Source organism: Streptomyces sp. NBC_00459 (assembly GCF_036013955.1).
Classification (GTDB): domain Bacteria; phylum Actinomycetota; class Actinomycetes; order Streptomycetales; family Streptomycetaceae; genus Streptomyces.
Map to the genome: position 1 here is coordinate 1316329 of NZ_CP107903.1, position 111242 is coordinate 1427570.

General features: G+C 70.2%; 107 protein-coding genes, 4 pseudogenes and 1 riboswitch (2 of these 112 only partly in view). Of the genes and pseudogenes, 39 read left to right on the top strand and 72 right to left on the bottom strand.

The window, feature by feature from the left end; genetic code table 11:
- The 4 genes from OHN74_RS05525 to OHN74_RS05540 all read right to left on the bottom strand — a co-directional run.
- On the bottom strand, positions 1–236 hold the beginning of the coding sequence (locus OHN74_RS05525) for an IclR family transcriptional regulator (RefSeq protein ID WP_327700001.1). 487 nt of this gene lie to the left of the window's left edge; 236 of the gene's 723 nt are visible here — the first part of the coding sequence; it begins with the start codon at positions 234–236; its stop codon lies beyond the left edge, outside the window.
- A gap of 254 nt (positions 237–490) precedes the next feature.
- Positions 491–1504 carry a 4-hydroxy-2-oxovalerate aldolase gene (gene dmpG, locus OHN74_RS05530; protein ID WP_327693410.1) on the bottom strand — a complete coding sequence of 338 codons (1014 nt, stop codon included), beginning with the start codon at positions 1502–1504 and terminating at the stop codon, positions 491–493.
- Entirely contained in the window at positions 1501–2481 is a 981-nt protein-coding gene (locus OHN74_RS05535) for an acetaldehyde dehydrogenase (acetylating) (protein ID WP_327693411.1), read from the bottom strand. Before OHN74_RS05535 ends, dmpG begins: the two co-directional genes overlap by 4 nt.
- The gene (locus OHN74_RS05540; RefSeq protein ID WP_327693412.1) at positions 2478–3350 is read right to left on the bottom strand and encodes a 2-keto-4-pentenoate hydratase; all 873 of its coding nucleotides are present in this window, start codon (positions 3348–3350) and stop codon (positions 2478–2480) included. The genes OHN74_RS05535 and OHN74_RS05540 overlap by 4 nt, the downstream gene beginning before the upstream one ends.
- A 572-nt stretch (positions 3351–3922) precedes the next feature.
- Here OHN74_RS05540 and OHN74_RS05545 point away from each other — a divergent pair.
- On the top strand, positions 3923–5524 hold the full coding sequence (locus OHN74_RS05545) for an FAD-dependent oxidoreductase (protein ID WP_327693413.1): 1602 nt from the start codon (positions 3923–3925) through the stop codon (positions 5522–5524).
- A gap of 117 nt (positions 5525–5641) precedes the next feature.
- On the opposite strand, the gene OHN74_RS05550 is transcribed toward OHN74_RS05545, so the two are convergent.
- Positions 5642–6253, bottom strand: coding sequence for a TetR family transcriptional regulator (locus OHN74_RS05550; RefSeq protein ID WP_327693414.1), 612 nt, complete (start codon positions 6251–6253; stop codon positions 5642–5644).
- A gap of 44 nt (positions 6254–6297) precedes the next feature.
- On the bottom strand, positions 6298–7167 hold the full coding sequence (locus OHN74_RS05555; protein ID WP_327693415.1) for an alpha/beta fold hydrolase: 870 nt from the start codon (positions 7165–7167) through the stop codon (positions 6298–6300).
- 159 nt (positions 7168–7326) lie between these two features.
- Between OHN74_RS05555 and OHN74_RS05560 the strand changes: the two genes are divergently transcribed.
- On the top strand, positions 7327–8199 hold the full coding sequence (locus OHN74_RS05560; protein ID WP_327693416.1) for a VOC family protein: 873 nt from the start codon (positions 7327–7329) through the stop codon (positions 8197–8199).
- A 63-nt stretch (positions 8200–8262) separates the two neighbouring features.
- Here OHN74_RS05560 and OHN74_RS05565 read toward each other — a convergent pair whose 3' ends face one another.
- Genes OHN74_RS05565 through OHN74_RS05580 form a run of 4 tightly spaced genes read right to left on the bottom strand, consistent with a single transcriptional unit; the run spans position 8263 to position 10673 of the window.
- Positions 8263–8451 (bottom strand): ferredoxin, encoded by a 189-nt coding sequence (locus OHN74_RS05565; protein WP_327693417.1) that lies wholly within the window; start codon positions 8449–8451, stop codon positions 8263–8265.
- Positions 8452–8465: 14 nt separating this feature from the next.
- Positions 8466–9278, bottom strand: coding sequence for a mycofactocin-coupled SDR family oxidoreductase (locus OHN74_RS05570; protein ID WP_327693418.1), 813 nt, complete (start codon positions 9276–9278; stop codon positions 8466–8468).
- A gap of 7 nt (positions 9279–9285) precedes the next feature.
- Positions 9286–9531, bottom strand: a complete 246-nt coding sequence (locus OHN74_RS05575; protein ID WP_327693419.1) for a hypothetical protein — start codon at positions 9529–9531, stop codon at positions 9286–9288.
- Positions 9528–10673, bottom strand: coding sequence for an amidohydrolase family protein (locus OHN74_RS05580; RefSeq protein WP_327693421.1), 1146 nt, complete (start codon positions 10671–10673; stop codon positions 9528–9530). The genes OHN74_RS05575 and OHN74_RS05580 overlap by 4 nt, the downstream gene beginning before the upstream one ends.
- 175 nt (positions 10674–10848) lie before the next feature.
- Here OHN74_RS05580 and OHN74_RS05585 point away from each other — a divergent pair, with 175 nt between their 5' ends.
- Positions 10849–11712 carry a mycofactocin-coupled SDR family oxidoreductase gene (locus OHN74_RS05585; RefSeq protein WP_327693422.1) on the top strand — a complete coding sequence of 288 codons (864 nt, stop codon included), beginning with the start codon at positions 10849–10851 and terminating at the stop codon, positions 11710–11712.
- Between the two features lie 22 nt (positions 11713–11734).
- Here OHN74_RS05585 and OHN74_RS05590 read toward each other — a convergent pair whose 3' ends face one another.
- From OHN74_RS05590 to OHN74_RS05610, 5 genes are all read right to left on the bottom strand, one after another.
- Positions 11735–12721, bottom strand: a complete 987-nt coding sequence (locus OHN74_RS05590; protein ID WP_327693423.1) for an NADPH:quinone oxidoreductase family protein — start codon at positions 12719–12721, stop codon at positions 11735–11737.
- Entirely contained in the window at positions 12718–13929 is a 1212-nt protein-coding gene (locus tag OHN74_RS05595; RefSeq protein WP_327693424.1) for an acyl-CoA dehydrogenase family protein, read from the bottom strand. The genes OHN74_RS05590 and OHN74_RS05595 overlap by 4 nt, the downstream gene beginning before the upstream one ends.
- Positions 13926–14693: an SDR family NAD(P)-dependent oxidoreductase gene (locus OHN74_RS05600; RefSeq protein WP_327693425.1), complete on the bottom strand. Its 768-nt coding sequence runs from the start codon at positions 14691–14693 to the stop codon at positions 13926–13928. The genes OHN74_RS05595 and OHN74_RS05600 overlap by 4 nt, the downstream gene beginning before the upstream one ends.
- 103 nt (positions 14694–14796) lie before the next feature.
- Positions 14797–15945: an acyl-CoA dehydrogenase family protein gene (locus tag OHN74_RS05605; protein WP_327693426.1), complete on the bottom strand. Its 1149-nt coding sequence runs from the start codon at positions 15943–15945 to the stop codon at positions 14797–14799.
- 103 nt (positions 15946–16048) lie between these two features.
- Positions 16049–17521 (bottom strand): FadR/GntR family transcriptional regulator, encoded by a 1473-nt coding sequence (locus OHN74_RS05610; protein WP_327693427.1) that lies wholly within the window; start codon positions 17519–17521, stop codon positions 16049–16051.
- 205 nt (positions 17522–17726) lie between these two features.
- Between OHN74_RS05610 and OHN74_RS05615 the strand changes: the two genes are divergently transcribed.
- Positions 17727–18917, top strand: coding sequence for an acyl-CoA dehydrogenase family protein (locus OHN74_RS05615; RefSeq protein ID WP_327693428.1), 1191 nt, complete (start codon positions 17727–17729; stop codon positions 18915–18917).
- Between the two features lie 96 nt (positions 18918–19013).
- Here OHN74_RS05615 and OHN74_RS05620 read toward each other — a convergent pair whose 3' ends face one another.
- The 9 genes from OHN74_RS05620 to OHN74_RS05660 form a co-directional block, all read right to left on the bottom strand.
- A complete protein-coding gene (locus tag OHN74_RS05620) occupies positions 19014–20156 on the bottom strand; it encodes a thiolase family protein (RefSeq protein WP_327693429.1) in 1143 nt (380 codons plus the stop codon).
- A gap of 13 nt (positions 20157–20169) precedes the next feature.
- Entirely contained in the window at positions 20170–21321 is a 1152-nt protein-coding gene (locus OHN74_RS05625; RefSeq protein ID WP_327693430.1) for a CaiB/BaiF CoA transferase family protein, read from the bottom strand.
- A gap of 61 nt (positions 21322–21382) precedes the next feature.
- On the bottom strand, positions 21383–22147 hold the full coding sequence (locus tag OHN74_RS05630; protein ID WP_327693431.1) for a crotonase/enoyl-CoA hydratase family protein: 765 nt from the start codon (positions 22145–22147) through the stop codon (positions 21383–21385).
- A gap of 2 nt (positions 22148–22149) precedes the next feature.
- Complete coding sequence (locus OHN74_RS05635; protein ID WP_327693432.1) at positions 22150–23451, bottom strand: FAS1-like dehydratase domain-containing protein; 1302 nt, start codon at positions 23449–23451, stop codon at positions 22150–22152.
- Entirely contained in the window at positions 23448–24962 is a 1515-nt protein-coding gene (locus OHN74_RS05640; protein ID WP_327693433.1) for a class I adenylate-forming enzyme family protein, read from the bottom strand. The genes OHN74_RS05635 and OHN74_RS05640 overlap by 4 nt, the downstream gene beginning before the upstream one ends.
- 120 nt (positions 24963–25082) lie before the next feature.
- A complete protein-coding gene (locus OHN74_RS05645) occupies positions 25083–26216 on the bottom strand; it encodes an acyl-CoA dehydrogenase family protein (protein ID WP_327693434.1) in 1134 nt (377 codons plus the stop codon).
- Positions 26217–26251: 35 nt separating this feature from the next.
- On the bottom strand, positions 26252–26755 hold the full coding sequence (locus OHN74_RS05650; protein ID WP_327693435.1) for a VOC family protein: 504 nt from the start codon (positions 26753–26755) through the stop codon (positions 26252–26254).
- Positions 26752–27951: a cytochrome P450 gene (locus tag OHN74_RS05655; protein ID WP_327693436.1), complete on the bottom strand. Its 1200-nt coding sequence runs from the start codon at positions 27949–27951 to the stop codon at positions 26752–26754. The genes OHN74_RS05650 and OHN74_RS05655 overlap by 4 nt, the downstream gene beginning before the upstream one ends.
- A 131-nt stretch (positions 27952–28082) precedes the next feature.
- Complete coding sequence (locus tag OHN74_RS05660; protein ID WP_327693437.1) at positions 28083–29315, bottom strand: CaiB/BaiF CoA transferase family protein; 1233 nt, start codon at positions 29313–29315, stop codon at positions 28083–28085.
- A gap of 113 nt (positions 29316–29428) precedes the next feature.
- Here OHN74_RS05660 and OHN74_RS05665 point away from each other — a divergent pair, with 113 nt between their 5' ends.
- Positions 29429–30748: an acyl-CoA dehydrogenase family protein gene (locus tag OHN74_RS05665; protein ID WP_327693438.1), complete on the top strand. Its 1320-nt coding sequence runs from the start codon at positions 29429–29431 to the stop codon at positions 30746–30748.
- On the top strand, positions 30745–31521 hold the full coding sequence (locus OHN74_RS05670) for an SDR family NAD(P)-dependent oxidoreductase (protein ID WP_327693439.1): 777 nt from the start codon (positions 30745–30747) through the stop codon (positions 31519–31521). The genes OHN74_RS05665 and OHN74_RS05670 overlap by 4 nt, the downstream gene beginning before the upstream one ends.
- A 103-nt stretch (positions 31522–31624) precedes the next feature.
- On the opposite strand, the gene OHN74_RS05675 is transcribed toward OHN74_RS05670, so the two are convergent.
- Genes OHN74_RS05675 through OHN74_RS05685 form a run of 3 tightly spaced genes read right to left on the bottom strand, consistent with a single transcriptional unit; the run spans position 31625 to position 34544 of the window.
- Positions 31625–32650 carry a phosphotransferase family protein gene (locus tag OHN74_RS05675; RefSeq protein WP_327693440.1) on the bottom strand — a complete coding sequence of 342 codons (1026 nt, stop codon included), beginning with the start codon at positions 32648–32650 and terminating at the stop codon, positions 31625–31627.
- Between the two features lie 60 nt (positions 32651–32710).
- Positions 32711–34210: a class I adenylate-forming enzyme family protein gene (locus OHN74_RS05680; RefSeq protein ID WP_327693441.1), complete on the bottom strand. Its 1500-nt coding sequence runs from the start codon at positions 34208–34210 to the stop codon at positions 32711–32713.
- Positions 34211–34226: 16 nt separating this feature from the next.
- Positions 34227–34544, bottom strand: coding sequence for a hypothetical protein (locus OHN74_RS05685; RefSeq protein WP_327693442.1), 318 nt, complete (start codon positions 34542–34544; stop codon positions 34227–34229).
- Positions 34545–34663: 119 nt separating this feature from the next.
- On the opposite strand from OHN74_RS05685, the gene OHN74_RS05690 reads away from it, so the two are divergent.
- Complete coding sequence (locus OHN74_RS05690; RefSeq protein ID WP_327693443.1) at positions 34664–35437, top strand: enoyl-CoA hydratase/isomerase family protein; 774 nt, start codon at positions 34664–34666, stop codon at positions 35435–35437.
- A gap of 60 nt (positions 35438–35497) precedes the next feature.
- Positions 35498–36526, top strand: a complete 1029-nt coding sequence (locus tag OHN74_RS05695) for an LLM class flavin-dependent oxidoreductase (protein WP_327693444.1) — start codon at positions 35498–35500, stop codon at positions 36524–36526.
- A 101-nt stretch (positions 36527–36627) separates the two neighbouring features.
- On the opposite strand, the gene OHN74_RS05700 is transcribed toward OHN74_RS05695, so the two are convergent.
- The gene (locus OHN74_RS05700) at positions 36628–37905 is read right to left on the bottom strand and encodes an amidohydrolase family protein (RefSeq protein ID WP_327693445.1); all 1278 of its coding nucleotides are present in this window, start codon (positions 37903–37905) and stop codon (positions 36628–36630) included.
- A 204-nt stretch (positions 37906–38109) separates the two neighbouring features.
- Here OHN74_RS05700 and OHN74_RS05705 point away from each other — a divergent pair, with 204 nt between their 5' ends.
- Positions 38110–39588, top strand: coding sequence for an aldehyde dehydrogenase family protein (locus tag OHN74_RS05705; RefSeq protein WP_327693446.1), 1479 nt, complete (start codon positions 38110–38112; stop codon positions 39586–39588).
- A 125-nt stretch (positions 39589–39713) separates the two neighbouring features.
- Here the strand turns inward: OHN74_RS05705 and OHN74_RS05710 are convergent, their stop codons facing one another.
- Entirely contained in the window at positions 39714–40886 is a 1173-nt protein-coding gene (locus OHN74_RS05710) for a thiolase family protein (protein ID WP_327693447.1), read from the bottom strand.
- A gap of 130 nt (positions 40887–41016) precedes the next feature.
- Between OHN74_RS05710 and OHN74_RS05715 the strand changes: the two genes are divergently transcribed.
- The 3 genes from OHN74_RS05715 to OHN74_RS05725 are packed head-to-tail and all read left to right on the top strand — an operon-like array spanning position 41017 to position 43749.
- Positions 41017–42153 carry an acyl-CoA dehydrogenase family protein gene (locus tag OHN74_RS05715; RefSeq protein WP_327693448.1) on the top strand — a complete coding sequence of 379 codons (1137 nt, stop codon included), beginning with the start codon at positions 41017–41019 and terminating at the stop codon, positions 42151–42153.
- Between the two features lie 38 nt (positions 42154–42191).
- Positions 42192–42956: an SDR family NAD(P)-dependent oxidoreductase gene (locus OHN74_RS05720; RefSeq protein WP_327693449.1), complete on the top strand. Its 765-nt coding sequence runs from the start codon at positions 42192–42194 to the stop codon at positions 42954–42956.
- Positions 42957–42963: 7 nt separating this feature from the next.
- Positions 42964–43749 (top strand): SDR family NAD(P)-dependent oxidoreductase, encoded by a 786-nt coding sequence (locus tag OHN74_RS05725; protein ID WP_327693450.1) that lies wholly within the window; start codon positions 42964–42966, stop codon positions 43747–43749.
- Positions 43750–43809: 60 nt separating this feature from the next.
- Here OHN74_RS05725 and OHN74_RS05730 read toward each other — a convergent pair whose 3' ends face one another.
- From OHN74_RS05730 to mftA, 9 genes are all read right to left on the bottom strand, one after another.
- On the bottom strand, positions 43810–44550 hold the full coding sequence (locus OHN74_RS05730) for a hypothetical protein (RefSeq protein WP_327693451.1): 741 nt from the start codon (positions 44548–44550) through the stop codon (positions 43810–43812).
- Between the two features lie 43 nt (positions 44551–44593).
- Positions 44594–45136, bottom strand: coding sequence for a flavin reductase family protein (locus OHN74_RS05735; protein WP_327693452.1), 543 nt, complete (start codon positions 45134–45136; stop codon positions 44594–44596).
- 9 nt (positions 45137–45145) lie between these two features.
- A complete protein-coding gene (locus tag OHN74_RS05740) occupies positions 45146–46327 on the bottom strand; it encodes a hydroxylase (protein WP_327693453.1) in 1182 nt (393 codons plus the stop codon).
- A 125-nt stretch (positions 46328–46452) separates the two neighbouring features.
- Positions 46453–47850, bottom strand: a complete 1398-nt coding sequence (gene mftF, locus OHN74_RS05745; RefSeq protein ID WP_327693454.1) for a mycofactocin biosynthesis glycosyltransferase MftF — start codon at positions 47848–47850, stop codon at positions 46453–46455.
- Positions 47847–48578, bottom strand: coding sequence for a mycofactocin biosynthesis peptidyl-dipeptidase MftE (gene mftE, locus OHN74_RS05750; protein ID WP_327693455.1), 732 nt, complete (start codon positions 48576–48578; stop codon positions 47847–47849). The genes mftF and mftE overlap by 4 nt, the downstream gene beginning before the upstream one ends.
- 2 nt (positions 48579–48580) lie before the next feature.
- A complete protein-coding gene (gene mftD, locus OHN74_RS05755; protein WP_327693456.1) occupies positions 48581–49786 on the bottom strand; it encodes a pre-mycofactocin synthase MftD in 1206 nt (401 codons plus the stop codon).
- Positions 49779–51005, bottom strand: coding sequence for a mycofactocin radical SAM maturase (gene mftC / locus OHN74_RS05760; protein WP_327693457.1), 1227 nt, complete (start codon positions 51003–51005; stop codon positions 49779–49781). The genes mftD and mftC overlap by 8 nt, the downstream gene beginning before the upstream one ends.
- The gene (gene mftB, locus OHN74_RS05765; protein WP_327693458.1) at positions 51002–51268 is read right to left on the bottom strand and encodes a mycofactocin biosynthesis chaperone MftB; all 267 of its coding nucleotides are present in this window, start codon (positions 51266–51268) and stop codon (positions 51002–51004) included. Before mftB ends, mftC begins: the two co-directional genes overlap by 4 nt.
- An 8-nt stretch (positions 51269–51276) precedes the next feature.
- A complete protein-coding gene (gene mftA / locus OHN74_RS05770; RefSeq protein WP_327693459.1) occupies positions 51277–51423 on the bottom strand; it encodes a mycofactocin precursor MftA in 147 nt (48 codons plus the stop codon).
- 120 nt (positions 51424–51543) lie between these two features.
- On the opposite strand from mftA, the gene mftG reads away from it, so the two are divergent.
- Positions 51544–53082, top strand: a complete 1539-nt coding sequence (gene mftG, locus OHN74_RS05775; RefSeq protein WP_327693460.1) for a mycofactocin dehydrogenase MftG — start codon at positions 51544–51546, stop codon at positions 53080–53082.
- 141 nt (positions 53083–53223) lie between these two features.
- Here mftG and mftR read toward each other — a convergent pair whose 3' ends face one another.
- Positions 53224–53916: a mycofactocin system transcriptional regulator gene (mftR, locus tag OHN74_RS05780; protein WP_327693461.1), complete on the bottom strand. Its 693-nt coding sequence runs from the start codon at positions 53914–53916 to the stop codon at positions 53224–53226.
- Between the two features lie 135 nt (positions 53917–54051).
- Between mftR and OHN74_RS05785 the strand changes: the two genes are divergently transcribed.
- The gene (locus OHN74_RS05785; protein ID WP_327693462.1) at positions 54052–54459 is read left to right on the top strand and encodes a CoA-binding protein; all 408 of its coding nucleotides are present in this window, start codon (positions 54052–54054) and stop codon (positions 54457–54459) included.
- 27 nt (positions 54460–54486) lie between these two features.
- On the opposite strand, the gene OHN74_RS05790 is transcribed toward OHN74_RS05785, so the two are convergent.
- Positions 54487–55923 (bottom strand): alginate lyase family protein, encoded by a 1437-nt coding sequence (locus OHN74_RS05790; RefSeq protein WP_327700002.1) that lies wholly within the window; start codon positions 55921–55923, stop codon positions 54487–54489.
- 153 nt (positions 55924–56076) lie between these two features.
- Here OHN74_RS05790 and OHN74_RS05795 point away from each other — a divergent pair, with 153 nt between their 5' ends.
- The gene (locus OHN74_RS05795) at positions 56077–57312 is read left to right on the top strand and encodes a 4-hydroxybenzoate 3-monooxygenase (RefSeq protein ID WP_443060347.1); all 1236 of its coding nucleotides are present in this window, start codon (positions 56077–56079) and stop codon (positions 57310–57312) included.
- A 57-nt stretch (positions 57313–57369) separates the two neighbouring features.
- Here OHN74_RS05795 and OHN74_RS05800 read toward each other — a convergent pair.
- Positions 57370–57614: pseudogene (locus tag OHN74_RS05800) on the bottom strand (YbaK/EbsC family protein); the annotation flags it as partial.
- 108 nt (positions 57615–57722) lie between these two features.
- Positions 57723–58295, bottom strand: coding sequence for a helix-turn-helix domain-containing protein (locus OHN74_RS05805; protein WP_327700005.1), 573 nt, complete (start codon positions 58293–58295; stop codon positions 57723–57725).
- Positions 58296–58461: 166 nt separating this feature from the next.
- Between OHN74_RS05805 and OHN74_RS05810 the strand changes: the two genes are divergently transcribed.
- Positions 58462–59319 (top strand): EamA family transporter, encoded by an 858-nt coding sequence (locus OHN74_RS05810; RefSeq protein ID WP_327693463.1) that lies wholly within the window; start codon positions 58462–58464, stop codon positions 59317–59319.
- A gap of 120 nt (positions 59320–59439) precedes the next feature.
- Here OHN74_RS05810 and OHN74_RS05820 read toward each other — a convergent pair whose 3' ends face one another.
- Positions 59440–60219, bottom strand: a complete 780-nt coding sequence (locus OHN74_RS05820) for an acyltransferase (RefSeq protein ID WP_443060539.1) — start codon at positions 60217–60219, stop codon at positions 59440–59442.
- Between the two features lie 108 nt (positions 60220–60327).
- Here OHN74_RS05820 and OHN74_RS05825 point away from each other — a divergent pair, with 108 nt between their 5' ends.
- Complete coding sequence (locus OHN74_RS05825; RefSeq protein WP_327693464.1) at positions 60328–60855, top strand: gamma carbonic anhydrase family protein; 528 nt, start codon at positions 60328–60330, stop codon at positions 60853–60855.
- Positions 60856–60907: 52 nt separating this feature from the next.
- Here the strand turns inward: OHN74_RS05825 and OHN74_RS05830 are convergent, their stop codons facing one another.
- From OHN74_RS05830 to OHN74_RS05840, 3 genes are all read right to left on the bottom strand, one after another.
- Entirely contained in the window at positions 60908–61555 is a 648-nt protein-coding gene (locus tag OHN74_RS05830; RefSeq protein WP_327693465.1) for a DedA family protein, read from the bottom strand.
- A gap of 241 nt (positions 61556–61796) precedes the next feature.
- Positions 61797–63689: an RICIN domain-containing protein gene (locus OHN74_RS05835; protein WP_327693466.1), complete on the bottom strand. Its 1893-nt coding sequence runs from the start codon at positions 63687–63689 to the stop codon at positions 61797–61799.
- A 631-nt stretch (positions 63690–64320) separates the two neighbouring features.
- Positions 64321–64758: a DUF4442 domain-containing protein gene (locus tag OHN74_RS05840; RefSeq protein ID WP_327700007.1), complete on the bottom strand. Its 438-nt coding sequence runs from the start codon at positions 64756–64758 to the stop codon at positions 64321–64323.
- Between the two features lie 86 nt (positions 64759–64844).
- Between OHN74_RS05840 and OHN74_RS05845 the strand changes: the two genes are divergently transcribed.
- On the top strand, positions 64845–65939 hold the full coding sequence (locus OHN74_RS05845) for a hypothetical protein (protein ID WP_327693467.1): 1095 nt from the start codon (positions 64845–64847) through the stop codon (positions 65937–65939).
- A gap of 106 nt (positions 65940–66045) precedes the next feature.
- Positions 66046–67344 carry an MFS transporter gene (locus OHN74_RS05850; RefSeq protein ID WP_327693468.1) on the top strand — a complete coding sequence of 433 codons (1299 nt, stop codon included), beginning with the start codon at positions 66046–66048 and terminating at the stop codon, positions 67342–67344.
- Between the two features lie 40 nt (positions 67345–67384).
- On the opposite strand, the gene OHN74_RS05855 is transcribed toward OHN74_RS05850, so the two are convergent.
- Both OHN74_RS05855 and tuf read right to left on the bottom strand, forming a co-directional pair.
- Positions 67385–68176, bottom strand: a complete 792-nt coding sequence (locus OHN74_RS05855) for a spermidine synthase (RefSeq protein ID WP_327700008.1) — start codon at positions 68174–68176, stop codon at positions 67385–67387.
- 155 nt (positions 68177–68331) lie between these two features.
- On the bottom strand, positions 68332–69501 hold the full coding sequence (gene tuf / locus OHN74_RS05860) for an elongation factor Tu (RefSeq protein WP_327693469.1): 1170 nt from the start codon (positions 69499–69501) through the stop codon (positions 68332–68334).
- 472 nt (positions 69502–69973) lie between these two features.
- Between tuf and OHN74_RS05865 the strand changes: the two genes are divergently transcribed.
- On the top strand, positions 69974–70759 hold the full coding sequence (locus tag OHN74_RS05865; protein ID WP_327693470.1) for a TVP38/TMEM64 family protein: 786 nt from the start codon (positions 69974–69976) through the stop codon (positions 70757–70759).
- 34 nt (positions 70760–70793) lie between these two features.
- Here the strand turns inward: OHN74_RS05865 and OHN74_RS05870 are convergent, their stop codons facing one another.
- The 3 genes from OHN74_RS05870 to OHN74_RS05880 all read right to left on the bottom strand — a co-directional run bounded on the left by OHN74_RS05870 (position 70794) and on the right by OHN74_RS05880 (position 73749).
- Entirely contained in the window at positions 70794–71408 is a 615-nt protein-coding gene (locus OHN74_RS05870; protein ID WP_443060540.1) for a cupin domain-containing protein, read from the bottom strand.
- Positions 71409–71521: 113 nt separating this feature from the next.
- Positions 71522–72457, bottom strand: coding sequence for a PmoA family protein (locus OHN74_RS05875; RefSeq protein WP_327693472.1), 936 nt, complete (start codon positions 72455–72457; stop codon positions 71522–71524).
- Entirely contained in the window at positions 72454–73749 is a 1296-nt protein-coding gene (locus OHN74_RS05880; protein WP_327693473.1) for a Gfo/Idh/MocA family protein, read from the bottom strand. Before OHN74_RS05880 ends, OHN74_RS05875 begins: the two co-directional genes overlap by 4 nt.
- A gap of 351 nt (positions 73750–74100) precedes the next feature.
- Here OHN74_RS05880 and OHN74_RS05885 point away from each other — a divergent pair, with 351 nt between their 5' ends.
- Together OHN74_RS05885 and OHN74_RS05890 are read left to right on the top strand one after the other, a co-directional pair.
- Entirely contained in the window at positions 74101–74976 is an 876-nt protein-coding gene (locus tag OHN74_RS05885) for an undecaprenyl-diphosphate phosphatase (RefSeq protein WP_327693474.1), read from the top strand.
- 110 nt (positions 74977–75086) lie between these two features.
- The gene (locus OHN74_RS05890; protein ID WP_164417975.1) at positions 75087–75266 is read left to right on the top strand and encodes a hypothetical protein; all 180 of its coding nucleotides are present in this window, start codon (positions 75087–75089) and stop codon (positions 75264–75266) included.
- A 95-nt stretch (positions 75267–75361) separates the two neighbouring features.
- Here the strand turns inward: OHN74_RS05890 and OHN74_RS05895 are convergent, their stop codons facing one another.
- Entirely contained in the window at positions 75362–76105 is a 744-nt protein-coding gene (locus tag OHN74_RS05895; protein ID WP_327693475.1) for an SDR family oxidoreductase, read from the bottom strand.
- Positions 76106–76124: 19 nt separating this feature from the next.
- Between OHN74_RS05895 and OHN74_RS05900 the strand changes: the two genes are divergently transcribed.
- The 3 genes from OHN74_RS05900 (at position 76125) to OHN74_RS05910 (ending at position 77675) form a co-directional block, all read left to right on the top strand.
- Complete coding sequence (locus tag OHN74_RS05900) at positions 76125–76364, top strand: hypothetical protein (RefSeq protein ID WP_327693476.1); 240 nt, start codon at positions 76125–76127, stop codon at positions 76362–76364.
- 32 nt (positions 76365–76396) lie between these two features.
- On the top strand, positions 76397–76690 hold the full coding sequence (locus tag OHN74_RS05905) for a DUF1905 domain-containing protein (protein WP_327693477.1): 294 nt from the start codon (positions 76397–76399) through the stop codon (positions 76688–76690).
- Between the two features lie 148 nt (positions 76691–76838).
- Positions 76839–77675, top strand: coding sequence for an MBL fold metallo-hydrolase (locus OHN74_RS05910; RefSeq protein ID WP_327693478.1), 837 nt, complete (start codon positions 76839–76841; stop codon positions 77673–77675).
- A gap of 39 nt (positions 77676–77714) precedes the next feature.
- Here the strand turns inward: OHN74_RS05910 and OHN74_RS05915 are convergent.
- Both OHN74_RS05915 and OHN74_RS05920 read right to left on the bottom strand, forming a co-directional pair.
- A pseudogene (locus tag OHN74_RS05915) lies at positions 77715–78138 on the bottom strand (DUF4291 family protein); the annotation flags it as partial.
- Between the two features lie 115 nt (positions 78139–78253).
- A complete protein-coding gene (locus OHN74_RS05920; protein ID WP_327693479.1) occupies positions 78254–79015 on the bottom strand; it encodes a GNAT family N-acetyltransferase in 762 nt (253 codons plus the stop codon).
- Between the two features lie 328 nt (positions 79016–79343).
- On the opposite strand from OHN74_RS05920, the gene OHN74_RS05925 reads away from it, so the two are divergent.
- From OHN74_RS05925 to OHN74_RS05940, 4 genes and pseudogenes are all read left to right on the top strand, one after another.
- Positions 79344–79595 (top strand): hypothetical protein, encoded by a 252-nt coding sequence (locus tag OHN74_RS05925; RefSeq protein ID WP_327693480.1) that lies wholly within the window; start codon positions 79344–79346, stop codon positions 79593–79595.
- A gap of 145 nt (positions 79596–79740) precedes the next feature.
- Positions 79741–79929, top strand: a pseudogene (locus tag OHN74_RS05930) (IS256 family transposase); the annotation flags it as partial.
- 185 nt (positions 79930–80114) lie between these two features.
- On the top strand, positions 80115–80699 hold the full coding sequence (locus OHN74_RS05935; protein WP_327693481.1) for a dihydrofolate reductase family protein: 585 nt from the start codon (positions 80115–80117) through the stop codon (positions 80697–80699).
- Positions 80696–81109 (top strand): VOC family protein, encoded by a 414-nt coding sequence (locus tag OHN74_RS05940; RefSeq protein WP_327693482.1) that lies wholly within the window; start codon positions 80696–80698, stop codon positions 81107–81109. Before OHN74_RS05935 ends, OHN74_RS05940 begins: the two co-directional genes overlap by 4 nt.
- 125 nt (positions 81110–81234) lie before the next feature.
- Here OHN74_RS05940 and OHN74_RS05945 read toward each other — a convergent pair whose 3' ends face one another.
- Positions 81235–81543 carry a hypothetical protein gene (locus tag OHN74_RS05945; protein WP_327693483.1) on the bottom strand — a complete coding sequence of 103 codons (309 nt, stop codon included), beginning with the start codon at positions 81541–81543 and terminating at the stop codon, positions 81235–81237.
- A 337-nt stretch (positions 81544–81880) separates the two neighbouring features.
- Between OHN74_RS05945 and OHN74_RS05950 the strand changes: the two genes are divergently transcribed.
- Both OHN74_RS05950 and OHN74_RS05955 read left to right on the top strand, forming a co-directional pair.
- Entirely contained in the window at positions 81881–82585 is a 705-nt protein-coding gene (locus OHN74_RS05950) for a hypothetical protein (RefSeq protein WP_327693484.1), read from the top strand.
- A gap of 223 nt (positions 82586–82808) precedes the next feature.
- The gene (locus OHN74_RS05955; RefSeq protein ID WP_327693485.1) at positions 82809–83402 is read left to right on the top strand and encodes a DUF4291 domain-containing protein; all 594 of its coding nucleotides are present in this window, start codon (positions 82809–82811) and stop codon (positions 83400–83402) included.
- A gap of 64 nt (positions 83403–83466) precedes the next feature.
- On the opposite strand, the pseudogene OHN74_RS05960 reads toward OHN74_RS05955, so the two are convergent.
- Positions 83467–83661, bottom strand: a pseudogene (locus OHN74_RS05960) (DUF4291 family protein); the annotation flags it as partial.
- A 90-nt stretch (positions 83662–83751) separates the two neighbouring features.
- Between OHN74_RS05960 and OHN74_RS05965 the strand changes: the two are divergent.
- Positions 83752–84243, top strand: coding sequence for a nuclear transport factor 2 family protein (locus OHN74_RS05965; RefSeq protein WP_327693486.1), 492 nt, complete (start codon positions 83752–83754; stop codon positions 84241–84243).
- A gap of 186 nt (positions 84244–84429) precedes the next feature.
- Positions 84430–86004: an apolipoprotein N-acyltransferase gene (gene lnt, locus OHN74_RS05970; RefSeq protein WP_327693487.1), complete on the top strand. Its 1575-nt coding sequence runs from the start codon at positions 84430–84432 to the stop codon at positions 86002–86004.
- Here lnt and OHN74_RS05975 read toward each other — a convergent pair.
- A complete protein-coding gene (locus tag OHN74_RS05975; RefSeq protein WP_327693488.1) occupies positions 85922–86833 on the bottom strand; it encodes a Gfo/Idh/MocA family protein in 912 nt (303 codons plus the stop codon). The two genes, lnt and OHN74_RS05975, sit on opposite strands and share 83 nt — an antisense overlap.
- Before the next feature lie 128 nt (positions 86834–86961).
- Between OHN74_RS05975 and OHN74_RS05980 the strand changes: the two genes are divergently transcribed.
- Together OHN74_RS05980 and OHN74_RS05985 are read left to right on the top strand one after the other, a co-directional pair.
- Complete coding sequence (locus OHN74_RS05980) at positions 86962–87480, top strand: DinB family protein (protein WP_327693489.1); 519 nt, start codon at positions 86962–86964, stop codon at positions 87478–87480.
- Positions 87481–87631: 151 nt separating this feature from the next.
- Complete coding sequence (locus tag OHN74_RS05985) at positions 87632–88132, top strand: hypothetical protein (RefSeq protein ID WP_327693490.1); 501 nt, start codon at positions 87632–87634, stop codon at positions 88130–88132.
- Positions 88133–88220: 88 nt separating this feature from the next.
- On the opposite strand, the gene OHN74_RS05990 is transcribed toward OHN74_RS05985, so the two are convergent.
- From OHN74_RS05990 to OHN74_RS06020, 7 genes are all read right to left on the bottom strand, one after another.
- Positions 88221–88760 (bottom strand): hypothetical protein, encoded by a 540-nt coding sequence (locus OHN74_RS05990; protein ID WP_327693491.1) that lies wholly within the window; start codon positions 88758–88760, stop codon positions 88221–88223.
- A gap of 188 nt (positions 88761–88948) precedes the next feature.
- Entirely contained in the window at positions 88949–89632 is a 684-nt protein-coding gene (ung, locus tag OHN74_RS05995) for a uracil-DNA glycosylase (protein WP_327693492.1), read from the bottom strand.
- A 117-nt stretch (positions 89633–89749) separates the two neighbouring features.
- On the bottom strand, positions 89750–91330 hold the full coding sequence (locus OHN74_RS06000; protein WP_327693493.1) for an ABC transporter substrate-binding protein: 1581 nt from the start codon (positions 91328–91330) through the stop codon (positions 89750–89752).
- Between the two features lie 358 nt (positions 91331–91688).
- Entirely contained in the window at positions 91689–92447 is a 759-nt protein-coding gene (locus tag OHN74_RS06005) for an SDR family oxidoreductase (protein ID WP_327693494.1), read from the bottom strand.
- 17 nt (positions 92448–92464) lie between these two features.
- Entirely contained in the window at positions 92465–93226 is a 762-nt protein-coding gene (gene fabG, locus OHN74_RS06010; RefSeq protein ID WP_327693495.1) for a 3-oxoacyl-ACP reductase FabG, read from the bottom strand.
- A 138-nt stretch (positions 93227–93364) separates the two neighbouring features.
- Entirely contained in the window at positions 93365–93748 is a 384-nt protein-coding gene (locus OHN74_RS06015) for a DUF3037 domain-containing protein (RefSeq protein ID WP_327693496.1), read from the bottom strand.
- Positions 93745–94509, bottom strand: a complete 765-nt coding sequence (locus OHN74_RS06020) for a HipA family kinase (protein ID WP_327693497.1) — start codon at positions 94507–94509, stop codon at positions 93745–93747. The genes OHN74_RS06015 and OHN74_RS06020 overlap by 4 nt, the downstream gene beginning before the upstream one ends.
- Positions 94510–95089: 580 nt before the next feature.
- On the opposite strand from OHN74_RS06020, the gene OHN74_RS06025 reads away from it, so the two are divergent.
- The 3 genes from OHN74_RS06025 to metE all read left to right on the top strand — a co-directional run bounded on the left by OHN74_RS06025 (position 95090) and on the right by metE (position 100234).
- A complete protein-coding gene (locus OHN74_RS06025) occupies positions 95090–95518 on the top strand; it encodes an FCD domain-containing protein (protein ID WP_327693498.1) in 429 nt (142 codons plus the stop codon).
- Positions 95505–97160 carry a purine-cytosine permease family protein gene (locus OHN74_RS06030; protein ID WP_327693499.1) on the top strand — a complete coding sequence of 552 codons (1656 nt, stop codon included), beginning with the start codon at positions 95505–95507 and terminating at the stop codon, positions 97158–97160. The genes OHN74_RS06025 and OHN74_RS06030 overlap by 14 nt, the downstream gene beginning before the upstream one ends.
- A gap of 369 nt (positions 97161–97529) precedes the next feature.
- A riboswitch (cobalamin riboswitch) is annotated at positions 97530–97759 on the top strand.
- 156 nt (positions 97760–97915) lie between these two features.
- Entirely contained in the window at positions 97916–100234 is a 2319-nt protein-coding gene (gene metE / locus OHN74_RS06035; protein WP_327693500.1) for a 5-methyltetrahydropteroyltriglutamate--homocysteine S-methyltransferase, read from the top strand.
- Positions 100235–100445: 211 nt separating this feature from the next.
- Here metE and OHN74_RS06040 read toward each other — a convergent pair whose 3' ends face one another.
- Positions 100446–100934 (bottom strand): DUF4430 domain-containing protein, encoded by a 489-nt coding sequence (locus OHN74_RS06040; protein ID WP_327693501.1) that lies wholly within the window; start codon positions 100932–100934, stop codon positions 100446–100448.
- 497 nt (positions 100935–101431) lie between these two features.
- On the opposite strand from OHN74_RS06040, the gene OHN74_RS06045 reads away from it, so the two are divergent.
- Positions 101432–101653 (top strand): hypothetical protein, encoded by a 222-nt coding sequence (locus OHN74_RS06045; RefSeq protein ID WP_327693502.1) that lies wholly within the window; start codon positions 101432–101434, stop codon positions 101651–101653.
- Positions 101654–101696: 43 nt separating this feature from the next.
- Here OHN74_RS06045 and OHN74_RS06050 read toward each other — a convergent pair whose 3' ends face one another.
- The 7 genes from OHN74_RS06050 to scoD all read right to left on the bottom strand — a co-directional run.
- The gene (locus OHN74_RS06050) at positions 101697–102497 is read right to left on the bottom strand and encodes an ABC transporter ATP-binding protein (RefSeq protein ID WP_327693503.1); all 801 of its coding nucleotides are present in this window, start codon (positions 102495–102497) and stop codon (positions 101697–101699) included.
- The gene (locus OHN74_RS06055) at positions 102494–103471 is read right to left on the bottom strand and encodes a FecCD family ABC transporter permease (protein ID WP_327700009.1); all 978 of its coding nucleotides are present in this window, start codon (positions 103469–103471) and stop codon (positions 102494–102496) included. The genes OHN74_RS06050 and OHN74_RS06055 overlap by 4 nt, the downstream gene beginning before the upstream one ends.
- Before the next feature lie 56 nt (positions 103472–103527).
- A complete protein-coding gene (locus OHN74_RS06060) occupies positions 103528–104571 on the bottom strand; it encodes an ABC transporter substrate-binding protein (protein WP_327693504.1) in 1044 nt (347 codons plus the stop codon).
- Positions 104572–104661: 90 nt separating this feature from the next.
- Positions 104662–108936, bottom strand: coding sequence for an amino acid adenylation domain-containing protein (locus OHN74_RS06065; RefSeq protein WP_327693505.1), 4275 nt, complete (start codon positions 108934–108936; stop codon positions 104662–104664).
- Positions 108933–109178 (bottom strand): phosphopantetheine-binding protein, encoded by a 246-nt coding sequence (locus OHN74_RS06070; protein ID WP_327693506.1) that lies wholly within the window; start codon positions 109176–109178, stop codon positions 108933–108935. The genes OHN74_RS06065 and OHN74_RS06070 overlap by 4 nt, the downstream gene beginning before the upstream one ends.
- A 37-nt stretch (positions 109179–109215) precedes the next feature.
- Positions 109216–110778, bottom strand: a complete 1563-nt coding sequence (locus OHN74_RS06075; protein ID WP_327693507.1) for a fatty acid--CoA ligase — start codon at positions 110776–110778, stop codon at positions 109216–109218.
- Positions 110779–110846: 68 nt separating this feature from the next.
- A protein-coding gene (gene scoD, locus OHN74_RS06080; protein WP_327693508.1) for a (2E)-enoyl-ACP glycyltransferase crosses the window boundary here: on the bottom strand, positions 110847–111242 show its 3' portion. 102 nt of this gene lie beyond the right edge of the window; only the last 396 of its 498 coding nucleotides appear in the window; its start codon lies off the right edge, out of view; the stop codon is at positions 110847–110849.

Genomic DNA, 111242 nt, shown 5'->3' on the forward strand with positions numbered 1-111242 from the left:
GCAGCGGCCGACCGCAGCGCGCTGTGGCCGATCTCCCGGCCGCCCAGACCGAGCGCCCGCCGCCCCAGCGTGTACCCGGCCACCGTGTGCCGCAGCCAGTCCAGGCGGACCAGCTGGTCGAGTATCCGGTGGGTGGTGGAACGCGGGAGATGGGTCCGGCGCGAGACCGTCTCGAGTGTCAGGTGGGTGTGCGGACGCTCGAAGAGATCCATGATCAGCGTCACGCGCTCCATCATCGACGGAGGCAGTACCTGCCCGACGACCTCGGAGGGTCGCGAGTCCAGGCGAAGGGCAGACGTCATCGTCGGTGCCTCTCTGCTCAAACTGAAATCAATTCTAGTTCGGCTTCGGCGTCAAGGTACCAATGCCACGGGCCGCAGAGAAAGAGTCGTGCACCGAATAATTGGGGCGGTCGGTCTATTAATCCCGGGGCGCAAAAAAGTACCGCTCCCCGGAAGACTGCTTCCGGGGAGCGGTACGTCGGCCGATGTCAGCCCTGGGTGAGGTCCAGGGCGATGTCCACGATCATGTCCTCCTGGCCGCCGACCAGCCCGCGCCTGCCGACCTCCTGGAGGATCGTGCGGGCGTCGAGTCCGTAGCGCTCGGCCGCCGCCTCGGCGTGGCGCAGGAAACTGGAGTAGGCGCCGGCATAGCCGAGGGTGAGGGTCTCCCGGTCGACGCGCACCGGTCGGTCCTGGAGCGGGCGGACCAGGTCCTCGGCAGCGTCCTGGAGGGCGAACAGGTCGCAGTCGTGCTTCCAGCCCTGGAGGTTGGCGACGGCGATGAACGGCTCGATCGGGCAGTTGCCCGCGCCGGCGCCCTGTCCCGCGAGCGACGCGTCGACCCGGGCCACCCCCTCCTCGACCGCCACCACCGAGTTGGCCACCGAGAGGGACAGGTTCTCGTGCGCGTGGATGCCGATCTGGGTCTCCGGATCGAGCACGTCCCGATAGGCGCGGATGCGGTCGCGCACCCCGTCCATGGTCAGCCGGCCGCCGGAGTCGGTGACGTACACACAGTGCGCGCCGTACGACTCCATCAGCTTCGCCTGTCCGGCGAGGACCTCCGGGGACGCCATGTGGGCCATCATCAGGAACCCGGAGACGTCCATGCCGAGTTCGCGGGCGGTGGAGATGTGCTGGGCGGCGACGTCCGCCTCCGTGCAGTGCGTGGCGATGCGCACCGAGCGGACGCCCATGGCGTAGGCCCGCTTGAGTTCGACGATCGTGCCGATCCCGGGCAGCAGGAGGGAGGTGAGGGTGGCGCGCTCGATGACATCGGCCGCCGCCTCGATCCACTCCCAGTCGGTGTTGCTGCCCGGCCCGTAGTTGAGGCTGCCGCCGGCCAGACCGTCGCCGTGGGCGACCTCGATGGCGTCCACGCCCGCCCGGTCGAGCGCCCTGGAGATCTTCGCGACGAACTCGGGGGTGATCCGGTGCCGGACGGCGTGCATACCGTCCCGGAGGGTGACGTCCTGGACGTAGAGCCTGGGGGTGGCGGTCACTTGGTCACCTCGGTGGTCGCCTCGGAGGGGAATCGCTGGGCGATGCGCTCGGCGACGCGCAGGGCGGCCGAGGTCATGATGTCGAGGTTGCCGGCGTAGGCGGGCAAGTAGTGGGCGGCGCCCTCCACTTCGAGGAAGACGGAGACCTTGGTGGTCGCCTCGGAGGGGTCGCCGGTGAAGAGGGTGTGCACCGGGTCGCCCTCGGGGACCGGTGTGAACTGGACCTGCTGCTTGAGCCGGTAGCCCGGCACGTACTCGGCGACCGCCGCGACCATCTCCTCGACGGAGGCGCGGATCGCCTCGTGGTCGGCGTCGCCGATCAGGCAGTACACCGTGTCCCGCATGATCAGTGGCGGTTCGGCCGGGTTGAGGACGATGATCGCCTTGCCGCGCCGGGCGCCGCCCACCTTCTCGATCGCCCCGGACGTCGTCTCGGTGAACTCGTCGATGTTGGCCCGGGTGCCGGGTCCGGCCGACTTGGAGGCGATCGACGCGACGATCTCGGCGTAGGGCACGGGAGTCACGCGGCTGACGGCGTGGACGATCGGGATCGTCGCCTGGCCGCCGCAGGTGACCATGTTCAGGTTGTCGACAGCGTTGTCGGCGGCATCGGCGTTCGCGAGGTGCTCGTCCAGGTTCACCGGCGGCACCACGAACGGGCCGATGGCCGCCGGGGTGAGGTCGACGAGGCGTTTGCCGTACGGGGCGAGCTTCCTGGCGTTCTCGACGTGGGCCTTCGCCGACGTGGCGTCGAAGACGATGGCGATCTCGTCGAAGCCCTCCATGCCGATCAGTCCGTCCACGCCCTCGTGCGTGACGGGTACCTTCAGCCGGGCGGCGCGCGCCAGTCCGTCCGAGTCAGGGTCGATGCCCACCATCGCGGCCATCTCCAGGGTGTCGGACAGACGCAGCACCTTGATCATCAGGTCGGTGCCGATGTTGCCGGAGCCGATAACGGCCACCTTGGTCTTCGTCATCCGTGCTCCTTGGGGGCCTTGGGATCCTTGGGGTCGCTGCGTTGCTTGCGGTCCTGGCGTTCCTGGCGTTCCTGGGTGGAGAAGACCGCTGTCACTGATCCCAGGCCCGACAACTCGGCCCGTACGGTGCTGCCCGGCGGGGTGGGGACGAGCGGGCCCAGGGCGCCCGAGAGCACGATCTGGCCGGCGCGCAGCGGGTCGCCGAACTCCCTGGCGGTACGGGCAAGCCACAGCAGCGCCGCCAGGGGGTCGCCGAGGCAGGCGGCTCCGGTCCCCTCGGAGGCGAGCACGCCGTCGGCGTACAACCGCATGGTCACGTCACGGGGTTCGAACTCCTTGAGGTCGACGCGCTCGCCGCCGAGGACGAACAGGCCGCTGGAGGCGTTGTCGGCGATCGTGTCCGTGATCGCGATGTCCCAGTCGGCGACCCGGCTGTCCACGATCTCCAGCGCGGCCACGGCGTGTCCGACCGCCGAGCGGACCCGTTCGATGTCGAGGTCGTCGTCGTCCAGGTCGGCGGCGAGCACGAACGCGATCTCCGCCTCGACCCGGGGCTGCAGCAGGCGCCCACTGGGTACCTCCGGTAGCGCGGAGACGTCCATGTCGTCGAGCAGGACCCCGAAGTCCGGTCGGTCTACGCCTACTTGGCGCTGGACGGACTCGGAGGTGAGGCCTATTTTCCGGCCCACCACCCGTGCGCCGGCGGTTAGGCGGCCGGCGATGACGTGTTGCTGGACGGCGTAGGCGAGGGCTATGTCGGTGCTGCCCAGGAGGTCCCGTACGGGGGCACAGGGTTTTCCGGCGTGGGCCGCGTCGGTCAGTCGCGCGGCTGCCTCGGCGACGGGCGTCGGTTTCCCGGTGTCTGTCATTCGCATCCTCAACTTTTGCGGTGCGCTCCGCCAGGGAGGCGGTTCTTCGTCCGCGGGTTCGTGGTGGCTTGTCGCGCCCACGCGGCGGAGCCGCACATCGATACAGCCCCGCGCCCCTCAGGAGGGGCGCGTCTCCCGTGTCCCTTCTTCGCCAGAACCGCTTCGGCACCCAGCCTGAGCGGCCTCGGTGTACCGCAGGTGCAGGCATTCCGCTCAGCGGGACTGCGGGGTCTGTCGGTGGGTCTCGGTGAGCGAGATGGCTGAACAGCGCGGGCGTGACGGCTCGTTACCGTCGTCGGCAGGGCCTGTCGTTTGGATCACGCCGACTTCAGCCGCGGCGCCATTTGTCTGCCGGTGAGCAGGGCGTGGTGCGTGCAGCTGCAAGGCGGAGGAGGGCGTCAACGCGATGGGGGTCCCCCCCGGTCGAGCGAAGTCGAGAGTGGGGGAGTTGGCAACCGACGACAACGCGGCTGGGAGTCCCCCCTCTGGGGGAGTGCGTGCCACGCCCCGCGGCCCAGGCGTGATCCAAACGACAGGCCCACACTGCTGAACGGCTGGAGGAGAGGTCCAGGGTGAGCATCAACGAAGATGTCTACGACGTGGTCGTCGTAGGGTCCGGCGGAGGTCTGGTCGGGGCGTATGTGGCGGCTTCGCGCGGCCTGCGCACGCTCGTCATCGAGAAGACCGACCGGGTGGGCGGCACCACCGCCTACTCCGGTGCCGGGCTCTGGTTCCCGGGCTCCGCGCCGCTCGACCGGGCCGGCGTCGAGAACGACGTCGAGAAGGCCCGGACGTATCTGCGCGGAATCGTCGACGACAGTTCCCGGGAGCGGCGCCAGGACGCCTATCTGCGGGCCGGCGCCCAGCTGATCGACGAGCTGGAGCGGAACCCGCGGTTCGGGTCCTTCGTGTACGGGCCGGTGCCTGAGTACTACGCGGCGGCTCCCGGCGCCTCCCCCGCCGGGCACACCGTCTTCCCGGCGGAGATTCCGGCCGCCGAACTGGGCGAGCACGCCCGGCTCGTGCGCAACCCCCTCCCGATGGAACGGTGGGGCCGCGACCAGGGTCCCGTGCTCAACGGAGGCCGCGCGCTGATCGGCAGGGCGCTGGCCGCGTTCCTGGAGACCGGCAACGGCACGATCCGGCTCGACACCGCGCTGGAGAGCCTCGTCGTCGAGGACGGCAGGGTCGTCGGCGTGCATGCCGTCAGCAAGGGTGAGCCCGTCCGGATCCGCGCCGAGCGGGGCGTGATCCTCGCCGCCGGCGGCTTCGAGCGTGACCCCGGGCTCCGCAAGCGGCACCAGCCGCCCCTCACCGGCGAGTGGTCCAACGGCGCGCCGGCCAACACCGGCGACGCCCTGCTGGCGGGGATGGCGGTCGGAGCCGCCACCGAACTGCTCGACCAGGCCTGGTGCGTACCGGGGCTCGTGTGGCCGGACGGTCTCCCGCTCTTCCACACGGGCACCCGGGGCGGAATCTGGGTCAACGCCGCGGGCGAACGCTTCATGAACGAGAACCTCCCCTACGACCAGGGCGGACGCTGGATCCTCCGTCTGCACACGACCACAGGCGTCTCGCACATCCCCGCCCACTGGGTGTTCGACCAGCGGCAGCTCGACCGGGACGGCTTCGGTGGCCCGGCCGACCAGCCGGTGAGCCCCGAGTGGTTCAAGTCGGGCGCGCTGAAGACGGCCGACACCCTTGAGGAACTGGCGAAACTGATCGACGTACCGTTCGAGGCACTGCGCAAGAGCATCGAGGAGTTCAACAGCTACGCGCCCACCGGAGTCGACGAACGGTTCCATCGCGGGGAGACACCCTGGGACCAGATCGCCAACCACGTGCTGGGCTTCCCCGCCCATCCCGAGCTGAGCTTCCCGGCACCGCCCACGACCGACTGGCCGAACCCGCTGCTGCCTCCGCTCGACACCCCGCCGTACTACGTGGCGACCATCCTTCCGTCCGACATCGGCACCAAGGGCGGACTGAAGACCGACGAGAACGCGCGGGTGCTGCGGCCGGACGGCAGCTCGATCGACGGGCTCTACGCGAGCGGGAACACCATGGCCGCGATGTCCGGACGTGTCTACCCGGGTGCGGGGACCCCGATCGGTTCCAGTCTCGCCTTCTCCTACCTCGCGGTGCTCGACATCATCGCCGGCGCGAAGGACTGACCCCACGGCTGTGCCCGGGACACCTGCCGTGTCCCGGGCACAGCCGCGTGTTCCCGTCCCCGTCCTCGTTCCCGTCCTCGTTCCCGTCCTCGTCCCCGTTCATGTTCGTGTTCGTGTTCAGGACGTGGCGATCAGTCGCGCGGCCAGGTGCAGGTCCGCCTCCGCCTGCTCGGTGGTGATCTCCTCGGTCAGCATGGCCACGAACAGACCCCACCAGCTGTAGACGAGCAGTCGCACCCTGCTGCGCGTGGTCTCCGCGTCCGCTCGGCATCCGAGCAGCTGCAACAGGCGCTGTCCCAGGGCTCTTTCGACGATGTCGAAGCGGGTCGGGACCACGCTCGCGTACTCGGTGAACGACGACAGCGCCACGGCCGACGCCAGCAGGGGGCTGGCCAGCAGCTTTCCGCTCAGCGCGACGAGCGTCCGCGCCACCTCCGTCGCCGGGTCGTGCGCGTCGGCGGCGGGAGAACCGGCGTCCCGGCCCCCGAGGAACTCCTCGATGTGCCATTCGAGGACGGACAGGAACAGACAGGGCTTGGACGGGAAGTAGCGGTACAGCGTGGCGATCGCGACGCCGGCCTCCCGGGCCACGTCCTGCATCTGCACCCGGGCGAGCCCGTCACGGGCGCCGAGGTCGGAGGCGGCGCGCAGAATGCGTACCTGGCGGGCGGCCTGGCGGCTCGACACCGGAGCGGCGGGGCGCCGAACCTCTGCGGGTCTGATCGCCACGTCGTCCCCCTGTCGTCGAGTCAGCCCACCGACGCAGACGCAGGTCAGGACTGATCCGGGCGGGTCAGGAAGGCCAGCACCGTGCTCTCCCAGGCCGCCTTCTGCTCGATCATGGCCCAGTGCCCGCAGTCGGGGAGGACGTGCAACTCGGCCTTGGGGATCGTGCGCATCGGCAGCAGCGCGTTGTCCAGCGGGGTGACCCGGTCGTCGCGGCCCCAGGTCAGCAGCGTGGGTACGGCGACCTTGTGGAGCGCCGCCCAGATGGGCTGGTCGGAGTGGGCCTGGGCGGCCATCATCCCGGCCATCGCCTGTCGGCCGTAGATGCGGCGGGACGCCTCCAGCGTCGCCGGGTCGGTGGCGCTCGCCCAGCGCTCCTCGATCAGTTCGTCGGTGAGGAGGGCGGGGTCGTGGACCATCGACCGCAGCCACTGCACGAGGTTGTCCCGGGTGGGGTTCTCGGTGAACTCCACCAGCAGGTTGAGCCCTTCGCTGGGCGCCGGGGAGAGGATGTTGCGGCCCACTCCCCCGATGGTCACGACCCTGCGGAACAGGTCCTTGTGGGCGACCGCGAGGCCCACTGCCACGAACCCGCCCATGGAGTTCCCGACGACGTCCACCCGGTCGAGCCCGAGGCCTTCGAGGAAGCGCAGTACGGCCTTCGGGGCCGCCGCCATCGGGTTCTCGTCGGTCGGGTCGCTCACGCCGAAGCCGGGGAACTCCAGGACGAGCGTGCGGAAGTGCTGGGCGAACACGGGCAGGTTGCCCCGGTAGTTGCGCCAGCCGGTCACACCGGGCCCCGACCCGTGCAGCAGGAGCAGCGGCGGTCCGTCGCCCGCCTCGTGGTAGCGCAGCACACCCTCGTCGGTGGGGAGTTCGCGCAGGGTGTTCTCGTACGTCAGGGAGGTGAGTGTCATGGCTGCACGGTGGCATCGGGACGGCGGCCCTCGCCGGTGGGCTCCCGATCAGTGGGACGGTCCCGGCGGAGGGCGGCGCGGGCTGTCTAGCGTCGTGGGCGTAGCGATGCCGGGGGCTCTCGGGCCGCCCGGACCTGATCAATGCGAGGGGAGGACCTGATGGGTGTTCGCTCACTCGGGTACCTGCGTCTGGAGTCCAACGACATCGACAAGTGGAAGGCCTTCGGGGGCGACTTCCTCGGTCTGATGCCCGTCGAGGGTGGTGATCCCGAGTCCCTCCACTTCCGGATGGACGACTATCCGGCCCGGATCGTGGTCTCTCCGGGGGCCCAGCCCGGGATGACGGCGCTGGGCTTCGAGGTTCTCGACGAGCGGGAGCTGGCGGGGCTGGTCGCGGACGTCGAGAAGGCCGGCATCAAGGTGACCGCCGGTACCGAGGTCGAGGCGGCGGCCCGGAAGGTCACGGGCTTCGTCAAGTTCAACGACCCGGGCGGCAACCCGGTCGAGCTGTTCTACGGCACGACGCTCGACCATGTGCCGGTGCAGACCCCGCTGGTGTCGGGCTTCGTCACCGGCGACATGGGCTTCGGGCACGCCATCATCTCCGCCGAGGACGCTCGGGGCACGTTCGAGTTCTACGTCAACGTGCTGGGCTTCATCGAGCGGAACACGATGCGCTCACCGGGCGGCACGACCTGGTTCATGGGCTGCAACCCCCGGCACCACACCCTCGGGGTGACGCCGATGCCCGGTCCGGGACGGCTGCTGCACTTCATGGTCGAGGGCGCGACGCTGGACGACGTGGGGCGCGCGCTGGACCGGGCGGGGAAGTACGAGGTCCCGATGATGCACACGCTGGGCAAGCACACCAACGACCACATGGTGTCGTTCTACGTCTGGTCGCCGGAGAACTACGCCGTCGAGTTCGGCTGGAACGGGCTGAAGGTGCCCGAGCCGGTGCCCGTCTACGAGATCACCGACGGCGCGTTCTGGGGTCACCACTTCACGCCGCCGCCGATGCCGGGCGGCTGAACGCACACGCAGGGCGGAGCCCCACGGTCCCTGGACCGTGGGGCTCAGTTGTCGTACGGGAGGTCATTCGACGGTGATCGCCCGTTCCGGGCAGGCCGACTCCCCGTCGCGGGCGGCCTGTTCAAGGTCTCCGGGGACCTCGTCGTCGAAGGGCCGCGCGTAGCCGTCCTCGTCCAGACGGAACAGTCCGGGCGCCGCCGCCGCGCATCGCGCGTGTCCCGAGCAGGACGACGTATCGATGGTGATCTTCACGAACCACTCCTGTTCTACGGCTTGTTGGTCGACCCGGCGTCGACGGTGAACTGCAGGCCGGTGACGTATCTCGCCTCCTCCGAGGCGAGGAACAGGACCGCGTTCGACACGTCCCGGGGTTCCACGCACGGGGCGTGGGTGTTCATCGCGGCGAGGGCGAACATCGGTTCCCGCGCGGCGAGTTCGTCGATCGGCACGCCGACGGTGATGCCTGTGCCGCTGACGCCGGTGGGGTGGACGGTGTTCACCCGGATGCGGTGCGTGCCGAGTTCGTTGGAGAGGGCCTTCATCAGGCCGACCACACCGTGCTTGGCGGCGACGTAGTGGGCGTACGGCACATGGCCGCGGATTCCGGCCGCCGAGCTGATCATGATGATCGAGCCGCCGTCGCCCGCCTCGATCATCCCCGGGAGCGCTGCCCTTGCCGTGTTCCAGGCGCCCTTGAGGTTGACGTCGACGACGACGTCCCAGGCCTCCTCGGACAGCTGCCAGGCGGAACCCGAGCTCATGACGCCCGCGTTGGCGACGACCACGTCGAGGCGCCCGAACTCCTCGTGCGCGGCGTCGACGGAGGCCCGCATCTCGGTGATCGAGCGGACGTCGGCCTGGACGGCGACGCACCGCCGGCCCGTCGCCCGTACCAACTCGGCGGTCTCCTCCAGCTGTTCCTTCGACGCGAGCGAGTAGGGCAGCTCGTCGCTGATGTCGTGGCAGACGTCGGTGACGACGATGTCCGCGCCCTCCTCCGCCAGCCGTACGGCGTGGGAGCGGCCCTGTCCGCGCGCCGCACCCGTGATGAGCGCGACCTTGTTATCGACTCGCCCCATGGCAGCCTCACTTCTCCGAGTGGTCGGTCAGGTCGGTCGGACCGGTCGGGTTCGTCAGATCCTCGGCGGCCTCGCGCAGAGCGCGCAGCCGCCGCTGGAGGAGTTCGCGCTCGGCCTCGTCGTCGGCGCCGAGTCCGGCGAGGCGTACGTCCGTATCGGCGATCTCCGTGTGGAGCCTGCCGTGGGCCTCCTCGCGGGTGAGCAGGTCCAGGTCGGTCCAGTCGGACCGCTCGGACTCCGGCCGCCTGCTCATGCGGGGAGGTTGTAGAGGCGGCGGGCGTTCAGCTCCACGATCTTGTGCACCTCGTCGTCCGGTACGTCGGCGAGGACCTCGGCGGCGTAGGCGCGGCTCTTGGGCCAGTACGAGTCGGAGTGGGGGTAGTCGCACTCCCAGGTGATCTTGTCGACGCCGACGTGGTGGCGGACCTCGACGCCGAAACGGTCGTCGATGAAGCAGCCGTGGAAGTGCTTGTGGAACAGCTCGGAGGGCCGCACGCTCTGGTTGACGTTCTGGTAGAAGCGGTGCCTCTCCCAGGTGCCGTCACTGCGCTCCAGCAGGTACGGGATCCAGCCGATGCCGCCCTCGGACAGCCCGATCTTCAGCTTGGGATGCCTGTGGAGCACCGGGGAGAAGAGCAGGTCGGCGGTGGCGTACATGGCGTTGGTGCCGAACAGGGCGATCGTCACCGCGAACGGGGCTTCCTCGGCCGTCTTCGGCGCCTTGCCCGAGGTGCCGAAGTGCAGGCACAGCGGCATGTCGGTCTCCTCCGCCGCCGAGAACACCGGGTCCCAGTGGTCGGTGTGGAAGGAGGGCAGACCTCGCGGTGCCGGGTTCTCCGGGAAGGAGATCGCCTTGGCGCCCTTGGCGGCGGTCCGGTGGATCTCGGCGACACAGGCCTCGACGTCCCACAGCGGCAGGATCACCAGGGGGACGAGACGGCCGGGCGCGGTGGCGCACCACTCATCGAGCACGAAGTCGTTCCACGCCTTGACGCACAGCAGCGCGAGTTCACGGTCCTTGCCGTCCATGAAGACGTGGCCCGAGAACCCCGGGAAGGACGGGAAGCACAACGCCCCCCAGACCCCGTCGAGGTCCATGTCGCGCAGGCGTGCCTTCGGGTCGTAGCAGCCCGGGATCATCTCGTCGTAGCGCGTCGGTTCGAGGCCGAACTCCTCGGGGTTCTTGCCGGCCACGGCGTTGAGGCCGATGTAGGGGTAGATCCGGTCCTCGTAGACCCACACCTCGGCGGGTGCCTGGCCCTCTCCGCGCGGTTGCTCGACGCTCCGGGGGCCCGCCTCCCGGTACTTCGCGGGCAGCCGGTCGGACCACAGTCGTGGGGGCTCGATCAGGTGATCGTCGGTCGACAGCAACTTCATCCATGGCTGCAACGGCATCCTTGCGCTCCCTCGGTCTCGGAGACTCTCCAGCATCACCGCATTGCGTGTACTGATCAGGTCTCACTCAGTGGAAGTAGGGCATGAAACCCCTTGCTTCTCACGAATCATGGATGTGAGCCAGATCCCTTCACAGAGATTCAGGATACTCTTTTATTCGACGGAAGGAGACCCCATGGGTCGAGTGCAGGACAAGGTCGTCTTCATCACGGGGGCGGCACGCGGCCAGGGCCGGGCCCAGGCGATCCGGCTCGCCGCGGAGGGCGCCGACATCATCGCGGTGGACCTCTGCGAGGACATCGCCACCAACGGCTACGCGCTGGCCACCGAGGCCGACCTGGAAGAGACGGTGCGTCAGGTCGAGAAGCTCGGGCGGCGCATCGTCGCCCGCAAGGCCGACGTGCGCGAACCGGCGGCTCTCAAGGCTGCCGTGACCGAGGGGGTTGCCGAACTCGGGCGACTCGACGCGGTGATCGCCCAGGCCGGTATCTGTCCGCTGGGCCCCGGTCAGAGCGCGCAGGCCTTCCTGGACGCCGTCACCGTCGACTTCAACGGGGTGGTCCACGCCGTCGACGCGGCACTCCCCCATCTGCCCGACGGCGCCTCGATCGTGGCCACCGGGTCCATCGCCGGGCTGATCCCGGCGACCACGGACAACCCGGCCAACGGTCCGGGCGGCCTGGGCTACTCCTTCGCCAAGCGCCAAGTGGCCTCGTTCGTGCATGACTTGGCGACGGTGCTCGCGTCCCGGCGGATCCGGGTGAACGCGCTGCACCCGACGAACGTCAACACGGACATGCTCAACAGCGACCTCATGTACCGCTCGTTCCGCCCCGACCTGGAGAACCCGACCCGCGAGGACGCGCTGCCGAGCTTCCCCGCGACGACCGGCTTCGGGATCCCCTACGTCGAGCCCGAGGACATCGCGGACACCGTCCTCTTCCTCGTATCCGACGAGTCCCGTTATGTCACCGGCATGCAGATGCGTGTCGACGCGGCGGGCTACGTCAAGCGGCGCCCCCAACTGCCCACCTTCTGAACGGGGTTCACGCAACTGGCGTTCATGCCGCGCCTGCGCCCGTCATGTCGATGACCACCTTCCCGGTGGTCCGGCGTTCCGCGACGTCGGTCAGGGCGGCGGCCACCTCGGCGAGGGGGTGAACGCGTGAGACGAGCGGGCGCATTCCGTCGCGGACCATCGCCGCGAGCGCCCGGTCGCCGGCGGCCACCGCGTCCGGGGCGTACTGGCGCAGCATGCGGATCTCGAAGCCCCGTACGACCGCGTCCTTGAGCAGGACCAGGTTCAGCGGTATCCGCGGGATCTTCCCGTCTGCGTAGCCCACGGTGACGAACCGGCCGCCCCGCCTCAGTGCGCGCAGGGCGGCCTCGGCGTGGTCGCCGCCCACCGGGTCGACCACGAGATGGGCGCCGCCGTCGGTCAGTTCACGGATCCGGGTCTTCAGGTCCTCGCGGACGTAGTCCACGCCCGTCACCGCCCCGAGCTTTCGGGCGACCGTCAGGCGCTCCTGACTCGACGCCGCCGCGACCACGCGCATCCCGAGCCGGGTCGCGACGTCGACGGCCGCCGAGCCGACCCCGCCCGCGGCACCGAGCACCGCAGCCCACTCCCCCTCCTCGCCCCGCCCGACGGTCGTCAGGGCGTGATAGGCGGTCGCATAGGTCACGTGGAACGCGGCGGCGTGGACCATGTCGAGTCCTTCGGGGACGGGACGCAGGCCCGACACGGGCACCACGACCTGCTCGGCGAAGGCCCCGGTGAGCACCGCCCCGGCCACGGGTGAGCCCACGGGAGGGCCGGACACCCCGGGCCCCAGCGCGGTCACGACGCCGGCGAACTCGCTGCCGGGCGTGAACGGCAGGGGCGCGGGGACCTGGTAGCGGTCCGCCACGAGCAGCACATCGGGGAAGTTGACGGCCGCCGCGTGCACCCGGACCAGCACCTCTCCCGGGCCGGGTTCGAGGTCGCCGAGCTCGACGACCGACAGCCCTGCCGGCGGCCCGTACTCCGTACAGCGTGCGGCTCTCATCGTGTCCTCTCGACAGTGGGCATCGCCGGGTCCCGGGGCAGGCCCAGTACCTGCTCGGCGATGGTGTTGCGCTGGATCTCGGCGGTGCCCGCGCCGATCGACGAGGCCCGGGTGCGCAGGAAGCCCCACGCCCACCGTCCGCGCTGGACGGCGTGCGGATCGCGGCGGCCGAGGATGCCGTACGCACCCAGCAACTCCAGCGCGAATTCGTGCAGTTCCTGTTCGAAGGTCACGATGAAGAGCCGTGACGTCGAGGACGCCGGTCCGGGTTCGCCCTTCGTCATGATGTCGGCGATGGTCCGCATGCCGGTCAGGCGCATGATCCGCACGCGGATCTCGAAGTCGGCGAGGCGGTCGCGCACCAGGGGGTCCGCCGTCGCGCCGCGCTCGCGCGCCAGCTCGATCAGTTCGTCGAGGACGCGCCGGTACAGAGCCGCCTGGTTCATCGCGCCGGCCGCGCGTTCGTGGCCGAGGCTCGTCCGTACGAGGGGCCAGCCGCCGTTCTCCGGGCCGATCCGGTCGGCCACCGGCACGCGTACGTCGTCGAAGAAGATCTCGCAGAAGTGCGCGTCCCCGGTCAGGTCCCGCAGCGGGCGCACGCTCACGCCAGGGGCGCGCGCGTCGATCAGCAGGTAACTGATGCCGTCCTGGCGGGAGTCGGGCGGTCCCGTGCGGACCAGGGTGAAGAGGATGTCGGCGATGTCGGCCGAACTGTTCCACATCTTCTGCCCGTTGACGACGTACACGGCACCGGGGTCGTCTGGTCCGCCGCCCTCCCGTCGCGCGGTCGTCCGCAGTGCGGGCAGGTCCGAGCCGGCCTCCGGTTCCGAATAGCCCTGTGCCCATACGGAGTCGCCGCGCAGCATGGGGCGCAGGAAACGCTCCTTCTGTTCGGGGGTGCCGTACTTGACGAGGGTCGGCGCCGCGATACCGAGGCCGGTACCGAGTGGTCCGGGCACCCGGGCTCGCGCGTACTCCTCCTGGTAGACCACCTGTTGGGCGAAATCCAGTTCCATGCCGCCGTATTCGCGCGGCCAGCTCGGACCGGCGTATCCGGCGTCGAACAGGGTGGCCAGCCAGGCCTTCCGCCACGACAGGCGCTCGGCGGGGTCCTTCGGGCGGCGGCCGGGGTGATGGTCCGTCAGAAAGGTGCGCAGGCCCGCCCGGAACTCCTCGTCGGTGGGTGCCTCCTGGGCCGGTGCGGTCACCTCGGCGCCATGCGGATGGCGCCGTCGAGGCGGACGGTCTGGCCGTTGAGGTAGGAGTTCTCCAGCATCTCGACGGCGAGGCGCGCGTAGTCGTCCGGGGTGCCGAGACGCTTGGGGTGCGGGACGGACGCGGCGAGTCCCTCGCGGATGTCCTCGCGGAGCCGGCCGAGCATGGGGGTGTCCATGACGCCCGGCGCGATGGTGTTCACCCGGATCTGCCAACTGGCCAGGTCACGGGCGGCGACCAGGGTGATGCCGTGTACGCCGGCCTTGGCGGCGGTGTAGGAGGTCTGGCCGATCTGGCCGTCGAACGCGGCGACCGACGCGGTCAGGACCACCGCACCACGGTCGCCGTCGACGACGTCGTTGGCGGCGAGCCGGGCGGCGGCCAGGCGCAGTACGTTGTAGGTGCCGATCAGGTTGACCCGTACGACCTCGGCGAACGTGTCGAGTTCGCCGGGGTTGCGGTCGCGGTCGATGATCCGGGTGCGGTCGCCGCCGCGGCCCGCGCAGTGCACGACGAAGCGCAGCGGGCCGAGTTCGGCGGCGGCGTCGAGGGCGGTGGTGACCGCGGCCTCGTCGATGACGTCGGCGCGGACGAAGCGGGCGGCGTCACCGAGGTCGGCGACCGCCTTGACGCCCTGTTCCTCGGAGATGTCGGCGAGGACGACCCTGCCGCCGCGCTCGATGATCCGGCGGGCGGTGGCCAGGCCGAGGCCGGAGGCGCCTCCGGTGACCAGTGCCGATGAACCGTCGATGTTCATTTCCCACTCCTCACGGGACACTTCTTGAATGGGACGGGTCTTGGATGGGACGGGTCTTGGATGGGGGCGGGTCCTGAGGGGACTGGTCCTGAATGGGAAAGGGTCACAGTCCCAGGGATTTGCTGATGATGGTCTTCAGGACCTCGCTGGTGCCGCCGTAGATACGGGTCACCCTGGCGTCCGCGTACAGGCGTGCGATCGGTGATTCGAGGATGTAGCCGTAGCCGCCGTGCAGTTGGAGGCAGCGGTCGACGACCCGGCCCTGTGTCTCGGTGCAGAACAGCTTGGTCCTGGCCGCGTCGACCGGACTCAGTTCGCCGGTGACGAGCGCCGCGACCGCCGCGTCCAGCAGGGTCTGGGCGGCCGTCAACTCGGTGTCCAGGGAGGCGAGTTCGAACTTCGTGTTCTGGAAGTGGGCGACCGGTTTCCCGAAGACGGTCCGGTCGCGTACGTAGGTGACGGTCAGGTCGATCGCGGCGCGGGCCTGGGCGACCGCGCCGACCGCGATGGCCAGCCGTTCCTGGGCCAGGTTGCGGCCGAGGAGGGAGAACGCCGCGCCCTCCTCGCCGAGCAGGTTGGCGACGGGGACGCGGACGCCGGCGAAGGACAGCTCAACGGTGTCCTGGACGTGGAGGCCGATCTTCTCCAGCTTGCGCCCGACGGTGAACCCGGGCGTTCCCTTCTCCACCACCAGCAGGGACAGTCCGGCACGCCGGTTGGCCGGATCGGTGGCGGTGCGGGCCACGACGATCACCAGGTCGGCGTGGTGGCCGCCGGTGATGAACGTCTTCGCCCCGTCGAGGACGTAGTGGTCACCGTCTCGGACGGCCTTCGTCGTGACCCCGGCCAGGTCCGAGCCGGTGCCGGGTTCGCTCATCGCGACCGCGGTGTACAGCTCGCCCGAGGCCAGCCCCGGGAACCAGCGGGCCCGCTGTTCGGCGTTGGCCAGCCCCGTGAAGTACGGGACGACCACGTCGAGGTGGGTGCGCAGGCCGCCCAGTGTCACGCCGGCGCGGGCGCACTCCTCCTGGATGACGACGTTGAAGCGGTAGTCGTCCGAGCCGCCTCCGCCGTACTCCTCGGGGATCGCCGTACCGATGATGCCGAGCTTGCCGAGTGCGGTGAACAGCTCACGGGGGACGAGTGCGGCGCGGCGCCAGTCCTCGTACACCGGGAGCACTTCGCGGGTGATGAAGTCACGGACCAGGAGACGGAAGTCCTCGTGATCCTGTTCGAACAGGGTCCGGCGCATCACAGCTCCTTCAGTGGACCCTATTCAGTATACGTAATTGCCTTCCTCGGTCCAGGGTGATCAGGAAAGTGGCAGTACATGGCTATGCATGACCGCTTCCTTGTCAGTGCCACCAGGGAATGAGTGCATCCAAATGCCGTCCCATCCGGTGGCGGGCGACCCCCGCGTCGCCCTGCACGATCGCGTCGAGGATGCGCTGGTGCACGTGCTGGACCTCCTCGGCGGCCGTGTCACCGGGCAGCGGACGGTCGTGGCCTGAGGCGTGCCGGCGGAAGAGTTCGGTGATGATGGAGAGGAAGAGCGACAGCACCGGATTGTCGGCCAGGGCAGCCAGTTCGGAGTGGAACAGGTCGGCCTTGCGGAGTTCGTCGGCCGGACCCTCGGTGGGCCACCGGACGGCCTTCGTGAGGCGTTCGACGACCTCGGTGTCGCCTCCGGCGTGCCGGGCGGTCACCCTGGCGATGATGCCGAGTTCGATGGCGTTGCGGACGATCCGCAGGTCGTCGGCCGTGACGCCCTGGTATTCGAGGAAGAGGGCCATCGTGTCGATGCTGGCCTGCGGTTCCGGCGCGGTGACGACCAGTCCGCCGCCGGGACCCCGGCGCATACGGGCGACCGAGTGGTACTCCAGGAGCCGCACGGCCTCCCGCAGCACGGCGCGGCTGACGCCGTAGCGGGCCAGCAGGTCGGCCTCCGAGCCGAGCACCATGCCGATCTGCCAGCCACGCGCGGCGATGTCGTCGTGGATCCGGGCGGCCAGCACTTCGGCGAGCTTGGCACGCAGGCCCTCGACGAGTTCGGGCTCGATCACGTTCCCCGAGATCCGCTGCCCGCGATGCACCCGGTGCTTCTCGATCCAGGCGGCGACCGACTCCAGATGGGCGGTGAGTTCGGTCTGCGCGCGGGCGCCGTCGTCGGCGATGACGGCCTCGACGACCGCGCGGTGGGCCCGGTGCGAGGTCTCCTTCGCCGCGTGCATCTCGGCCTTGGTGACCCGGCGGGAGGTGTGCGCGTACCGGGCCGTGAGGCGGGTGAGCACATCGACGAACAGGTGCAGCACCGGGTTTCCCGACAACTGGCCGAGCACCGGGTGCAGCGGGTCCTGCGAATGGACCGACGGGTCGTCCCAGTGGGCGAGTTCGCTGTCGAGCGTGGCGCGGAGGGTGGCGATGCCCTCTTCGGTGATGCGGTCCGCGGCGAGGCCCGCGGCGATCGGTTCGAGGAGCTGACGGGCCTGAAGGAGGTCGGTGACGCTGGTGCCGACGTACTCCAGGTAGATCACCATGGCCCTGGTCGCCGGTCCCGCGTCGGGGGCGCAGACGATCAGGCCGCCGTTCGGGCCGCGCCGCATCCGGGCGACCTGGTGGTGCTCGACCAGCCGTACCGCCTCGCGCAGCACCGCGCGGCTCACCCCGAGGCGTTCACGGAGGTCCACCTCCGAGCCCAGGGACTCGCCGACGGGCCAGCCCTGGCGGATCACGGTCGCCTCGATACGGTGCGCGGTCTGTGCGGCCAGTTTGCCGACCGGGACACCGGTCTCGCCGTCGGCGGGTTCGCGGTCGACGGCAGTCGCCATGGGGCCAACTCCTCAGAGGGGATATTGCGGATCCCCAGTCTATTCGTCGGTGGCGCGGGTGACGTGCGGGTCGGGTACCTGACACCGAGATCGGGTGCCTGTTTTCGTTCTCGCTCCTGGTCTCTGGCGGAAGCCAGTCGATACAATTAGAGTACCCTCATTTTGAGATCGTGCGCATGACGACGACACCTAGGAGCCGGCAGCGATGCGACTGGAGCCCACACCCGAACTCGAGGCGTTCCGGAGGAAGGTGCGGGCCTTCGTCGCCGAGCACGCGCCCGGGGTGAAGACCCACTCCGGTGTGCGCGCACCCGAGCCCGCGCTGATGCCGGCGATCAGGGAGTGGACCGCGAAGCTGTACGAGGCGGGCTTCCTCGGGATCGACTGGCCCGTGGAGTACGGCGGCCGGCCCGACGCCCATCCCCTGGAACCGTTCGTCGTCGCCGAGGAGATCGCCCGCGCCCGCACCTGGCCGCCTGTCGGCGCGGCCTCGCTGGCCTCGGGCGCCCTGCTCGACTTCGGCACCGACGCGCAGCGGGCACGTTTCCTGCCCCGTATCCGCGCCTGCGAGGACGTGTGGTGCCAGCTGTTCAGCGAGCCGGAGGCGGGCAGTGATCTGGCCTCGCTGCGGACCCGGGCGCGCCGGGAGGGCGGAGCCGACGACGACGTGTTCGTCGTCGACGGCCAGAAGGTGTGGACGACCAACGGCCAGCACGCCGACATGGGGTACCTGTTGGCGCGCACCGACGATGCCGCGCCCAGGCACAGGGGAATCACCGCGTTCGCGCTGGACATGCGCAGCCCGGGGGTCGACATCCGGCCGCTGCGCGAGATCACCGGGACCACCGACTTCAACGAGGTCTTCCTCGACGGCGCCCGGATTCCGGCCGCGAACGTCATCGGCCGGGTGAACGACGGCTGGCGGGTGGCGATGAGCAGCCTCGGGCGCGAGCGTTCCGGAGTGGCCGCGCGCGGCGCCGAGTTGTTCGCCGTACTGGACGATCTGCTGCGGCTCGCGGAGGAGACGCCGGTCGGTGGCCGGCCCGCGGTGGAGGACTCCGCCACCCGGCAGGCGATCGGGGAGCTGGCGGCGCGGGTGCAGGTGAACGCGGCGATGATCTCGCTGGCGCAGTCGCGGATGCTGCACGGTACGGAGGGGGTCGGTGACGCCCTGCTGGGCAAGATCTTCTTCAGTGAACTCAACCATGATCTGGCCGAGTTCGGGCTGCGGCTGCAAGGGACTGACGGATTGCTCGCCGAGGGTGACGCCGAGGTTGTGGCAGGTGGGTGGTGGCAGGACGCGCATCTGTACTCGCGGGCGTACACGATTGCTGGTGGGGCGAACGAGGTGTTGCGTACGCAGTTTGCTGAGCGGGGGTTGGGGTTGCCCCGCTAGCTGGTAGTGACGCGATGTGTTGTTTTCGGCTGCTACGCCGTCGTGGCTGATCGCGCATTTCCCCGCGCCCCTAAAAGCTCCAGGCGCCCTTCTCAGTCACAGCAGCTCGATGATCGTCGCGTTTGCCGTGCCGCCGCCCTCGCACATCGTTTGGAGGCCGTACCGCAGGCCCTCTTGGCGCATCCTCGCCAGTAGCCGTGTCATCAGGATGGCGCCCGAGCCGCCCAGCGGGTGACCCACGCCGATCGCGCCACCCAGGGGGTTGAGGCGTTCGGGGTCGGCGCCTGTCTCGGCGAGCCAGGCCAACGGGACCGGGGCGAATGCCTCGTTGACCTCGTACACGCCCATGTCCTCGATGGACAGCCCGGAGCGGCGCAGTACCTTCTCGGTCGCGGGGATGGGGCCCAGGAGCATGGTGATCGGGTCCGCGCCGCTCACCGCGCCGGTGTGGTAGCGGGCGATCGGGGTGAGGCCGAGGTCGCGGGCGCGCTCCGGGGTGGTGATGAGCAGGGCGGCTGCGCCGTCGGAGATCTGGGAGGCGTTTCCGGCGTGGATCACGCCGTCCTCCTTGAACGAGGGCTTCAGCTTGGCCAGTGTGTCGGGGGTCGTGCCGCGTCGCAGGCCCTCGTCGACGGTGAACCTGGTGCCGTCGACCTCGATCGGCACGATGTGGTCGTCGAAGACGCCCGAGTCGATCGCGGCGGCGGCCTTGGCATGCGAGGCGGAGGCGAACTCGTCGAGCCGGTGGCGGCTCAACTTCCAGCGTTCGGCGATGAGTTCGGCTCCGACGCCCTGGCTGAACTCGAACCCGTCGTAGCGGGCGACGGCGGCAGGTCCGTACGGCTGTCCCGTGGTCCGGTGCGAGCCGAGCGGCACCCGGCTCATGGTCTCGACGCCGCCCGCCACCACCAGGTCGTACTGGCCCGACATGACGGCGTGCGCGGCCTGGTCGACCGCCTGTTGGCTGGAGCCGCAGGCCCGGTTGACCGTGACGGCCGGTACGTGTTCGGGCCAGCCGGCGGCGAGCACGGCGAACCTCCCGACGTTGCTGGACTGGTCGCCGACCTGGGTGACGCAGCCCCAGACCACGTCGTCCACCGTGCCGGGGTCGATTCCGGTGCGCTCGGCGAGGGCCTTGAGCACCTCGGCCGACAGATCCGCCGCGTGCACCGGCGCCAGCGAGCCGTTGCGCTTGCCGATCGGGGCGCGTACGGCGTCGACGATGACGGCGTCTCGCATGGGGAAAGTCCTCTCAGTCGGTGGAGAATTGCGCTGCGGCGCCGCTGGCCAGCAGCGCGTCGATGCCGTCGACCTGCCAGTCCCGGAATACGGCGCGGGTGTCCGCGCCGACCGCGGGTGCGGTCGTCGCCGGGCGGGTCGGGGTGTCCGAGAAGCGTGGTGCGGCGGCCGGCTGGACGACGCCGTCCGGTGCGGTCAGGGTGGCGCGCGCGGCCAGGTGGGGGTGACCTGCCGCCTCGGTGAGACTCAGGACCGGGGCCACACAGGCGTCGGTCCCCTCGAACAGTGCCGCCCACTCGTCCCGTGTGCGCTCGGCGAACCGCTTCTCCAGCAGTTTCCTCAGCTGCGGCCAGGTCGAACGGTCGTGCTGGCGGTCGGGGTCGACGCCCAGGTCGAGGAGTTCGACCAGACGCCGGTAGAACTTGCGCTCCAGCGCGCCGACGGCCACATGGCGGCCGTCCCGGGTCTCGTACACGGCGTAGAAGGGCCAGCCTCCGTCGAAGCGGTTGACCCCGCGCTCGTCGCTCCACTCGCCGCGCCCGAGCTTGGCAAAGGTGCTGGCGAGGAGGTGGGCGGTGCCGTCGACGATGGCCGCGTCGACGACCTGGCCCCGGCCGGTGCGCTCGGCTGCGTACAGCGCGGCCAGGACGCCGATCACGAGGTAGCAGCCGCCGCCCCCGAAGTCGCCGACGAGGTTGAGCGGGATGCGCGGCGGCCCGCCCGCCTCCCCGATCGCGCCGAGCGCGCCCGTCAGCGCGATGTAGGTGATGTCGTGTCCGGCGGCGGTGGCCAGCGGCCCGTCCTGGCCCCAGCCGGTCATCCGGCCGTAGACCAGACGGGCGTTACGGGCCAGGCAGTCGTGCGGCCCGATGCCCAGCCGTTCGGTGACTCCGGGGCGGAACCCCTCGATCAACACGTCGGCCCGCTCGACGAGTTGGAGGAGCGCGGCGGCTCCGGCCGGGTGCTTCAGGTCGAGTACGACCGACCGTTTCCCCCGGTTGAGCACGTCCGCCGGTCCGCCGGCGTCCGGTTCGTCCGCCCGCCCGGGCCGGTCCACCCGGACGACCTCCGCCCCGAGGTCGGCGAGCAGCATCCCGGCGAACGGCCCGGGTCCGATGCCACCGAGTTCGACCACCCGGCAGCCGGTCAGAGGTCCCGTCGTCATGGTCGCCCTCCCCCCACTCAACTCAATTACGGACACTTAATTTCGACGGCGTGCGTCGATGTCAACGGCCCTTCCAGACCGCCGCCCGCTTCTCCGCGAACGCGGCGGCGCCCTCCCGGGCGTCCTCCGACCGGAAGACGGGAGCGGAGATCTCGAACTGCCGCGCCCATCCCTCCTCCAGCGACCAGTCCGTGGCATGGCTCGCGATCTCCTTGGTGGCCGCGACGGCGAGGGGACCGTTCGCCGCGATCGTCGCGGCGAGTGCGAGGGCGCCGTCGAGTGCGCCACCCTCGTCCGTGAGCCGGTTGACCAGGCCGATCTCGGCCGCCCGTACGGCGCTGATCGGTTCGCCGGTCAGCAGTAGTTCCAGCGCGACGACGTACGGGATCCGGCGCGGGAGGTGGAGGGCCGCGCCGGCGCGGGCGACCAGGGACCGCCGCACCTCGGGGACGCCCAGCCGTGCCGTGCGGGAGGCGACCACCAGGTCGCAGGCCAACAGGAGTTCGAAGCCGCCGGCCAGGGCCCAGCCCTCGACCGCGGCGACCAGCGGTTTGCGCGGCGGGGTCAGGGTGATCCCGCACAGGCCCCGGCCCTCGATCGCGGGGGACTCGCCCCGCAGCCAGGCCTTGAGGTCCATCCCGGCCGAGAACGTGCCACCGGCGCCTGTGAGCACACCCGCCCGCAAGTCGTCCGACTCGTCCAACTCGTCGACCGCCGCCGCCACTCCGGCGGCCACCCCCGCGTCGAGCGCGTTCTTCACCGCCGGGCGGTTGATCGTGATGACCTGAACCGCGCCACGGCGCTCCACCAGCACCTCGTCGGACACGTCTACCTCCTCGAATCGTTCGACTGATCGCCGGTCACGGCGAATCGGGCCAGTTCATGGGCGACCATGCCGTCCAGGTCGTCGGCGGGCGGTGCCGGGAGGCCGACGGCACGCTGGCGGGTCGGCAGTAGGACTACGGCCGTACCTGGCGTGGTCACCTCACCGCGCTGGTTCTCGCACCGCACCTCGATGTGCACCTCGGCCCGCCCGTCCAGCCGCCGTTTGTCGACGACCGTGCCGCGCACCCACGTGGTGTCGCCCAGATAGTTGAACTTGCGGTGCTCGCACCGCAGTTTCCACAGCCAGCCGTCGTCGCCGATCCAGTCGGTGAGCAGATGGCACAGCCAGGTCTCGCGCATCCCGCCGTAGTCGTACGGGTTCGGCAGCCCGAGTTCCTTCGCCCGCGCGGGTTCCCAGTGCAGCCGCTGCACGGTGTCCGGGATGTTCAACGGGTTCGGCGGATACAGCCCCGGGGCCTTGCGCCGGACGCGCGCGGCGATCCCGAAGGCGCCGGGCGGGGTGAGCTGCATGCCCCAGCCCAGATGCCAGACGACGACGTCCGTGGTGGTGAGCGGCCCCTTCACCCGGGGCTGGAGTTCGTCGCCGATCCCGACGTCCTCCCAGAAGCGGGGCTCGGCACCGCGCCGGGTCTCGGCCGCGTAGGCAGCGTCGATCTCGGCCAACTGCTCTGCTGTGTAGGGCTCCTGGGCCAGATGCTCCTTGGCGCGCTTTTTCGACGTGTGCCGTTCGGCGTTGATCCAGGTGCCCCGGCGCAGGGCGTGCATCTCGCCGCGCCCGTTGGCGTAGAGGTAGTCGCGGACGACGTGTGCCGTGCGCCCGCCGAAGCTGCTGGGCTTGAGGTGGACGCCCACCTGGGTCTGCAACACCCGGCACCGGTCGCCCAGTCGGAGCGGGCGCCACCACTCGAACTCCATCACCGCCTGATAGGAACCGAGCCCGGCGAAGGGGTCGCCCTTGAGCAGCGCCCTGGTCTCGGGGTCGGGCTTCGGGGCGGCGTCCTCCCCCATCGTGTAGAGGAAGGTGGGCGGTGCGACGAGCGAGCCCCAGCGGGTCCGGGCAGCGTGCTCCGGGTCGCAGTACAGGGGGTTGTCGTCGCCGTAGCCGTACGCGAAGTGGCGTACGCCGTCCCAGGTCACCTCGTGGTTGTGCGGGGGGTTGTGCTGGGGCTGGGGGACGCCCAGGCGCCGGCGGGAGCGCTCGACGGCCTCGTCGGTCAGTACGCCGAACCGCTCGGCGGGCTTCTCGGACGTACCCGCTTGGTTCTCTGCCCGCGTATCCGTCATCGCTGTTCCTCCTTGACGCGCTCCTGCTGTGCGAGCCGGGCGCTGACCAGTTCCAGCAGTTCCACGCGGCTGACCTTGCTCGACGGGGTCCGGGGCAGCGCGTCGACGACGACGATGTGCGCCGGGATCTCGTACGGGGTGAGCCGGGTCCGGCAGAAGGCGACGAGTTCGCCGGTGTCCGGGGCGGGCAGGTCCGGTTCGGTCTCGACCGCCGCGACCGGTACCTCGCCGAGTCTCGGGTCCGGGAATCCCGCGACTGCCGCCTCGCGGACGGCGGGGTGGGTCTCCAGGACGCGCTGGACGGTCTCCGGCTGCACCTTGAAGCCGCCGCGGATGATGGCGTCGTCCGCGCGGCCCTCGATCCAGACGAACCCGTCGGCGTCGATCCGGGCGAGATCGCTGGTCCGTGTCCAGGCCCGGCCGCCCCGGGTGCTCTGCTCGGTGCGGACCTCCAGGGTGCCGGGTCTGCCGACGGGCAGCTCGGTGCCGTCCTCGCCGGTCACCCTCAGTTCGACGCCGGCGAAGGCGCGTCCCGCGCTGCCCGCCTTCCGCTGCCACCACCGCTCGTGCAACGGCAGCGTCCAGCCCACCACGGCTCCGGCGAACTCCGTGGCTCCGTAGGTCATGAGGACGGGAATGCCGTACGTGCGAAAGAACGCGTCGGCGAGTTCCGCCGGGCAGGGGGCGGTGCCGGAGGTGACGACCTGGAGGCTCGCCAGCCGTTCCCCGGGGACGCCCGCGTCGAGCACGGCGCGGATGGCGGCCGGTACCAGGCTCGCCGCCCGCAGCCGGTGCCGCTGCACTGCGCCCACCCAGGGTTCGACGGCGAACCTGGGCATGAGAAGCATGCGGCGCCCGGTCGCGAGACAGGCGAGCGCCCGCCACAGTCCGCTGATGTGCACGAGCGGGGTGGCCACGAGCGCCGCCGAGCGCGACAGCAGGCGCGCGTCCTTCGGGGTCTGGCCGCCGGAGACGAGGGCCTGGTCGAGTTGTCCGACGCGCAGGTGTACGCGTTTCGGCGGGCCCGTGGTACCCGAGGTGAGCATCTCCACGGCGATGTCCGGGCCGGCGAGGGGCGCCCCTGCCGACGGCGTGCCGCCCGCAAGCTTGATGATGCCGTCGGTGCCCGCCTCCAGGGCCGCGCCGTGAGCGGTCACCGTGCTCGACACGCCCTCGCGGGCCAGGACTTCGGCGCCTGCGACGACGACGGGTGGCTCGCAGCGCGCGATGTCGGCAGCCAGCCGCGCGGCGGGCTGCAGCGGGCTCAGCATCACCAGGCAGCGCCCGGAGGCGAGCACCGCGGCGACGACGGCCACGTGCTCGGGCCGGTTCTCCAGGACAACGCCGACGCGAGCGCCGGAAGGAAGTCCCAGCGCGTCGAGCGCGTCGACGACACCGCGCGCGGTCTCCTGGATCTGCCCCCAGGTCCACCACTCGCCCTCGTACTCGATCGCCTCGGCGTCGGCGGGGGCCTCGGTCAGCAGCCGGGACAGGCGGTCGCGAATTCCCACGGGAGCAGCCTTTCGTCACCAGGCCAATAAAGTATACTCAATTGATGATCATTTGCTTCCGCACCCGCACTCTGCCGCCACAAGTGACAAAAACCACGTGATTCAGTGACCTGAAATAGCTCAGATTCCGACCAGGTCGGCCAGCCGGGCCCGGTGTGCGGCCGGGCTGCCGAAGAGCTGCTCCGACGACTTCGCGCGCTTCAGGTACAGGTGCGCGTCGTGTTCCCACGTGTAGCCGATGCCGCCGTGGATCTGGATGTTCTCCTTGGCGGCATGGGTGAAGGCGTCCGCGCAGTACGCGGCGGCGAGCGCGGCGGACACCGGCAGTTCGTCCGGTTCCCCGGCCGCCACGGACATCGCGCGGTAGGCCGCCGAGCGGGCGGCCTCGACCTGGAGCAGCATGTCGGCGCACTTGTGCTTGACCGCTTGGAACGACCCGATGGGACGGCCGAACTGGACCCGGATCCTCGCGTACCGCACCGCGGCGTCCAGGCATGCCTGCGCCCCGCCGACCTGCTCGGCGGCCAGGGCAACGGCCACGAGGTCGACGACGGTCCGCAGATACGCCGTGGCATCACCATCCGGACCGACCCGCACCGCGGGCACCCCGTCGAGGTCGATCCGCGCCAGACGCCGCGTCGGGTCGAGCGCCTCCAGCCGGCTGCGGGTCACGCCGGTCGCGGCGCCGTCCACGGCGTACAGCCCAGGGCCCGTGTCCGCGCGGGCGGTCACGAGGAGCAGGTCGGCACTGTGGCCGTCGACGACGAACATCTTCGTGCCCGAAACCCGCCAGCCCGTGTCGCCCTTTTCGGCGCGCGTCGCCGAGGCCGTCACGTCCTCGACCCGCCACGACCCGCCCGCCTCGGCCAGCGCCAGGGTGCCGCTCAGCGAACCGTCCGCGATCCCGGGCAGCCAGCGCGCCTTCGCCGTGTCGTCGCCGGACGCGGTGAGGGCCTGGCCGGCGAGGGCCACGGTGGCGAAGTACGGCGAGGGCAGCAGGACCCGCCCCAGCTCCTCCAGGACGATCCCCAACTCGACCGGGCCGCCGCCGAAACCGCCGTACTCCTCCGGCAACGCGATTCCGTGCAGGCCGAGTTGGGCCGCCATCCGGCGCCCGAGCTCCGGGTCGTGGCCCTCCTCCGACTCCATCGAGCGGCGCACCGCCTCGCTCGGCGCCTTGTCCGACAGGAAGCGGCGCAGCGTCGAACGGAGTGCCTCGTGCTCCTCGGTGAAGGTGGTGAAGGTCGGTGCCACGTACGTCGTGTCCTTCTCTGTCAGTGAGGCAACTGTCACTGGGAGGTCTGTTGGGGCGTCCGTTGGGGCGTCTTCGACCGCAGGTAGGCGGCGAAGTCGGGCATCCGGGCGCGGTCCACGATCTCTATGCGCAGGCCGGAGGGAGCCAGGTGGTAGGCGAAGATCGACGGTTCTCCGTCGATCACGGCGCAGGCCTCCAGGGCGAAGCCCGCCTCCACCAGTCTTTTCGACGTCGCCGGGACGTCGTCGCAGAAGTAGCCGAGGTGGTGCGTGGCGATGTGTGCGGCAGCAGTCCACGGTGTCCCGGGGATCTCCTGGACGAGTTCGATGTGCGGGGCGTCGAGCGAGTACGCGTAGCGCAGAGGCAGTACGCGTTCGCCGTCGGCGAGGCGGACCGGCAGTTCGGCGTACATGGTCTCGGTCCACCGATAGCCCGCGACCTCGGTCAGCCGGGCCTTCCACTCGTCGACGTCCGGGACGACGATCCCCGTGTGGTAGAGGTCGGCCGCACCGAGCGGACGGTCCGTCGCGCCGCTCACCAGGCGAGCCTGAGCTGCTTGATGCCGTACATGTTGCCGTGCGCCTCGATGTCCTGGCCGGGTTCGACCTCGTAGTCGGGGATGCGCCGGTGCCATTCCTCGACCGCCACGTTGAGTTCGAGGCGGGCGAGATGCGAGCCGAGGCAGCGGTGGGGGCCCGAGCCGAAGGCGATGTGGTTGGTGGTCTCCCGGTGCAGGTCCACTTCCAGCGGGTTGTCGTACCGTCCGGGATCGCGGTTGGTGACCGCGACCGGGAGCATCACCATGTCGCCGGCCCGGACCGGGCAGCCGCCGATCTCGACGTCCCGCGTCGCCTTGCGGGCCGGGACGACGGGTGAGTAGACACGCAGGATCTCCTCCACGGCGGTGGAGATGAGCGAGGGGTCGGCGACGATCGCCCGGCGCTGCTCGGGGTGCGTGGCGAAGTGGTAGAGCGCCCAGCCGACCGAGATCGGGACGGTGTCGAAGCCCGCCTGGAAGAACAGGACGCAGAACGCGTGCATGTCCCGGTCACTGATCTTCTCACCGTCGATCGTCCAGGTCATCGCGCGTGACAGCAGGTCGTCGCGCGGGGCCTCGCGGCGCAGGGCGATCTGCTCGTCGAAGTAGTCCGACACGGCGTTCATGGCCGTCAACTGCCGCTGCCCGTCCGGGTCTTCGCCGTAGGTGAGGTGCAGCAGGTCGTGTGTCCAGTGGAGGAACTGGCCGAGGTCCTCCTCGGGCAGACCCATCAGGTCCATGAAGATCCGGGTCGGGAACTGGCGGGCGAAGGCGTCGAGGACGTCTGCGCTGCCGGCGCCCTTCAGGCCGTCGATCAGGTCGCCGGCGATCTTCCGGATCTTCGGCTCGTCGGCTGCGGCGGCCTTCGGGGAGAAGTGCTTGCCCAACAGCCGTCGCCACTCGGTGTGCTGGGGCGGGTCCAGCATCTCCGGGATCCACAGGAACCTCGGGTTCGGGTTGAGCACCGTCACCGACTCGCTGGAGAAGGTCCGCCAGTCCTGGAGGGCCCGCTGGATCGCCTCGCTCTCGGTGACGACCCAGTAGCCTTGCGCGATGGTGCTCCGGAACCCGGAGTGGGTGACGGCGAGTTCGTCCCAGCGCTGTTGATGGCTGAGCACCGGTCCGCTGAGCCGGTTGTCGAAGTGGTAGGCGGGGACTCCCTCGTGGGTTCCCTCGGGTTCGAGTGTCGTGCTCATCACGGCTCCTCTCGTCGTACGTTCGTCACGTCGTCCGCCGTCACGCCGTACGGGGGGTCATGTCGTACGGGGCATGTCGTACGGGGCATGTCGTACGCGGGGCAGCTCGCACGGGACATCGGGTACGGGGGTCACGTCGCCGCGCCGTCGATCTTGAGCGCGATGAGCTCCTCCTCGCCGATGCCGAGCGAGCGCAGGACGTCGTCGGTGTGTTCCGCGAACAGGGGTGCCCGGGTCAGGGTGGCCGGGGTCTCGTCGAACTGGACCGGACTGGCCACCAGTTCACGGTCGACCCCGTCGGCGTCCACGACGGGGGCGATGAGGCCGTTGGCCCGCAGCGCCGGATCCTGACCGACCTCCCAGGCACTCTGCACGGCCGCCCACTGGCCCTCACCCCGGGAGAGGATCTCGACCCACTCGTCGTACGGGCGGGAGGCGATGAGCCCGGCGACGATCTCGGCGGCCTCACCGGCGTTCGCCATCAACTTCTCCGTGCTGTCGAAGCGTTCGTCGCGGGCGAGTTCCTCGCGGCCGGCCAGCTTGCAGAACTCGGCCCAGTACCGGCCGGGTTGCAGCATCGACAGTTCGATCCAGCGGCCGTCCGAGCTGCGGTAGGCCCCGATGAGGGGGTTGGTGGCCGAGCCGTACCGGGGTTGGATGTTCACCGGGAGCGGGCCGCCGTTCATCAGCGCCATGTTGACCGTGAACTGCGTCGCCCAAGCGCCCACGCCGAGCAACGACACGTCCACGACGGACGGTTCGCCGGTCGTGGCGCGGGAGTAGAGCGCGGCGGCGATACCGCCGGCGATCGTCATGCCGCCGATCGCGTCGCCGTAGGCACCGGCGGGCATCCGGATCATCCGCTCCGCGCCTGCCGGGGTGACACCGGCGGCGCTGCCGCCGCGCGCCCAGAAGGCGGTGCTGTCGTAGCCGCCCTTGCGCGCCTCCTCACCACGGGCGCCGAAGCCGCTGCCCCGGACGTAGATGATGTCCGGGTTGACCGCGCGGACGTCCTCGACGTCGATGCGCAGCTTCGCCCGTGCGTCGGGCAGGAAGTTCGTGAGGAACACGTCGCTGTTGCGGATGAGTTCGTCCAGCACGCGCCGCGCGGACGGCTTCTCCAGGGCGAGACCGACGCTGCGTTTCCCCCGGTTGGGACCTTCCACGATCGGGAAGAACGACGACTCCTTGCTGACGGCGTCGTACCCGAGCACCCGCACCAGGCCGCGCTGGCCGTCACCCCGTTCGGCGTGCTCGATCTTGATCACATCGGCACCCCAGTCCGCGAGCACGGCACCCGCCGCCGGGACGAAGGTGAACTGTGCGACCTCTAGGACCCGCACACCCTCCATGGGCCTCTGCATCGGACCAACTCCTCCGAGCCTGAACGCTCCTGAGACGCTATTGCGCATACCCAATCAACGAAGAACGCGCTCCAGTATGGACCGAGGGTCTTAAAAAGTATACTGTTTTCGGCATGCTGGATTTCTCGATCGAACCCGATTTCCAGGCCAAGCTGGACTGGGCGACGACCTTCGTACGCGAGGAGGTCGAGCCCCTCGACCTCCTGTTCCCGCACGGGGGCGACCCGTACGACACCCGCAACGAGAAGGCCCGTGCGATCCTGCGGCCGCTCCAGGACACGGTCAGGGCGCAGGGCCTGTGGGCCTGCCATCTCGGCCCCGAACTGGGCGGCGCGGGGTACGGACAGGTGAGGCTCGCGTACCTCAACGAGATCCTGGGCCGCTCCTACTGGGCCCCCACGGTCTTCGGCACCGCCGCCCCCGACACGGGCAACGCCGAGATCCTCGCCATGTTCGGCACCGAGGAGCAGAAGGCCCGCTATCTGCGGCCGCTGCTCGACGGGGACATCGTGTCCACCTTCTCGATGACCGAGCCGCAGGCGGGCGCCGACCCAAAGGAGTTCGTCTGCCATGCCCGGCGCGACGGGGACCAGTGGGTGATCGACGGCGAGAAGTGGTTCTCGTCCAACGCCCGTTACGCGGCCTTCCTCATCGTCATGGCCGTCACCGATCCGGACGCGCCGCCGCACGCCCGCATGTCGATGTTCATCGTGCCCGCCGAGACACCGGGCATCGAGATCAAGCGCAACGTCGGCACCATGGACGAACGCGACAGCCTCGACGAGGGCATCCACGCCTACATCCGCTACGACCAGGTCCGGGTCCCGCTCGACGCCATGCTCGGCGGCCCCGGCGAGGGCTTCAAGGTCGCCCAGGCCCGCCTCGGCGGCGGCCGGGTGCATCACGCGATGCGTACGGTCGGCAAGTGCACGCGGGCCTTCGACATGATGTGCGAACGGGCGCTGTCCCGACGTACGCAGGGCACTCTGCTCGCGGAGAAGCAGGCGGTGCAGCAGTTCATCGCGGACTCCTGGGTGGAGTTGCAGCAGTTCCGGCTGCTCGTGCTGCACACCGCCTGGATCATCGACACCCAGCCGCACGGCGCGGCCCGCACCCAGATCGCGATGTGCAAGGTCCAGACGGCCAAGGTTCTGCACGACATCATCCAGCGGGCCCTGCATGTGCACGGCTCGCTCGGCACGACCAACGAACTGCCGCTCGCCAAGTGGTGGATGGCCGCACCGAACCTCGCCCTCGCCGACGGCCCCACCGAGGTGCATCGCACGACGATCGCCAGGCGGCTGCTGAAGAACTACCGGCCTGCGGAGGGCCTGTTCCCCAGCGAGCACATTCCGCCGAAGCGGGAGGCCGCCCGCAAGCGGTACGCGCACATCGTCGAGGACGAGGGCCTCGCGGGGCGGGCGGACGTATGAGCGGCGACCGCGATACGAGGTCCGTCGCGCCGGCCGACCTGTTCGACCTGTCCGGCAAGGTCGCGCTCGTCACCGGCGGCAGTCGGGGACTGGGGCGCGAGATGGTGCGCGCTTTCGCCGCCGCCGGGGCGGATGTGGTGATCGCCAGCCGCAAGGCCGACGCGTGCGAGGCGGTGGCCGCGGAGGTCCGTGACCTGGGTCGGCGTGCGCTGCCGGTCGCCGCGCACGTGGGGCACTGGGACGACCTCGGTCTGCTCGCCGACGCGGCGTACGAGGAGTTCGGGAAGGTCGACGTCCTCGTCAACAACGCCGGTATGTCGCCGTTGGCGCCGTCGTCCGCCGGGACCAGTGAGGAACTGTTCGACAAGGTCGTCGGGGTCAACTTCAAGGGGCCGTTCCGGCTCGCCTCGTTGGTCGGGGAGCGGATGACGGAGGGGGGTGGCGGCTCGATCATCAACGTCTCGTCGTCGGGCGCGTTGTTTCCGCAGCCGCGGTTCGGTCCTTATGCGGGGGCGAAGGCGGCGTTGAACGCGCTGACGACTGTCTTCGCCCTGGAGTACGGGCCGAGTGTGCGGGTCAACACGATCTCGGCGGGGCCGTTTCTGACGGACGTCTCCAAAGCCTGGTCCGAGGAGAAGCGGCAGAGTACGCGCAGTGCGGTGGGGCGGCCCGGGCGGCCGGAGGAGATCATCAGTACGGCGTTGTATCTGGCGAGTGACGCGTCCAGCTATACGACGGGGGCGCTGATTCGCGTGGACGGTGGGTTGTACTAGGTGGTTCGTTGGCTGCGGGCCGGTGGGGGCTGGTCGCGCAGTTCCCCGCGCCCCTTTCGGGGCGCTGGTCTGCACCCAGGATCCCCGGCACCGCCCAGCAACCTCAGCCCAGCAGTTGCATCGCCTCGTCGAGCAGGACCGGCAACGCGGGCAGCATGCGCTGGTGCATGTCGGTCAGGTGATCCGCCTTCCTGCCGCGCTTGATCAGCAGGGCCGTGGCGGCGGACTCCTTGTACTTCGTCAGGGCCTCGAACCACCATAGGTCCGGGAGCCGTTCGCCCCGGGCCTCCTCGTAGGTGTCGATGAGTTCGGCCTTGCCCGGCATGCCGGTCGGCTCCGGGGACAGGGACGCCGGGTGGTCGGCCTCGTCCGTGAAGAAGGTCAGCCAGGTGATGTCGACCCTGGGGTCGCCGAGCGACCAGATCTCCCAGTCGATGACCGCGTTGACCGAGTCCGCGTCGCACAGTGTGTTGCCGAGGCGGTAGTCGCCGTGGGTGAACACCGGCATCATCGCGGCGGGAACGGTCGCGCGCAGCCGGTCCGCGACCGCCTCGTAGCCGGTGCGCAGGTCCTCGGGGACCGTCGTGAACGCCCGGGTCCAGCGGTTGATCTCGGCGCCGGGCGTGACAACCGGCTCCACGGCGAGGGCGGTTCGCTTGGGGTCCGTGCGGTGCAGGTGGGCGAGCATCCTGGCCGCGTCCAGGGCCCGGGCGCGTACCTGCGCGGCGGACAGTGCGCCCCGGGGCACGAGCACCGGTTCCACACAGTCCCCGGGCACCAACTCCATGGCCACGAAAGGCTGTTGGGCCGGGGGTGCACCCTTCTCCCAGAACAGCACCTTCGGCACCCGCACGCCGGGCACGCCCGCCAGTACGTGCATGAGCCGCGCCTGGCGCAGCACGTCCCGGTTGCGGACCGGCTGGAGGCCGGGCGGGGCCACTTTGAGGACGACGCGCTCGTGTCCGTCGGGGACGCCGGACAGTTCGGCGACGTAGGTGAGGCTCGATGTGCCGCCGGTGAGCGGTTCGACCGACACCACCGTGCCCTCGGGGGCCCAGCCGCGCAGTGCCTCGGCCGTGCGGCGCGTCAACTCCGTTATCGGATCAGTGCTGTTGGCGACGGTGCTCATGGACCGGTCTCTCATCCTTGTCGGCCGACGGCCTGGCAGCTGCGTACGTCGGTCAGCGGGTCAACGGTCGGCGGTCAGTGCCTCGACGATGTCGCGGCGCACGAGCTTGCCGGTCGGGGTGCGGGGCAGTTCGGGCCAACGGGTGATGCGCTCCGGCGTCTTCGAGCCGCGCAGCGTGCCGCGCACCTGCGCACGCAGGTCTCCGGCGTCGACCTCCGCACCGTCCCGGACCACGACCACGGCCTCGATGCGCTGGCCCCACTCCTCGTCCGGGACACCGACGACGACCGCGTCCAGCACGTCCGGGTGGCGCAGCAGGACGTCCTCGATCTCGGCGGGCGCGATGTTCTCGGCTCCGCGGATGATCGTGTCGTCGGCCCTGCCCTCGATGTGGAGGTAGCCGTCGGAGTCGATCCGCCCCTGGTCGCGGGTGTGGAAGAACCCGCGCTCGTCGACCGCGCAGCCCTGCCCGGCGTACTCCCCCGACACCTGGTCGCCACGCACCCAGATCTGCCCGGTCCTGCCGGGGGCGACGACCGCGCCGGACGCGTCACGGACCTCCAGTTCGACACCCGGCAGCGGCAGCCCGGCGGACCCTAGCCGGGCCCGTACGGCGGGATCGGCGCTCGCGACGGCCGTGCGATGCTCCTGCGGGCCCAGGACGGTGATGGTGGACGAGGTCTCCGTCAGCCCGTAGGCGTTCACGAAGTCGACGTGCGGCCAGGCATGCAGCGCGGTCTCGATCACCCTTACGGGCATCCTGGCCCCGCCGTAGGCGAGCGCGCGCAGCGAGGGCACCGAGCGGTCCAGGCCGTCCGTGTCCATGATGCGGGCCAGCATCGTCGGCACCACCATGGCGTTGGTGACGCGCTGCCGCCGTACGAGGTCCAGCCAGCCCTCAGCGGTGAACTGGTCGAGGCTCAGGGCGCGGCGCCCCGCGTACAGGTTGGTCAGCACGTTCGACACAGCGGCGATGTGGTAGGGCGGCACGCTCACCAGGGCTGCCTCGTCCGGTCCCGCGCCGGCGAACTCCACAGTGCCGAGTACGTAGGACACCAGGTTGTGGTGGCGCAGGACCACGCCCTTCGGCGTCGAGGTCGTACCGCTCGTGTAGATGAGGACCGCCGGGGAGTCGGGCGCCGGCGCCGGTTCCTCGCCGCCCGGAGCGGCTGCGGCCCGGGCCGCCTCGGTGAGCCACTGGTCCGGGCTGCGTACGGCGAGCCCGGCCCGGCGCAGTGCCTCGCCGTGTTCCGGGTCGGCGATACCCAGGGCGCGAGGGTGGTTCGCCAGCAGCGCGTCCAACTGCGCTTCCCCCAGGCGGTAGTTGACCGGGATCAGCGGGACTCCGGCGTGGGCCGCGGCGAACAGCGCGACCGGGAGGGCCGGGCCGTTCACCGCCAGGTACACGATGGCGTCAGCGTCGGCCGCGCGCACCGACCGGGCTCCGCCAACGGCCAGTTCACGTAGCCGCGGGGCGGTGAGCCCGTCGTCAGCGCGACCGATCAGGACCCGGTCGTCGAATCCCTCGGCGGCCATGTCCAACAGCATCGCTATGTTCATCGGCCCGCTCCCGCCCTCAGTCCGAGGCCGGGAGCGGCTTGGCGCTCTTCATCGGCATGGGGACGCCGTTCACCGCCAGCGTGCCCTGTCCCTGCCTGGTGCAGAGCAGTTCCAGGCCGAGGTCCTCGGCGGCGTACCTCTTGCCGAGCAGGGAACCGCCCATCAGGCCGGGGTCGGGGTCTGCGGTGCCGGTGGCGGCGGGCCCCGGCCCGTTCGCCTCGGCCATGGCCGCCCCGCCGCAGGTGATCTCCAACTCCTGCTCCGGGCACCGAACGACGATCACCGCCGTGGTGTCGACCGTACTGGCGAGCATCTGCCCCACACGTGGCCTCATCGCAGGTTCCTCCGCGGATCTTGTTCCGTTCCGATGCCCGAAGACCAGAAAAAAGTATACTACTTACCTCGATCACGTCGAGATGACGAACCAAGGCAGCGTGACGAACGGAGTGCCCGATGGAGCTCAGGACCGTCCTGTTCGAGGTGGCCGACCACGTCGCCACGATCACCCTGAACCGGCCGGAGGTCATGAACGGCTTCAACCAGCGGATGCTGGAGGAGTTCTCGGCCATCTGGCAGACCGTCAGGACCGACGACGACGTGCACGTCGTCGTGTTGCGGGGCGCGGGCGAGCGGGCGTTCTGCACGGGCATGGACGTGAAGGAGGGCATCGACCGCCATCCCAACGTCTGGTCGCAGACCGACCCCGGGGAGTACCTCTCGCCGAAGCTGAACCAGGTATGGAAACCGCTGGTCTGCGCGGTGCACGGGATGGCCGCCGGCGGCGCCTTCTACTGGCTCAACGAGGCCGACATCGTGATCTGCTCGGACGACGCCACGTTCTTCGATCCGCACGTCAGCTACGGGCTCACCGCGGCCCTGGAACCGATCGGCCTCGCCCGGCGCGTCCCGCTCGGCGAGGCGCTGCGCATCGCACTGCTCGGCCTGGACGAGCGTGTGTCGGCGGCGCGCGCCCTGCAGATCGGCCTGGTCAGCGAGGTGCTCCCGGGTGCGGAACTGTGGGACCGCGCCGACGGGATCGCCCGACTCATCGCCGCCAAACCGCCAGCCGCCATCCAGGGCACCGTCCGGGCGATCTGGGAGTCGCTCGACTCGACGCGCACCCAGGCGCTGCGCACCGGACTGTCGTACACACAGATCGGCAACCCCGTCGGCAAGGCCGAGATCGACCGCGCCGAAGTGCCCCGGGGACAGTGGACACTGCGCTGACACTCCCCTAGCCTGCATGAAAAGAGTGCACTTTATAGAGGCTACGAAGGTGAGGCTTCCATGTTGTTCGGCATGCCCTGGCCCGGCCGGGACGTCGCACGGGAGGCCGAGCAGGCCGGTGTCGGCGCCTTCTGCGCCGGGGAGTTCGTCGACCACGACGCCTATCTCACGGTGGCCGACATCGTGGCGAACACCGACCACGCCCTGGCGGGCCCCGCCATCGCCTACGCGTTCGCCCGCACCCCCTACGCCCACGCCACCGCCCTGCGCCAGCTGCACGCGCAGGCGCCGGGCAGGCTGTTCCTCGGTCTGGGCAGCGCCGCGTTCAGGATCAACCGGGACTGGCTGGGCGTACCCGCCGAACGTCCGGTGGCCCGGATCGCCGAGACGGTCGGCGCGGTGCGGGCCTGGCTGCACGCGGAGAACGGCGAGAAGGTCAGCTACTCCGGTGAGTTCTATTCGCTGGACGCCGATGTCCGGGCGCCGGTGCTCGGCCGGCTGGACATCCCGGTCCTGCTCGCCGCGTTCAACACCGGCATGGCCGCGACCGCGGGCCGGGTCGCCGACGGTGTCGTGGGGCACGGCCTGTTCACCTCCTCCTGGTGGAACGACGTCGTACGGCCCTCGGTGGAGCGCGGCGCGGGGGGCGGCGCGAGCGGCGGCGTTCCGGAGCCGCGTTTCCTAGAACACGGCTGGATCATCACGGCAGTCGACGACTCCGCACCCGAACGCGCCGTCGCGGATGCCCGCCGGATGATCGCCTTCTACCTCACGGTGAAGACGTACGACCCCTATGTCGCCCACCACGGCTGGGAGGAACCGGTCGCCCGGCTGCGGGCCGCGTTCCGGACGGGCGACACCGACGCCATGGCCCGGGCGGTCACCGACGAGATGGTCACCGAGATCGCCGTCTGCGGGACGACCGCCGAGGCGAAGGACACCCTCGCCCGCCGCGCCGGCTCGCTCCCTCGTGACGTCGGCTACTTCGCGCCCCCGAGCTTCATGGTGAGCGGGCGGCGACGGGCCGCGTACTCCCGGGCGGCCCTGGCCCTGATCGGCGCGGTTCCGGACGTACCGGAGCACCCCTGACACACGCACGCGGGCGACCGGCCCCGGAGCGTCCACGCTCCGGGGCCGGTCCTTGGCGCAACCGCCTGTCAGCCGCAGATCAGCTGCGGGCCAGGCACAGCTCAGGCGTCCTGGGGAAGCGGCGCGAGCTTCCTGCTCTTGTCGAAGTGCACGACGTCGGCCAGCGTGCCGCCGAGAATCGCCGCGCGGTCCTCGTCCGGGACGCCCTCGAAGTTCTCGGCGATGCACTCGGCGCTGTCGCGGAAGGTGCCCTCGGCGTGCGGGTAGTCGTTGCCCCACATGACCGTGGAGAGGCCGGTGATGTGGCGGGCCTTGACGGCCGTCGGGTCGTCGGCGAACTGGACGTGGATCTGGCGCCGGACGTACTCGGTGGGCTTGAGCGGGTAGGGCCACTTGTCGTTGATGGCGAACAGCCGCCCCATGGAGGGCTGCTCGGTCGGGGGACGGTTGTCGTCCCAGAAGCCGAGCCACCAGTCGGGGTCCTGACCGGTGCCGGTCTTCCACGCCTTGTCCATGTAGCCCATGAAGGACACCAGCCAGCCGGCCGTGTACTCGATCAGGTTGAAGTGCAGGTCGGGGAAGCGCTCGCACACACCGCCGCCGACGAGGCTGGCGATGATGCCCTGCGGACCGGCCACGGCCGACCCGACCGCGAAGCCCATGGTGCGGCCGGCGACCATGTCGTCGGTCAGGTTGCCCTTGCCCATGTTCATGGCGTTCATCAGGCCCCGGACGGTCACCGCCGTCTCGGACACCTCCTCCTTGACCTTGACCCCGCCGGTCGCCACATGGATGAACACCGGCAGCCCGTGCGCCTGCGCGGCGGCCCAGACCGGGTCGTACTCCCGCGAGTAGAAGGGCATCGGCGGGATCTCCGGCACGAGGATCGCCCCGAGGCCCAGCCGCGCGATCCGCTCGATCTCCGCGACGGCCTCGGGCACGTTCGTGAGAGGGATGGCCGCCGTCGGGCGCAGCCGGTCCTTGTACGGCAGATACCGCTCGACCAGGTAGTCGTTCCAGACGCGGGCGTGCGCCATGGACAGTTCGTGGTCGTCGGTGAACAGGACGAACAGCGAAAGGTTCGGGAACATCACCGAGGCGTCGACGCCGTCGATGTTCATGTCCCGGAGGATGTGCTCGGGATCGCCGTCCGGGGTCTCCCCGCCGGTCTGACGGTATTTGGAGATGGTCCAGCCGTCGAACCCGATGGTGTGCAGTTTCTTGAACTCCGTGTGCCCGCCCGGCACGATCGGCTCGTCGAGCGTGAACTCCTCTTCCCAAAGGGCCCGTTCACGCAGGTTCTTGGGGAGCCGGGTCTTGAAGAGATCGACCGGCTCGATGATGTGCGAATCGCCGGAGACGACAAATTCCTTGAACACAGGCGGTACCTCTTTCGAACATCGTCGTTCGCGCAGAATCCACCCCGCGGATGAGGCCGAAGTTACCTGTACCGATCGGTCTAGTCAATGATTCAGCATACGGATTAGCGGCCCGACGCGTTCAAGAAACCTGACAGACGCCTGACTTGGGGCCGATCAACGCACCCTCTTCCCTCAAGCCTGCAATTAAGTACACTCAACTGCATGACGACGGCTTACTCGTTCTCTTCGCAGCTCTACATTGACGGGCATCGCACGGACGGCGATTCGGAGGCGTCACTCGTCGTACGCAATCCGGCGACGGAGGAATTGATCGCCGAGGTGCCCCAGTCCTCGCTCACGGATGTGCGACGTGCCGTCGAGGCGGCGCGCCGGGCCTTCGACGAGGGGCCGTGGCCCCGGCTGAAGCCCGCCGAGCGGGCCGCGGTGCTGTTGCGCATGGCCGAGGAGATGGAGCGCAGGCTCCCGGACCTCGTCGCCGTCAACATCGCCGAGGCGGGATCGGTCCGTCCGCTCGCGGAGAGCCTGCAGACCCGCGTCCCGGTGGCCCACCTGCGCGACATGGCCGAGCGGGTCATGCCGGCGTTCGCCTGGGAGCGCCCGATGCAGCCGACCGTCGCGCCGGGCATCGGCATCTCCCAAGGGGTGCTGCGCCGCGAGGCGTTCGGCGTGTGCGCCCTGATCTCCGCCTACAACTTCCCCTTCTTCCTCAGCATGATGAAGGTGATCCCGGCTCTCGCGGCGGGCTGCACCGCCGTGCTCAAACCGGCGCCCGCGACTCCCCTGGAGTCCCTGCTGATCGGCGACTTCGCCGACGCCGCCGGGCTGCCCCCCGGTGTGCTGAACATCGTCACCGGCGACATCGAGGCCGGCCGCGAACTCACCACCCACCCCATGGTGGACCTGGTCAGCTTCACCGGGTCGGACACCGTCGGGCGCACGGTCTACGCCCAGGCCGCGGCCTCCCTGAAGAAGGTCGTCCTAGAACTCGGCGGCAAGTCGGCGAGCATCGTCCGCGCCGACGCCGACCTCGACGGCGCCGTACGGTCCGCGCTCGCGGGCATCACCACCCACGCCGGACAGGGCTGCTCGCTGCTGACCCGCACGCTCGTCCACGAGTCCGTCCATGACGAGCTGGTCGCCCGGCTGAGCGCGGGTCTCGCCGCCGTCAGGGTCGGCGACCCGGCGGACCCGGCCACCACCATGGGCCCGCTGATCAGCGAGGCCCAGCGGGACAAGGTGGAGAAGCTGATCCGCGTCGGCGAGGAGGAAGGGGCCCGGATCGTCCACGGCGGCAGACGTCCGGCGGGCCTCGACCGGGGCCACTTCATGGAACCGACCCTCTTCACCGGCGTCGACAACGGCATGACCATCGCGCGTACGGAGTTCTTCGGACCGGTCGGCGTCGTCATCCCGTTCGCCACCGACGAGGAGGCGGTACGGATCGCGAACGACAGCCCGTACGGCCTCGCCGCTGCCGTCTGGAGCGCCGACACGGTGGCCGCCCACGGGATCGCGTCGCGTATCCGGGCGGGCGGGGTGACGATCAACGGCGGCAGTGCCGGGGTGAACCCGCGGGCCGCCTTCGGCGGATACAAGCAGAGCGGACTCGGCCGCGAGTGGGGAGAGTTCGGGCTCGACGAGTATCTGCAGACGAAGACGGTCAGCTGGGCCGCACGGTAGCGCTCCACTGGGAGGGCGGTCATGAATCTGCGGGTGGGTGGAGGCTGGTCGCGCAGTTCCCCGCGCCCCTTTCCGGGCGTCGGCGCGCACCCGAATTCACCAGGCCCGCACGTGAGGAAGCGCCCTCACACCGTCAGCACCATCGCCGATCCCATGCCCCCACCCGCGCACATCGCCGCGACCGCCGTCCCGCCGCCCCTGCGGCGCAACTCGTGCGCCAGGGTCACCACCATGCGGGTGCCGGTGGTCGCGATCGGGTGACCGAGGCTGCAGCCACTGCCGAACGGGTTGACCCGCTCCGGGTCGAGGCCCAGTTCAATGGTGGTGACGACGGCGACCGCGGCGAAGGCCTCGTTGACCTCGAAGAGGTCGACGTCCTCGACGCCGAGCCCGGCCCGCCCGAGCGCCTTGCGAATCGCGGCGATCGGCGCCAGCCCCGTCTCGACCGGATCGACACCGACGCTGGCCCAGGACCGTACGGTCGCCAGCGGCGTCAGTCCGTGCGCGGCGGCGACGTCCGAACCGGCGACCACGACGGCCGCCGCGCCGTCGTTGACCCCGCTGGAGTTGCCCGCCGTGATGGAGAAGCCCTCGATCTCGGGGTGCAGCACCTTCAGCGCCGCCAGCTTCTCCCCGGTGGTGTCGCGCCGGGGATGCTCGTCGGTGTGGAAGACCGAGGTCGCCCCGTCCCTCCCCGTGACCTTCACCGGCACGATCTCATCGGTGAACCGGCCCTCGTCGATGGCCCGTACGGCCCGCTCGTGCGAGCGCAGCGCCCACGCGTCCATCTCCTCGCGCGTGAGGTCGGCCAGCCGGGCGGTGTTCCAGCCGACGAGAACGCCCATGTCGTCGTTGGGGGCCTCCCGCGTCGGAACGTGGGTCGGCGCCATCCAGGGGTCCTGCCATTCGTCGGTGCCCGGGATCCGCCACCGGGACACCGGCGCCGTGGACGACGAGTGCGTGCCGCCCGCGACGACCGCACGGTCCATTCCGGCCCGTACGCTCCCGGCGGCTGTCGCCACGCTCGCCAGACCGGAGGCGCAGTGCCGGTTGTGCGCCAGACCGGGTACGTGGGTCAGCCCGGCCCGGATCGCCGCGTACCGGGCGATGTCCCCGCCTCCGGCGAGTGACTCACCGAGGACGACGTCGTCGATCGTCTCCAGCGGCAGTCCACTGCGGTGGGCGGCCTCGCGTACGACGAGGGTGGCGAGTTCGAAGGCGCTGGTGTCCCGCAGGGTTCCCCTTCGGGCGGTTCCGATCGCGGTACGGCATGCGGAGAGAAGCACGGCATCAACCATGCAATTAAGAGTACTTAACTCAAGGAGAGATCGACAGGCCCTTCATGAATCCCCTTGAAACTCAACGGTCAGTAGCCGATTACCAGCCAGACATCTCGACCCGATCCATAAAAGAGGATACCTTGTTCCGGTGAACTTCGAGCTCAGCGAGGAGCAGGCCATGTTGCGCGAAGCCTCGCGCGACCTGTTGGCGGACCGGGCCCCGATCGAGCACGTACGGGCGTGGCTGGACCGCGACGAGGACGTCGACCCCGAGGTGTGGCGGCTCACCGCCGACCTCGGCTGGCCCGGGCTCGGCGTACCCGAGGAGTACGACGGCAGCGGCCAGGGGCTGGTGGAACTCGCCCTTGTCGCGGAGGAGTTGGGGCGCGCCCTCGGGCGGGGTCCATTCGTGCCCACTGCCGTCGTGGGCCGGGCACTCGCCGTCGGCGGCGCACCCGCCCTCCGGTCCGAGGTGCTGCCGACCCTGGCCGCCGGATCGTCCTGGGCCACCTGGGCGTTCGCCGAACCTCGGGTCCCCTGGTCCCTCGGCGGCGTCCGCGCCACCGCGCGCACGGTCGAGGACACGTACGTCCTCGACGGCGTGAAGACGGCGGTGCAGGACGCCGAAGGTGCCCGCTGGCTGCTCGTCACGGCACTGCACGAAGGTGTCCCGGCCTCGTTCCTCGTCGACCGCGACGCCCCGGGCGTCACCGTCCGGCGTCAACGCACCCTCGATCCGACCCGCGCGTTCCACGAGGTCCGCTTCGAGGGCGTACGCGTCCCGCACGACCGGCGCCTCACCGGCGGCCCCGAGGACGTCCAGCGGCTCCTCGACGAGGCGTCGGTGCTGCGGTGCGCCGACTCGCTCGGGGTGATGCGTCGCCTGCTGGAGCTCACGGTCGAACACACCACGACCCGGGTGCAGTTCGGACAGCCGATCGGCACCTTCCAGGCCGTCAAGCACTCCGCCGCCGACATGGCACTCCTCGTGCACGGCGCCGGTGCGGCCACCCACTACGCGGCGATGGCCGCCGACGCGGGCACCGACGACGCGGCCCGCGCCGCCTGTGCCGCCGCCTCGTACGTCTCGGCGGGCTCCGGCGAGGTCGCGGCGCGGGCGCTCCAGCTGCACGGCGGCATCGGCTTCACCTGGGAGCACGACCTGCACCTCTGTCTGCGCCGCGCCAGGGCCGACAGCGTCCTGTACGGCGACGCGGCCGTCCACCGCGACCGTCTGTGCACCCTGCTGCGGCCCTCTCCCGCAACCTCGACCGCGTCCTCCTGAGCGCATCCTCCCGAGCGCAAAGACCCGAAAGGTTCCCGATGGAGATCAAGGGCAAGAAGGCCGTGGTGTTCGGCGGCGCATCCGGCATGGGCCGGGCCACCGCCGAGCTGCTCGCGGCCCGCGGCGCCGAGGTCGCCGTACTCGACCGTCCGGCGTCGGCGGGCGCCGAGGTCGCCGCCGCTTTCGGCGGGAGCTTCCACCCCGTGGACGTGACCGACTCCGAGGCGACGGAGAGCGCGCTGAGCGCCGCCGTGGACGCCCTGGGCGGGCTGCACGTGTCGGTCACCACCGCGGGCGGCGGCAGCGTACGGCGCACGCTCGGCAAGGACGGGCCGCACGACCTGGACACCTTCCGTCGGGTGCTCGACCTGAACGCCGTGGCCACCTTCAACATCAGCCGCCTCGCCGCCGCGCACATGAGCCGCAACGAGCCCGAGGAGCCGGACGGCGAACGGGGCGTCATCGTCAACACGTCCTCGATCGCCGCCTTCGAGGGCCAGATCGGCCAGGTCGCCTACTCCGCCGCCAAGGCGGCGATCGCCGGCATGAGCCTCACCATGGCCCGCGATCTCGGCTCCCTCGGCATCCGCGTCGTCGCCATCGCGCCCAGCCTCTTCGAGACGGGCGCCACCGAGAAGATCCCTACCGAGATACGGGCGGCACTGGTCAAGGACGCCGCGTTCCCCCGGCGCCTGGGCCGTCCGGACGAGTACGCGAAGCTCGCCCTCGCGATCGTCGACAACCCCATGCTCAACGGCCAGTGCCTCCGTCTGGACGCCGGCCAGCGATTCGGACCGAGGTGAGATTCTGATGCCGGACGGCAACCCGCAGGACAAGGCGGACCAGAACAGCGAGTACGAGGGCAGGGTGGCCCTCGTCACCGGCGGTGGCCGAGGCTTCGGCAAGGCCTTCGGGGAGGCCCTGTCCGCCCTCGGCGCGCATGTCGTGCTCGCCGACATCGACGGCGACGCGGCGGCCGAGGCCGCCGCCGAACTCACCGCGAAGGGCCTGGGCGCGACCGGGGTCACCTGTGACGTCGCCGACGAGGACGAGGTCGGCACGGTCGTGAGCGCTATCGCCGACCGCCACGGCGGACTGGACATCCTGGTGAACAACGCGGGCCTGCACGCCGCCTACAACAGGCCGTTCACCGAACTGGGGCTGGCCAAGGTACGGCGGGTCCTCGACGTCAACGTCATGGGCACCGTCATCTGTACGCTCGCGGCCCAGCCGGCCATGCGGGGCCGGCCCGGCGCCTCCATCGTCAACATCTCGTCGTCGGCCGCCTACGCGAACCGCAGCATCTACGGCGTGTCCAAGCTGGCCGTACGCGGCCTGACGGTGTCGTTCGCGCGCGAGTTCGCCGCCGACGGCATCCGGGTCAACGCGATCGCGCCGGGCCTCATCTTCACCGACGCCGTACGGGCCCAACTGTCCGCCGCCGAAGCCGAACGCGTCCTGGGAGAGCAGATCCTGCGGCAGGAGGGCCGGGAGCAGGACATCGTCGAGGCGCTGCTGTATCTGGTCTCGTCGAAGGCGTCCTTCGTCACCGGCGAGACGCTGCGGGTGACGGGCGGATTCGCGCTGTCGGTCTGACGCCTGGAACGGCTGGGGCCCCGCGACCGACGTCGCGGGGCCCCAGCCGTTCCGGCTGTCCTACACGGTCACCGGTTCGTTGTCCGGTTTCCCGGCGAGTTCCTTCTCCTCGTTCGTGATCGCCTTCAGCAGCACGTACGGCGTGGCGATCTTCCACACGGCGTACGCGACCGAGGGGATGATGTTCGCGAGGAGTCCGTTCCAGGCGAGCGGCCCGTCCTGGTTGAGGAAGACGAAGGCACCCGGGACGAGCGTCACTCCCAGCACGATGCTGAGCCAGCCGTACCAGCGCGGGAAGAGCGGCTTGGCCCGGGTGTGGTCGATGAACGCGGCGTATCCGATCGACCAGACCTGGAGGACGAAGATGCAGGCGTTGCCCACGAACATCAGCCAGAAGATGTCGACCATCGCGGTCAGGACATCGACGGAGTGCGCCTCCGGACGGTAGGCCGCGGCGGCGAGGATCGCGAGCGGGAAGAAGAACCCGAGCGGAGCGACCACGCCGGTGGTGAGCTGGGTCATGGAGAGCAGCCCCCAGCCGCCCTCGACCCGGCGCAACTGCATGCTCGTCACGATGACGTACGGGTACTCGAACGGTACGAGCAGAACCATCAGCGCGACACAGGTGAGGATCCCCGTGCGGTGGTCCTTGAGGAAGGCGACGACGTCCTCGGGACTCTCCGTCGGGCTCATCGGCGGAGTGAGGTGGCCCACGGCGAACGCGACGAGGAATCCCACGAAGAGGACGACGCCGCACCACGCCGAGATTCTCTGCAGTCTTATGTGGAGGTCTTTCTTCATTTACGGCTCCCCTTTGAGCTCGTTGACCAACTGCTATCAACCGCTACCAACCGACAAGCCTGTCCAGCACGAGCGTCGCGCTCGACAGGTAGTCGCCGTATCCGCCCCGGAAGAACAGCAACGGGGTTTTCGGTGATTCGACGCGGAGATCGCGGACCCGTCCCACGACCAGCCAGTGATCGCCGATCTCGACGAACTGCTCGACCGTGCAGTCGACCCAGGCGACCACTCCGTCGAGCACGGGACTGCCCAGCGCGGACGCGTTCCAGTTGGTGCCCTCGAACCGTTGCGAGGCCCGGCCCGCCAGCTGCCGGGACAGTCGTTCCTGGTTGCCCGCGAGCGAATTGGCGCAGAAACGGCCGGCGGTTCGGATCGTCCGCAGGGTCGTGGAGGAACGGTCGACGAGAAAGGACACCAGGGGCGGGTCCAGGGAAACGGAGGTAAAGGTCCCGACCACCATTCCGTGCGGCCGCCGTTCGGCGTCCGTGGTGGTGATCGCGACCACGCTCGTGGGGAAGTTTCCCAGGACGTCGCGGAATCGGCGCCCGTCGATCGAATCCGCCGGACGACCGGAACTGTCGCTCATCCGGTCTCCTCAGATCAGAATGCGCATCGGCTCGGGCAGCTCAAGTCCCATCTGGGCCAGGGCGTTCGCGTGATAAGCCGCCCCGGGAACATGGATCATGTGCTGGAGTCCGACGTGCGCGTCCCGCCAGAACCGCTGCATCGGATTGCCCCGCCGGATCGCGTTCCCGCCGGACCTGGCGAAGATCTCGTCCAGCGCGGAGACGGCCCGCCAGGCGCAACGGACCTGGTTGCGCCGTACGTCGGCCCGGTCCTCGATGCCGATGGGCTTGCCGGCCTCGACCTGGTCGTACAACCGGCTGATGCCGTCGATGAGTTGGACCCGGGAGGCGGCGATCTCCGCAGCGGCCTCCCCGGCGGCGTAGAGGACGTAGGGGTCGTCACGCACCTGGACGCCGGTCACGGCGACCCGGTCGCGCTGCTGGGCCAGGTGCACGGCGAGCGCGCCCTCGCAGATGCCGATGACCGCAGCGGTGATGCCGAGCGGGAACATCGAGCTGAAGGGCAGCTTGTAGAGGGTGTCGGTGAGCCCGACGGCCTCCGCGGCGGCGCCCTCCTGGACGGCCTCCTGGCGGATGGCTCGGTGCTCGGGGATGAACGCCTTGTCGACGACGACGTCCTTGCTGCCGGTGCCCGACAGCCCGACCACGTCCCAGGTGCCGTCGATGATCTCGTAGTCCGAGCGGGGCAGCACGACGTGCAGGACGGTGATGGGCCCGGCGGGCCGCCCCTTGCCGTCGCCGAGCAGTGCGCCGAGGAAGTCCCACTGACAGTGGTCGCTGCCGGAGGAGAACGGCCAGCGTCCGCTGAGGACATAGCCGCCGTCCACCGGTTCGGCGATGCCGTTGGGCATGTAGGGCGAGGCGATCCAGGTGTCCGGGTCGTCGTCCCACACCTCGTGTGCGAGCCGGGGATCCATCTGGGCCAGCTCCCAGGGGTGCACCCCGACGACTCCGGCCACCCAGCCCGCGGCTCCGTCGTGCCGGGCGACCGCCATCACCGCTTCCGCGAAGTCCCGGGGGTGAGCACCGAATCCGCCGAACTCCTTGGGCTGCAGAAGCCGGATGACCCCTGCGGACTTGAGCAGTTCGACGGTCCGGTCGCTCAGTCTGCCGAGTGACTCGTTCTCGTCGGCGAGTGCGGCCAGTTCGGAACCCAGCTCCTCGACACGACCGACCACTTCATGCGTCACGCCGCACACCTCCTGGCAACTGATCCATCGCGTACGCCGCACGTCCCCGGCGGCAGGATGTCCTCAGTGTCGTGACGCCCCCCGAGGCCCGCTGAACGCTTTCCGCTGACCGGGACAGGCGCGCCTCAGCGGGTGACGCGGGGCCGCAACGCGGCGGTGGAGCGGCCTTTGAGGGCGGAGAACCACACGCCGGCGCCGTAGGCGAGGTCGTCCAGTCGGCGGGCGACGCCGTAGCGGAGCGGGTCCAGTGAGTCGTCGCCGCGCCGGTACTCGAGTGCGATGTCGGCCAGAGCGGCGACCGCTGCGGCCCGCCGCATCCGCCGGGACATCAGGCAGCCGACGGCGGTGAGCGGCCACCAGTGCCGGGTGAGCAGCGCGGAGGTCTGCGCCAGGGTGGCGAGGGCCCCGTTGCCCGCGAGCGGCACGGCCAGCCGGTACGGATGCCGGGTGCCCTCGAACTTGCGGCCGATACGCAGGACGACGACGCCGAGAACGGTCCCCGCGACCGGCGCCGACCAGCGCCGTTGGGCGAGCAGCGCGGCGGCGAACACCGCGCTCCAGGGGGCGAACACGGCCGGCGCGATGTTCTCGGGGTGCCGCAGGGCGAGCGGATGCGCCCCGGTCCCGTACACGGCCTTGCGCAGGAACCAGTCGCCCACCCGCACCCGGTGCTCGTGGGAGGCGCGGACGGCGGGCTCGTAGCGCACCCGCAGCCCCGCCCGGAGCAGTCGCCAGCACAGGTCGACGTCCTCCCCCACCCGCATCGCCTCATCGAACCCGCGCCCGTCCCGCAGCGCGTCCACCCGTGCCACCGCGCAGGCCGTCGGCGCCCAGGAGACGGGCGTGCCGGGGCGCACCGCGGCCGGGTGGGCGCCGAGGTCGAGGGAGGACCGGGTGTTCTCGTACCGCTCGATCCAGGTGGTGGCGCCGCCGCCCAGACCGGTGATGCGGGGTACGGCCATGGCGACCCGGGGATCGGCGAAGTGCCGGAGCAGGGTCGGCACCGTGTCGGGGTTCAGCACGATGTCGGAGTCGGCGAGGACGACGTAGGGCGTGGTCACGTGGCGGAGCCCGGCGTTGCGCGCACCGGCGGGGCCGGTGTTCGTGTCCAGGGCGACCAGGCGGGCGCCGTACCGGGCGGCGACGGCCGCCACGGGGGTCGGGTGCCGCGAGGCGTCGTCGACCACGATCACGGGCGGGCCCGTGCCGATGCTGCGCAGGAGCCGGTCCAGTTGGCGCGGACGGTCGCGGACCGGGATCACGACCGTGTACCGGGGGTCGCGCGGCATGGGCAGCGAGTCGACGACGGGTTGGGCCAGGCCGCAGTCGATCAGCCGGTCCGCGAGGAGCGCGCTCGCCGCGTCCCGTACGGGAATTGTCCGACCGACGACGAGTTTGCGGGCCCGCGGTGTCAGTCGTAGCAGGCGGGTCGGGAATCCGCCGACGAGGGCGCGCCCGCCGTCGACGACGCGGGTGTGCCGGTCGAACGCGACGACGACACCGACGTCGGCGGGAAGCGTCATCGGCGTACGGACCCGGTACGGCGGGCCGGATCGGCGAGGCGGCCCCGGTAGTCGACCGTCCACGCGCCGATCCGGCGGACCGTGGCCGACACCATCGCCTCCATCGTCCGGCTGCCCTCCTCGGCCGAGGCCCCGGCAGGATCGCCGAGCACACCGGAGGGCGAGACGGCGCGGACACCGTGGGCAGCGAGATCCGGCAGGAGGTCGGGCAGGGGGCGTGTGTCGCCCGCGACGGCGGCGCCGAGCCGTACGCGCGCCGGGTCCAGGTGCAGCATCAGGGAGGTCTCCGTACGACCGGCGTGCGCGTCACCGCCGGGTGTCCCGCAGGCGGTCCAGGCGATGTCGTGGCCCTCGGCGCGCAGCAGGCGGAGGGCGGTGTCGAGGGTGGCGGTGTTGCCTCCGTGGCCGTTGACGAACACGATGCGGCCCGCCCACAGGGAGAGGGAGCGTGTCAGTTCCACGACCACCGTGCTCAGCGCCTCGTGCCCGATCGAGACGGTCCCCGGGAAGTGCGCGTGTTCGCCGCTGGCGCCGTAGGCGACCGGCGGTGCCACCCACGACGCGGGCAGGGCGTCCGCCGTGCGCTGTACGACGGCACGGGCGACGACGGTGTCGGTGTCGAGCGGCAGATGCGGGCCGTGCTGCTCGGTGGACCCGACCGGGACGAGGACCAGCACACCGGACGGTACGGCCGGCCAGACGGCGTCGGCCAGGACGTGCGGCGCCATGGTCAGGCGACCGGGGCGGGACCCGGGAGGTCGGCGCCGCCCAGGGTCAGTGGGAAGCCCGGCGGTATCACCAGGTCCTCGGGCGACAGCTCGTGGACCGAGGAGTGACCGAGGCCCAGTACCGCCGAGTCGAGGCCGCCGCGCAGGATGTCCAGCACGTTCGCCACGCCGGCCTGCCCGTTGGCGGCCAGGCCCCACAGGTAGGCGCGGCCGATCAGGACGGCTCGGGCGCCGAGGGCGAGTGCCTTCGCGACATCGCTGCCGCGCCGGATGCCGCCGTCCAGAAGGACCTCGACCTGGTCGCCGACCGCCTCCACGACGGACGGGAGCACGCGGATCGTGGCCGGGGTGGTGTCCAGGTTGTTCCCGCCGTGGTTGGACACGGACAGCGCCGACACCCCCGCGTCGACCGCCCGTCTGGCGTCGTCGACCCGGGTCACCCCCTTGAGGAGGAAGGGTCCGCCCCACTCGGCGCGCAGCCACTTGACGTCGTCCCAGGTCGGCGGCGCGGTCTGCATCCACTCGCCGTAGGCGCCGAAGAAGGTGGGCGACCGGCCGCCGGGGGCCCGCAGGTTGGGCACGGTGAGGTCGGGGAGTCGGCCGGACCGGGCGTACTGCCAGAGCCACTTGGGCCGGGGCAGCACATCGGGGGCGAACCGCAGCGCGGTCCGGAGATCGAGCTTCTCCGGTATGGAAGGGCTCCCCCAGTCGCGGCCGTGGGAGAACGACCAGTCCAGGGTGACTATGAGGGCCTTGGCGCCGGCCGCCCTGGCCCGGTCCATCCGCTGGACCATGGTGTCGCGCGTGCCGCTCCAGTAGAGCTGGTAGAAGAAGTCCGGCTGGGCGTCGGACACCTCCTCCACCGGCTTGCTCGCGAACGAACTGAGGCCCATGACGACGCCCCGGTCGGCAGCGGCCCGGGCGACGGCGACCTCGCCGTCCGGGTGGACCGCCTGCACCCCCGTCGGCGAGATGAGCACCGGCAGCGAGGTGTGCACGCCCATTACCGTCGTCGACAGGTCGCGCTGCGCGTGATGTCCCACGACGCGCGGGGCGAAGCCCAGTTCGGCGAAGGCAGTGATGTTGTCGTCGATGGTGCGCCCGCGCTCGGAGCCCGCAACCAGAGCGCCGTAGACCGAGCTCGGCAGCCGCCGCTTCGCCCGGCGCTGCGCCTCGGCAACCGTCTCGAACCAGGGGTTCCTAGGCATGTGTGGCGTCCTTTCCGGTGGGCGTCAAATCCATCCCGGCCAGCGGATGTTCGTCGCAGTCGCTCACCGGCGGCCTGCCGGGTGGGCGGCGGGTGAGGACGAGGTCCACCGTCCTGCGGGAGTGGTCACCGGACGGCTTCGGCACCACCGTCGCGTCCCGATGGGCCAGCAGTTCCTCGCCGTACCCCTGTACGCACTCCGGGTCGGGGCCGTCCAGCGGCAGCCCGGTGAAGAACTTCGCGGCCATGCAGCCGCCCTTGCACGTGTCGTAGAAGGCGCAGGAGGCACAGGCTCCGCCGTGCTGCGGGGTCCGCAGCCGCCGGAACAGCTCCGAGTCGCGCCACACCCCCGAAAAGCCGCCCGGCTCACGGACGTTGCCCGCGAGGAACTCGTCGTGGATGGCGAACGGGCAGGCGTAGACGTCACCGACCGGGTCGATCAGACAGACCACGCGTCCGGCACCGCACAGGTTGAGACCGGGCAACGCCTCGCCGTACGCGGAGAGATGGAAGAAGGAGTCCCCGGTCAGCACGTTGTCGCCGTGCGCCAACAGCCAGTCGTACAGCTCGCGTTGCTGCCCGGCGGTGGGGTGCAGGTCGTCCCAGACGTCGGCACCGCGTCCGGAGGGCCGCAGCCGGGTCAGGCGCAGTTGGGCGCCGAAGCGGTCGGCGAGCGCCTTGAAGGCGTCCAGCTGCGGGATGTTGTGCCGGGTGCAGACCACGGAGATCTTGAAGTTCCGCATTCCTGCGGCGGCCAGGTTCTCCAGCGCCCGCAACGCCGTGGCGTACGAACCGGCCCCGCGCACCGCGTCGTTGACGTCGGCGGTCGCGCCGTCGAGGGAGATCTGGACGTCGACGTAGTCGTTGCGGGCCAGGCGGGTGGCGGCCTCGGGGGTGATGCGGACGCCGTTGGTGGAGAACTTGACGCCCACGTGGTGTGCCGTTGCGTAGTCCAGGAGTTCCCAGAAGTCGGCGCGGACGGTCGGCTCGCCGCCGCCGATGTTGACGTAGAAGACCTGCATGGCCTCCAGCTCGTCGATGACGGCCTTGGCCTCCTCTGTGCTCAGCTCGCGGGGGTCGCGCCTGCCGGAGCTGGACAGACAGTGGGCGCAGGCCAGGTTGCAGGCGTAGGTCAGCTCCCAGGTGAGGCAGATCGGCGCGTCGAGCCCGTGCTCGAACAGGTCGACCAGCCGTGGTGTGGCAGCGGCGGGAGCGGTCATGGTGTCCTTCCGACGACCATCGACGACTGGACAAGGACGGCCAACGCCCGTCTGTAGCGCGGGAGTTCGTCCTCCCCGAGGCCCGCAGCGAGGCAGGCGGCGCGGGCCGTGGGCGCCTGTGCGAGGCACTGGACGACGGCCAGCAGGCGACGGTCCTTGAGGAACGAGAGTTTGCGGGTGCCGAAGTGGTAGAGCAGCGCACCGAAGGGTTCCGGGCGCACGGAGACCTGAGGGTGCAGGTCCCAGGCCCTGTCGAGGTCCACCGGGCGGCCTAGTAGACGCCGCACATGCCGTCGATGGAGACCTCCTCGACAAGGTCGTCGGCCTCGATCAGCGACTCCAGCGACTCTTCGGCAGGGGACTGCCCGGCCTGGATCCCGGTGGCCGGGACGGGCTGGGCGACGTGGATCTCGGTCATGCGACTCTCCCTGTACATCGCTCCCATCGGACTTCCGGAGAATAATGGCACCGGGTGCCGAAAGTGAAGGGGGCAGGCGCCACGAGAACTGCGAGGGACCCAGAAGAAGGCCAACTCTCCATGAGGCAGGCAGATATGACGCCCGACGTCATCGTCATAGGGACCGGCGGCAGCGGTGCGCCGCTCGCGGCCCGACTGACCGAGGACGTCGATCGCACCGTGCTGGTACTGGAGTCCGGCCCAGTACCCCGCCAACTCTCGGCGTTTCCGCCCGAGTTGCTGGACGCGCGACTCGTGCCCGGAGCGCGGCCCGGGAACCCCGCGGTGCAGCCGTACCCGGCGCACCTCACGCCGCGGCGGCCGTACACGGTCGTCCGGGGTCGCTTCCTGGGCGGCTCGACCACCGTGAACGGCGGGTACTTCGTGCGGGCCCGGCGCGAGGACTTCGACCGGTGGTCGGCGGCGGGCGGTGCCGCCTGGTCGTACGAGGGTGTGCTGCCCTTCCTGCGGGCCCTGGAGGCCGATCTCGACCACGGCGCCGACGCGTCGCACGGGGCGGCCGGCCCGGTGCGGGTGCGGCGCACGGACCTGCGGCACCCCGCCGCCACGGCCTTCCGGGACGCGGCCCACCACCTGGGTTTTCCGTCGGAGCCGGACAAGAACGCCCAGCAGGAACCGGGGTTCGGACCGGTCCCGTGCAACGCGGTCGACGGACTGCGCCTCAACACCGGCGTCAGCTACCTGCTCCCCGCGCTCCACCGGCCCAACCTGACGGTCCGGGGCGGCAGTACGGTCCATCGGATCGTCGTCGAGCACGGCCGCGCCACCGGTGTGGTCGTGGAACGCGACGGGCGCCGCGAAATCGTGGAATGCGGCGAAGTCGTCCTGTGTGCCGGGGCGTTGCGTTCCCCGCAGCTGCTGCACCTCTCGGGCGTCGGACCGCGCCGCGACCTGGACCGCCTGGGTATCCCGGTGGTCCGGGACGCCCCGTCCGTCGGTGTCCGGTTCGGCGACCATCCCCAGGTCGTCCTGGAGTGGACGCCCCGCTCGCCCCTTCCCGAACCGGCCGGCTCCTGGCTCGGCGGAGTCCTGCATCTGCCGTCGTCGGACGGTCGTCACCCGGGCGGCGACCTGGAGATCCTCCAGTCGCTCCTCCCCCTGTCCGCTCTGGCCGGCGGGACGGTGGCAGCTCCCGGCGCACCCCTCGCGTTTCTCGTGTCCGTGCAGTCACCGGGCCTCGGGGGCCGTATTCGCACCCGGTCCGCCGACCCCGCCGTAACCCCGGGCCTCGACTACCACTACCTGCGGACCCCCGAGGACAGACGCCGGATGCGCGAAGCGGTCCGCACGACCGCCGCGCTGCTCGCCGCTCCCGCCTTCGACAAGGTGTCCGCCGGTCCCGTCGAACCCGGCCCCGAGGTACTGGACGACGACCGGTCGCTCGACGCCTGGATCCACGCCCACCTCGGCACCTCCCACCACATGTGCGCGACGGTCCCCATGGGCCCCGCCGTCGACCCGTACGGGAGGGTGCACGGCGTACACGGCCTCCGAGTCGCGGACACATCGATCCTCCCCTCGGCCCCACTGCGCGGCCCGGCGGCGACCGCCGTCCTCATAGGCGAGCTGATCGCAGACGCGATGCGCTCCGCGCGTTAGGCGGTTGTCCGTCAGCGGGCCGGTGGGCAATACCCCGGTGCGGCACAGCGCCCCCCAAGGGGCGCGGGGAACTGCGCGACCAGCCACGACGGCGCCGCAGCGAACCCACGCCCCCTCGCCGCTCCTCCCGCGGAGCGCTCCTCACAGACCGCGCATCGTGACCCCGTCGAACCCAACGGCGAGCTGCCGTACGGCCTGATCCAGAAGCGCGCCGAGACTCGCCTCCTCGTCCGTCAGCCAGTGCTCGTACGCGGCGATGCACGCGGCCAGGGCCGCGTGCCCGAGCAGCCGCGGCATCAGGTCGGACACCGACAGGCCCATGCGCCGCGCGGCGAACTCCGTGACGAGCGCCCGCCACGTCGTGTAGCGCACGGTCGAGTCGGCCTGGAGCGTCGGCACCCGAAGGATCAGCGTCATCCGTTGCCGGTGCCAGGGCACCACCGCCGGGTCGAACCGGTTGAACTCGACCACTGCGCCACGCAGCGCGTCCATCATCGGGGCAGCCGGATCGGTCGCCGCCAGCAAGTGCTCAAGCCTCAGCAACTGGTCCTCGAAGTCGCCCCACACAAGGTCGTTCTTGGACGCGAAGTAGCGGAAGAAGGTGCGCCGGCCGATGCCGGCGGCGGCCGCGATGTCGTCGACCGTGGTCGCGTCGAAGCCCTGCCGGGCGAACAGCTCGAAGCCCAGGCGTTCGAGAGCGGCCCGCGAGGTCACCCTCGGGCGGCCCGTACGGCTCGCCCCTTCCCGGCCGTCACCACCGGCCCGGTACTCGGCCGACCGCACGCCCGCCGCTCCGCCCGCCACGCTCTCCCGCCGTCCCGTTTCAGCAACCACACCGCACATCATGCATCGGCCGAGCCCCCGGACACCCACCCCGGGGCACGCGGGGAATCATCGCAGGCGGGCCACTGTTGTCGCGTACGCCGGCGGCGGTACGAACACCCAGCACGAATCCCAAGGAGGCCGGGCGTGTACGGCGACCCAGCGACGATCCGCAAGATCCTGACCGAGCTCGGCGACACCTGGGCGATCGTGGGCCTGTCGTCGAACCAGCAGCGGGCCGCGTACCGCGTGGCCGAGGTGCTCCAGCGCCACGGCAAACGGATCGTCCCCGTCCATCCGAAGGCCGAGACGGTCCACGGCGAGCAGGGTTACGCCTCGCTGGCCGACATCCCCTTCGCTGTCGACGTCGTCGACGTGTTCGTGAACAGCGACCTCGCCGGCCAGGTCGCCGACGAGGCCACCACCATCGGTGCCAAGGCCGTCTGGTACCAGCTCGGCGTCATCGACGAGGCCGCCTACGACCGCGCCCGCGCCGCCGGCCTCGACATGGTCATGGACCGCTGCCCGGCCATCGAGCTGCCTCGCCTCGGCTGACCCTCGTACCGACCCGGTTCGGCGGCCTCACTGTGCCGGGCCACCCGCCCGACCCCGTCGCCGCAGCAGCAGGAGTCCGCCCGCGAGAGCGGTGACACCGGTCGCGGCGGTCCAGGCGACGACGTCCGTCGTACCGGTCGCGGCGAGGTCCTCGCCCTTGCCGCCCTGGGCAGTCGGACCGGCCGACGGAGACGCATCCGCTTCGCCGGCGCTCACGCTCTCCCCACCGGCGCTCGGGCCGGGGCTCGCACTCACGCGCGCGATCTCCTTGTCCCGGGTGAACGCCAGTGTCCCGAAGCCGAGTTGGTCGTATCCCCCGCTGTTGGGTCCGTAGTCACCGCCGCCGCCCTCGGGGGTCGCCCGGGCGGCGATCCGGGTCAGATAGGTGGCGGACAGGCCCCGGCGCTTGGTGTAGTGGTTGGCGATCATGGCCCAGATCGGGCGGGTCATCGCCGGGTCCACGCCGGCGGCACCGGTCGCGCTCTCGCTGCCCGACCAGCCGCCCACGGCACCCTTCCTGCGGGTGTTCGCCGTGTACGGCACCTCGCCTCCCATGCTCCACTTGGCCACGTACTGGGCGCCCTTGAGGAAGCGGCTGTCGTCGTAGCCGTACAGGTCGATGCCCTGGTTCCAGGCCATCTCGCAGACGGTGCCCATCAGGCCGACGCCGAGCAGCGCGTGCCCCTGGTCGCGGCCCGCCTCGACCCATTCGCCGAGCCCCTGGTCGTCGTACACGACCGGGATGGCGTTCTTGACGGAGCCCATGCCGGCGCCGTGCTTGAAGTACTCGACGGCCCGGTCGATCCTGGCGCGGTCGTCACAGAGGATGCCGATGGCCAGGACGCAGGCGATGGCCGTGAGGTCCCAGTTGGCCCAGTAGTTGGTGATGACGGCACCGTTGTGGTTGGCCAGGAAGTCCTCACTGAGCGGACAGAAGACGTCCAGCATCATCTTCTGGAAGCGGGCGAGGTCGAAGTCGGTGTGGTCGCGCACGAGTTCGGCCGCGTTGGCGAACTGGTAGCCGTACAGGCCCGCCGCGAGGAACCGGTCGGCGGAGCCCGCCACCGCGGTCAGCTTCGCCGACCAGGCGTTGAGGATCGCGACGGCGGTGTCCGCGTACGCGCTCTCACCGGTGACATGCCACCGCAGGGCGTTCTGATAGGCCGCGTGGATGTCGTTGTAGAGAATCGCGTAGTTCTGTGGAGATCCCGAACCCCGGTAGACCGTGGCCTGCGGGTTGGCCGTCCAGCCGCTCTGCGCATGGCGGTTGGCGGTCAGCCGTGCGAAGCCCGCCGTGTACGGCGCCGCACCGGCCTTCACCTTCTTCGCCATCCGGTCCAGATCCGTACGGGTGTGCAGCATGCCCGGGTGGACGAGACCGGCGCCGGCCGCGGTGGCCTGTGGGGCGGCGAGGGTCGTACCGACGGTGACGGCGCCCGCCGTCGCGCCGGTGAACTTCAACATGCCGCGACGGCTGATACCTGTGTTCAAAGCTCCGGTCCTTGGCTCTGGGGGGTGAGTTGCTCTCGGAGTTGCGGAGAGGAGACGCGTGCCGGGGCCGTCGATAACGAAAAGTGCGGTTGCCCGACCGTGGCGGGCGGCGGACATAATGTTCGGGTGACCTTCGCCTCACCTCCCCCCGATCTCACACCCAACTCCCCGTCCGCACAACGGTTTCCGGTGGTGATCGTGGGCGCGGGACCGGCCGGGCTCACCGTCGGGAACATCCTGCGGGCCGCCGGTATCGACTGCGTGGTGCTGGAGACGGAGAGCCGGGAGTTCATCGAGCAGCACCCCCGGGCCGGCTTCATCGAGGAGTGGGCGGTACGCGCGCTCCAACAGCGGGGCCTGGCCGACACGTTGCTGGAGCGGGCCGGTACCCACACGACGTGCGAGTTCCGGTTCGGCGGTCGACGTCATCGCTTCGAGTACGCCGAGCTGTCGGGCCACCGCCACTTCGCCTATCCCCAGCCGCTGTTGGTGACGGACCTGGTGCGCGAGTACGCGGACGTGCGCGGCGGTGACATCCGCTTCAGCGTGCGGGACGTGCTCGTCCACGACCTCGACACCGACCGGCCGGCGGTGTCCTACGTCTCCGCGGAGTCAGGCCAACGGGAGTACGTGCAGGGCGAGTTCATCGCCGGATGCGACGGGGCACGCGGGGTGACCCGTACGGCGATTCCGGCGGCGCACACCCGTGTCGCGCGGCACGACTACGGCGTCGGCTGGCTGGCCCTTCTCGCCGAGGCGCCGCCGTCCAACGACTGCGTGATGTTCGGCATCCATCCGCGCGGCTTCGCCGGGCACATGGCCCGGGGCCCCGAGGTCACCCGCTACTACCTGGAATGCCCGCCCGGAGACGACCCGGAGAACTGGCCGGACGAACGCGTCTGGGCCGAACTGCACGAACGGCTCGGCGCGTTGGGCGCACCACCGCTCAACGAGGGCCGTCTGATCGAGAAGCGCGTCCTCGACATGCACAACTACGTGGTGGAACCCATGCAGTTCGGGCGGCTGTTCCTGGCCGGCGACGCGGCCCATCTCACCGCGCCCATCGCCGCCAAGGGAATGAACCTCGCCCTCCACGACGCCTTCCTGCTCGGCGACGGACTCGTCGACTACCTCACGAAGGGCGACCCCGACGCGCTCAACGACTACTCGAAGGCGTGTCTGCGGCGCGTGTGGCAGTACCAGGAGTTCTCCCTGTGGCTGTCCGACATCTATCACGGGGCGTCGTCGGGCGACCCGTTCCGCTCCGGCACGACCCTGGCCCGTCTCCGCCGTATCCTCAGCTCCCCCGCGGCCGCAGCGGCTTTCGCCGACGTGTACATCGGCAAGGACGCCGACCACTGACCCCGGAATACGCGACGACCTGTACCTGCCGCGGGCTCACCAGCCCACGGCCTGCGGTCAGTTGATGCCCAGCCCGGCCACCACCACGGCACCGGGAAGCTCGGCGAACACCTTCCCCGGCACCAGCAGCTTGCCGCGCCGCGCCCGCTGCCGACCAGCACCCAGGGAAGGTCGATGACGGCCGGGTCGACCAACAGGGGCCAGGTGTCGGGGAGTCCGATCGGCGTGATGCCTCCGTACTCCATGCCGCTCTCCCCGACGGCCGTGTCCATCGACGCGAACGACGCCTTGCGGGCGCCGAGTGAGTTCGTCTAGGCAGTCCGGGGCGGGGGTGGCGGTGTCGAAGTCTCCGATGGGGGCGCGTATGACGGCACGCCGACAGCCGTGGGCCGCCGGTCCGGCCGGGCGTCTCAGCTCACCGGCGGGACCGACACCGACATCAGCATCTCCAGCGGTTCGGCGCCGTCATTGCCGTATGTGTGGGGGACGTTGGCCTCGAAGGTGGCACTCGCGCCCGTCGGGACACGGTGTTCGACTCCGTCGACCGTGAGCGTCAGTTCGCCCGCCGTGACGTGGAGGATCTCGAACGTGCCCGCGGGGTGCGGGTCGGAGGGGCTGCTGTCGCCGGGCATGAGGTGCCAGTCCCACAGCTCCAGCGGTCCCGGTGCCTCGGTGCCCGCGAGGAGCCGGTTGTAGCTGCCGGCGTCGGTGTGCCACAGCCGTACGGCCTGGTCGGCGGCGATGACGCGGACCTTCGGGCCCTGTTCGTGGTCGAGCAGGGTGGTGATACTGACGCCGAGCGCGTCACCGATCTTCACGACCGTGCCGAGGCTGGGGTTGGTGCGGGCCTGCTCGATCTGGATGAGCATCCCGCGGCTGACCCCGGCACGGGCGGCGAGCGCCTCCAGGGTGAAACCGCGCTCGGCGCGCCAGCGCTTCACGCTGCGCGCCAACGACTGGGTCAGCAGGTCGAGGTCCGACAACGTTCCGTCCAAGTTCTCGTCCGACACTCTTGTCTTCGGCCTTGTCTTCGGTGCCTCATCCTGCCGCACTCTCCTGAGTGCAAGATTTTGAATGACAAAGTTCAATTTCTTGCACTACCGTGTGGTGCACCGAACTGTTCACTCCACTGTACTGCGAGGCGTCCTCATGACCGCATTCTTCGCCCTGGTCACCAGCCTGCTCTGGGGGCTGGCCGACTTCGGCGGCGGCCTGCTGACCCGGCGTGTGCCCGCGTTGACGGTGGTCGTGGTCTCGCAGTCGATCGCGGCGGTCGTGCTCGGCACGATCGTGGTCCTGACCGGCGGCTGGAGCGAGGCAGGTCCGAGGCTCTGGTTCGCGGTCGCCGCGGGCGTCGCCGGACCGGTGGCCCTGCTCTCCTTCTACAAGGCACTCGCCCTCGGCCCGATGGGGGTCGTCTCCCCGCTCGGCTCCCTCGGCGTCGCCGTGCCCATCAGCGTCGGGCTCTTCCTCGGCGAGCGTCCCGGGCTGCTCCAGTTCGCGGGGATCGCGGTCGCCGTGGTGGGGGTCGTGCTCGCGGGCGGACCGCAGCTCAGGGGCGCGCCCGTACAACGGCAGGCGATCCTGCTCAGCCTGCTCGCGGCATTCGGCTTCGGCACGGTGTTCGCCCTGATCGCGGAGGCGTCGACCACGCTCACGGGGCTGTTCCTCGCCCTCTTCGTGCAGCGCGTGACGAACGTGGTTGTCGGCGGCGCCGCGCTGTACGTCTCGGTCAGGCGTGGCGGCGCCGCCCTTCCGGCGGGCGGCTTCCCCTGGCGCATGCTGCCCGCGCTCGGCTTCGTCGGCCTCGCCGATGTCGCCGCCAACGGCACCTACTCGATCGCCGCCCAGCACGGCCCGGTCACCGTGGCCGCCGTCCTCGCCTCGCTCTACCCGGTGGTCACCGCCCTGGCGGCACGCGGATTCCTCAGCGAACGCCTGCGCGCGGTCCAGGCGGCCGGCGCGGGCCTGGCGCTCGTGGGCACGCTCCTGTTGGCGACAGGCTGAACGGGCAGCCCCGAAGGGGCGCCCTTCAGGGGCGCGGGGAACTGCGCGACAAGCCCCCACCGAACCCGCGGAGTCCACACCGCACTACCCGCGGAGCGTCAGGCACCGCTCACCGCCGGATCAGGACTCGGCCCGGTCCGCGGCGCGTCCCAGCTCCGCCAGCCGCGCCACAGCCCCCTCGTCCAGCTCCGCCAACGCCCGCAGCTGGTCCGGGGTGGTCCCCTCCGGTATCGGTGTGGGGGCCGGTGTCCGCAGCGGTGGCCGCCAGCCCCCGGCCGGCGTCCAGCGGCGTACGACCCTGGCCGGAGCCCCCGCCACCACCGAGTGGTCGGGCACCGTCCCGCGGACCACCGCACCGGCAGCCACCACCACGTTCCGCCCGATCCGCGCTCCCGGCAGGATCACCGCGCCGGTGCCGATCCAGCAGCCCGGGCCGATCTCCACCGGCTCCATGCGCGGCCACTGCTTGCCGATGGGCTCGTGCGGATCGTCGTACGAGTGGTTGGTGGACGTCACGTACACGTAGGGGCCGAAGTAGCAGTCGCTGCCGATGGTGACCGTCGTGTCGGCGATGACATGGCTGCCGCGGCCGAGGACGACGCCGTCGCCGATGCGCAGGATGGGGTCAGGGCCGAGGTCGAGGTCCGGCATCAGGCCCGCCGTCAGGGTCACCTGCTCGCCGACGATGCAGTGGGAGCCGAGTTCGATCCAGGGTTCACCGAAGACGGTGCCCAGCGGGAAGGCGAGCCTGGTACCTGTTCCCATCGCCCGGAAGGCCAGCCGCCCGGGGTTCTCGGCGGTGACGGAGCCCGTGCGCTGCACCCAGGCCCAGCCCGCGTGCACCGCGCGCTGCGCCAGCCGACGCCGCCATGACGAGAACGTGTTCTTGGGCTTGGGCACCCGCACACCGTACTCACGGCCGAGCGGGCCCAGCATGCCGCACACCTGTGATCTTCGCCCCACGGCGGGTGGCGTACGGTCTGACGTACTTGAGGACCAGGAGGCGAAATGACGCACAAGGCGTTGGTCACCGGCATCGGCGGCAGGGAACCGAAGCTGGACGGGGACGTGTTCGTGGCGCCCACGTCCTCGGTGATCGGGGACGTGACCCTTCAGGCGGGTGCGAGCGTCTGGTACGGGGCGGTGCTGCGCGGCGACGTCGAGCGGATCTCCGTCGGCGCCCGGAGCAACATCCAGGACAACTGCACGCTGCACGCCGATCCGGGCTTCCCCGTGACCATCGGCGAGCGCGTCTCCGTCGGCCACAACGCGGTGGTGCACGGCGCGACGGTCGAGGACGACTGCCTGATCGGCATGGGCGCGACGGTACTGAACGGCGCGGTGATCGGCGCGGGATCCCTGGTGGCGGCACAGGCACTGGTACCGCAGGGCATGCAGGTCCCGCCGGGTTCACTGGTGGCGGGGGTGCCGGCGAAGGTACGCCGGGAGCTGACCGAGGAAGAGCGCCAGGGTGTGACTCTCAACGGCACGCACTACGCGGAACTGGCACAGGCCCACCGTCAGATCCACGAGTAGGGCACCTGCCCAGGGGTGCGGGCCGTGTCGATCTGCGGACCCGCGCCCTACGTCACTCCGCAGCCCCCACGGTCTCCACTTCCGCTTCCGCTTCCCGCGAAACGGACTTCGCCTTGCGCTTGAGCACCAGCATCGAGGTCAGACCGATGAGCACGGCCAGGACCAGCCCGAGCCACGAGAACCGCTTCAACCACGACTCGGCGACGACCCCGACGTAGTAGATGACGGCGGTCGTCCCGCCCGCCCAGACGATCCCACCGAACACGTTGGCGATCAGGAACTTCCAGTAGGGCATGTGCAGCACACCCGCCAACGGCCCCGCGAAGATCCGCAGCAGTGCGACGAAGCGGCCGAAGAAGACCGCCCACATGCCCCACTTCTCGAAGGACCGCTCGGCGGTGGCGATGTGTCCCTCCCCGAAGTGCCTGGGGAACTTGGCCCCGAGCCAGGCCAGCAGCGGCCGACCGCCCTTGCGGCCGATGGCGTAGCCGATCGAGTCACCGATGATCGCGCCGGCGCTCGCGCACGCGCCGAGGACGAACGGGTCGATCTCCCCGTGCTGGGAGGCGAGCAGCGCGGCGGAGACCAGAATGATCTCGCCCGGCAGCGGAATGCCCAGGCTCTCCAGCCCGATGACCAGTCCCACCAGCGCGTAGATGCTGACCGCGGGGATCGTCTCCAGCCATTCCTGCACGTGCAACGCCGGTTTCCTTCCGATCTCGCCGTACGCCCGGCACGTCTGCGTCCCCGGCGTGCGCCCGGCCCCGGGCGCACGCCGAAAGCCTACCGGGTCAGGGTGACACCGAGGACTCCTGCGCAGCCCACGGATCGCACTGGTGTTCCTGTGCGGTGGTCACGCCGAGGGCGTTCCCGCCTGTCCCGGCAGACGGTCCGGTACTGGGGCTCCTTCCTGCACGGTGGCCGACAATGACTCGTGTCAGTCATCTGGGCATCAGCACACTGACAACCCCCTTGATCGAGCCGACCGCCTGGACCACCGAGCCGGCGACCGGCTCCATCGCACCCTGCGGCTGCGGCGGCAGGGCCGCCGCCGGAACGGGCGCGGACTGCTCGTTGCTGTCGTCCGTGACGTACCGGGTCTGGAACTGCTGGTCCGAGGAAGCCTCGGGTGAGGGTGAGGGCGCGGGCGACCCGCCGGATCCCGGAGTCCCGTCTCCCGCATCGAGCTCGGGCCCCTGCTGCTTGCCTTCCGGACCGCCCTTCCCCTTTTCCTTCTGCCGCGGTCCGGACTCGCCGTTCTTCGCGTCCTTGTCGCCGTCCTGCCGGACGCCCTTCTCGGCGGAATCGTCGGGCGCGGACGACTTGGAGGCGAAGGCCCAGATCTCCTCCGCCGTCCCGGACCTCGTTTTGACCACCACGTCCGCGCCGGCGCGGAACGAGACGGGCGCGACGGCCAGTTCCTCGCGCCAGCGGGGCAGCAGTTCGCCCTGGAAGGTGATGTCGTAGCGAACGTCGTCGGCGTGGGACCCGACGCAGCCGGAGAGAACCACGTTTCCGTCACCGGCGTGGGAGTCGAGGCACAGGCTGGGGTCGGCGAGGCTGCGCAGGAGTCCGTCGTACTCGTACGACCACTGCTGGGTCTCGGCGGCCGAGCACACGGCCAGCCGCGTCCCGGAGCCGGCCACTACCCGGTCACCCTGGATGTCCAGGCACAGGTTCGTGGCGACGTGGCGCAGCCTGCCGCGTTCCGACTCACCGGGATAGGCGGCAGGGGTGGCCGGCGGCGAGCCGTCGGCCTGCGGCCGGGAGGCCGACCCGTGGTCGTCGGGGCTCGGGGAGTCGGTGTCCGGGGCTGCCGAGTAGCCGCTCGCCATGCCCCAGGTGGCCGTCGGCATGGTGCTCTCGCCCGTCCAGTTGCGGGCGCCGAGCACGCTCGCGAGCAGCGCGAAGGACATGGCGCCGACTCCGACAGCCACGGCACGCCTCCGCCTTCCCGGGAGGACGAACCGCTCGTCGGGCAGCGGGAGATGGGCCATGAGCCGATGGCGGCCACCGGCGCGTCCGCCGCCCCGGCCGGCCGGGCCGCGGGGAGAGGCACCCTGGCCGCCGCGCCCCGGGCGGGAGTCGAGATAGCGCCGGGCTCCCCAGCCGAGCACCGCCTCGGCGAGGAGAGTGCCGAGTTCGCCCTCGAAATAACCGAGTTGCTCGGCGGCGTGCCGGCAGTGCGGGCACGTCAGCAGATGCTGCTCGACATCGGGCAGCAGGGCACCGCCGCGTCGGATCGAGACATCGAGGAGGCGGTTGTAGAAGCGGCATTCATTGGTCGGCGCGAGTTCGCGATGGGCACGTACACAGGTGGAGCGGAATTGCTCGCGGGCCTGCTCAAGTGCCGCCGAAGCGCTTGTGGAGTCCACCCCCAACAGACCGGCCGTTGTGGAAATGGGCTCGGCCTCGACCTCGGTGTGCCAGAGCAGACACTGAGCCGCTCTCGGCAGGGCACGGAATGACCGCTCGGCCAGTACCCGCTTTTCGGATGTCCGTGCCCTCGCCGCGCGTAGACCACGCGCGCCGGTGGGTTTGCGGAGTTCCGGGAGCACCACCGAAATACCGTCTTCGGCGGACCACTCCCGGACCGTCTCCCGTACCGCCACGAGGAGTTGGGGCCGCAGGGCCTGATTCGACTCGCTGCGCTCCAGCCGCCCGAACACCCGGTGAAAGGCCGACGTGGCCGCCATGCCGGCGAGGTCTCCCTCGGCCGCCAGACAGATGGCCGCATAGTCGTAGGTGGACTGCCAGTGCCGTGCCAGTAGCATCGCGACGGCGTACGCGCTCTCGCCCTCCACTCGCCCGCGCAGTTGGGCGGCGAGGTTCATGTCGGATTCAGCCGGGCTCGCCCCAGGACGAGGGGGGTAGGGCGGACGCGGGGGGTGAGGGGATTGCACAGACCCAATTCCTTCCAAGCCGCAGGACGGCACAAGCGAATTGCACATCCACGGGAAAGAGATGCGTGATTGGTGCGTACCTACGACTCGTCAGCTGTGGGACTTCGGGTCGACCGGCACACAATCCCGAGCGGGAAAAGGGGGTCTGACCTCCGCCCCCGCGCGAGTTGGCTCACACTCGCACACACGTCTCACCATAAACAAGCAGTCCGAGTGACCAAAGTTCAAAACGAAGAGAATTCAGATGTGTTACCGGCGGTATCCGCACCGGCATTCGAAATTGCACCCCGGTCGCCCGCCGAGTTGTGTGCATGAGCACCCGGATGGCACACACAATCTTCAACTTCCGGCCTCCTGGGGACGGTATGGGACGCAGCGCGTCGAGAGCGTCGCCGCGCAGCCGGGGCATCCAGGCCCAACCGCTCTACACCCTGAGGGAGTTGACCCCCGACACCGGCCGCCACAGCCGGATGGCGGCCCGAAGGACCACGACCCGGCAGGTCCGTGGACCTGCCGGGTCGTGGTGGGCCCCGAGAGCCGGTGAAGCACCGAGGGGAGGCCGTCAGCCGTTCGGACGGAGGGTCCAGATGACGGTCATCTCACCGGTGACGGCACCGTCCTCGCGCTGGATGGCGACGGTCACCGGGAACTCGGGGCGCTTGCCCTCGTCGAGTTCGGCGACGACCTCGGCGACCGGGCGACCGAGGGTCGCGATGGCCCTGACGGGGCCGAGCGCGATCTTCTTGAACGCGATCTCGGCGGTGACGGGCAGCGGTACGGCACGGGACAGCTGCTCACCGAAGGCCGCCAGGACGACAGCTCCACTGGCCGACTCCCCGAGCGTGAACATGGCGCCGGCGTGCGGTCCGCCGACATGGTTGCGGTACTCCTCCTGGTCCGGCAGAGCCAGCACGGCCTTCTCCGGAGTGGTCTCCAGATACTCGAGGTTCAGCGTGCGAACCATCGGCACCGTGGCGGTGAGAAGTTCACCGATCGACATCCGCTCTGCACTCATGTCCACATGTTACCCGTCGGTAGCCAATGCTGACCGGATACAGCCCGCCGACCGCCGTATCGTTACCGGCCATGTGGCCAGAACAGCAGCCGCCCGGGGGCGAGCAGAACCCGCAGGACCCGCAGCACGCGCAGGTCCCGCCGCACAATCCCTACCAGCAGCCGGGCTATCAGCAACCGAACCCGTACCAGCAGCCCGGATACCAACAGACGGGGTATCCGCAGCCAAACCCCCATCCACAGCCGCCGCAACAGCAGCCGGGGTGGGGCGCTCCGACACCGACGGGCGTGCCGCAGCCCCCGCCGGGCGGGGGCGGAGACGGAAACCGTACGAAGATCACCGCGATCGTCGCGGCCACCGCTGTCGTGATCACGGCCGGGGTGACCGGTTTCCTCGTCCTGGGCGGCGACAAGGACAAGGAGGCGGGCTCGGACAACAAGGACAAGCAGTCCAGCGAGTCCGCGCCGGCCTCGACGCCCGCCTCGACGCCCGCGGACCCGAGCGGCTCGGCCTCCGCGCCGGCCTCGGACGACAACCCGCGGGACTCCCAGGCCGAGAAGCCGACCGTCGCCGGCTGGAAGGTGGTCGTGAATCCGAAGTGGGGCACCGCCTTCGACGTGCCGGCGGACTGGGAGGTGGAGACGCCTGGCACGCTGATCGGCTTCGAGGACGACAACGCCACGGCCGGCGCCAAACCGCTCATCACCATGTCGGCGCCCGCCTACTACAAGTCGAAGTGGTGCGTGTCGGACGACGACAAGGACGGGCGCACGTCGGACACCGCACTCGCGGCCGTGGGCACCAAGGGCGCGAGCGGAGCGAAGAACGCCGACGAGGTCGCTGTGAACCAGGTCCCCTGGTGGGTCTACGGCGGCTACACACAGCCGGACAAGAAGAGCCTCGTCCTCGACGAGAAGGCGACGCCGTACACGACCAAATCCGGCATCAAGGGCAGCTTCGCCCGGGCCCACTCGAAGAACACACCGCAGACGGGGAAGTGCGCGAGCGACGGCAAGGCCATCACCTTCGGCTTCAAGAACTCGGTCGGCGACTACGTGGCGTGGAGCCTCTACGGTGCCACGGGTGTCCCCGATGAGGTCTCCGAGAAGACGGTCATGCAGATCCTGAGCACGGTACGGCTGCACGGGGACCCGACGGGGGCGTGAGGAACCTGCGGGGCGGGGCGCGGCGGGCGCCGGTAACCGGCTGAAAGCGGTCGCGTCGGGTCGGAAATCGATTGGCAAGTCGGCGGCGGGCCGCGATAGTCGCCCGGTGACCTCCCCCGACTCCCCCGCCCCGCGCCCGCGCCGCCCCTCCTGGGCCGGCCGCAACTACAGGCTGCTGACCGCCTCGGCGGTCGTGACGAACCTCGGCAGCCACGGGGCGACGATCGCCGCCGCGTTCGCCGTCCTCGAGGTGGGCGGCGACGCCGGTGACGTGGGTCTCGTGGCGGCGGCGCGGACGCTGCCGCTGGTCCTGTTCCTGCTGATCGGCGGCGCGATCGCCGACCGGCTCCCCCGGCATCACGTGATGGTCGCCGCCAACGCCCTCAACTGCCTCTCGCAGGCGGCGTTCGCGGTGCTCGTCCTGGCCGGGGAGCCCCAGCTGTGGCAGATGATGCTCCTGACGGCACTCGGCGGCACCGGGCAGGCGTTCTTCGGCCCGGCGGCCGAGGGCATGCTGCTGTCCTCGGTCGAGGGCGACCAGGCCGCCCGCGCCTTCGCGGTGTTCCGGATGGCGATGCAGAGCGCGGCACTCGGCGGCGCGGCTGTCGGCGGCGCGATGGTCGCCGTACTCGGGCCCGGCTGGGTCCTCGCGGTGGACGCGGTGGCGTTCGCGGTCGCCGGGGCGCTGCGCTCCTTCCTCGACGTGAGTCACATCCCGGCGCGCGGGCCGGGCGGCGGGATGCTCGCCGATCTGCGGGAGGGCTGGCGGGAGTTCGCCGGACGGTCGTGGCTGTGGGTGATCGTCGTCCAGTTCGCCGTCGCCAACGCGGTCATCGCCGCCGCCCAGTCGGTCTACGGTCCGCTCGTGGCCCGCGACAGTCTCGGCGGGGCCGGGCCATGGGGGCTGGCACTGGCCATGTTCGGGGCCGGCACGGTCGCCGGGGCCGTGCTGATGATGCGCTGGAAACCGCGCCGCCTGCTGCTCGCCGGCACACTCTGCGTGTTCCCGCTGGCCCTGCCGGCCGCCGCGCTGGCCGTACCGGTGCCGATCGCCGTGCTGTGCGCGGTGATGTTCGTGACCGGCGTGACGCAGGAGGTGTTCGGCGTGAGCTGGATGACCGCGCTGCATCAGGAGATCCCCGAGGACAAACTCTCCCGCGTGTCCGCGTACGACTGGTTCGGCTCGGTCGCGATGCTCCCGCTCGCCACGGCACTGGCGGGCCCGGCGGAACACACCTTCGGCCGCACGCCGGCCCTGTGGGGCTGCGCGGTCCTGATCGTGGTGGTGACCGCGGGAGCCCTGTCCGTACGGGACGTACGAAACCTCACCCGGCGCACGAGGAAGGTCACCCGGGACGCCCAGGACACGCCGGTGAAGGGCGAGTTGGAGAGCACCGGCGGCTGACGACCGTTCCACCGCCCTCGACCACCGAGCCCGCCGAGCCTCACCCGATGCCGAACGCTCCCTGTGGCGGCACCGGTGACGGCACCGCGTCCTCGTCCCGGACAGGTGCGGCGCCCCCGATGAAGTCCCTCAGCGCGGGCCCGTGTTCGAGCCGGGCCGGGAAGGCGTCGGAGGCGACCCGCCGGGCCAGGGCAGCCGGGTCCAGGGGGCGGTGCGAGGCGACGAGCACCGCGTTGCCGAAGCGCCGGCCGCGCAGGACGCCCGGTTCGGCGATCAGCGCCAGCTCCTCGAACACCGCTGAGAATGTGGCGAGTTGGGATCGCAGAAAGGCGAAGGGCGCGGCGTCGGCCAGGTTGGCGAGGTAGACGCCGTCGCCACGCAGCACCCGCTCGGCCTCTTCCGCGTACGTCAGGGACGTCAGATGCGCCGGAACGCGCGAGCCGCCGAACACGTCGGCGACGAGCACGTCGGCGGAGTCCTGCGGTGCGGCTTCGAGCCAGGCACGGGCGTCGGCCACGTGCAGGGCGATGCCCGCGTCGTCGGGAAGCGGAAGGTGTTCGACAACCAGGTCGAGCAGCCCGCGATCGGCCTCGACGACGTCCTGCCGGGACCCGGGCCGGGTCCCGGCGACGTACCGGGGCAGCGTGAGCGCACCCCCACCGAGGTGCAGCACGTCCAGCGCCCGCCCCGGCTCCGCAAGGGTGTCCAGTACATGACCGAGCCGACGCGTGTACTCGAACTCCAGATGCGTCGGCTCATCCAGATCGACGTACGACTGAGGCGCCCCGTCGACGGTGAGCAGCCAGGCGCGCTCACGGTCGACGTCGGGCATCAGCTTGGCGAACCCGTGATCGACGGCACGGGCAACGGGTATCGACTCCTCGTTCACTTCTTCATTGTGCCTGTGGCGAGGCGCCGCGAAGGGGCGCGGGGAACTGCGCGACCAGCCACAACCGGCCCGCAGCCCCCCACACACATCCGCCACCCTCACACGACGGCTGTCACGGTCCCCGCCCCCACGGTCCGCCCGCCCTCACGGATGGCGAACCCGAGCCCCGCCTCCAACGGCACCTCACGCCCCAGTTCGACGGTCATGTCGACCGTCTCCCCGGGCCGCGCGACAGCCACCTCACCGAGGTCCACATCACCCACGACATCCGCCGTACGGATGTAGAACTGTGGCCGATACCCCGTCGCGACCGGCGTCGTACGTCCGCCCTCACGGGTGGACAGCACATACACCTGCGCGGAGAAACGCCGGCTCGGTACGACGCTGCCGGGCGCCGCGACGATGTGCCCGCGTCGGACCGCGTCCCGGGGCACCCCGCGCAGCAGCAGCGCCACGTTGTCCCCGGCCTGCGCCTCCTCCATGGGCTTGCCGAAGGTCTCCACGCCGGTGACGACCGTGTCCACGTCCGCGCCCAGCACCTCGACCCGGTCACCCACCCGGACGGTGCCGCGCTCGACCGCGCCCGTGACCACCGTCCCGCGGCCGGTGATGGTGAGCACGTTCTCGACCGGCAACAGGAACGGCGCGTCCACGTACCGCTCGGGCATGGGCACATACGTGTCCACCGCGTCGAGCAGCGCGTCGATCGACGCCGTCCAACGGGGGTCCCCCTCAAGGGCCTTGAGGCCGGAAACCCGTACGACGGGTACCGCGTCGCCGCCGTAGCCGTGCGCGGTGAGCAGTTCGCGGACCTCCAGCTCCACGAGGTCCGTCAGCTCCTCGTCCCCCGTGTCGGCCTTGTTGAGGGCGACGACGATGTGGTTGACGCCCACCTGCCGGGCCAGCAGGACGTGTTCGGCGGTCTGCGGCATGATGCCGTCGAGCGCGGAGACGACGAGGATCGCCCCGTCGAGCTGCGCGGCCCCGGTGACCATGTTCTTGACGTAGTCGGCGTGGCCCGGCATGTCCACGTGCGCGTAGTGCCGGGTGTCGGTCTCGTACTCCACGTGCGCGATGTTGATGGTGATGCCCCGAGCGGCCTCCTCCGGGGCGCGGTCGATCCGGTCGAACGGGACGAACGTGCCGGAGCCGCGCTCGGCGAGCACCTTGGTGATGGCGGCGGTCAGGGTCGTCTTGCCGTGGTCGACGTGACCCATCGTGCCGATGTTGAGATGCGGTTTCGTGCGGACGTATGCCGTCTTGGACATGGCGGTACCTCGAAGCCTCTTCAGCGGTACTGAGTGATGGCCCCGGCGCGGAGAACGCGGCCGGGACGGGGACCCCGAGGAAGTGCGCCGACCCTCCCCCTGCGGGGTCCGCCGGACGATCCGGGAAGGGTCAGCTTCGGGCGCCGTCGACGACTGCCACGATGATCGGGACGGCAGCCTTCGGGGCATCCGCGACTGCGGATGCTGCGAGGAGGAAGGCGTACCGGAACATGAGGCCGATCCTCGCCGACGCGTCGCCGCACGTCGAATGGTTTTCCGCGGACCGGGGACTCAGGGGCGGAACGGGACCTCGGCGCACGAGAACCCCGCCGCAGTGGCGCATGTCACGACATGCCGTTTCCGCAGGGTGTGGGCGCACGTGTCACCCGGCGCGCCGGTCGTCCCCCCGCTTGTTCCACCGTTGGGACCAACCATACGGCGATCACACATACTCGTCGGTTAGTGTCGCCGAATGCTCGATGCCACCACCCGCTCTGGGGGCACCGCCACGGCCACTCCCCCGGCCATCGCCACGGAGCTCTCCCCGCTCTCCCCCGCCGTCATAGTCGTCGCCCCGGCCGGCGGCCTCGCCGCGCGCTACACGAGAGCACTGCTCTCACCGTGGTCTCGGCTGTCGCTCCTGGTGCTGCTGCTCGGCGCCGCGGCGACGTGCGTCCTCCTCTTCGAACCGCAGCGGCTGCTTGCCGACGGCTGGCCTCCCCAGGTCGGCGGAGCGGTCGCGGCGGTGGTCTTCGGGGCCGCGTACGGGCTGTGCACCGTGGCGTTCGTGCCACGCCCGCTGCTGAACCTCGCGGCGGGCGCGCTGTTCGGTTCCCAGCTGGGTCTCGCCGCCGCGCTCGCGGGCACGGTCCTGGGCGCCGGCGCCGCCTTCGGTCTGGGCCGTGTGCTGGGCCAGGACGCGCTGCGCCCGTTGTTGCGCGCCCGCTGGCTCCAGGCGGCGGACGGCCAGCTCAGTCGGCACGGCTTCCGCTCGATGATGGCGGCCAGGCTGTTCCCCGGGGTGCCCTTCTGGGCCGCCAACTACTGCGCCGCCGTCTCCCGCATGGGCTGGCTGCCGTTCCTGCTCGCGACGGCTCTCGGGTCCGTCCCGAACACCGCCGCGTACGTCGTCGCCGGGGCCCGGGCCTCGTCGCCCACCTCCCCCGCCTTCCTGATCGCGATGGCCTTCATCGCCGTACCGGCCGTGGTGGGCGCCGTGGTTGCCTGGCGCAAGCGACACCACCTGCGCGGGCACTGACACTGATTCCTCAGGAAGCCGTACAGGCACCCCCTCAGGAGGTGCCCCGGTACACGTCCAGCCGCCCGCACATCCCGAACTTCCCACGCGCCGAAGGCTGTTCGGCCCGTACCGCGGCCTCCGCGAGGTGGGACGTGTCACCCCGTTCCAAACGGTCGAGCTGCTCGCCCGTGGCGCCGGCCGCCGCCTCGGCACCGCGCCGCCAGCGCTCGCGCCAGTCGGCGAGCCGGGGCCGTACGAGAGCGGCCGCGGCCTCGTGGAAGGCGGCCAGGGCCTCCGGTCCCTCCGCCTCCCGCAACGCCCGGTACCCCTCAAGCGCCAGGTCGCGCCGGGCCCGGGCGACCCGCTCCTGTTCGGCCACGGGCGCGTCGGCCGGAATCACGGTCGCGGCGGCGTACGTCTCCGGGTCGGTCAGGTACGGCGGCGGCAGCGTGAGCACGGCGTCACCCGCCTCCGGCAGCCCGCTGTTCTGCATGAGGACGGTGATGCGCAGTTCGTCCTCGTTGACCAGCCGGTGGATGGTGCCCGGCGTGAACCAGGCGACCGTGCCGGGGGCGAGCGGCGTCTCCTCGTACCCGGACGTCGTGAGCGTCTGCACCGCGCCCCGCCCACCCGTGACGACGTACGCCTCCGAACAGGTCAGGTGCATATGGGGAGTTCCGCCGCAGACACCGTCGACAGCCGGCCAGTCGTAGACGGAGAGATGCGAGACGGCGACGCCGCCCGGCAGACCGGCGAAGGCCGCTCCCCCGGGCCCCGGGCTCACCACGGGTGCTCCTCCAGGTACTTGGCGACGCCCTCGCGCTCCCACTCCCCGTCGGCGACGACGACCCGGTAGCGGCGGGTGAGCGTGTCGCCGGGCGCGAGCTCCAGTTCGTCGTAGAAGGCCCAGGAGGGAGCGACGGCGGCGAACGGCTCGTTGCGCACGAACCAGTGGGCGGGATGCGCGCCCTCGGCCCCCAGGTGATCGTTCTCGGGCGCGTGTGCGAAGACCAGCGTGGCGTGGCCGTCGGCACCGTCGAACTCTCCGGAGTACGCCAGCCACGGCGCCTGCTCGCCCATCAGGCCCGGCCCCTCGGAGTCGGGGCCGAGGACACGACCGTCCCGGAAGGCACGCGGTCCGCGCCAGAACAGGCCGGTGTAGCCCGCCGCTTCGCGCCCGGCGGTGGTCGGGCTGCCGAAGAGCAGCGGCTCGTCACGCCGGTTGGTGATCGCGCTCGTCCAGGTCAGCGCCCAGGAACCCGCCGCCGGATCGACGTCGTGCACCTCGACCCGCCGCGACTCCTCCGCCCACAGCTCCCCGCTGTACGGGTGCCAGGTGAGCCGCTCCGCGATGACGACCCGTCCCGCGTCCGAGGCGACCTCGTCGAAGCCGACGTGGGCCATCGAACCGACGCGCTCGGGAAGCGCGAGATAGCCCTCACCGTGGACGTACGAGTTGCCGCCCCAGAGGTTCGCCCCCGACAGGTGCGAGGCCGTCAGCTGGAGGCCCTTGTGCCAACGGTGGTCGTTGGGCCGGTAGTCGGTGACAACGTTTCCGGCGAGCGTCCGGATCGGGTGCAGATACGGCTTCGGCGCCTCCCAGGCCGCCTCGGCCCCGTACACGTAGCTGAACAGCTCGACCCCGGTGACGGGTTCGGTCACGGTGATGCGGTCGCCGTGCGCGTGCACGATGCGCAGGTCCTCGGACGTGGTCACGCGGACGCCTCCTCGGTGGATTCGGTAACGAACTGGGTGGCGGATCCGGGAACATCGCCATCCTCGTCGCCATCGTCGTCGATCGCGGGCGCCCAGCCGGGAGCACCGCCGTGCAGCGCGACGTAATAGGGGTCGCCGGGGCCGATGTCGCCGGCCTTGACCGTCGTGTCCGTGAAGGCCGACTTGTACAGCGCGGTGATCAGTTCCAGGCTGGTCCGCCCGTCCGCCCCGCTGCTGCGCGGCCGTTCCCCGGCGCGCATGCTCGCGACCAGTTCGCGCAGCTGCGCGAGGTGCGAACTCGGCACATCCGCCCCGAAGTCACGCCAGGCGGCCACCTCCGCCTCCGGCACGTCCGGCGCCGGGGTGATCGTCCAGTTGGCGTTGGAGTGCCCATACAGATGGGTGAGTTCGACGGTGGCCCGCTCGCAGTCGATGCGGATACGGCTGACCTCGTCGGGGCTGAGCACACTGTTGACGACGGTCGCCAGCGCGCCGTTCGCGAACCGGACGAGCGCCGTGGAGACGTCCTCGGTCTCGACGTCATGGACGAGCCGTCCGGCCATCCCCCGCACCTCGCTCCACGGCCCGAGCAGATCCAGGAGCAGATCCATCTGGTGGATGCCGTGCCCCATCGCGGGCCCGCCGCCCTCGGTCTGCCAGCGCCCGCGCCAGGGCACTGCGTAGTAGGCGGTGTCGCGGTACCAGGTGGTCTGGCAGTGCGCCACGAGCGGCCGGCCCAGGGCCCCCTCGGCGAGCAGCCGCCGTACGTGGGTCGAAGCCGAGCCGAAGCGGTGCTGGAAGACGATCGAGGCGTACGGTCCGCCCCCGAGCCCTTCCTCCTCCTCGATGGCGTCGAAGTCGGCGAGCGTCGGCACCGGCGGCTTCTCGCACCACACCCAGGCCCCGGCGCGCAGCGCGGCCACGGTCTGCTCACGGTGCAGGGTGGGCGGCGTACAGATGGTCACCAGGTCGGGCCGCTGTTCCCGGAGCATCTGCTCCAGGTCGGTGTACGCGTGCGGAATCCCGCTCTCCGCGCAGAACGCCTTCACCGCGTCGGCGTTGATGTCGACGGCGGCGACGACCTCCGTCTCACCCTCGTCGGCCAGCTCGGCGAGCGCCGGAAGATGCGACCCGCGCCCGATGGCGCCAGCCCCGATGACTGCGGCCCTGATGCGACGGCCGGTGAGCGGCGGGAGAGGGGCGAGTGAGGTGAGGTCGGCAGGAGTGCCGGCGGCCCGGGATCGCCCCGGGGAGGCGGGGGACGTGTCGGGACTGGTTGCGGGTGTGGTCATGTGCGTGATCAGCACTCCATCGGACGCGATGTCTGCCGTGGGCCAACGCGTGATGACTCCGGACCCTCCCGGGGGCAGCAAGCGCTTTCTCTTCGCTGGCAACGTATGTTCCGCCCAAGCGGCCGGTCAACACCACGACGGGGGTGTCCACGGGATGGACCGCGCGGACGCACAATATGGAGAACCCCGCCCTTTACCACCCCTTGACCCCGGCCCCTGTGCTCGCCCTGTCACCGGGGGCCGCTAGGCTGCCCCCAACACACCTGCTCTCCGCTGTCCTTCGCTGTCGCGCGCGACGGCCGGGTGTGTCCGTCGGCCCTTCCACGATCAGCGCTTGGACCACGTAACTTCATGTCTTGGTTTGAATCCCTCATCCTCGGACTCGTCCAGGGGCTGACCGAATTCCTCCCCGTCTCCTCCAGTGCGCACCTGCGCCTGACGGCCGCGTTCTCCGGCTGGAAGGACCCGGGGGCCGCCTTCACCGCGATCACCCAGCTGGGTACGGAAGCGGCGGTGCTGATCTACTTCCGCAAGGACGTCGGGCGGATCCTCTCGGCGTGGTTCCGCTCGCTCACCAACAAGGAGATGCGCAGCGACCACGACGCGGTGATGGGGTGGCTGGTGATCGTCGGATCGATTCCGATCGGCGTTCTCGGGGTCACGCTCAAGGACCAGATCGAAGGCCCCTTCCGCGACCTCCGGATCACGGCGACGATGCTGATCGTGATGGGCATCGTCATCGGCATCGCCGACCGCCTCGCGGCACGCGACGAGACCGGCGGGAAGCACCGGGCGGCCAAGGAGCGCAAGGGCCTCAAGGACCTGGGTGTACGGGACGGCCTGATCTACGGCCTGTGCCAGGCGATGGCACTGGTCCCCGGCGTCTCCCGGTCCGGCGCGACCATCAGTGGTGGTCTGTTCATGGGCTACACCCGTGAGGCGGCGGCCCGTTACTCCTTCCTGCTGGCCATGCCGGCCGTACTCGCCTCGGGTGTCTTCGAGCTCAAGGACGCGTCGGAGGGAGGCCATGTCTCCTGGGGCCCGACGGCCTTCGCGACGGTGATCGCCTTCGCGGTCGGATATGCCGTGATCGCATGGTTCATGAAGTTCATCTCGACCAAGTCGTTCATGCCGTTCGTCTACTACCGCATCGTCCTGGGCATCGTGATCATCGCCCTGGTGGCGACGGGCGCCCTGAGCCCGCACGCGGCGGAGTCGTCGAGCTGACGCCCTGACCGGCACACATGACGGATGATCATCCGACCGTGACCAACCACATACCGTTCGCGTAGCCACCTGGTAGCGCAGTGTCAGTCCTTGCGCCTACGCTGGTGCGCATGTCCCCCGATTCCCTGGCCCCTGGTTCCGTGCGGTCTGCTGCTGCGTTGAACGAGCAGATCCGTGCGCTCTGGCTCCGCGCGGGCGGATCCCTCTCGGCCCAAGAGCGGGAGGAGTACGAGCTGTTGGTGGTCAGGTGGGCCGCGGCGATACGCGGCGAGATCATCGAGGCCGCCTGACCGCGAGGCGGGCACCTGGAGTGCACGGCGCCTGTCCCGCTCCCCCGCACCACTGATTCGTACGCCGTCCGCCCTCCCCTTCCGGCCACGCAGCGTCACCGCCCGCCCGACACCCGCAGCACAGCTCCCGTCGTGTACGAGGACTCCGCGGACATCAACCAGGCGATGGCGGCCGCGACTTCCTCGGCCAGCCCCGGTCTGCGGAGCGGAATCGCCGGGGACACGCGTTCCGCCCGGCCCGGGTCACCCATCGTCGCGTGCATGTCGGTGTCGATGATGCCCGGCGCGACCGCGTTGACCCGGACGCCGTCCGGACCGAGTTCCTTCGCCAGGCCCACGGTCAGCGCGTCGACAGCCGCCTTGGTCGCCGCGTAGTGGACATAGTCCCCGGGGCTGCCGAGAGTGGCAGCCGCCGAGGACACGTTCACGATCACACCGGTCCCCCGAGCCGTCATGGAACGCGCGGCACGACGCGAACACAGCAGCGTGCCCAGCAGGTTGACGTCCACGACACGGCGCAGAACGGCGGGGTCGGCGTCGGCCAGCCTGCCCAACGGGCCGGTCACTCCGGCGTTGTTCACCAACCCAGTGACCGGCCCGAGCAGTTCCTCCACCAGGTCGAACAGCCGGTCCACCTCCGCCTCGACCGAGGTGTCGACCCGAACGGTCACACACCGCGCTCCGGCTTCCCGCACCGCCGCCGCGACCGACTCGGCGGCCCGGACGTCCCGCACGTACCCCACCGCGACATCGTGACCGTCCGCCGCGAGCCGCAGACAGGTCGCGGCACCGATCCCCCGACTCCCACCCGTGACCACCGTGACCGACGACCCGCTCATGGGCGTACCTCCATATCGAGTGGCTCCGCACCCTGTCATCCACGTCTTCAATGCCTTCTACGTCTTCTGCGTCTTCTACGCCCTCTACGGTCGCAGTTGCGCGAGCACGTGCTCGATCCCGACGATGCACTCGTCGGCGTACCGAGCCGCGGATCACCCTCCGGGGACCAACTCCCGGACCCACCGCACCCGCACCGATACCCGCCTCAACCGCGGCTTCCAGGCACCCTGGGCATCCTTCGTCGCGCCGATCACGTGACGTGGCCGCCGTCTCGGCAGGAGACTGGTCCGATGGAGTTGATCTTTTCCGGGCCTGTGATCGAATGGCGCGGGCCGTCGCCGTACTACTTCGTTCCCGTGCCGGACGAGGAGTCCGCCGACATCCGCGAGGTGGCCGCAATGGTCACCTACGGCTGGGGCGTGATCCCGGTGGAGGCCCGGATCGGCGAGGTCGTCTTCCGGACGTCGCTCTTCCCCAAGGACAGCGGCTACCTGCTGCCCCTCAAGGCCGCTGTACGCAAGCAGAGCCACCTCGCAGCAGGGGACGACGTGACCGTGAGGATGACTGTCGCTCTCAGACAATGATCGCCGTGCGACTCCTCGGCGCCCGCGTCCGCCCCCGTATGGGGCCGGGATGCCCGTATGCCGGGATGCGACGCCCCGGGGAAGGGGAGACGATGGAAAGGCAGGCCGCGGCGCGATCACCGCCCCCGGGGGGACGTGGAGATGCGACATGTCCGTTCACAAGGTTCGCCCGGACATCAGGGTTCTGAACGACAGCCTTGAGGTGCCCGGGATCGGGCACCTCCCGGTGAACGCCTTCGTACTGCTCGCCGCGCAACCCGTCGTCATCGACACGGGACTTGGGCTGCCCGACCGCGACTTCCTGGAGGCGGTCGGCTCCGTGGTGGATCCGGCCGATGTGCGATGGATCTGGCTCACGCACCCGGATCGTGATCACACGGGTGGAATCTTCGACCTTCTCGCCGCGGCACCCGAGGCACGTGTCGTGACCACTTTTCTCTCCGCCGGGCTCATGTCCTGCGAACGGCCGCTGCCGCTCGATCGTCTGTATCTGCTCAACCCGGGTCAGAGCCTGGACGTCGGCGACCGCACCCTCACGGGGTTCAGGCCGCCGTTGTTCGACAACCCGGCCACCGTAGGCCTCTTCGACGACCGGTCGGGCGTCTGTTTCAGCTCCGACTGCTTCGGTGGGCCGATGGCCAGTGCCGAACTGGCACACGCCGACGATGTCCGCGCGGTCGGCGTGGAGGACCTCCGGGCCGCACAACTGCTGTGGGCCACGGTCGACAGCCCGTGGGTGCACAACGTGGATGTCCAGAAGTTCCTCGACACCTTCCGGCTGCTGCAGGACCTGAATCCGGAACTCGTCCTCTCCACGCATCTGCCGCCGGCCCCCGGAATGACCGGAGCGATGATCGACACGCTGGGCTCGGCACCAGGAGAATCGGCGTTCACAGGACCGGACCAGGCTGCGCTGGAGCAGATGCTGGCCGGGTTCGAACCCACTGGTGGCGGGCAACAGCCCCCACCCGACAGCCCGGTGTGACGGTCGACCGCCAGGTGACTCGGTCCGTCATTCCAGGAGTCACCCCAGGAAATGGCCAAGAGGCTCCTCGCCAACGGGACAAGGCCGCTCCTGGAGCAGCAGCCGGGCCGGCGGAGTCCAAGTCTCCTGCGCTGACGAGGGCGTGGATCTCGTGGGCGAGCGGCGTCACGTCGCGGATGGCGACCGTCCACTCGTCCGCGTAGCGTCGTACGGCCTCACCGGACAGCCCCAGTTGCAAGGACCGGTACGGCAGGGGCCGGAGGCGCAGGTCCCGCTCGGGATCCCACTGCACACGGGCCGGCGCACGCTTCGACTGGCGCTGCCAGGTAGCTCGGTCGGGGTGCACCCCGCGGACGTAGCCCGACAGGCACGCATGGCGCAGCGCCCACTCGAAGCGCTCACCGCTGATCTCGACAGCGAGGACAGTCTCCTGCCCGGCGTTCATGCCCCAGCAGCAGCGGTGATAGCGGACAGTCGGGATTCCTCACTGGCGGCCAGTTAGCGGGGAGTTATCTGGCCGCCAGTGATCACTCCGGGTGAGCGGGCCCGCGTCGGCTTGCCACGGTGGAGCCCTGGCCTCACCGGGCCGCGATGTGCGCCGCCCCGAACAGGCGCTTGGCCATGCCGAGGCGTTCATACGTGGCGATGGCCGGCGCGTTACCGGTGAGCACCATGAGCGCGGCGCGGCCGTGCTGGTTGACGAGGGCGTCCACGACGAAGCCGCACACGGCCCGCGCAAGACCCCGCCCGCGGGCGGCAGGGTGGGTGACCACCCCGCCCATGAACCCGCACCCGGCCGCGGACCACGCGTCCGCCGCCACCGCCAGCGGCTTCGCCCCGACGCTGCCGTCCACCTCGCCGACGACCCCCGCCCAGCGGCGCATGCCCGCGCGTCCCGGCTGCGCGTAGGAGTCAGGGAAGAAGCGGTCGAACAGCGAGGCCGTCTCCTTCTCCTCGCGGGCGTTCAGCCACCGCACGCCTGCGGCGGCGGCACCGGATGGGGACGTGGCCTCCATCCAGAAAAAGTTGTGGACCGGCGCCAGGTTGGGCAACTGCCCAACCAGCGCATCGATCAAGGCAGCTTCCCCCAAGACTCGGTAGGACGGGCCGATCTCCTCCAGGATCCGCCGGACCAACACGGCCACGTCGACGCCGTCGCCCTTGACCGCAAGCCGGTCCTGTTGAGGGTTCGGGCTCGCCACCGCCAGCGCCGCGCCGTGGCACCAGGCCCGTACCCCCGACCCCAGGCCGTCACCGCCTTGTCCCTGGGCGGCCCAGACCAGATGTCCGTCGCCGGCCGCGGCCTGCTCGATATCGCTGAGCCGTGCAAGTTCCTCCATACGCCGTGCTTACCAGGCGTTCTTGGAGGCCCGCTGTGACCCAGCCCTCATCGATCACTGCCTGTGATCACGTATCTGGCCGTACTTGGGGAATGTGAAGTGGCCGCCGACACAGCGGTACATCATCCATAGGAACGACGGCTTGATCCATATCAAGCCTTGTTCACAGACCTCTCTCTGGAGCAAGCCCTCGCTGACATGAATGAAGAGCCCTACGAGCAGCTTTGATGTGTCCCGTCGGTTGGGTCGTCTGCACGGTCCCGGACACACGTCGGACGATCTTGACAGAGAGGCATCATAGGAGTCCGATTTCGAAGGAGGGACGCCCATGAGACTGGTCTCCGACCCCGGGTCCGGCGAAGTGGACCTCGCCGCGTCGGCGGATGAGCTGATGCGGTTGGCAAGCGCTGTGGCCCTGGGTGAAGGACTGGTCAGGGCCACCTCCTTGCCGGGCAGCACCGCCCTGACCGGGATCCGGGTGAACAAGACTTCCGGCCCTGGTGCCCTTGTCCGCCGGGACGCCGAGCAGCAGATCCTTGTCATCAGTGGTGACTCGGCAAGCAGGGCAGTACAGCGCTGAGCGTCGCTGCCGTTGCTGTGCTCAGGACGGCGGGTGCACAGAGATGCATCACTGCTCGTCGCGACGAAGATCTCTCCCCGGAGGGAGAGATGTCGAAGGCTCGTACTCCCGCGCATCCGGTCGGGTAGACCTTCGCGACCGGATGCTACGGACCGAGGTCACCGAAGGGGCCGGCTCCCGCGCGGCCACCCTGGCGATGGTGTTCATGCCCGTCGAATCCACCCAGGCCCGCCGACGAGCCGTTTACGCACCTCACCTCGTCGCTCTCGTCCGTGCCGGAGCCCGCTTCGAGCGCAGCCACCTCGTCGAACGCCCCGAGAGCCACGTGGCCTGAACGACCTCGATTCATCCACGGATCTTGACTGCAACTCCCCTGCCCGCGCCGTCCGGGGCAGCAGGCCGACGGGTCAGACCGATGAGTCTGCCGGCTGCCTGAAGTCTTCTTCGTGACATGCCCGCCCCGTCGGTGGATCAGGAATCGGCGGGTCCCGGTGTCTTGGAGGAGAGAGGGAGGCCAGGATGCACAATCCGATTCGGCTGTACATGTCGATGTCGCTCGACGGCTACATCGCCGGGCCGGACGATCGGCCGGGCCAGGAGCTCGGACGCGACGGCGGGCGGCTTTTCAACTGGCTCGACGACCGGAAGTCCGACGGTCCGAGCGGCCAGGTGTACCGCGAGGCGCTGGCGACCGGCGCCGTGATTTCCGGCCGACGGACCTTCGAACTCGCCGGGCGCTGGCAGGGCGACCACCACGACGGCGTGCCGATCTTCGTCCTCACCCACCGCGTGGATGACGGGGACGTGCCACCCGGCCACGCGCGTTTCGTCACCGACGTCGAGGAATGCGCCCGTCAGGCTCGCGCCGCCGCCGGGGACCGGCCGGTCATGGTCCATGGGGCGGGAGCGGCCCAAGGGCTTCTCCGAGCCGGGCAGCTGGACGAGATGGAGATCCACCTGATTCCGGTCCTCCTCGGGGACGGCCGACGGCTGTTCGACCACCTCGGTGGTGATCACATCGAACTCGACCTCGTCCGACGGCTCGAGGATCGAGACGTCACGCACCTCCGCTACCAGGTGCGCCGCCCCGGAGAGGCCGCATGAAGACGCTCTTCGTCTCCTACCGCGTCACCGATCTGGACCGCTCGCTCGGTTTCTACACCGCCTTGGGCTACGGAGAACTGGGCAGAGTCGAGATCGGCGACGGAAGTCGCCTCGTGATCCTCAAGTTCCCCGGCGAACCGGCGGCCTCGCTCGAACTGGTCCACCGTCCCGCCGACGGACGTGTCGACGTGGGCAGCGGATTCGACCACCTCGCGATCCAGGTGGACACGCTGACTGTCACCCTGAGGACGCTGGCCGAAGCCGGCCTGGAGCCGGAGCGTGTTCAGTATCCAGGCGGCCCTCACGGCCCGAAGACGTCGTGGCTCACTGACCCGGACGGTTACCGGATCGAGCTGGTGGAGTGGCCGTTCGGACATCCCGACGGCATCACCGCAGCAGACTTCTCCTGAGGTGGTCACGGTGAGCGGGGTGGCGACGCTCCCCTCGACGCGGCCGTAGCGCGACGCGCAGCGTCATTCCCGTCCCCGTCCCACAGGTCTTGTCGGTCGCTCGCCCCGGGGGACGGTACCGCTTCTCACAAAAGGCTCTCGTCCCGGACGATCCAACCCTCACCCAACTCGCGGCGCAGGACCTCCAATGCCGCATGCGCCTGCTGTTTGAACACTTGAAGTTCCTCGTCGGGCCAAGGAGACGGATCCGGCGGATAGTCCCAGTCGATCGACGACTGGTACCACTGGCTCAGTCTCGCCAACTCGTTCTGGGTCTCCTGGCTGATCGGCAGGCGCGACAGATCACAGGGGTAGCCGTACGGGCTGTCCATCTCTTCCGGCCACAGCGGGGTGTCCACACCGGCCTCGAAGAAGAACCGCAGATATTGGATCATGCCGCACCTTCGCACACGCTTGCCGGTGCCCCATGCGGCGAACTGTGTCCGGGGCATCCCGTCAGTAAGGCGGTTGGGGTCTGTGAACGCGGCTTGATGATCATGTCAAGCCGCGTTCACAGACGTTTTCCCAACGGGACAGAACTACGCGCATCGTCCCTCAGCCCCAAAACCCGTTCCGCCTCCCGATCTGACGATCTAGTCTGCTGCTCGATGCTGTGAGCCAAGTGAAGAGCTCGGGCAGTACTTCTGAGCCGACGGGCACTTGTGCGCGCTCACACAGGAACGGGTGGGGATGAGAGTGGTTCGCCAATCACGGGTCGGCATTGCTATTGCCATGCTCATGACCTTCTGCGCGCTTTCCGCATGCGAGTCGGGGCAGGGCTCCCGGGCAGGTGCAGCGTCGGAGTCGGAAGAGACCAGGACGGCCGGCGCAGAGGACAAGCCGTTGGGCAAGGCGGACCTGGAGCGGGTAGCGATCACCGTCGCGGATCTCGACGGCTACGAGGTCGAACAGACCCTGGCTGCTCCCATGGCGTCTCGCCGGACGGCGGATCCTGCCGAATGCGCGCCCGTCGTTCAGGCGACGGGGGGAAGCAGCGGCTTCGTAGCCACCGCGCGCATCGGCCGGACGATGTTCCCGAAGGAGCACGGCCCCGGAACCTCCGTGATCCTTGCGTCCCACAGTTCCGGGGACGCCGCTCGGGTGATCGACGCACTCCGCACGGCCGCCGAGCGATGCAAGACCTTCTTGGACATCGGGGTGGGCTTCCGCTACGACGAGGTCGCACTCCAGCCCGACCCCGGCTACGGCGATGAATCCGTGTCTCTGCGGCTCACACAACTCGCGGCGTTCGATGAGGACGACGAGCCCGTCCGAGTTCCCTACGCCGTGGTGGCCGTTCGGCAAGGGGCGACGGTCGCCATGTTCTACGCGTTCAACCGCCCCGGAGCGGCAAGGTCCAAGGGGCCGGCTGTCGTACCGGAAGAGATCATCAAGACACAGATGGACAGGATTGGTAATCCGACGACCTCCAAGTGATCTTAGGAACGTACCGACTTGAGGTCCGCAGGGAACGACGGTGAGACCCATGTCAAGCCGTCCTCACAGACTTTTCGTGAGCCAAGCGCCACGCATCCCTGGCCGCACGCTGGTTGGCCCGCGCGGGCGACTGCCTGCCGCGCGTGGCCGGCCTGCTCCGTCGCGTCGCGCAACGGTCGAAAATCGGTGGTCACCTGAGTCGGCCGACCCCACGATGTACGCCATGGAAGAACCGCACCGCAGGATCCGCGCGCTCCACACAGCATCCACGATCACCGTCTACCAGGCGTACTCCCCTGAGATCGGACTGCCCGCCATCCGAGACGGCGGCTTTCCCGCCGCGTGGAAGCCGGGCCGCATGACGTGGATCAAGCCCAGTTTCATGTGGATGATGTACCGCTCCGGCTGGGGCACGAAGGAGGGTCAGGAGACCGTCCTCGCCATCGAGATCACTCGCGACGGCTTCGAGTGGGCGCTGCGCCATGCCTGCCTGGCGGGTTACATCCAGGGACTGCATTCCGATCGCGGCGCCTGGCAGCGGGACCTCAAGCACGCACCGGCCCGTGTCCAGTGGGATCCCGAACGCGATCTGCACCTGCGTCCCCTACCGCACCGCTCCTTGCAACTGGGGCTCTCGGGTGAGGCATCATCGCGTTACGCGGACGAGTGGATCATGTCCATCAGTGACGTGACTCCGCTCGCCAACGAGATCCACGCACTCGTCAGGGACGGCGAACTGGATGCAGCCACCCGCCTGCTCCCTCAGGAGCGGGGGTACCCCGCTGGTGAAGAGCTACTCGCCCACCTGCGTCCCTGACCGGCTGTCCGGCACGACGGCTGGCATCACCCCCGGGTCACATGGCGGAAAAGGCCTGTGAGCGCGGCTTGATGACCCATGTCATACGGTCCCGCTGCCACGCCGCCGGAAACCGCCCCTCCCGGGCCACCGCGAGCCCGATCTGCGGATCGTGGGCCTGATAGACGGTCACCGTGGACGCCGTGTGGAGGGCACGTACGCGGAACTTGGGTTCCTGCTCGGGGGGTGCATCGGAAACACCGACTGTCTGATCGTTCACGCGACCGGCCTGGGTACAGGACACGCCCATCGGCCACCGAATATCCGCACCTCCCTTGGCTGTGCCCGTCCCGTGCCCAACACTGAGCCGATGACGCAGCGTGTAGAGCTCGCGACCGTGATGGACCGGCTCTCCCTCGACGGACTGGTCACCGCGTACGCGGTGGCGGTGGACGACGGCGACTGGGAGGCGTACGTGGAACTGTTCGCGCCGGACGGCCGGGCGGACTACCGCTCGGCCGGCGGCATCGAGGGGGACGCCCGACAGGTCGCCGGGTGGCTCAGGCAGAACATGGAACTGTTTCCGATGCGGCAGCATCTGATCGTCAACCGCCGGGTCGGCTTCGGCCTCCTGGAGCAGGACACCGGCGACACCGCCCGTGTCCAGGCGGACTACGTCAACCCCATGCGCCTCGCGGCCCGTGCCGGCGAGGGCGGATCCACCGCTCCCGACTTCGTATGCGGCGGCCGGTACGCCTTCGGGTTGATCCGTACGCAGGACGGCTGGCGGTTGCGCGAGGTGGTCGTCCAGGAGAAGTGGCGCCGAATGCCCGACCCGCACCCGGAACCGGCCACCGGCTGACCGCCGGCCTTCGTCCACGGACCAGCCGCCGTACGCCGTACGAGGAATCCGCTGCTCCTGGCCGGAGTCCTGCTGGTCCGAGATCGTCCCCACCACGCACACTGAACCCAGGTGACCCACGTAAGAGGTGACCGACTGGGTAGTCGACCCGGTGGTCCTGGGGAACCGACCGGTAGGAGGCGCCGTATGAAACTGCCCGGACACTGGCTCGCCTCCCCGTGGCGGCGTTCAGTCGTCGCCGCGCTGGCCGGTGCTCTGCCGATGTTCGCCTTCCCTGCGCCGGGCCTGTGGTGGTTCGCCTACGTCGCGCTCGTGCCCTGGATCCTGCTCGTCCGGTCCGCGCCGACCGACAAACGGGCAGCGTACGACGGCTGGTTCGGTGGCCTCGGGTTCATGCTGGCCGTGCATCACTGGCTGCTGCCGAGTCTGCATGTGTTCACGGTCCTCATCGCGGCGCTGCTGGGCGCGCTCTGGGCACCCTGGGGCGTCCTCGTACGCCGGTTCCTCGGAGGCAGGCCCTCCGCCGGGCGGATCGCCGCCGGGCTCGTCGTGCTGCCGTCGGGGTGGCTCATGGTCGAGCTGGTCCGCTCGTGGCAGGGGCTGGGCGGGCCCTGGGGCATGATCGGATCCAGCCAGTGGCAGGTGGCGCCCGCGCTGCGGCTGGCCTCGGTCGGCGGGGTGTGGCTGCTCAGCTTCCTGGTGGTGACCGTGAACGTCGCAGTCGCCGTGCTGGTCGCGGTGCGCGAGTCGCGGGTCCCGGCGGTGGCCGGGCTCGTCGCCACCGCCGCCGTGACCTCTGCCGCCTGGGTGTGGTCGCCGCGCCCGGAGGCGGACGGCCGGGTGCGGATCGCCGTCGTGCAGCCGGGCATCGTCGACGGGGCCGACAGCGCCGGGAAGCGGTTCGCGCTGGAGGAGGCGCTCACCCGCCGGCTGGCCGGCCAGGACGTGGATCTCATCGTCTGGGGCGAGAGCAGCGTCGGCTACGACCTCGCCGACCGCCCCGACCTGGCGAAACGGCTCGCGTCGCTGTCACGCACGACCGGGACCGACATCCTCGTCAATGTGGACGCCAGGCGCTCCGACCGGCCCGGGATCTACAAGAGTTCGGTGCTCGTCGGACCGGACGGCCCCACCGGCGACCGGTACGACAAGATGCGGCTCGTGCCCTTCGGTGAGTACATTCCCGCGCGTTCGCTGCTGGGCTGGGCCACCTCCGTCGGCAAGGCGGCGGGCGAGGACCGCAAACGCGGCACCGAGCAGGTCGTGATGAATGTCGGGCAGGGGCTGCGCATCGGGCCCATGGTCTGCTTCGAGTCCGCGTTCCCGGACATGAGCCGCCATCTCGCCCAGGACGGCGCCGAGGTACTCATCGCCCAGTCCTCGACCTCGTCGTTCCAGCACAGCTGGGCCCCCGAGCAGCACGCCTCGATCGCGGCCCTGCGCGCCGCCGAGACCGGCCGGCCCATGGTGCACGCCACGCTGACCGGCGTCTCGGCCGTCTACGGACCGAGCGGCGAGCGCGTCGGCTCCTGGCTCGGCACCGGTGCGAGCACCTCGGCGGTGTACGACGTACCGCTGGCCCGCGGTGTCACGCCGTACGTCCGCTTCGGCGACTGGCCGGTGCACGCGGCCGTGCTCGTCCTCGTCGTCCTGGGTGTCGTCGAGGGTTTGGGCCTGGTCAGGCGGCGCCGGTCCGCTCCTCCACGGCACGTACCACCCGCTCGCACAGTTCATGGGTCGCCAGTGCGTCCCGGGCGCTGAGCACCTTGCCCGCGCGCACGGCGTCGAGGAAGGTGAGCACGGCCTGTTCGATGCCGCGCTGCCGGGCCACGGGCACCCAGTCGCCGCGTCGCCGTACGGTCGGCTGGCCCTTGTGGTCGATCACCTCGGCGAGGTTGACCACCTGACGCTTGGTGTCCTGCCCGGACACTTCGAGGATCTCCTCGGCCGAGCCGCTGAGCCGGTTCATCACCCCGAGGGCGGTGAAACCGTCCCCGGCGAGCTGGAGCACCACGTGGTGCAGGAGTCCGCCCTCCGTGCGGGCGCGCACGGTCACGTCGTCGACCTGGCCCGGCACCAGGAACCGCAGCGTGTCCACGACATGGATGAAGTCGTCGAGGATCATCGCGCGGGGTTCCTCGGGGAGCCCGATCCGGTTCTTCTGCATCAGGATCAGCTCGCGCGGGTGGTCGGCGCACTGCGTGTACCCGGGCGCGAAGCGCCTGTTGAACCCGACGGCGAGTGAGACCCCACGCTCCTCCGCCAGCCTCACCAGCCGCTCCGACGCGGCGAGTTCGTACGCGAGCGGCTTGTCGACGTACGTCGGTACGCCCGCCTCCAGCAACCTGGTCACGATCTCCGGGTGCACGACGGTCGGCGCGTGCACGAAGGCCGCGTCGAGGCCCTGGCCGATCAGCTCGTCGAGGTCGGCATGGCGCTGCCCGGCCGGCAGGCGCAGTCCGTCGGCGACCCGGGCGAGAGTGGCGGGCGTCCGCGTGTGCAGATGCAGTTCGACGCCGGGCCGCGCGCCCAGCACCGGCAGATACGCCTTATGCGCGATGTCACCGAGTCCGATGCAGCCGACCTTCACGGGGTCTCCTTCAGCGGTTGCCTGCCGGGGTCATGCCGGAAGCATAGGGCCGCCGGAGGCTTCGTCGGCTGGCCGGGTCTCCGGAAAACACGTGGTGGGGGGCGGTCTCGGTAGGCGACCATGCCTGCATGACGACATCGACGCCGCGCAGTGAACCCGCGCAGAACGCCGACGAGCGCACCATGCTGGAGGGCTGGCTGGACTACCACCGGCAGACCCTGGCGTGGAAGTGCGAGGGCCTGACCGACGCCCAGCTCAGGACCGCCTCGGTGGAACCCTCCGAACTGTCCCTGATGGGCCTGGTACGGCACATGGCGGAAGTGGAGCGGGGCTGGTTCCGCACAGTGCTGGTGGCCGACGATCCGGGGCCGATCTACTACACCGAGGAGGACCGGGACGGCGAGTTCCATCTGACCGAGGCGGACACCTGGGAGGAGGCTTACAGCACCTGGCAGGCCGAGATCGGGATCGCCCGGCGCAACGCCGCCGGTTTCGGTCTCGACGACCTCTCGAAGGGCAGAAGCAGGCACAGCGACGAACCGTTCAACCTGCGCTGGATCTACACGCACATGATCGAGGAGTACGCCCGCCACAACGGCCACGCCGACCTGCTCCGCGAACGGCTCGACGGTAAGACGGGCGACTGATCCGAGCCTGCGGAGGGTCGCGCGTCGGGACGGCGAAGCCGTCAGCCGTGGCCCTCCCGGGCCCTCCGTAAGGGGCCGGAGATCACCCGTGTGGGGCATCCTCCGCTTGTCCACGGTTCCGAATCCGGCCGGACACAGCAGAGTTGCGCGGGTGCATCGAACGACGACCACCGCAACGCTTCTGGTCACTGTGGCTGTCACGGCCCTCTCCGGTTGCGTCACGATCCAGCACCCGATCGCTCCCGGTCCACCCCCGGCGCCGTCCCAGCCGTCGGTGCCCCGTCCGGACGTCCGGGCCGAACCGCAGATCGTGCAGGCGCCCGCACGGGAGGCACTGGAGCTCATCGGCCCCGACCGCAAGCCCGCTCGGGCCCCGCGGACACCACAGGCCGCGGGCGAGCCGCACCACCCGGCCGGAGCGGCACCCGTGGCCCCGCCGGCCGCCGCTCCGGCCCCTCCCCCTCGCCGGACCAAGCCGAAGAAGCGCCCGCCGAAGCCGGAACGGCGCCACACCCAGCCCCGCGTCGAACTCCCCGAGGTGTCCCGCCCGGTGCGCGAGAACACGGACGTGTGCGCTCTCGGCAAGAAGTACGGCGGCTGGGGCAAGGACAGCCCCCAGACGGTCATCTGCAAGGAGGCGTACGGGCGTTGAGCACACAGAGACCGCATGACGGCTGGAGATCAGTCCGTGCCGGACTGACGCTGACGGACAGCCACCATTCGGCGCCCTCCGGAACCCGCTAGGGCCGCTGCCTCGGCGGCCCCCAGGATTCCCCCTCCGGTCCCCCTGAGGAGTCCCCCTCCCCCAGGCGCAGCTCCAGTCGGCCGATGGCCGCCCTGACCCCGTCGCCGTAGCTGTCGTCGCCCAGGGCGTCGACCGCGCCGCGGGCGCGACGGAGGTGGGTGCGGGCGGCGTCGGGGCGGTCCAGCTTGACGTAGTCGGCGGCGAGGTTCAGATGCAGTGACGGGTACAGGGCACGCACCGCGAGCGCTCCCTGGTGCCGGACCACCTCCGCGACCCGCTCGTCCGACAGCTCCTGTGCCGCCGACAACGCCCTGAGGTCCCACGCCAGTTCGTCCGAGGGGTCGTCCTGCGTGTCGGCCATGTAGTGCGCCAGCGTGCAGCGGTGCAACGGGTCGCCGGTCGCGCCGATCTCCGCCCACAGCCCCAGGAGGCGCCCCCGGGCCTCTTCTCGGTCCCCGCCGTGATGCAGCATGACGGCCTGTCCGATCCGGGTCATCATGGCATCCGGCGCCACCTGTTCCTGCCGCTCCGTCACCGCGTCCTCCGCCCTACGTCCGCTGTGCCCGCTGTCCCTCCCGACGCTAGCCGCAGGCAATGACAATCCAGGTCAGGCGAGCCCGTACGGCACTGGACCGGCCCCGTGACGGACGCGGACCGGCCCGGCGACGCGGCTCACCGCTCCCCGGTCGTCGGACCAGGTCGTGAATCAGCGCGGGCAGGGACTCAGCCCAGGTCGGGAATCGTCCAGTCGATCGGCGTGTGCCCCTGGCCGGCCACCGCCTCGTTGATCTGGGTGAACGGGCGCGAGCCGAAGAACTTCTTCGCCGACAGCGGCGACGGGTGCGCCCCCTTCACCACCACGTGCCGCTCCTCGTCGATCAGCGGGAGCTTCTTCTGCGCGTAGTTGCCCCACAGGACGAAGACCGCCGGGTCGGGACGGTCGGCCACGGACCGGATGACCGCGTCCGTGAACCTCTCCCAGCCCTTCCCCTTGTGCGAGTTGGCCTCGCCGGAACGGACCGTGAGCACCGCGTTGAGCAGCAGCACGCCCTGCTCGGCCCACGGCATCAGATAGCCGTTGTCGGGGACGGGCGTGCCCAGCTCCTCCTTCATCTCCTTGTAGATGTTGCGGAGCGAGGGCGGGGTCTTCACCCCGGGGCGGACCGAGAAGCACAGGCCGTGGCCCTGTCCTTCGCCGTGGTAGGGGTCCTGACCGAGGATCAGTACCTTCACCTTGTCGTACGGCGTCGCGTCGAGCGCGGCGAACACCTCGTCGCGCGGAGGATAGACAGGACCTTTCGCCCGCTCCTCCTCGACGAACTCGGTCAGCTCCTTGAAGTAGGGCTGCTGCAGCTCGTCACCCAGGACGCCGCGCCAGGACTCGGGCAGCATGGCGATGTCGGTCACGTGAACTTCCTCCGATGTGCGGTGTGTTCCACTCACCGAAGAACCTACCGGCGCCCACTGACAACGGGGCACCGACGTCGGCTCCCGACGCCGGCCGTGCTCAGGCCACGGGCTCCGCTACCAGCTGGTCTTCCAGTACAGCTCCCACATCACCATCATGGTCGCCGGGTCGATGGACACCTCGGAGCCGCCAATTTCCTCGCTCGCCGCCACATGCTGCTTGCCCTGCCACAGCGGCAGCAGCCGGGCGTCGTCCAGGAGGATCTGCTGGGCCTCCTCGAACTGCTCGCCGACGGCCCCGCGGTCGCTCTCGCGGCGCGACGCGGGCAGTAGTTCACCAGTGATCTCGGGCGATGTGTACGGCGTGCCGAGCGCGTTCTGCTCACCCACGAAGGGGGCGATGAAGTTGTCGGCGTCGGGGAAGTCGGGGAACCAGCCGCGCCCGAACACCGGGTACTCGCCCTTCTGGTAGCCGTCCACGTAGGTCTTCCAGGGGCGGCTCTGGAGCGTGACGCTGAACAGGCCGGAGGCCTCCAACTGTCGCTTCAGCTCCTCGAAGGCGGGCTTGGTCTGGGAGCCGTAGCGGTCGCTCGTGTACCAGAGGGTGAGCGGGACCCGGTCGGTGATGCCGTCCTCCAGGAGGATCTGCCTGGCCTTGGAGGAACTGGGATTCCCGAAGTTGTCGAAGAAGCCCGTGGTGTGTCCGACCAGACCCTTGGGGATCATGGAGTACAGCGGCTCGACCGTGTCCTTGTAGATGTTGTGGGCGAGCGCCGGACGGTCGACGATCTGGGCGATCGCCTTGCGGACCGAGAGCTTGCTGGACCACGGATCCTTGGGGTTGAACACCAGGTAGCTGATCTCGGTGGTGGCGTTCTCGACGAGCTGGAGGCCCTCCTCCTTCTCGTTCTCCTCGATGTCGACGACGTCGGCCGCGCTGAGACCGCGGTAGACGACGTCGATCGCCTTGTCCCGGAGTGCGTCGGCCATCACGGACGACTTCTGGAAGTAGCGGATGGTGACGGCGTCGTTCTGGGGGTCCGCGATGCCCTTGTAGCGGTCGTTCCTGACGAGAACGGCCTTGTCGCCCTCCTTGTAGGACTCCAGGGCGTACGGCCCGGAGCCGTTGACCTTGCCGTCCTGGCGGAGGGACTTCGCGGGGTACTCCTCGGGGTCCACGATCGACATCGCGGGTGTGGAGAGCACGAAGGGGAAGGTCGCGTCGGCCTGGTTCAGGTGGAAGACGATCCCGCGGTCGCCCTTCACCTCGATCCGGTCGAGGCTGGTCAGCAGTCCGGCGGGGCCGCCGTTGACGTTGATCGTCCTGATCCGGTCGATGGAGTACTTGACCGCCTGCGCGTCCAGTTCGTGTCCGTCCGAGAACTTCAGGCCCTCGCGCAGCTCACAGCTGTACACCGTGCTCGAACTGTCGGTGAACTCGCAGCTCTTGGCGGCGTCGGGCTTGGGCTCGGACCCGCCGGTGTCGAAGTTGAGGAGGGTCTGGTGGACGTTGCGGAAGAGCTCCCACGAGTTGTCCCAGGAGGCCGCCGGGTCCAGGGTGCTGGGTTCGCTGGTCGTCCCCACCACGATCGGCTTCCCATCGTTGGAGGAGTCGGAGGAGAAGACGCCGCATCCGGCGACCATGGATATGGACGCGGCTGTCGCCAGCTGCCGCAGGCCCCGGTTCCGGTTGAACACGTGCACGCTCCTCGATCTGCCATACCAAGCCAACGGTCGGCAGACCATACCGCAGTGCCCCACCGGGCGGTCCAGCTTCCCGCACAGCCCGTTGATCAGCACGTATCGGACATCACCGCCATCGGAGTGTGTGACCTCGGACGTCGACACAGGAGCTTTTTCTGTCAGCCGGGGACGCACGGGTCCGCGCCGGTCGACATGAAGACTTTCCGCCGCTCATCTTCCGGTCGGTGTCGGAGTGGACATCGCATCCGACGGCATGGGTCGACGGCGCAGACGGTGGCGAACCCCGAAGTGGGGCGGACGATCCCTCATCGGGTACCGTCCGCCCCACTTCGCCCCCATATGGGTCTTTACGTCAGCTGTTGCCGGCCTTGAGGAAGATGCCTCCGTCGACCACGAGCGTCTGGCCGGTGATCCAGTCGGCCTGGGACGAGGTCAGGAACGCGGCGGCGCCACCGATGTCGGCGGGTACCCCGAGCCGGCCGAGCGGGTAGGCCGCGGCGGCCTCCTCTTCCCTGCCCTCGTACAGCGCCTGCGCGAACTTCGTCTTCACCACGGCCGGCGCGATCGAGTTGACCCGCACCCGGGGCGCGTACTCGTGCGCCAGTTGCAGCGTCAGGTTATCCATCGCGGCCTTGCTGACGCCGTACGCGCCGATGAACGGCGAGGCCGAGAGGCCGGCGACGGACGTGATGTTGACGATCGCGCCGCCGTTCTCCTTCTGCCAGGCGTGCCAGGTCTTCTGGGCGAAGCCGAGCGCCGAGACGACGTTGGTCTCGAAGACCTTGCGCGCCACATTGAGGTCGAGGTCCGCGATCGGCCCGAACACCGGGTTCGTACCGGCGTTGTTGACGAGGAAGTCGACGCGCCCGAACGCCTCCAGGGTGCGCTCGACGGCGACGGCCTGGTGGGCCTCGTCGTGAGCCTTGCCCGCCACGCCGATGACCCGGTCCGCACCGAGTGTCTCGACGGCCTCCTTGAGCGCGTCCTCGTTGCGTCCGGTGATGCACACCCGGTCACCGCGCGCGAGCAGCGCCTCGGCGATGCCGTAGCCGATGCCCCGGCTGGCGCCGGTGATGAGGGCGACCTTGCCCGAGAGTTCCACTGTCGTCATGTTCCTGTTCCCCAGCCCTAGTCGAGCGGTCCGCCGGCGACGTACAGGACCTGGCCGGAGACGAATCCGGCGGCCTCGCCCGTGAAGAAGGCGATCGCGTTGGAGATGTCGTCCGGGTTGCCCACGCGCTGGACGGGGATCTGGGTCGCGGCGGCGGCCTTGAAGTCCTCGAAGCCCATGCCGACGCGCTCGGCGGTGGCGGCGGTCATGTCGGTGGCGATGAAGCCGGGGGCGACGGCGTTCGCGGTGACGCCGAACTTGCCGAGTTCGAGGGCGAGGGTCTTGGTGAAGCCCTGGAGACCGGCCTTGGCGGACGAGTAGTTGACCTGGCCGCGGTTGCCCTGGGCGGAGGACGAGGACAGGTTGACGATCCGGCCGAACTTGGCTTCCACCATGTACTTCTGACAGGCCCTCGACATCAGGAAGGCGCCGCGCAGGTGCACGTTCATGACCGTGTCCCAGTCGGAGACGCTCATCTTGAAGAGCAGGTTGTCGCGCAGGACGCCCGCGTTGTTGACGAGGATCGTGGGTCCGCCCAGTTCCTCGGCGATGCGCGTGACCGCGGCCTCGACCTGGGCCTCGTCGGAGACGTCGCAGCCGACGGCGATCGCCTTGCCACCGGCGGCGGTGATCTTCTCGACGGTGTCCTTGCAGGCGGCCTCGTCGAGGTCGATCACCGCGACGGCGCGACCCTCCGCCGCCAGTCGTACGGCGGTCGCGGCGCCGATGCCACGCGCACCGCCGGTGACCACGGCGACCCGCTGCTCAGTGGTGGACATTGCTGGTTCTCCTCGCCCTTGAAAAGCCTGCGGCCCACGGTACGCCCTCAGGTGAGCGACCGCTTAGTACCTTCAGTACACGTGACGCTAGAAGTCCTGGCACCCGGTGTCAACGTCAGGCAACGCCGGTGTGAGCCATTACCTGACCAGCAGAGCGAGCAGCCGCTCCGCCTCGGCTCCCGGATCGGTGGTGAGGCCCGTGTGCACAGGCCCCGGCTGGACCACCGTCGAGCGCGGCGCGATCAGCCAGCGAAAGCGCCGCCCGGCATCGTCCGATGCCGCCTGGCCTGCTGCTTTCCCGCCCGCGCAGACCCCTTCGACGGCACGCAGCGCGGCCCGCACACCGGCCACGTCGGCCTCGGGGTCCAGCGCCCTCAGCTTGCCCTCGTCCAGATGCGTACGAGCAGCGACGAAGGACTTGGCGCGGCAGTAGACAAGAACGCCGGCGTTGAAACACTCGCCGCGCTCGATCCGCGGTACGACCCGCAGCAGCGCGTACTCGAAGACGTCCCGCTCGCTCACTTCTCCCCCTCGGCGCCCTTGATGCGCTCATGGATGACGGCCGCGCGTTCGAGGAGCGGCTCCGCGTAGGCCCGGCGGAGTGCGTCCGGCGAGTCGAAGCCGGGTTCGTCCGTGAGCCACGCGTCGGGGATCTCGGCGGTCACCTCGGCGAGCAGTTCCTCGGTGACCAGCGGCGCCAGTTCGGCGGCGGCCGAGGCGATGTCCGGGCCGAAGGGCGCGAGCGCGTGCTCGGTGACGTCGTAGGGCTTGGCGGCCGAGGTCCGGGCTCCGGGCCAGTGGTGGTGCCAGATCATCGTGGCGCCGTGGTCGATGAGCCACAGGTCGCCGCGCCACATCAGCAGGTTGGGGTTGCGCCAGGAGCGGTCGACGTTGTTGACGAGCGCGTCGAACCACACCACCCGCCCGGCCTCCCAGGCGCTCACCTCGAAGGCGAGGGCGTCGAAGCCGATCGCCCCCGACAGGAAGTCCATACCGAGGTTGGTGCCACCGCTCGACCTGAGCAGCCCCTGCACCTCCTCGTCGGGCTCGCCGAGGCCCAGCACCGGGTCGAGTGCGACCGTCACCAGCCCCGGCACCCGCAGCCCCAGCCGTCGGGCCAGTTCACCGCAGACGACCTCGGCGACGAGCGTCTTGCGGCCCTGTCCCGCGCCGGTGAACTTCATGACGTACGTGCCGAGATCGTCGGCCTCGACGAGCCCCGGCAGCGAACCCCCCTCACGCAGGGGCGTGATGTAGCGGGTCGCGGTGACCTCTTTCAGCATTTTCCCAGGCCACCTGTCTCGTCAACGTTGAAATCCACGAACGCTTCCGGGGAGTCGACGGCGGTTCGCCCCTTGGCTTCGGCCTCCGGCATGAAGTGAGCATAGTAACCAAGGGTGATCACGGGCGAGGAGCGCCGGAGCCACCGCGCCGAGGTCACGACTGTCTCTCGGTCTCCGCTGATCGCGAAGCGAGTGCACATGCGGCCTTGACCACGGAAACAAGCCGTTCACGCCATATGACCCCTTCGGGAAACAAGCGGTTTCTAGCGTGTCCGCTCATGGATTCGGAGCTGTGTACGTGCTCGGACGCCGTTCCGTATGCGGCTGCGCCACCGGCTCTCTCCCTGCGTGAGGCGGTCCGCGCGAAGCTCCGCGCGGCCGTGTTCGACGGCGGCCTCGGCCCGCGCGAGTGCGGTGACGGCGGGATCTTCGTCACGATCCCCAGCCTCAGCCGGCTCAGGGGCTTCTACGAACTCCGGGTCGCCCTCGAACCGCACGGGGCCGCCCGCGCGGTCGAGGCCCCCTCCACCCGCCACGATCCAGCCGTCATCGCGGCCGAACTCTGGCCCTCCGGTACTCGATGCGCGAGGAGCCGCCGACCCCGGACACGCGCTTCGTCGACCCTTTCCTCGTCCAGGACGAGCTCTTCCACGCCGAACTCTCCCGCGTCTCCGGCAACTCCGGCCTCACGGACGCGCTCGTGGCGGCCGGCGAGCCGGTCCGGCGGCTGCGGATGTACGGCTTCCTCACCCGGGACCGCGGCGAGGCGACCGTCACCGGACACATCGAGATCACGGAGTTGGTCCGCACCGGCGGTCCCGATGCCGCCCGGCGCGCCATGACACAGATGGCCCTGCACGCCGACCTCCTCCCGAAGCCCGGGAACCGCACCGGTCCCCGTCAACTCCCCGGCCGTCGACGCCGCCTGCCGGGGCGCCCCACCGCTCACCGCACCCGCATGTACGCAGCACCCCCACATCCCCGAAGGGCCGCCCATGAGCACCACTGAGTCACCTCAGACCGCCGCCGCACCGGACTCCCCAACCAGCCAGGCGACCAAGGAGACCCTGGAGGACTACACCCTCCGCTTCGCGCCCCGCAGTTACCGCCGCTGGACCCCGATGGTCGTGGCCACCACGGCACTCGGTGGCATCGCCTACATGGCCGACTTCTCCATCGGCGCCGGCATCGGCCTGGCCCACGGCACCGGCAACGCGCTGGTGGCGATCGCCGTCGCCGCCGTCGTCATCTTCATCACCGGTTTCCCGCTCGCCTACTACGGCGCCCGCTACAACATCGACCTGGACCTGATCACTCGCGGCTCCGGCTTCGGCTACTACGGCTCGGTCCTCACCAGCGTCATCTTCGCCAGCTTCACCTTCATCTTCTTCGCCCTCGAAGGCTCGATCATGGCCCAGGGCCTCAAACTGGGCCTCGGACTGCCGCTCTGGCTGGGCTACGCCATCTCCACGCTGATGGTGATCCCGCTGGTCATCTACGGCATGAAGGCGCTCAGCAAGCTCCAGGTGTGGACCACCCCCGTCTGGCTGGTGCTGATGGTCGCCCCGCTCGTCTACCTCATCGCCACCGACCCGGGCACCGTCAACCGCTTCCTGTCCTACGCCGGCACCGATGGCGAGGGCGGCGTCAACACCGCGTCCGTACTGCTGGGCGCGGGGGTGTGTCTGTCACTGATCGCGCAGATCGGTGAGCAGATCGACTACCTGCGCTTCATGCCGCCCAAGACCGAGGCCAACAAGCGCACCTGGTGGACCGCCGTCGTCATGGCCGGCCCCGGCTGGGTCGTCCTCGGGGCACTGAAGCAGGCCATCGGTGTCTTCCTCGCCGTCTACATCCTGGCCAAGGTCGGCGCGGACGCCGCCCCCGAGCCGATCCAGCAGTTCAAGGGCGCCTTCGACGCGATGATGCCGTCCTGGCTCGTGATCCCGCTGGCCGTGGCCCTCGTCGTCATCAGCCAGATCAAGATCAACGTCACCAACGCCTACTCCGGCTCGCTCGCCTGGACCAACTCCTTCACCCGCGTCACCAAGCACTACCCGGGCCGCATGGTCTTCGTCCTGGTCAACCTCGGCTTCGCGCTCGCCCTGATGGAAGCCGACATGTTCAGCTTCCTCAACAACATCCTCGGCTTCTACTCGAACTGCGCCATCGCCTGGATCGTCACCGTCGCCACCGACATCGGCATCAACAAGTACCTGCTGAAGCTGTCCCCGCTCCAGCCCGAGTTCCGCAGGGGCATGCTCCACGCGGTCAACCCGGTGGGTGTGGTGGCCTTCGTCGCCGCGTCCGGGCTGTCGATCGCCATGTACTTCCACGCCCTCGGCGACACCCTCCAGCCGTACTCGCCCGTGGCCGCGGCCGTCATCGCCTTCGTCCTCACCCCGCTCATGGCCGTCGTCACCAAGGGGAAGTACTACCTGCGCCGTACCGAGGACGGCATCGACGAGCCGCTCCTGGACGAGGACGGCAACCCCAGCGCCGTGACGTACGACTGCCACGTCTGCCACCAGCCCTACGAGCGCCCCGACCTGGCCGCCTGCCGGACACATGACGCGATGGTCTGCTCGCTGTGCCTGAGCACGGACAAGGTCGGCGACCACATACTGCCCGCCCAGCCGTCCGCGGCCTGAACCCCAGGGCGGGGCGGCGGGAAAATACCCCGACGCTCCGCCCTGCCCTGCCCAAATCGTCGCCAGGCACGTGCCCTTGACCCGCGGATCGTGGCCGCGCGGTCCGACGCGGGCATGGAGCTGGGTCGCAGGACCGGACGGGGAACTCACCTGCATGGCCAGGATCGAACCTCCAGGCGGGACCGGCCCGAGGGACCCGGACCGGACCGCACCGCCGGTCGAGGGGTCCGGCTGCTGTTCTCGGGGACCGGCCGGGAAACACGGGTGCGGCGTTTCCCGCCCGCGAGGCGCTTCAAGCACTCCGAACGCGTGTCCCTCCTCACCATCCGAATGCCGGACGTGATCCCGCGCCCGGGAGGACTGCCCCGTAGGCTGCCGGGTGCAGCTGGTTCGCCCCGTCCGCCAGGCGGGATGCGTCGTAAGAGGGAACCCGGTGGGAATCCGGGACTGCCCCGCAGCGGTGAGCGAGAACGACCGCCGTCATACGCACTGGGTCCGGTGAACAGGGTCTGGGAAGCGACGGCCAGTAGGTTGTCCTCCGTAGTCGATACGAGGGCGTGCTCGCGAGTCCGAAGACCTGCCCGTTGCCCGCGCACGACCGTTCGTGCGCGGATGTCCCGGTGACCTCGTGGGCGGGTCGGCGCACATATCGCGGTGGGCACGGTCGTGGTCGTGTCTCCGTCCGATGTGTCGTTCCTTCGCGTTCCTCGTCCCGTCCCGGGATTCCAGGGAGATATCTCGCGAAGGAGATTTCCGTGACAGCGACGTCCGCAGCCGCGGCAGCACGGGCCACCGTGTACGGCTACCCCCGCCAGGGCCCCAACCGGGAACTGAAGAAGGCGATCGAGGCCTACTGGAAGGGCCGCACCGACGCCGACACCCTCCACACCACCGCCGCCGACCTGCGCGCCGCCAACTGGCGACAGCTCGCCGAGGCCGGCATCGACGAGATCCCGACCGGAGACTTCTCGTACTACGACCACGTCCTGGACACCACCGTCATGGTCGGCGCGATCCCGCAGCGGCACCGCGCCGCCGTCGAATCCGACGCGCTGGACGGCTACTTCGCCATGGCACGCGGAACGCAGGAGATCGGTCCGCTGGAGATGACCAAGTGGTTCGACACCAACTACCACTACCTCGTACCCGAGTTGGGCCCCGACACCGTCTTCAGGGCTGACCCGGCCAAGCAGGTCGCGGAGTTGCGGGAAGCCCTCGCCCTCGGACTCGACGCCCGCCCGGTGCTGGTCGGCCCGGTCACCTACCTGCTGCTGGCCAAGCCCGCGCCCGGTGTCGGAGCCGACTTCGACCCGCTGACCCTGCTGGACCGGCTGCTGCCGGTGTACGCCGACGTCCTCGCCGACCTGCGCGCCGCCGGCGCCGAATGGGTACAGCTCGACGAGCCCGCCCTCGTCCAGGACCGCACCCCGGCCGAACTGAACACCGCCGCGCGCGCCTACCGCGACCTCGGCACCCGCACCGACCGGCCCAAGCTCCTGGTCGCCTCCTACTTCGACCGGCTCGGCGACGCCCTCCCGATCCTGGCCAAGGCACCGGTGGAGGGTCTAGCGCTGGACTTCACCGCCGCCGCCGCAGCCAACCTCGCGGACCTCGCCGCCGTCGGCGGGCTGCCCGGCAAGCGCCTGATCGCCGGCGTCGTCAACGGCCGCAACATCTGGGCCGACGACCTGACGAAGTCCCTCGCGACCCTCGGCACCCTGCTCGGGCTGGCCGGCCGGGTCGACGTCTCCGCGTCCTGCTCCCTCCTCCACGTCCCTCTCGACACGGCCGCCGAGCGGGACATCGACCCGCAGATCCTGCGCTGGCTCGCCTTCGCCCGCCAGAAGGCCGCCGAGATCGTCACCCTCGCCAAGGGCCTGTCCCTCGGCACCGATGCGATCGTCGGCGAACTGACCACCAACCGCACCGCACTCGCCGCCCGCGCGAACTCCCCCATCACCCGCGACCCCGCCGTACGGGCCCGAGCCGCCGCCGTCTCGGACACCGACGCCCGCCGCTCCCAGCCCTACCGGGAACGCTCCGCGGCCCAACGCGCCCACCTGCGCCTGCCGTTGCTGCCGACCACCACCATCGGCTCCTTCCCCCAGACCAACGAACTGCGCACCGCCCGCGCCGACTTGAAGGCCGGTCGGATCGACACGGCCGACTACGAGGAACGCGTCAAGGCCGAGATCAGCGAGGTGATCGGCTTCCAGGAGAAGTCCGGCCTCGACGTCCTCGTCCACGGCGAACCCGAACGCAACGACATGGTCCAGTACTTCGCCGAGCAGCTCACCGGCTACCTCGCCACCCAGCACGGCTGGGTCCAGTCGTACGGCACCCGATACGTCCGCCCGCCGATCCTGGCCGGCGACATCTCCCGCCCCGAACCGATGACGGTGCGCTGGACGACATACGCCCAGTCCCTCACCGGCAAGCCCGTCAAGGGCATGCTCACCGGACCGGTCACCATGCTCGCCTGGTCCTTCGTCCGCGACGACCAGCCCCTCGGAGACACCGCCCGACAAGTAGCACTTGCCCTGCGCGACGAGGTCAACGACCTGGAAAAGGCCGGGACTTCGGTCATCCAGGTCGATGAACCCGCACTGCGCGAAACCCTCCCCCTGCGCGCCGCCGACCACCCCGCCTACCTCGCCTGGGCCACCGAATCCTTCCGGCTCACCACAGGTGGCGTACGGCCCGACACCCAGATCCACACCCACATGTGCTACGCCGAGTTCGGCGACATCGTCCAGGCCATCGACGACCTCGACGCCGACGTCATCAGCCTCGAAGCCACCCGCTCCCACATGCAGGTCGCCCGCGAACTCGCCGTCCACGGCTACCCCCGCGAAGCCGGACCCGGCGTCTACGACATCCACTCCCCACGCGTGCCGAGCACCGAGGAAGCCGCCGAACTGCTCCGTACCGGCCTCAAGGCCATCCCCGCCGACCGTCTCTGGGTCAACCCCGACTGCGGCCTGAAGACCCGCGGCTGGCCCGAAACCCGTGCCTCCCTGGAGAACCTGGTCAGCGCCGCCCGCGCGGTCCGCGCGGAACTCTCCGCGTCCTGACGACAAGCTCCGTCGGCCGGGGGAGGAAACGCCCGACTTCCTCCCCCGGCCCCGGCATCACCCCATGGCTCTCGGCATCCCCAGCACACGAGCAGACAGCGCAGCAACCATCCGTGCCCTGGCGACACGTTGCACGCTCCGCACGAACTGCGGGGGTCCACGCTGATCGCGACGGGGACGGCTACCGCGAGTTCCAGGTCCTGCGGGACGGTCAGAGGGCCGTCCAGGTGAACGCCACCTTGTCACCGGCGTTCAGCTTGAACTGGCAGCCACCGACCGGCGTGGACGTGCCGTTGACCGAGATGTTCCAGTACGCGGCCCCGCCGCCGCCGACGTTCTTGATCGTGTCGACGGAGTAGTCGTCGAAGGACGCGTACCAGGTGCCGTCCCAGGTGAAGTGCCGCTTGCGCGCCGCATCGTCGAGAGCTGCCGTCGGGGTGGGGACGGCGGTGGGGTTGGCCCCGCCGTTGGTCCCGTCGCATGTGTGGGTGCCGCCCGTGGCAGTGGTCACGTCGTGACCCTTTGTCTTGATCTTCCCCTTGAAGAGCAGGCCGTCCGGTCCCTGCACGGTCAACGTGACCTTGACCGGGGCGTTCGTGCCCGCGGTGTCCTGCGCGTGGGCGACAGCGGGAGCGGAGGCGAGGGCGAGTGCGAGGGCAGCCGTGGTGATCAGGCCATGTCGTGCGGGTATGCGGTGCAAGGCTGAGCCTTCCTGGTACGGGGCCCACGGCCCGTCGCCGAGGAGGCCGACCGGTACTCCGGCGCCGGCGTCCGCTGCCACACCCGGCGCCGGCTGAACGGGCAGGGCGGTCAGGCGGCGGAACACACCGGATCGACGGGACCGGGCCAGGACCCTCGGCTTCGCGCCGCAGACCGTGACAGTGGGGGCGGGCGGTACACACGGCGCGCTCCGGGTGTACCGACTGACGGCCCCCCAGAGCCGCACAGGTTGCAGGTCAGTGCCGGACTCCCACCGGCTTCCCCCCCCCAGTCGCACGCCTATGCAGTTGTCGGTGTGTCTGTCGCACCCGGACACCGGCGTATGCCGCCGGGACGCGAAGTCCTCGAATCCTAGGGTGGGTTGAGGCCGGTCGCCAGAGGGAGTCGGTGTGGTGAGGCAGTTTGGTGTCGGCGGTCGACCGGGCATCGTAGACGTGCCGGATCCCCCGGCACGGCGGAAGTCACGAGGTGGCACAGATGGCAGCTGACGTGAGCCCGGAACCGGTCGCGACCTTCTGCGGGGACTGCGACTGCGGTTGTCCCCAGCTCTTCGTGGACCCGCACGCGCCCGCGGACAAGCGGGTGCGCATCACCGACGACTTCGGGCAGCATGTGCAGATGAGCGAGGAGCAGTTCGCCGACCTCGTCGCCCAGGCCAGGTCCGGCGCGCTGGACCGGCTCACCGTGGCGTCGCGCTGAGACCCGGATCATGTACGAGCCCCACAGCGAGTGACGGCGGTCGTCACAGTTCCGCGTGCTCGGGCTCCCTGTCACCGGCGAGAGGCTGAGCCGCGTAGGTGACGCGGACGACGCCGTCGGCATGGCGTTCCGTGGCACCCCGTACGCCGAAGACGTCGCGGAGGAGGTCCGGGGTCAGGACGTCCAGGACAGGTCCGGCCGCGACCACCGCGCCCTCGTGGAGCACGACGAGGTGGTCGCAGAGCCGGGCGGCGAGATCCAGGTCGTGCAGGACCGCGAGGGTGGTGATGCCCGTGCTGCGGATCAGGTCCAGGAGTTCGAACCGGGCGCGGATGTCCAGGTGGTTGGTGAGTTCGTCCAGGACCAGGAGCTGGGGGCGTTGGGCTAGAGCCCTGGCCAGCAGGACCCGTTGGCGCTCGCCGCCCGAGAGGGTGGCGTAGTCGCGGTGTGCGAACGGGGTGACACCGCAGCGCGCGACCGCGTCGGCGACGGCCTCGTGGTCCTCGGATCCGTCGCGGCCCATCAGGCCGTGGTGGGGCGTACGGCCGAGGGCGACGATCTCGGTCACCGTCAGTCCGGTGGTGGTGCCGGCGTCCTGGAGTACGGCCGCCGTGCGGCGGGCTGCCGTACGCGCGGAGAGTTCCCATACGTCGTCGCCGCCCACTCTGACCACCCCGTCGGCCGGGCGCAGTGAGCGGTAGACGGCGCGGAGCAGGGTGGACTTGCCGCTGCCGTTGGGGCCCACCAGGCCGACGATGTCGCCCTTGGCGGCCTCCAGGTTCACCTGCCGGAGGATCGGCCTGCGGTCCAGGGTGATGTGGAGCTGGTCCACGGTCAGTTTCATACGGTGTCCAGGCCCTTGTTGCGGCGCAGCAGCCACAGGAAGAAGGGGGCCCCGAGCAGGGCGGTGAGGATGCCCAGCGGGAGTTCGTTGGGGCGGGTGAGGGTGCGGGAGAGCAGGTCGACGAGGACGAGGTAGACGGCACCGAGGAGTGCGGTCAGCGGAATGAGTCTGCGGTGGTCGGCGCCGGTGCTGAGGCGGACCAGGTGCGGAATCATCAGGCCGACGAAGCCGACCCCGCCCGCGACGGCGATGACGGTGCCGGTGAGCAGCGCGCTGACGACCAGCAGACCGGCCCGCAGCCGGTTGACGTCCACGCCGAGCGCGGTCGCCGACTCGTCACCGGCGAGCAGCGCGTTGAGGCGTCGGCCCAGCAGGGTCAGCAGGGCCGTGCTCGTCAGGACGACGACCGTGACAGTGGGGAGCTGGTTCCACTGGGCGCCGGCCACACTGCCCAGCATCCAGAACATCACCGTACGCAGCTCGGTCGGCGTCGCGAGCAGTTGGACGAAGCTGGTCATCGACAGCAGGACGTAGCCGACCGCGACCCCCGCCAGCACCACCCGGGTGGGAGCGAGCCGGCCCTGCCGCTGCCCCAGGACGAAGACCAGGGCACCGGCCGCCAGGGCGCCGACGAACGCCGCGCCGGACACTCCGAGCGCGCCCAGGCCGCCGAGCGCGACTCCGCCGAGCGTGATGACGAGCACCGCGCCGAACGAGGCGCCGTAGGAGAAACCGAGGACGACCGGGTCGGCGAGCGGGTTGGTGACCAGAGTCTGCAGCACCGCCCCCGCCACCGCCAGACCCGCGCCGACCAGCGCGGCCAGGGCGACTCGGGGTGCCCGGAAGGTCCACACGATCTGGTCCAGTGCGGGGTCGGCGGTGCCGCCGCCCCGGCCGGTGACGTGGTGCAGGAGGATCCCCCACACGTCGCCGACCGGGATGTTGACCGCGCCGATGCTCACCGCCAGCACCATGACGGCGACGAGCACGGTGAGCAGGACACCGGCGGCGAGAGACAGCCTCAGCCCGTTCAGACCTTGTCGGGGTGCAGGGCCTTGGCGATCTTCTCGACGGCCAGGTCGTTGCTGGGGCCGAGGTACATCGAGTCCGACAGTGCCACGTACGTGTTGGTCTTCGCGGCCGGCCACTGGGGGAACTCCTTCAGCAGTTTCTTGGCGTAGGCCGCCGGGTTCGGGTCGTTGTAGCCGATGACGACGAGCGCGTCGACGTCGGTCGCGGCCACCTTCTCCTTGCTCAGGTCGGCGAAGGAGGTCTTCGAGGCGTTCTCGAAGGCGTTGGAGCCGCCGGCCTTGGCGAGGATGTCGTTGTAGATGCCCTTGGCGACGACCGAGCTGAAGTCGTTGCCGCCCATGGCCATGTTGGAGAACAGCACCATGACCTTCGGCTGCTTCTCGCCCTTCACCTTGGCGGCGACCTCGGCGATGTGCTTCTCCGACGCGGCGATGATCTTCTCTGCCTCGTCGCTCCTGTCGAAGACCTTGCCCAGGTCGCGCAGCAGCGTGTAGCTGTCGGCGATCGTCATCCTGGAGGTGTCCTGGTCGCAGCCCTGCGGGGACACGTAGGTGTTGGCTCCCACCGCCCCCAGCTGCTCGCGGGTGGCGAAGCCGTTCCTCTCGTCGAAGCCGTACGAGGTGGTGGACAGCACCAGGTCGGGGCGCAGTCCGATCATCGCCTCGCGCGGAATGTCGTAGGCGTCGTTCAGTTTCACGTCACCCGTGGGGAGCGCCTTGATGGCGGCGGCACGTCCCGCGACCTCGGACATGCCGTAGGTCTGCTGATTGGCGACGATCCTGTCCTGCACGCCCAGGGCGAGAAGCGTGGAGACCTCGGCGACCGAGGCACCGTTCATCACGACGACCCGGCCGGGTTCCTCGGTGATCTCTTCCGACACTCCGCAGTTCTCAAGGGTGACCGGGTAGCCGGTGTTCGCTGCGGCGGCTGCCGCCTTGCCGTCGGCGACACCGTCCGTGTGGGTCGAGGAGTCGGTGCAGGCCGCGGTGACCAGACACAGGGCGCCGGCCAGGGCGATGGCGACGGGCCGTTTCTTCGGCATGCGTGCTCCTTGCAGCGGGGTGTCCATGAAACGAGGGACTCTGTTGCAGTAGTCGGGAGGAAGAGCCGGTGAGTTCCCGGGACCTCCCAACTACTTCGCTGGGGCTGCCAGATGACTTTTCCGTCCCGCCGGGGCAGGCAGGAGGCCGGTGGTGACGCAGTGGTCGAGGTAGCGGAAGACGAGGTCCCGGTCGGCGGGCGGGCAGGTGATGCCGCTGCCGTGCAGTCCGTTCACTACGTTGTCGGCGCACACGCGTCCCAGGCGCAGACCGGGGTCGGCGGCGTCTTCGGGGGCCGCGTCCCACGAGTCGAAGAAGGCGAGTGTGGTCGCCGCGACACCGGAGGACTCCGGGAGTTCGGCTCTCCACTGCGCCAGCGGCACGCGGCGCAGCGAATAGCCGTACTCCTCCAGCCAGTCGTAGATGTCGCCCAGCCGCACGGGGGCGGTGGCTGCGTGGTTGAAGACCGTCGCCGCCCTCCGCTGCCCGAGGCAGAGGTGGACGAGGGCTTCGGCGACATGGTCGACGGGTGTCCAGGTCTCCTCCTCGAACAGTTCGGGGACGATGCCGGCGGGAACCCCGGCGCGCAGCACGCTCCACAGGAAGTCCCGCTCGTTCACGTAGCCGGTCGCGGCCGGGCCGACGATCCGGCCGAGCCGGTGCACGGTGACGGGCAGCCCCCGCTCGGCGGCCTGTTCCAGCAGCCGCTCGGCAGCCCACTTCGACTGCTGGTAGCCGTAGCGCAGTCCGGAGTGGGGCGGGAAGAACGCCTCGGGGACCTCGGTGGCGAGGGCGAGCGGCGGGGCCACGGAGAGGGTCGACACGAAGTGCAGAGGGACCGGGCGTACGGCCGCCAGGCGCAGCAGCTCCCTGGTCGACCCGGTGTTGGCGGCGCGCAGGGTGGCGTAGTCGCGCATGATGCTCACGGTCGCCGCGTTGTGGAAGATCGCCCCGCAGGTGCGGGCCAGTTCGGCGAACGTCCCGTCGGCCAGGCCGAGTCGGGGGCGGGCGAGGTCAGCGGGAAGTGCCGTGACGCGTTCCCACGCCGTGTCCGGAACGCGGATCCGGTGGGTCTCCAGGGCCTGCTGGATGCGGGCGGTGGCCTCGGCGGGACTCGGTGCCCGGACGGTGCAGACGATCTCCGCCTCCGTGTCCGTCAGGAGCTGTGCCAGCAGGTGTACGCCGACGAATCCGGTCGCGCCGGTCAGCAGGATCCGCTCCGGTGTTCCGCCCGCGCGGAGGCCGTCGCCGGGGCGGATGTCCGGGTCGAGGACGGTGTCGGCGGCCATTGTCTGCGGGAGGCCGGGGGTTGTCGGCCCTTCCTGCTGCTGCAGGAAGCGCGCGAGGTCGGCGATGCGCGGGTGCTGGAACAGCCAGGCGACCTTCATCTCCCGGCCCAGTTCGACACCGAGGCGGTTGGCGACCTGGATCGCCTGGAGCGACTGGGCACCGAGGTCGAACACGTCGTCCTGAGCGGCGACGGAGGCCAGGCCGAGCACCTGCTGCCAGACGGAGGCGATGGTGCGTTCCAGTGTTCTGTCCGGCGAGTTCGTCCGCCGCGTACCGAGGTCGGGGTGCGGTGTGGCGAGGAGCTTCCTGTCGATCTTCCCGGAGCTCGTCCGGGGCAGGCCGGCCAGGAACTCGATCGCCGAGGGGATCATCGCCGGGGGCAGGGCCGTACGGAGGCGATCCCTGATCCCGGCCACGGACAGGTCCGGCCCGTCCTGTCTGAACAGCCCGTCCGGCTCGTCCGGGACGACGTACGCGGCCAGCCGCCGCGTCCCGTCCTCCAGCACCTGGCCCACGACGGCGGCGTCCCGCACCCCCGCGCAGGCCAGGAGGGCGCTCTCGACCTCGGCGGGGTGCACACGATGTCCGCTGATCTTGAACTCGGTGTCTGTTCGGCCCAGATAGCGCAGTTGCCCGTCGTCGCCGATCCGTACCCGGTCGCCGGTGCGGTAGGCGCGTGGTGCTCCGGGGAGGACGTCCAGGGGCGCGAAGCGGGCGGTGTCCGGAAGCGCGCCTCCCCGGTAGCCGGCGGCCAGGTTGTCGCCGAGGAGGTGGAGTTCGCCGTCGACGACCGCGGCCCGGGTGCCCGGCAGCGGCAGCCCGATGGGTACGTCTCCCGGGGCCAGGGCGGGATCGTGGAGGTCGGCGGCGGTGGCGACCACGGTGGCCTCGGTCGGCCCGTAGGTGTTCAGCAGCCGTACGGATGTCCCGACGGCCTTGCGCCAGCGGTCGACGCGTTCGGGCAGGGCCGCCTCGCCGCCGATGACGACGGTCCGCACCGCGGCGGGCAGGGCGGCGGCACCCGTCGAGACGGCGTAGGCCAGTTCGTGCCAGTAGGCCGTGGGCAGGTCGAGGAAGCTGATCCGCAGTCGTGCGCAGGTGTTCAGGAACGCGGGGACCGAGTCGGTCATGTCGTCGGTACGCACGACGAGCGTCGCGCCCGCGCACAGGGCGAGGAAGATCTCCTCGACGCTCGTGTCGAAGTGCAGCGGGGCGAACTGCAGGACGCGGTCGTGGCGTTGGACTCCGTAGCGGTGGGTGGCGCCGGCGACGAAGTGGGCGAGGGCCCGGTGGCCGATCTCGACACCCTTGGGGCGGCCGGTGGAGCCGGAGGTGTGCAGGACGTAGGCGAGTTCGTCCGGTGCCGGAGCGGTCGGCCTGGCTGTGGCGAGGTCGGCCGTGACGTCGGCGTAGGTGCTCGTCGTCAGTGTCAGCGCGGGCCGGGCGCCTTCCAGTAGCTCGGCCCTGCGTGCCTCGGGGGCCGTCGGGTCGAGCGGGCAGTAGGCAGCGCCGGAGAGCAGGACACCGAGGACGGCGGTGATCGCGTCGATGCCGCGCGGCAGGGCCACGGCCACCAGGTCGCCGGGACCCACGCCACGGGCGGCCAGTCGGTGGGCCAAGTCCCGCGCCGAGCCGAAGAGTTCCGCGTACGTGATGCTGTGTCCGTCGTGTTCGACGGCCACCGAGCCGCCGCTGCGGGCAGCGTGGTCGGCGATCAGGCCGAGCACCGGGCGCGCCGGTCCGGGCAGCGGGCCGCCGTCCAGGACGGGCACGGACTCACGCGCCCGCAGTTCCCCGAGGGGCCGGTCGGGGGCGGCGACGGCCTCGCTCAGCAGGGCGAGCAGGCCCTCCTGGAGTGCGGTGACGTCCGTCTCGTCGTAGAGGTCGGGGTTGGCGTCGACGGCGATGCGCAGGCCCGAGCCCTCGGAGCGGTCGTAGACGTTGACGGACAGATCGTCGACGGGACCGGCGGAGACGTTGTGGACCGTGCTGCGGTGTCCGGCGAAGCGCAGGTCGTACTCGAAGGGCATGATGTTGACGCCGGGACCGGACAACCGGCGCTGTCCGCCGACCAGTTTGAGGTCACGGCGCATGTGTTCGTAGCGGTAGCGCTGGTGCGGGAGACCTGCGCGGAGTTCGCGGGAGATCCGGGCAGCGAGGTCGCGCAGGGTGTCCGTCGCGGTGACCGTCACACGCAGGGGCAGGATGTTGCGGACCATGCACGGCACGCGCAGGGAGACCGACCCGAGGCGGCCCATCGCGGGGAGGCTGAGGACGATCTCCGGTGCGCCGGTCGCGTGGTGCAGTCGAGCCGCCGTGACCGCCAGCAGCACCTCGGACCAGGTGACCTTCAGGTCGCGGGCCACGCCACGCAGGTTCCGCGTCTGTGCCGCGTCGAGGTCGCCGACGCGGCGACGGAAAGTGCGCGCGGGCAGGGCCGAACGGCCGGCCGGGGTCACCACCGGCGGCCGGTCCGCGTACCGGTCCGTCCAGTGGGCGCGGTCCTCGGCGAAGCGGGGCGACTCCTGGTAGGCGCGTTCCTCGTCCCGTACCGAGGCCAGGGTGCCGAAGCCGCTCTCCCCCACCGGTTCCCCCGCCGCCAGGGCCGTGTAGACCTCGGCGACGCGGCGGGCGACCAGGGACAGGCCGAAGCCGTCGAGGGCGATGTGGTGGACGCGGTGGTACCAGAGGTACTCGTCCGGCGCGATCCGCAGCAGGGCATGGCCGAAGACGTGGTCGCACGTGAGGTCGACCGGGCGGGCCATGTCCTCGTCCATCCAGGCCAGGGCCGCCGCGTGCGGGTCCGGTTCGGTGGTGAGGTCGGCGGTGTGCGGGCGCCAGGCGCCGGTCGGAGCGGCTGTCTCCCAGGGCTGCCCCTGGTCGTCGACGACGTAGGAGACGTTCAGGGCCTCCGTCTCCGCGACCACCTGCCGCAGGGCGGCTTCGAAGACGGCCGGGTCCACCGGGCCGTGGATGTGTACGTATTCGGCCGTGTTGTAGGCGGGGCTGTCCGGGTCGAGCCGCTGGCCCGTCCAGACGCCTTCCTGAGCGGCGAGCAGTGGTTGACGCGCCGTCACCTCGTTGTCTCCTGACGTGCGGAGAGCAGCTGCCACCACTGGGCGAACGAGGTGCGCTCGGCCAGTTCGACGAAGGTCACGTCCGCACCGGTTTCCCGCCACCGTTCGATGAGGGTGACGATGCGCAGGGAGTCCAGCCCCGCGTAGAGAGGGTTCTCGTCGAGGTCGATCTCGTCGGGCCGCAGGTAGAGGTACTCCGCCAGGTCCGCGCGGAAGCCCTCCATCGTGAGGGGAGCAGGCATGTCGTTCTCACTCCAGTTCTCTCCGAGGGAGTACCGGTCAGTTGACCTTGCGGGCGGAGTCGCCCCAGAAGCGGTCGCGCAGTTCGCGGCGCAGGATCTTGCCGCTGGGGTTGCGGGGGACGCTGTCGATGAACTCGTAACGGGCGGGCAGCTTGAAGCTCGCGAGCCGCGGGACCAGGAAGGTGTGCAGGTCCCGGGGCGTGGGCTGCTGTTCGGGGTCCGGGACGACGAAGGCGTGCACGTACTCGCCCCAGCGTTCGTCGGGGGCGCCGACGACCACGGCCTCGGCCACACCGGGGTGGCCTTCCAGTACGTTCTCGATCTCGGCCGGGTAGACGTTCTCACCGGCCACGAGGATGGCGTCCTTGATGCGGTCGCGGATGAAGACGTAGCCGTCCTCGTCGACGTAGCCGGCGTCCCCGGTGTGGATCCAGCCGTCGACGAGGGTCTCTGCGGTCTTCTCGGGCAGTCCCCAGTACTCGACCATGCGGGCCGGGGTGGCCAGGCACACCTCCCCGACCTCGCCCGGCGGGAGTTCACGGCCCCCGCCGTCGATCACCTTGCTGCGCACGCCCGGGTAGGGGTGCCCGGCCGCCTGCATGAGAGGGCCGCCGGGGACATGGGCGGCCGGGGGCAGGCAGACGGCGGTGTTGCCGGTCTCGGTGAGGCCGTAGATCTGGGCGAACTCGCACGCCAGGACCGCGAGGCTCTCCTCCAGCAGGGCCTCGGAGATCGGGGAGCCGCCGTAGACCGTCTTGCGCAGGGTGGTGAAGTCCTTGGCGCCGACGCCCGGTTCGGTCAGCATCATGCGGAGCATGGCCGGGACTACACACGCGGTGGTGATACCCAGGTCGCGGATGAGGTCGACGGCCTGGCGTGCGACGAAGGCACGCATCGCGACGACGGTCGTACCCGCGTTGAAGTTCTGCGTGGCCCACCACAGGCCGCCGATGTGGAATCCCGGGATGCCGATGAGCGCGATGTCACCGGCCCGCCAGTCGATCCAGTCGAGGCCCTCGCTCGCCAGGGCGTCCCGGATCGCGAAGAAGCTGCGGTGGGCCAGCACGACGCCCTTGGGCAGTCCGGTCGTCCCGCTGGTGTAGAGCTGGGCGACCGGGGTGTCCGGGGTGGCGCTGTCCGGAAGTTCGGTGTCGGGGTGGGGTGCCTTCCAGGCGGTGAAGCTCTCGCCGAGGGCGACGGCCTTCTCCGGGGGCGCGGTCGGCATCCTCTCCACGATCGCCTCGAACTCGTCCTCCAGGAACAGGAGTCGGGTCCCGGAGTCCTGGAGGATGTGGCTGACCTCGGGCGCGGTGAGCCGCCAGTTGACGGGGACCAGGACGGTGCCGCTCTTGGCGCAGGCGAACAGGATCTCGTAGTAGTGCTCGGACTCCTTGCCGAGGTACGCGACGCGGTCCCCCGCGCCGAGTCCGGCGTCCTGGAGTGCGTGGGCGATGCGGTTGCTCTCACGGTGCAGTTGCTCGTACGTCAGGGTGCGGCCCTCGCAGAGGACCGCGGGGGTGGTGGGCCGGTGCCGGGCGTGGAAGCCGGTGGTCCGGGCGAGCGTTCGGAGCTCCGGGTGGTGGAGCCTGTCCGTGGTCATGGCTTTGTCTCTCGCCTCGTGTCGGGGGACGTTCGAGTCGGGGGTGTTCGTGTCAGGGGGCGGTCGCGTCAGGGGACGTTGACGAACGCCAGGGTCGCCTCGCCGTCGCAGCGGCCGGACTCGGCGTCCCAGTACCGGAAGGCGGTGTCGGCGTGCAGGAACGGGCTGCCGGCGGCCGGGGCACGTCGGGTGACGGACCGGAACTCCATCTCCCCGGAGAATTCACGGGGATTGACGGGTCGCCGGAAACTGGCGGCGAAACGGGCGATGAGAATGTCCGGGAGCTGGTGCTTCCAGAAGTCGTCCAGCGTCCACGATCGGAAACCCGAGCCCAGTCCTTCCTGGACGGACTTGGCGACGAGGTAATACATCATCTGGTTGTAGCAGATGTTCACCTCGACGGAATTCAGATGGCCCGTGTCGTCGATGTAGCACGACTCGGGTATCGCGAACTCACAACGGAC

Bases quoted from the DNA above. Each gene is read 5' to 3' on its own strand.
- OHN74_RS06005 (WP_327693494.1), bottom strand. From the start codon at position 92,447: ATGACGACAGTGGAACTCTCGGGCAAGGTCGCCCTCATCACCGGCGCC.
- OHN74_RS05585 (WP_327693422.1), top strand. From the start codon at position 10,849: ATGGGTCGAGTGCAGGACAAGGTCGTCTTCATCACGGGGGCGGCACGC.
- OHN74_RS06025 (WP_327693498.1), top strand. From the start codon at position 95,090: ATGCGCGAGGAGCCGCCGACCCCGGACACGCGCTTCGTCGACCCTTTC.
- OHN74_RS05890 (WP_164417975.1), top strand. From the start codon at position 75,087: ATGTCCCCCGATTCCCTGGCCCCTGGTTCCGTGCGGTCTGCTGCTGCG.
- OHN74_RS05580 (WP_327693421.1), bottom strand. From the start codon at position 10,673: ATGCCGTTGCAGCCATGGATGAAGTTGCTGTCGACCGACGATCACCTG.
- OHN74_RS05660 (WP_327693437.1), bottom strand. From the start codon at position 29,315: ATGCAGAGGCCCATGGAGGGTGTGCGGGTCCTAGAGGTCGCACAGTTC.
- OHN74_RS05555 (WP_327693415.1), bottom strand. From the start codon at position 7,167: ATGACACTCACCTCCCTGACGTACGAGAACACCCTGCGCGAACTCCCC.
- OHN74_RS05635 (WP_327693432.1), bottom strand. From the start codon at position 23,451: ATGACGGATACGCGGGCAGAGAACCAAGCGGGTACGTCCGAGAAGCCC.
- OHN74_RS05880 (WP_327693473.1), bottom strand. From the start codon at position 73,749: ATGACCACACCCGCAACCAGTCCCGACACGTCCCCCGCCTCCCCGGGG.
- mftG (WP_327693460.1), top strand. From the start codon at position 51,544: ATGAGGCAGGCAGATATGACGCCCGACGTCATCGTCATAGGGACCGGC.
- OHN74_RS05925 (WP_327693480.1), top strand. From the start codon at position 79,344: ATGAGACTGGTCTCCGACCCCGGGTCCGGCGAAGTGGACCTCGCCGCG.
- OHN74_RS05680 (WP_327693441.1), bottom strand. From the start codon at position 34,210: ATGAACATAGCGATGCTGTTGGACATGGCCGCCGAGGGATTCGACGAC.
- OHN74_RS05605 (WP_327693426.1), bottom strand. From the start codon at position 15,945: ATGCGCCGGACCCTGTTCGAACAGGATCACGAGGACTTCCGTCTCCTG.
- OHN74_RS05870 (WP_443060540.1), bottom strand. From the start codon at position 71,408: ATGCACCTGACCTGTTCGGAGGCGTACGTCGTCACGGGTGGGCGGGGC.
- OHN74_RS05705 (WP_327693446.1), top strand. From the start codon at position 38,110: ATGACGACGGCTTACTCGTTCTCTTCGCAGCTCTACATTGACGGGCAT.
- mftF (WP_327693454.1), bottom strand. From the start codon at position 47,850: ATGACGCTTCCCGCCGACGTCGGTGTCGTCGTCGCGTTCGACCGGCAC.
- mftA (WP_327693459.1), bottom strand. From the start codon at position 51,423: ATGACCGAGATCCACGTCGCCCAGCCCGTCCCGGCCACCGGGATCCAG.
- OHN74_RS06050 (WP_327693503.1), bottom strand. From the start codon at position 102,497: ATGAAACTGACCGTGGACCAGCTCCACATCACCCTGGACCGCAGGCCG.
- OHN74_RS05840 (WP_327700007.1), bottom strand. From the start codon at position 64,758: ATGTCGATCGGTGAACTTCTCACCGCCACGGTGCCGATGGTTCGCACG.
- OHN74_RS05690 (WP_327693443.1), top strand. From the start codon at position 34,664: ATGGAGCTCAGGACCGTCCTGTTCGAGGTGGCCGACCACGTCGCCACG.
- OHN74_RS05625 (WP_327693430.1), bottom strand. From the start codon at position 21,321: ATGACGACGGGACCTCTGACCGGCTGCCGGGTGGTCGAACTCGGTGGC.
- OHN74_RS05540 (WP_327693412.1), bottom strand. From the start codon at position 3,350: ATGACAGACACCGGGAAACCGACGCCCGTCGCCGAGGCAGCCGCGCGA.
- OHN74_RS05600 (WP_327693425.1), bottom strand. From the start codon at position 14,693: ATGAACATCGACGGTTCATCGGCACTGGTCACCGGAGGCGCCTCCGGC.
- OHN74_RS06055 (WP_327700009.1), bottom strand. From the start codon at position 103,471: ATGGTGCTGGCGGTGAGCATCGGCGCGGTCAACATCCCGGTCGGCGAC.
- mftC (WP_327693457.1), bottom strand. From the start codon at position 51,005: ATGACCGCTCCCGCCGCTGCCACACCACGGCTGGTCGACCTGTTCGAG.
- OHN74_RS05590 (WP_327693423.1), bottom strand. From the start codon at position 12,721: ATGAGAGCCGCACGCTGTACGGAGTACGGGCCGCCGGCAGGGCTGTCG.
- OHN74_RS06075 (WP_327693507.1), bottom strand. From the start codon at position 110,778: ATGACCACGGACAGGCTCCACCACCCGGAGCTCCGAACGCTCGCCCGG.
- OHN74_RS05575 (WP_327693419.1), bottom strand. From the start codon at position 9,531: ATGAGCAGGCGGCCGGAGTCCGAGCGGTCCGACTGGACCGACCTGGAC.
- OHN74_RS05910 (WP_327693478.1), top strand. From the start codon at position 76,839: ATGTCCGTTCACAAGGTTCGCCCGGACATCAGGGTTCTGAACGACAGC.
- OHN74_RS05725 (WP_327693450.1), top strand. From the start codon at position 42,964: ATGCCGGACGGCAACCCGCAGGACAAGGCGGACCAGAACAGCGAGTAC.
- OHN74_RS05965 (WP_327693486.1), top strand. From the start codon at position 83,752: ATGACGCAGCGTGTAGAGCTCGCGACCGTGATGGACCGGCTCTCCCTC.
- OHN74_RS05950 (WP_327693484.1), top strand. From the start codon at position 81,881: ATGCTCATGACCTTCTGCGCGCTTTCCGCATGCGAGTCGGGGCAGGGC.
- lnt (WP_327693487.1), top strand. From the start codon at position 84,430: ATGAAACTGCCCGGACACTGGCTCGCCTCCCCGTGGCGGCGTTCAGTC.
- OHN74_RS05560 (WP_327693416.1), top strand. From the start codon at position 7,327: ATGGGTGTTCGCTCACTCGGGTACCTGCGTCTGGAGTCCAACGACATC.
- OHN74_RS06030 (WP_327693499.1), top strand. From the start codon at position 95,505: ATGAGCACCACTGAGTCACCTCAGACCGCCGCCGCACCGGACTCCCCA.
- OHN74_RS05695 (WP_327693444.1), top strand. From the start codon at position 35,498: ATGTTGTTCGGCATGCCCTGGCCCGGCCGGGACGTCGCACGGGAGGCC.
- OHN74_RS05855 (WP_327700008.1), bottom strand. From the start codon at position 68,176: ATGCCCGACGTCGACCGTGAGCGCGCCTGGCTGCTCACCGTCGACGGG.
- OHN74_RS06020 (WP_327693497.1), bottom strand. From the start codon at position 94,509: ATGCTGAAAGAGGTCACCGCGACCCGCTACATCACGCCCCTGCGTGAG.
- OHN74_RS05685 (WP_327693442.1), bottom strand. From the start codon at position 34,544: ATGAGGCCACGTGTGGGGCAGATGCTCGCCAGTACGGTCGACACCACG.
- OHN74_RS05535 (WP_327693411.1), bottom strand. From the start codon at position 2,481: ATGACGAAGACCAAGGTGGCCGTTATCGGCTCCGGCAACATCGGCACC.
- OHN74_RS05865 (WP_327693470.1), top strand. From the start codon at position 69,974: ATGCTCGATGCCACCACCCGCTCTGGGGGCACCGCCACGGCCACTCCC.
- OHN74_RS05620 (WP_327693429.1), bottom strand. From the start codon at position 20,156: ATGCGAGACGCCGTCATCGTCGACGCCGTACGCGCCCCGATCGGCAAG.
- OHN74_RS05825 (WP_327693464.1), top strand. From the start codon at position 60,328: ATGACGCACAAGGCGTTGGTCACCGGCATCGGCGGCAGGGAACCGAAG.
- OHN74_RS05955 (WP_327693485.1), top strand. From the start codon at position 82,809: ATGGAAGAACCGCACCGCAGGATCCGCGCGCTCCACACAGCATCCACG.
- OHN74_RS05610 (WP_327693427.1), bottom strand. From the start codon at position 17,521: ATGGCGACTGCCGTCGACCGCGAACCCGCCGACGGCGAGACCGGTGTC.
- OHN74_RS05735 (WP_327693452.1), bottom strand. From the start codon at position 45,136: ATGAGCGACAGTTCCGGTCGTCCGGCGGATTCGATCGACGGGCGCCGA.
- OHN74_RS05920 (WP_327693479.1), bottom strand. From the start codon at position 79,015: ATGGAGGAACTTGCACGGCTCAGCGATATCGAGCAGGCCGCGGCCGGC.
- OHN74_RS05675 (WP_327693440.1), bottom strand. From the start codon at position 32,650: ATGAGCACCGTCGCCAACAGCACTGATCCGATAACGGAGTTGACGCGC.
- OHN74_RS05655 (WP_327693436.1), bottom strand. From the start codon at position 27,951: ATGAGCACGACACTCGAACCCGAGGGAACCCACGAGGGAGTCCCCGCC.
- OHN74_RS05945 (WP_327693483.1), bottom strand. From the start codon at position 81,543: ATGATCCAATATCTGCGGTTCTTCTTCGAGGCCGGTGTGGACACCCCG.
- OHN74_RS05570 (WP_327693418.1), bottom strand. From the start codon at position 9,278: ATGGGGCGAGTCGATAACAAGGTCGCGCTCATCACGGGTGCGGCGCGC.
- fabG (WP_327693495.1), bottom strand. From the start codon at position 93,226: ATGTCCACCACTGAGCAGCGGGTCGCCGTGGTCACCGGCGGTGCGCGT.
- OHN74_RS05845 (WP_327693467.1), top strand. From the start codon at position 64,845: ATGTGGCCAGAACAGCAGCCGCCCGGGGGCGAGCAGAACCCGCAGGAC.
- OHN74_RS05670 (WP_327693439.1), top strand. From the start codon at position 30,745: ATGAGCGGCGACCGCGATACGAGGTCCGTCGCGCCGGCCGACCTGTTC.
- OHN74_RS05905 (WP_327693477.1), top strand. From the start codon at position 76,397: ATGGAGTTGATCTTTTCCGGGCCTGTGATCGAATGGCGCGGGCCGTCG.
- OHN74_RS06045 (WP_327693502.1), top strand. From the start codon at position 101,432: ATGGCAGCTGACGTGAGCCCGGAACCGGTCGCGACCTTCTGCGGGGAC.
- OHN74_RS05720 (WP_327693449.1), top strand. From the start codon at position 42,192: ATGGAGATCAAGGGCAAGAAGGCCGTGGTGTTCGGCGGCGCATCCGGC.
- OHN74_RS06060 (WP_327693504.1), bottom strand. From the start codon at position 104,571: ATGCCGAAGAAACGGCCCGTCGCCATCGCCCTGGCCGGCGCCCTGTGT.
- OHN74_RS05615 (WP_327693428.1), top strand. From the start codon at position 17,727: ATGCGACTGGAGCCCACACCCGAACTCGAGGCGTTCCGGAGGAAGGTG.
- OHN74_RS05710 (WP_327693447.1), bottom strand. From the start codon at position 40,886: ATGGTTGATGCCGTGCTTCTCTCCGCATGCCGTACCGCGATCGGAACC.
- tuf (WP_327693469.1), bottom strand. From the start codon at position 69,501: ATGTCCAAGACGGCATACGTCCGCACGAAACCGCATCTCAACATCGGC.
- OHN74_RS06070 (WP_327693506.1), bottom strand. From the start codon at position 109,178: ATGCCTGCTCCCCTCACGATGGAGGGCTTCCGCGCGGACCTGGCGGAG.
- mftE (WP_327693455.1), bottom strand. From the start codon at position 48,578: ATGGCGCCGCACGTCCTGGCCGACGCCGTCTGGCCGGCCGTACCGTCC.
- OHN74_RS05790 (WP_327700002.1), bottom strand. From the start codon at position 55,923: ATGTTGAAGTTCACCGGCGCGACGGCGGGCGCCGTCACCGTCGGTACG.
- mftD (WP_327693456.1), bottom strand. From the start codon at position 49,786: ATGCCTAGGAACCCCTGGTTCGAGACGGTTGCCGAGGCGCAGCGCCGG.
- OHN74_RS05935 (WP_327693481.1), top strand. From the start codon at position 80,115: ATGCACAATCCGATTCGGCTGTACATGTCGATGTCGCTCGACGGCTAC.
- OHN74_RS05665 (WP_327693438.1), top strand. From the start codon at position 29,429: ATGCTGGATTTCTCGATCGAACCCGATTTCCAGGCCAAGCTGGACTGG.
- OHN74_RS05895 (WP_327693475.1), bottom strand. From the start codon at position 76,105: ATGAGCGGGTCGTCGGTCACGGTGGTCACGGGTGGGAGTCGGGGGATC.
- OHN74_RS05940 (WP_327693482.1), top strand. From the start codon at position 80,696: ATGAAGACGCTCTTCGTCTCCTACCGCGTCACCGATCTGGACCGCTCG.
- OHN74_RS05980 (WP_327693489.1), top strand. From the start codon at position 86,962: ATGACGACATCGACGCCGCGCAGTGAACCCGCGCAGAACGCCGACGAG.
- OHN74_RS05810 (WP_327693463.1), top strand. From the start codon at position 58,462: ATGACCGCATTCTTCGCCCTGGTCACCAGCCTGCTCTGGGGGCTGGCC.
- OHN74_RS05885 (WP_327693474.1), top strand. From the start codon at position 74,101: ATGTCTTGGTTTGAATCCCTCATCCTCGGACTCGTCCAGGGGCTGACC.
- OHN74_RS05730 (WP_327693451.1), bottom strand. From the start codon at position 44,550: ATGAAGAAAGACCTCCACATAAGACTGCAGAGAATCTCGGCGTGGTGC.
- OHN74_RS05835 (WP_327693466.1), bottom strand. From the start codon at position 63,689: ATGAACCTCGCCGCCCAACTGCGCGGGCGAGTGGAGGGCGAGAGCGCG.